The 101,637-nt window shown below is 72.3% G+C and carries 91 protein-coding genes, 1 tRNA gene and 1 riboswitch (1 of these 93 only partly in view); of the genes, 45 read left to right on the top strand and 47 right to left on the bottom strand.

Going from position 1 to position 101,637, the window contains the following annotated elements; all coding sequences use genetic code 11:
* Positions 1-758: the 5' portion of a chitinase gene (locus AB0K80_RS04380; protein WP_365665662.1), read on the bottom strand. It extends 256 nt beyond the left edge of the window; the window shows 758 of its 1,014 coding nt (coding positions 1-758); it begins with the start codon at positions 756-758; its stop codon lies off the left edge, out of view.
* Positions 759-928: 170 nt separating this feature from the next.
* On the opposite strand from AB0K80_RS04380, the gene AB0K80_RS04385 reads away from it, so the two are divergent.
* Positions 929-1,624, top strand: a complete 696-nt coding sequence (locus AB0K80_RS04385) for a demethylmenaquinone methyltransferase (RefSeq protein WP_365665664.1) — start codon at positions 929-931, stop codon at positions 1,622-1,624.
* Positions 1,625-1,630: 6 nt separating this feature from the next.
* Here AB0K80_RS04385 and AB0K80_RS04390 read toward each other — a convergent pair whose 3' ends face one another.
* Positions 1,631-1,945, bottom strand: a complete 315-nt coding sequence (locus tag AB0K80_RS04390; protein WP_365665666.1) for a PASTA domain-containing protein — start codon at positions 1,943-1,945, stop codon at positions 1,631-1,633.
* Between the two features lie 120 nt (positions 1,946-2,065).
* Positions 2,066-2,572 (bottom strand): GNAT family N-acetyltransferase, encoded by a 507-nt coding sequence (locus AB0K80_RS04395; RefSeq protein WP_365665668.1) that lies wholly within the window; start codon positions 2,570-2,572, stop codon positions 2,066-2,068.
* A 96-nt stretch (positions 2,573-2,668) separates the two neighbouring features.
* On the opposite strand from AB0K80_RS04395, the gene AB0K80_RS04400 reads away from it, so the two are divergent.
* Positions 2,669-3,961 carry a geranylgeranyl reductase family protein gene (locus AB0K80_RS04400; protein WP_365665670.1) on the top strand — a complete coding sequence of 431 codons (1,293 nt, stop codon included), beginning with the start codon at positions 2,669-2,671 and terminating at the stop codon, positions 3,959-3,961.
* A 94-nt stretch (positions 3,962-4,055) separates the two neighbouring features.
* Here AB0K80_RS04400 and AB0K80_RS04405 read toward each other — a convergent pair whose 3' ends face one another.
* Entirely contained in the window at positions 4,056-4,871 is an 816-nt protein-coding gene (locus tag AB0K80_RS04405; protein WP_365665672.1) for a C40 family peptidase, read from the bottom strand.
* A gap of 753 nt (positions 4,872-5,624) precedes the next feature.
* On the opposite strand from AB0K80_RS04405, the gene AB0K80_RS04410 reads away from it, so the two are divergent.
* Genes AB0K80_RS04410 through nuoN form a run of 14 tightly spaced genes read left to right on the top strand, consistent with a single transcriptional unit; the run spans position 5,625 to position 21,672 of the window.
* Complete coding sequence (locus AB0K80_RS04410; RefSeq protein WP_003992243.1) at positions 5,625-5,984, top strand: NADH-quinone oxidoreductase subunit A; 360 nt, start codon at positions 5,625-5,627, stop codon at positions 5,982-5,984.
* Positions 5,985-5,998: 14 nt separating this feature from the next.
* Positions 5,999-6,553: an NADH-quinone oxidoreductase subunit B family protein gene (locus AB0K80_RS04415; RefSeq protein ID WP_365665674.1), complete on the top strand. Its 555-nt coding sequence runs from the start codon at positions 5,999-6,001 to the stop codon at positions 6,551-6,553.
* On the top strand, positions 6,550-7,284 hold the full coding sequence (locus tag AB0K80_RS04420) for an NADH-quinone oxidoreductase subunit C (RefSeq protein ID WP_365665676.1): 735 nt from the start codon (positions 6,550-6,552) through the stop codon (positions 7,282-7,284). The genes AB0K80_RS04415 and AB0K80_RS04420 overlap by 4 nt, the downstream gene beginning before the upstream one ends.
* Complete coding sequence (locus tag AB0K80_RS04425) at positions 7,281-8,624, top strand: NADH-quinone oxidoreductase subunit D (protein WP_365665677.1); 1,344 nt, start codon at positions 7,281-7,283, stop codon at positions 8,622-8,624. Before AB0K80_RS04420 ends, AB0K80_RS04425 begins: the two co-directional genes overlap by 4 nt.
* Positions 8,621-9,481 carry an NADH-quinone oxidoreductase subunit NuoE gene (gene nuoE, locus AB0K80_RS04430; RefSeq protein ID WP_365665679.1) on the top strand — a complete coding sequence of 287 codons (861 nt, stop codon included), beginning with the start codon at positions 8,621-8,623 and terminating at the stop codon, positions 9,479-9,481. The genes AB0K80_RS04425 and nuoE overlap by 4 nt, the downstream gene beginning before the upstream one ends.
* On the top strand, positions 9,478-10,827 hold the full coding sequence (nuoF, locus tag AB0K80_RS04435) for an NADH-quinone oxidoreductase subunit NuoF (protein WP_365665681.1): 1,350 nt from the start codon (positions 9,478-9,480) through the stop codon (positions 10,825-10,827). Before nuoE ends, nuoF begins: the two co-directional genes overlap by 4 nt.
* Entirely contained in the window at positions 10,824-13,328 is a 2,505-nt protein-coding gene (locus AB0K80_RS04440; RefSeq protein ID WP_365665683.1) for an NADH-quinone oxidoreductase subunit G, read from the top strand. Before nuoF ends, AB0K80_RS04440 begins: the two co-directional genes overlap by 4 nt.
* Positions 13,325-14,683, top strand: a complete 1,359-nt coding sequence (gene nuoH, locus AB0K80_RS04445; protein WP_365665685.1) for an NADH-quinone oxidoreductase subunit NuoH — start codon at positions 13,325-13,327, stop codon at positions 14,681-14,683. Before AB0K80_RS04440 ends, nuoH begins: the two co-directional genes overlap by 4 nt.
* Positions 14,676-15,326: an NADH-quinone oxidoreductase subunit NuoI gene (nuoI, locus tag AB0K80_RS04450; RefSeq protein ID WP_365665686.1), complete on the top strand. Its 651-nt coding sequence runs from the start codon at positions 14,676-14,678 to the stop codon at positions 15,324-15,326. Before nuoH ends, nuoI begins: the two co-directional genes overlap by 8 nt.
* Complete coding sequence (locus AB0K80_RS04455; RefSeq protein WP_365665687.1) at positions 15,323-16,165, top strand: NADH-quinone oxidoreductase subunit J; 843 nt, start codon at positions 15,323-15,325, stop codon at positions 16,163-16,165. The genes nuoI and AB0K80_RS04455 overlap by 4 nt, the downstream gene beginning before the upstream one ends.
* Complete coding sequence (gene nuoK / locus AB0K80_RS04460) at positions 16,162-16,461, top strand: NADH-quinone oxidoreductase subunit NuoK (protein ID WP_004927567.1); 300 nt, start codon at positions 16,162-16,164, stop codon at positions 16,459-16,461. The genes AB0K80_RS04455 and nuoK (AB0K80_RS04460) overlap by 4 nt, the downstream gene beginning before the upstream one ends.
* Before the next feature lie 14 nt (positions 16,462-16,475).
* On the top strand, positions 16,476-18,440 hold the full coding sequence (nuoL, locus tag AB0K80_RS04465; RefSeq protein WP_365665689.1) for an NADH-quinone oxidoreductase subunit L: 1,965 nt from the start codon (positions 16,476-16,478) through the stop codon (positions 18,438-18,440).
* Between the two features lie 5 nt (positions 18,441-18,445).
* On the top strand, positions 18,446-20,017 hold the full coding sequence (locus tag AB0K80_RS04470) for an NADH-quinone oxidoreductase subunit M (protein ID WP_365665691.1): 1,572 nt from the start codon (positions 18,446-18,448) through the stop codon (positions 20,015-20,017).
* Positions 20,014-21,672, top strand: a complete 1,659-nt coding sequence (gene nuoN, locus AB0K80_RS04475) for an NADH-quinone oxidoreductase subunit NuoN (protein ID WP_365665692.1) — start codon at positions 20,014-20,016, stop codon at positions 21,670-21,672. The genes AB0K80_RS04470 and nuoN overlap by 4 nt, the downstream gene beginning before the upstream one ends.
* A 99-nt stretch (positions 21,673-21,771) precedes the next feature.
* Here the strand turns inward: nuoN and AB0K80_RS04480 are convergent, their stop codons facing one another.
* Complete coding sequence (locus AB0K80_RS04480; protein ID WP_365665694.1) at positions 21,772-22,374, bottom strand: Uma2 family endonuclease; 603 nt, start codon at positions 22,372-22,374, stop codon at positions 21,772-21,774.
* Positions 22,375-22,574: 200 nt separating this feature from the next.
* On the opposite strand from AB0K80_RS04480, the gene recQ reads away from it, so the two are divergent.
* The gene (gene recQ / locus AB0K80_RS04485) at positions 22,575-24,548 is read left to right on the top strand and encodes a DNA helicase RecQ (RefSeq protein ID WP_365665855.1); all 1,974 of its coding nucleotides are present in this window, start codon (positions 22,575-22,577) and stop codon (positions 24,546-24,548) included.
* A 94-nt stretch (positions 24,549-24,642) separates the two neighbouring features.
* Here the strand turns inward: recQ and AB0K80_RS04490 are convergent, their stop codons facing one another.
* From AB0K80_RS04490 to fahA, 8 genes are all read right to left on the bottom strand, one after another.
* Positions 24,643-27,447, bottom strand: coding sequence for a fumarate reductase/succinate dehydrogenase flavoprotein subunit (locus AB0K80_RS04490; protein ID WP_365665696.1), 2,805 nt, complete (start codon positions 27,445-27,447; stop codon positions 24,643-24,645).
* Positions 27,448-27,458: 11 nt separating this feature from the next.
* Entirely contained in the window at positions 27,459-28,265 is an 807-nt protein-coding gene (locus AB0K80_RS04495; RefSeq protein WP_365665698.1) for an ABC transporter ATP-binding protein, read from the bottom strand.
* On the bottom strand, positions 28,249-29,115 hold the full coding sequence (locus tag AB0K80_RS04500; RefSeq protein WP_365665699.1) for an ABC transporter permease: 867 nt from the start codon (positions 29,113-29,115) through the stop codon (positions 28,249-28,251). The genes AB0K80_RS04495 and AB0K80_RS04500 overlap by 17 nt, the downstream gene beginning before the upstream one ends.
* Positions 29,112-30,455, bottom strand: coding sequence for an ABC transporter substrate-binding protein (locus AB0K80_RS04505; RefSeq protein WP_365665857.1), 1,344 nt, complete (start codon positions 30,453-30,455; stop codon positions 29,112-29,114). Before AB0K80_RS04505 ends, AB0K80_RS04500 begins: the two co-directional genes overlap by 4 nt.
* Before the next feature lie 24 nt (positions 30,456-30,479).
* Positions 30,480-30,707, bottom strand: coding sequence for a ferredoxin family protein (locus AB0K80_RS04510; protein WP_365665701.1), 228 nt, complete (start codon positions 30,705-30,707; stop codon positions 30,480-30,482).
* Between the two features lie 37 nt (positions 30,708-30,744).
* The gene (locus AB0K80_RS04515) at positions 30,745-31,536 is read right to left on the bottom strand and encodes a GntR family transcriptional regulator (protein ID WP_365665703.1); all 792 of its coding nucleotides are present in this window, start codon (positions 31,534-31,536) and stop codon (positions 30,745-30,747) included.
* 160 nt (positions 31,537-31,696) lie between these two features.
* Positions 31,697-32,635, bottom strand: a complete 939-nt coding sequence (locus AB0K80_RS04520; RefSeq protein WP_365665705.1) for a M56 family metallopeptidase — start codon at positions 32,633-32,635, stop codon at positions 31,697-31,699.
* Between the two features lie 239 nt (positions 32,636-32,874).
* The gene (fahA, locus tag AB0K80_RS04525) at positions 32,875-34,089 is read right to left on the bottom strand and encodes a fumarylacetoacetase (protein ID WP_365665707.1); all 1,215 of its coding nucleotides are present in this window, start codon (positions 34,087-34,089) and stop codon (positions 32,875-32,877) included.
* Between the two features lie 238 nt (positions 34,090-34,327).
* On the opposite strand from fahA, the gene AB0K80_RS04530 reads away from it, so the two are divergent.
* Positions 34,328-35,581 (top strand): DegT/DnrJ/EryC1/StrS family aminotransferase, encoded by a 1,254-nt coding sequence (locus AB0K80_RS04530; RefSeq protein ID WP_365665709.1) that lies wholly within the window; start codon positions 34,328-34,330, stop codon positions 35,579-35,581.
* Positions 35,574-37,922 carry a lipopolysaccharide biosynthesis protein gene (locus tag AB0K80_RS04535; protein ID WP_365665710.1) on the top strand — a complete coding sequence of 783 codons (2,349 nt, stop codon included), beginning with the start codon at positions 35,574-35,576 and terminating at the stop codon, positions 37,920-37,922. The genes AB0K80_RS04530 and AB0K80_RS04535 overlap by 8 nt, the downstream gene beginning before the upstream one ends.
* On the opposite strand, the gene AB0K80_RS04540 is transcribed toward AB0K80_RS04535, so the two are convergent.
* From AB0K80_RS04540 to AB0K80_RS04565, 6 genes are all read right to left on the bottom strand, one after another.
* The gene (locus tag AB0K80_RS04540) at positions 37,892-38,974 is read right to left on the bottom strand and encodes a glycosyl hydrolase (protein ID WP_365665712.1); all 1,083 of its coding nucleotides are present in this window, start codon (positions 38,972-38,974) and stop codon (positions 37,892-37,894) included. The genes AB0K80_RS04535 and AB0K80_RS04540 overlap by 31 nt on opposite strands.
* Before the next feature lie 41 nt (positions 38,975-39,015).
* Positions 39,016-39,423: a hypothetical protein gene (locus tag AB0K80_RS04545; protein WP_365665714.1), complete on the bottom strand. Its 408-nt coding sequence runs from the start codon at positions 39,421-39,423 to the stop codon at positions 39,016-39,018.
* 7 nt (positions 39,424-39,430) lie between these two features.
* On the bottom strand, positions 39,431-41,344 hold the full coding sequence (locus AB0K80_RS04550) for a hypothetical protein (RefSeq protein ID WP_365665716.1): 1,914 nt from the start codon (positions 41,342-41,344) through the stop codon (positions 39,431-39,433).
* 103 nt (positions 41,345-41,447) lie between these two features.
* Positions 41,448-42,203 (bottom strand): polysaccharide deacetylase family protein, encoded by a 756-nt coding sequence (locus tag AB0K80_RS04555; protein ID WP_365665718.1) that lies wholly within the window; start codon positions 42,201-42,203, stop codon positions 41,448-41,450.
* Between the two features lie 194 nt (positions 42,204-42,397).
* Positions 42,398-43,684, bottom strand: coding sequence for a glycosyltransferase (locus AB0K80_RS04560; protein ID WP_365665720.1), 1,287 nt, complete (start codon positions 43,682-43,684; stop codon positions 42,398-42,400).
* Between the two features lie 49 nt (positions 43,685-43,733).
* Positions 43,734-44,804, bottom strand: coding sequence for a GNAT family N-acetyltransferase (locus AB0K80_RS04565; RefSeq protein WP_365665722.1), 1,071 nt, complete (start codon positions 44,802-44,804; stop codon positions 43,734-43,736).
* 230 nt (positions 44,805-45,034) lie between these two features.
* On the opposite strand from AB0K80_RS04565, the gene AB0K80_RS04570 reads away from it, so the two are divergent.
* Entirely contained in the window at positions 45,035-45,853 is an 819-nt protein-coding gene (locus AB0K80_RS04570; RefSeq protein WP_365665724.1) for an HAD family hydrolase, read from the top strand.
* Here AB0K80_RS04570 and AB0K80_RS04575 read toward each other — a convergent pair.
* A complete protein-coding gene (locus tag AB0K80_RS04575; protein WP_365665725.1) occupies positions 45,850-46,665 on the bottom strand; it encodes a LysM peptidoglycan-binding domain-containing protein in 816 nt (271 codons plus the stop codon). The two genes, AB0K80_RS04570 and AB0K80_RS04575, sit on opposite strands and share 4 nt — an antisense overlap.
* Positions 46,666-46,670: 5 nt before the next feature.
* A riboswitch (cyclic di-AMP (ydaO/yuaA leader) is annotated at positions 46,671-46,827 on the bottom strand.
* Between the two features lie 532 nt (positions 46,828-47,359).
* Between AB0K80_RS04575 and AB0K80_RS04580 the strand changes: the two genes are divergently transcribed.
* The 4 genes from AB0K80_RS04580 to AB0K80_RS04595 all read left to right on the top strand — a co-directional run bounded on the left by AB0K80_RS04580 (position 47,360) and on the right by AB0K80_RS04595 (position 51,798).
* Positions 47,360-48,370, top strand: coding sequence for a polyprenyl synthetase family protein (locus AB0K80_RS04580; RefSeq protein WP_365665726.1), 1,011 nt, complete (start codon positions 47,360-47,362; stop codon positions 48,368-48,370).
* Between the two features lie 286 nt (positions 48,371-48,656).
* Positions 48,657-49,886, top strand: coding sequence for a DUF2092 domain-containing protein (locus tag AB0K80_RS04585; RefSeq protein WP_365665727.1), 1,230 nt, complete (start codon positions 48,657-48,659; stop codon positions 49,884-49,886).
* A 69-nt stretch (positions 49,887-49,955) separates the two neighbouring features.
* Complete coding sequence (locus AB0K80_RS04590; RefSeq protein ID WP_365665728.1) at positions 49,956-50,930, top strand: ABC transporter ATP-binding protein; 975 nt, start codon at positions 49,956-49,958, stop codon at positions 50,928-50,930.
* Positions 50,917-51,798 (top strand): ABC transporter permease, encoded by an 882-nt coding sequence (locus AB0K80_RS04595; protein ID WP_365665729.1) that lies wholly within the window; start codon positions 50,917-50,919, stop codon positions 51,796-51,798. Before AB0K80_RS04590 ends, AB0K80_RS04595 begins: the two co-directional genes overlap by 14 nt.
* A 54-nt stretch (positions 51,799-51,852) precedes the next feature.
* Here the strand turns inward: AB0K80_RS04595 and AB0K80_RS04600 are convergent, their stop codons facing one another.
* The 5 genes from AB0K80_RS04600 to AB0K80_RS04620 all read right to left on the bottom strand — a co-directional run bounded on the left by AB0K80_RS04600 (position 51,853) and on the right by AB0K80_RS04620 (position 58,273).
* Positions 51,853-52,440: an NAD(P)H-dependent oxidoreductase gene (locus tag AB0K80_RS04600; RefSeq protein WP_365665730.1), complete on the bottom strand. Its 588-nt coding sequence runs from the start codon at positions 52,438-52,440 to the stop codon at positions 51,853-51,855.
* An 82-nt stretch (positions 52,441-52,522) separates the two neighbouring features.
* Entirely contained in the window at positions 52,523-53,050 is a 528-nt protein-coding gene (locus tag AB0K80_RS04605) for an NUDIX hydrolase (protein ID WP_365665731.1), read from the bottom strand.
* Positions 52,999-54,243: an amidase gene (locus AB0K80_RS04610; RefSeq protein ID WP_365665732.1), complete on the bottom strand. Its 1,245-nt coding sequence runs from the start codon at positions 54,241-54,243 to the stop codon at positions 52,999-53,001. Before AB0K80_RS04610 ends, AB0K80_RS04605 begins: the two co-directional genes overlap by 52 nt.
* Before the next feature lie 4 nt (positions 54,244-54,247).
* Positions 54,248-55,609 (bottom strand): hypothetical protein, encoded by a 1,362-nt coding sequence (locus tag AB0K80_RS04615; protein WP_365665733.1) that lies wholly within the window; start codon positions 55,607-55,609, stop codon positions 54,248-54,250.
* 78 nt (positions 55,610-55,687) lie between these two features.
* Entirely contained in the window at positions 55,688-58,273 is a 2,586-nt protein-coding gene (locus AB0K80_RS04620) for a hypothetical protein (protein WP_365665734.1), read from the bottom strand.
* Between the two features lie 44 nt (positions 58,274-58,317).
* Between AB0K80_RS04620 and AB0K80_RS04625 the strand changes: the two genes are divergently transcribed.
* Positions 58,318-58,872 (top strand): hypothetical protein, encoded by a 555-nt coding sequence (locus AB0K80_RS04625; protein WP_365665735.1) that lies wholly within the window; start codon positions 58,318-58,320, stop codon positions 58,870-58,872.
* Between the two features lie 71 nt (positions 58,873-58,943).
* On the opposite strand, the gene AB0K80_RS04630 is transcribed toward AB0K80_RS04625, so the two are convergent.
* The 9 genes from AB0K80_RS04630 to AB0K80_RS04670 all read right to left on the bottom strand — a co-directional run bounded on the left by AB0K80_RS04630 (position 58,944) and on the right by AB0K80_RS04670 (position 67,542).
* Positions 58,944-59,333 carry a DUF4913 domain-containing protein gene (locus tag AB0K80_RS04630; protein ID WP_365665737.1) on the bottom strand — a complete coding sequence of 130 codons (390 nt, stop codon included), beginning with the start codon at positions 59,331-59,333 and terminating at the stop codon, positions 58,944-58,946.
* The gene (locus AB0K80_RS04635) at positions 59,330-61,087 is read right to left on the bottom strand and encodes a TraM recognition domain-containing protein (protein ID WP_365665738.1); all 1,758 of its coding nucleotides are present in this window, start codon (positions 61,085-61,087) and stop codon (positions 59,330-59,332) included. Before AB0K80_RS04635 ends, AB0K80_RS04630 begins: the two co-directional genes overlap by 4 nt.
* Positions 61,084-62,586 (bottom strand): ATP/GTP-binding protein, encoded by a 1,503-nt coding sequence (locus tag AB0K80_RS04640; RefSeq protein ID WP_365665740.1) that lies wholly within the window; start codon positions 62,584-62,586, stop codon positions 61,084-61,086. Before AB0K80_RS04640 ends, AB0K80_RS04635 begins: the two co-directional genes overlap by 4 nt.
* Entirely contained in the window at positions 62,583-64,076 is a 1,494-nt protein-coding gene (locus AB0K80_RS04645) for an SCO6880 family protein (protein WP_365665742.1), read from the bottom strand. The genes AB0K80_RS04640 and AB0K80_RS04645 overlap by 4 nt, the downstream gene beginning before the upstream one ends.
* Positions 64,077-64,235: 159 nt before the next feature.
* Positions 64,236-65,435 (bottom strand): hypothetical protein, encoded by a 1,200-nt coding sequence (locus tag AB0K80_RS04650; RefSeq protein ID WP_365665744.1) that lies wholly within the window; start codon positions 65,433-65,435, stop codon positions 64,236-64,238.
* Between the two features lies 1 nt (position 65,436).
* Positions 65,437-66,216, bottom strand: a complete 780-nt coding sequence (locus tag AB0K80_RS04655) for a hypothetical protein (RefSeq protein ID WP_365665745.1) — start codon at positions 66,214-66,216, stop codon at positions 65,437-65,439.
* A 36-nt stretch (positions 66,217-66,252) separates the two neighbouring features.
* Entirely contained in the window at positions 66,253-66,552 is a 300-nt protein-coding gene (locus AB0K80_RS04660; RefSeq protein WP_365665747.1) for a hypothetical protein, read from the bottom strand.
* A 178-nt stretch (positions 66,553-66,730) separates the two neighbouring features.
* Positions 66,731-67,015, bottom strand: coding sequence for a hypothetical protein (locus AB0K80_RS04665; protein WP_365665749.1), 285 nt, complete (start codon positions 67,013-67,015; stop codon positions 66,731-66,733).
* Positions 67,012-67,542, bottom strand: a complete 531-nt coding sequence (locus AB0K80_RS04670) for a DUF6668 family protein (RefSeq protein ID WP_365665859.1) — start codon at positions 67,540-67,542, stop codon at positions 67,012-67,014. The genes AB0K80_RS04665 and AB0K80_RS04670 overlap by 4 nt, the downstream gene beginning before the upstream one ends.
* A gap of 203 nt (positions 67,543-67,745) precedes the next feature.
* Here AB0K80_RS04670 and AB0K80_RS04675 point away from each other — a divergent pair, with 203 nt between their 5' ends.
* The 5 genes from AB0K80_RS04675 to AB0K80_RS04695 all read left to right on the top strand — a co-directional run bounded on the left by AB0K80_RS04675 (position 67,746) and on the right by AB0K80_RS04695 (position 73,556).
* Positions 67,746-68,780, top strand: coding sequence for a peptidoglycan DD-metalloendopeptidase family protein (locus tag AB0K80_RS04675; RefSeq protein WP_365665751.1), 1,035 nt, complete (start codon positions 67,746-67,748; stop codon positions 68,778-68,780).
* 197 nt (positions 68,781-68,977) lie between these two features.
* Positions 68,978-69,640, top strand: a complete 663-nt coding sequence (locus AB0K80_RS04680; RefSeq protein WP_365665753.1) for a hypothetical protein — start codon at positions 68,978-68,980, stop codon at positions 69,638-69,640.
* A gap of 8 nt (positions 69,641-69,648) precedes the next feature.
* Complete coding sequence (locus AB0K80_RS04685; protein WP_365665755.1) at positions 69,649-71,304, top strand: hypothetical protein; 1,656 nt, start codon at positions 69,649-69,651, stop codon at positions 71,302-71,304.
* Entirely contained in the window at positions 71,294-71,881 is a 588-nt protein-coding gene (locus tag AB0K80_RS04690; RefSeq protein WP_365665757.1) for a hypothetical protein, read from the top strand. The genes AB0K80_RS04685 and AB0K80_RS04690 overlap by 11 nt, the downstream gene beginning before the upstream one ends.
* A gap of 181 nt (positions 71,882-72,062) precedes the next feature.
* The gene (locus AB0K80_RS04695; protein ID WP_365665759.1) at positions 72,063-73,556 is read left to right on the top strand and encodes a tetratricopeptide repeat protein; all 1,494 of its coding nucleotides are present in this window, start codon (positions 72,063-72,065) and stop codon (positions 73,554-73,556) included.
* A 2-nt stretch (positions 73,557-73,558) separates the two neighbouring features.
* Here AB0K80_RS04695 and AB0K80_RS04700 read toward each other — a convergent pair whose 3' ends face one another.
* The 4 genes from AB0K80_RS04700 to AB0K80_RS04715 all read right to left on the bottom strand — a co-directional run bounded on the left by AB0K80_RS04700 (position 73,559) and on the right by AB0K80_RS04715 (position 77,294).
* On the bottom strand, positions 73,559-74,527 hold the full coding sequence (locus AB0K80_RS04700) for a M28 family metallopeptidase (RefSeq protein WP_365665760.1): 969 nt from the start codon (positions 74,525-74,527) through the stop codon (positions 73,559-73,561).
* Positions 74,528-74,677: 150 nt separating this feature from the next.
* The gene (locus AB0K80_RS04705) at positions 74,678-75,145 is read right to left on the bottom strand and encodes a VOC family protein (protein ID WP_365665762.1); all 468 of its coding nucleotides are present in this window, start codon (positions 75,143-75,145) and stop codon (positions 74,678-74,680) included.
* Between the two features lie 149 nt (positions 75,146-75,294).
* Positions 75,295-76,314: an EamA family transporter RarD gene (gene rarD / locus AB0K80_RS04710; protein ID WP_365665764.1), complete on the bottom strand. Its 1,020-nt coding sequence runs from the start codon at positions 76,312-76,314 to the stop codon at positions 75,295-75,297.
* 125 nt (positions 76,315-76,439) lie between these two features.
* A complete protein-coding gene (locus tag AB0K80_RS04715) occupies positions 76,440-77,294 on the bottom strand; it encodes an SDR family oxidoreductase (protein WP_365665766.1) in 855 nt (284 codons plus the stop codon).
* A 90-nt stretch (positions 77,295-77,384) separates the two neighbouring features.
* Here AB0K80_RS04715 and AB0K80_RS04720 point away from each other — a divergent pair, with 90 nt between their 5' ends.
* Entirely contained in the window at positions 77,385-77,774 is a 390-nt protein-coding gene (locus tag AB0K80_RS04720; protein ID WP_365665768.1) for a helix-turn-helix domain-containing protein, read from the top strand.
* Positions 77,775-77,808: 34 nt separating this feature from the next.
* On the opposite strand, the gene AB0K80_RS04725 is transcribed toward AB0K80_RS04720, so the two are convergent.
* The 5 genes from AB0K80_RS04725 to AB0K80_RS04745 form a co-directional block, all read right to left on the bottom strand.
* The gene (locus AB0K80_RS04725) at positions 77,809-78,888 is read right to left on the bottom strand and encodes a 2-oxoacid:ferredoxin oxidoreductase subunit beta (RefSeq protein ID WP_365665770.1); all 1,080 of its coding nucleotides are present in this window, start codon (positions 78,886-78,888) and stop codon (positions 77,809-77,811) included.
* Positions 78,881-80,809, bottom strand: coding sequence for a 2-oxoacid:acceptor oxidoreductase subunit alpha (locus tag AB0K80_RS04730; protein ID WP_365665771.1), 1,929 nt, complete (start codon positions 80,807-80,809; stop codon positions 78,881-78,883). The genes AB0K80_RS04725 and AB0K80_RS04730 overlap by 8 nt, the downstream gene beginning before the upstream one ends.
* A gap of 141 nt (positions 80,810-80,950) precedes the next feature.
* Positions 80,951-81,610 (bottom strand): response regulator transcription factor, encoded by a 660-nt coding sequence (locus AB0K80_RS04735; protein ID WP_365665861.1) that lies wholly within the window; start codon positions 81,608-81,610, stop codon positions 80,951-80,953.
* A gap of 188 nt (positions 81,611-81,798) precedes the next feature.
* Positions 81,799-83,172 (bottom strand): sensor domain-containing protein, encoded by a 1,374-nt coding sequence (locus tag AB0K80_RS04740; protein WP_365665773.1) that lies wholly within the window; start codon positions 83,170-83,172, stop codon positions 81,799-81,801.
* A gap of 187 nt (positions 83,173-83,359) precedes the next feature.
* Positions 83,360-84,574: a sensor domain-containing protein gene (locus AB0K80_RS04745; RefSeq protein WP_365665775.1), complete on the bottom strand. Its 1,215-nt coding sequence runs from the start codon at positions 84,572-84,574 to the stop codon at positions 83,360-83,362.
* Positions 84,575-84,808: 234 nt separating this feature from the next.
* Between AB0K80_RS04745 and AB0K80_RS04750 the strand changes: the two genes are divergently transcribed.
* From AB0K80_RS04750 to AB0K80_RS04805, 12 genes are all read left to right on the top strand, one after another.
* On the top strand, positions 84,809-85,231 hold the full coding sequence (locus AB0K80_RS04750; protein WP_365665777.1) for an NADH-quinone oxidoreductase subunit A: 423 nt from the start codon (positions 84,809-84,811) through the stop codon (positions 85,229-85,231).
* Positions 85,222-85,875, top strand: a complete 654-nt coding sequence (locus AB0K80_RS04755) for an NADH-quinone oxidoreductase subunit B family protein (RefSeq protein ID WP_365665779.1) — start codon at positions 85,222-85,224, stop codon at positions 85,873-85,875. The genes AB0K80_RS04750 and AB0K80_RS04755 overlap by 10 nt, the downstream gene beginning before the upstream one ends.
* Positions 85,872-87,362: an NADH-quinone oxidoreductase subunit C gene (locus AB0K80_RS04760; protein WP_365665780.1), complete on the top strand. Its 1,491-nt coding sequence runs from the start codon at positions 85,872-85,874 to the stop codon at positions 87,360-87,362. Before AB0K80_RS04755 ends, AB0K80_RS04760 begins: the two co-directional genes overlap by 4 nt.
* Positions 87,359-88,327 (top strand): complex I subunit 1 family protein, encoded by a 969-nt coding sequence (locus tag AB0K80_RS04765; RefSeq protein WP_365665782.1) that lies wholly within the window; start codon positions 87,359-87,361, stop codon positions 88,325-88,327. The genes AB0K80_RS04760 and AB0K80_RS04765 overlap by 4 nt, the downstream gene beginning before the upstream one ends.
* On the top strand, positions 88,327-89,073 hold the full coding sequence (locus AB0K80_RS04770; protein WP_365665784.1) for an NADH-quinone oxidoreductase subunit I: 747 nt from the start codon (positions 88,327-88,329) through the stop codon (positions 89,071-89,073). Before AB0K80_RS04765 ends, AB0K80_RS04770 begins: the two co-directional genes overlap by 1 nt.
* Positions 89,074-89,141: 68 nt before the next feature.
* A complete protein-coding gene (locus tag AB0K80_RS04775; protein WP_365665863.1) occupies positions 89,142-89,828 on the top strand; it encodes an NADH-quinone oxidoreductase subunit J in 687 nt (228 codons plus the stop codon).
* Complete coding sequence (gene nuoK, locus AB0K80_RS04780; RefSeq protein WP_365665786.1) at positions 89,828-90,226, top strand: NADH-quinone oxidoreductase subunit NuoK; 399 nt, start codon at positions 89,828-89,830, stop codon at positions 90,224-90,226. Before AB0K80_RS04775 ends, nuoK (AB0K80_RS04780) begins: the two co-directional genes overlap by 1 nt.
* Positions 90,223-92,217, top strand: a complete 1,995-nt coding sequence (locus AB0K80_RS04785) for an NADH-quinone oxidoreductase subunit L (RefSeq protein WP_365665787.1) — start codon at positions 90,223-90,225, stop codon at positions 92,215-92,217. Before nuoK (AB0K80_RS04780) ends, AB0K80_RS04785 begins: the two co-directional genes overlap by 4 nt.
* Positions 92,218-92,223: 6 nt before the next feature.
* Positions 92,224-93,798 carry an NADH-quinone oxidoreductase subunit M gene (locus AB0K80_RS04790; RefSeq protein ID WP_365665789.1) on the top strand — a complete coding sequence of 525 codons (1,575 nt, stop codon included), beginning with the start codon at positions 92,224-92,226 and terminating at the stop codon, positions 93,796-93,798.
* Positions 93,795-95,327, top strand: coding sequence for an NADH-quinone oxidoreductase subunit N (locus tag AB0K80_RS04795; RefSeq protein ID WP_365665791.1), 1,533 nt, complete (start codon positions 93,795-93,797; stop codon positions 95,325-95,327). Before AB0K80_RS04790 ends, AB0K80_RS04795 begins: the two co-directional genes overlap by 4 nt.
* A gap of 260 nt (positions 95,328-95,587) precedes the next feature.
* A complete protein-coding gene (htpX, locus tag AB0K80_RS04800) occupies positions 95,588-96,451 on the top strand; it encodes a zinc metalloprotease HtpX (RefSeq protein WP_365665808.1) in 864 nt (287 codons plus the stop codon).
* Complete coding sequence (locus AB0K80_RS04805; protein ID WP_365665810.1) at positions 96,448-96,840, top strand: YccF domain-containing protein; 393 nt, start codon at positions 96,448-96,450, stop codon at positions 96,838-96,840. The genes htpX and AB0K80_RS04805 overlap by 4 nt, the downstream gene beginning before the upstream one ends.
* A 232-nt stretch (positions 96,841-97,072) precedes the next feature.
* On the opposite strand, the gene AB0K80_RS04810 is transcribed toward AB0K80_RS04805, so the two are convergent.
* Entirely contained in the window at positions 97,073-98,323 is a 1,251-nt protein-coding gene (locus tag AB0K80_RS04810) for an APC family permease (protein ID WP_365665812.1), read from the bottom strand.
* A gap of 164 nt (positions 98,324-98,487) precedes the next feature.
* Here AB0K80_RS04810 and AB0K80_RS04815 point away from each other — a divergent pair, with 164 nt between their 5' ends.
* Positions 98,488-98,754 (top strand): GlsB/YeaQ/YmgE family stress response membrane protein, encoded by a 267-nt coding sequence (locus tag AB0K80_RS04815; protein WP_365665814.1) that lies wholly within the window; start codon positions 98,488-98,490, stop codon positions 98,752-98,754.
* A 127-nt stretch (positions 98,755-98,881) separates the two neighbouring features.
* Here AB0K80_RS04815 and AB0K80_RS04820 read toward each other — a convergent pair whose 3' ends face one another.
* Positions 98,882-99,370: a YajQ family cyclic di-GMP-binding protein gene (locus AB0K80_RS04820; protein ID WP_365665816.1), complete on the bottom strand. Its 489-nt coding sequence runs from the start codon at positions 99,368-99,370 to the stop codon at positions 98,882-98,884.
* Positions 99,371-99,604: 234 nt separating this feature from the next.
* On the opposite strand from AB0K80_RS04820, the gene AB0K80_RS04825 reads away from it, so the two are divergent.
* Positions 99,605-99,686: transfer RNA gene (locus AB0K80_RS04825), tRNA-Tyr, on the top strand.
* A gap of 177 nt (positions 99,687-99,863) precedes the next feature.
* On the opposite strand, the gene AB0K80_RS04830 is transcribed toward AB0K80_RS04825, so the two are convergent.
* A complete protein-coding gene (locus AB0K80_RS04830; RefSeq protein ID WP_365665817.1) occupies positions 99,864-101,234 on the bottom strand; it encodes a site-specific integrase in 1,371 nt (456 codons plus the stop codon).
* 58 nt (positions 101,235-101,292) lie between these two features.
* The gene (locus tag AB0K80_RS04835) at positions 101,293-101,481 is read right to left on the bottom strand and encodes a helix-turn-helix domain-containing protein (RefSeq protein ID WP_365665819.1); all 189 of its coding nucleotides are present in this window, start codon (positions 101,479-101,481) and stop codon (positions 101,293-101,295) included.
* Positions 101,482-101,637: the final 156 nt, after the last annotated feature.

Below are 101,637 nucleotides of genomic sequence, written 5' to 3' on the forward strand. Positions count from 1 at the left end.
TCCGAGGTGCCGAACACCTTCTTAAGCTGGGAGTGCGCGGCCCGGGCCGCCGCCAGGGCGTAGTCGCCCATGTCACCGGTGTACGACTCGCCGTAGTTCATCGTCATGAGGTTGACGGTGGAGACCCGCACGCCGTGGTCGTTGGCGGACGCCAGCAGCGCCAGGCCGTCGGCGTCCAGACCGGAGGGCATCACCGGCAGCGTGAAGGACACCTCCAGGCCGTCGCGCTCCCGCTGCACCAGCGCGATCGCCTCCGAGCGCAGGGCGACCGAGTGGGCGTCGGTCAGTTCGTCGCCCTCGATGTCGAAGTCGGCCTGCGTGGAGCCGGCCGCGTCCAGCGCCGCGCCGTAGGCCTCCGCAAGTTCGGACGCGGTGTCGCAGGCCGCCGCGAGTTCCTTGCCGAAGGCCCCGCCGAAGGAGACCCGGACCGTGGCGCCGTCCTTCTTCAGCCGGGCCACACGGGAGGCCACCTCCGCGTGGGTGAGGGCACGCGTGCCGTTCCATTCCGGCGTGCAGTCGTCGCCGCCCGCTGTCACGAACGCCAGGTTGTACGTGGTGGGGGAGCCCGCGGTGTCGGTCACGGAGGCCGTGGTGGCACTGACGTACGGGGCGTACGCGGGGGCGGACGGTGCGGTGGAGCCGGTGGCGGGCGCGGGGGACGCGTCCGGCGCCGGGCCGGAGGACGTCGCGCATCCCGTCAGGGCCAGGGCCAGCAGACAGCCGAGCCCGGCCGCCGATGTACCGGAGAACCTTTCCATGGGGGCCAACCCTTTCACCGCCGGACGGCCACCCGCCGATGTTCTGGCCACACAGACAGACCCTAATCCCCCTGAGAACGCGGTCAGCCGGGTCCTCGTCGCCGTGTTCGTGCCGCTGTGCGGGTGGGTGGCGGACGTGGCGGCGCGCAGGATGCTGCAAGAATGGGCCCGTGACCCGCGCATCCCTGGACAAGCAGCCGCACGAAGTCGCCTCGATGTTCGACGACGTGGCGGAACGGTACGACCTGACCAACGACGTGCTGTCCCTGGGACAGACCCGGCTGTGGCGCAGGGAGGTCGCGAAGGCGGTCGACGCCCGCCCCGCGCAGAAGGTGCTGGACCTGGCCGCCGGTACGGCGACCTCCTCGCTGCCCTTCGCCCGCACCGGCGCGTACGTCGTGCCCTGCGACTTCTCCCTCGGCATGCTCCAGGTCGGCAAGCGGCGGCACACCTGGCTGCCGTTCACCGCGGGCGACGCGACCCGGCTGCCGTTCCAGGACGACGTCTTCGACGCCGTCACCATCTCCTTCGGGCTGCGCAACGTACAGGACACGGACGCCGCGCTGCGCGAGATGCACCGGGTGACCCGGCCCGGCGGGCGGATCGTGATCTGCGAGTTCTCCCACCCGACGTGGGCGCCGTTCCGCACCGTCTACACCGAGTACCTGATGCGCGCGCTGCCGCCGGTCGCGCGCGCCGTCTCCTCCAACCCCGACGCGTACGTCTACCTCGCCGAGTCCATCCGCGCCTGGCCCGACCAGCCCGCCCTCGCCGAGCGGCTGCGCAAGGCCGGCTGGACGAAGGTGGCCTGGCGGAACCTGACCGGCGGGGTGGTGGCCCTGCACCGGGGCTTCAAGGAGAGCTGAGCCGGTTCAGAACGAGCCGAGGACCGCGTACGACGGGTCCTCCGGCTCGCCCAGTTCCCGCCGGAGCCCGCCACCGGGCGGCCCGTCCACGCGCGGCTCCCGTACGCCTCCGCCGCCCTCCCCCTCGCCGAAGTCGAACCACACGTAGACCATCGAGTCCCGCGGCACCTCCGCGCCGGGCTGCGGGTACTGCCGTACGACGTAGTCGACGACGGCGTGGTGGACGTCGGGCCGGTCCGGTGCGCTGAGGGCGAGGCCCTGGGTGCGGGCGGCCTCCCGGGCGTCCACGGCCATCAGACTGACCAGACGCGGTACGCGCACTTCGGGTGTCTTGCGGTTGATGTGCACAGATGTCACCCCCAGCGGTACAGGCAGGGTAACTCCGGGCCAGGGCCGACCGGAAGCGTCGCGTCGCTGTCTGTGACAGTCGATTACTGTCCGCTACAGGTCGAGTCGGTAGCAGTGCCCCAGCCGCCGCGAGAGCGGTGCGGTGAAGGTCTCGGCCAGGCGCATGCCGAGCCGCTGCGTGACCGCGACCGACCTCGTGTTGTCCGCGGCCACCATCGCCACCACGCTCTCCACACCGGCCGCCCGCACCCGCTCCAGCGTCTGGAGCGCGGCCGCGGTGACGTACCCCTTGCCCCAGGACTCCCGCGCGAGCCGCCAGCCGATCTCGACCTCGCCCACGGGACCCCAGTCGTACTCCCACGGCTGGGCGCCGGTGAAGCCGATGACCCGGTCCTGCTCGTCGAGCATCGTCCACAGGCAGAAGCCGCGTTCGGCGTCGTGCCGGCGCTGGCGGGCGGTGAGCTCCTCGTACACCGACAGCTCCGCGGCCCGGCCGCCCTGGTGCTCCATGACGTCCGGGTGGGCGAAGATCCGGTGCCAGGCGACGGCGTCCTCGTCGGTGGGGACACGCAGCCGTACTGCGGGGAGAGCTCGGTTCACGGGGCAGCCCTTCAGCCGGTGATCGGTGACGCTGAATAGACTGCCCATGTCCAGTGCCGGTCGGCACGCAGATTTCGAACTTGGGGAGATCCCGCCGTGACCGTCGTGACCGAGCCCCTCTCCGAGAACACCGCCGATGTGATCGTCGTGGGCGCGGGGCCGGCCGGCTCCACCACCGCCTACCACCTGGCCAAGGCCGGGCTCGACGTCCTGCTGCTGGAGAAGACCGAGTTCCCCCGGGAGAAGGTCTGCGGCGACGGGCTCACCCCCCGTGCGGTCAAGCAGCTCGTGGCGATGGGCATCGACATCTCCGAAGAGGCCGGCTGGCTGCGCAACAAGGGCCTGAGGATCATCGGCGGCGGCGTCCGGCTCCAGCTGGACTGGCCCGACCTCGCCTCCTTCCCCGACTACGGCCTGGTCCGCAAGCGCGACGACTTCGACGAGCAACTGGCCCGCCAGGCCCAGAAGGCGGGCGCCCGCCTCTTCGAGCGGTGCAACGTCTCCGGCCCCGTGGTCGACGACCGCACCGGCCGCATCACCGGCGTCACCGCCAAGCTCGGCGAGGACAAGCGCGAGGTCACCTTCCACGCCCCGCTGGTGGTGGCCGCCGACGGCAACTCCACCCGTCTGTCCCTGGCGATGGGCCTGCACCGCCGCGAGGACCGCCCGATGGGCGTCGCGGTCCGTACGTACTTCACCTCCCCGCGCCACGACGACGACTACCTGGAGTCCTGGCTGGAGCTGTGGGACCGCCGCGGCCCCCAGGACCGGCTGCTGCCCGGCTACGGCTGGATCTTCGGCATGGGCGACGGCACGTCCAACGTCGGCCTGGGCGTGCTGAACACCTCCGACTCCTTCAAGGAACTGGACTGGCGCGAGGTGCTCAAGGCCTGGTGCGCCTCCATGCCCGAGGACTGGGGTTACACCCCGGAGAACATGACCGGGCCCATTCGCGGAGCGGCTCTGCCCATGGCCTTCAACCGGCAGCCGCACTACACCCGCGGGCTGCTCCTCGTGGGCGACGCCGGCGGTCTGGTGAACCCCTTCAACGGCGAGGGCATCGCCTACGCCATGGAGTCCGGCCAGCTCGCCGCCGACGTCATCGTCCAGGCCCACGCCCGGGCGACCCCGGCCCAGCGCGAGACGGCCCTGCAGCGTTACCCGCGCGTGCTGAAGGACACCTACGGCGGCTACTACACGCTCGGCCGCGCCTTCGTGAAGCTCATCGGCAACCCCAAGGTCATGCAGATCGCCGCGCAGCGCGGCCTGACCCACCCGCTGCTGATGAAGTTCACCCTCAAGCTGCTCGCCAACCTCACCGACCCGACGGGCGGCGACGTGATGGACCGCATCATCAACGGCCTGAGCAAGGTGGCCCCGAAGGCCTGATGCGCCACCTGGCACCGAAAGGGCCGCAGCCGGCGAGCGGCTGCGGCCCTTCACGTCTTGATGTCCGGTCCGTACGGGGCGGGCCGGCGGTGTCTCAGAGCACCCGCACGGCGCCGGTCGGCGGGTCGTACGACAGCGGCTTCTCGGCGACGCCCGTGGAGGGGTTCTGCGCGCCGACGAACATGCCGTCACCGACGTAGACCGCCACGTGGTACGCGCTGCCCGCGCTGCCCCAGTACAGGATGTCACCGGGCTGGAGGTTGCTCAGCGACACCTGCGTGCCGGCGGTCGACTGGTCCTGCGAGACGCGCGGCAGGCTGATGCCCACCTGCTTGAACGCGGCCTGCACCAGACCGGAGCAGTCGTAGGCGGACGGGCCGGTGGCACCGGACACATAGGCCTTGCCGACCTGCGCCTTCACGAAGGCGACCACAGCGGCGGCCGAACCCGTCGCCGTGGACGTGCTCGTGGAGACGTCGGCGCTCGCGGACGCGGTCAGGGTGGGCCGTTCGGCGTCGCGTGCGGCCCGCTCGGCCCGCTCGGCGGCGGCCCGGCGGGCGGCCTCGGCGGCCTTCTTCTTGGCCTCGGCCTTCTTCTTGGCCTCGGCGAGGTCCGCCTTGGCCTCCTTGGCGGCCTGGGCGGCAGCCGCGTCACGCTCGGCCTCGAGCTGGTAGTTCGCGGCGGCCAGTTCCGTGGCCGTCGCGGACTCGGCGACCTGGGCCGACAGGTCGGCCGTCAGGGTGGGCAGTTCCAGGGTCTGCGTCACCGGCTCGGCGGCACTGGCCGAACCCGATGCCCCAGCCACTGCCAGAGTGCTGAGGACGCCACCGGCAACTCCGGCGCGCATCGCGATTTTGGACGCGCTGCGGCGGGGCTTCCGGTGGCTGCGTATGTGAGCGGTGTGGGACATGGGAACAACCGGTACCAGGGGCTCCTTCATATCTTCAAGAAACGTGTGCTGCGCCACATTTACTCAATCAGACCCCCGAATCCCGCCCGCCTCGGCCTTTATTGACGCCGTAACGGACATAGCGGACGCGACGTAACCGGGCCGTGATCTCGGGGTTTGATCAATTCGCCCGAATTGCCCCGCCACTACCACTGGTTGGCGCGATTGGCCAAGCCTCCCTGTCGAGGACCCTGGGCGGGTGTGGCGGAGGTCACGGAACGGTTACCGGAGTGCCCGCGTCCGTCGCGCGGGATCACGGCAAGATCACGGCCTCGCGAAGATCGTGAAACCGTGCACGCGTCCACAGTCGTCCCGCACCCCACCCCGGGGTGTGAACGCGCCCCTCTATCAAGAGATCAAGTCCGGCGCCACTTTGCATGCAAGGGAACCCTCTTGATATGGAGACGACCCGCTCGGCCCGCTCTGACGAGCCAAAATGTCACCTTTGGTGATCGCATGAACGCTTCGCGTACCAAGATCGGCGCTCATCCGACTTCATGATCGATCGTCAGGTGGTGGAGATCACAAAGCTTGTGCAATACCCCGTGTCGCAGATCACAGAGCGACAGGCATAAGATGCACGCGGTTGGGCTTGTGACCTGCTTCACATGTTCCCGATCTTCGCCGGGGCGGGCGGGGTTCGCGGGACTGCCGGGGCTGGTGAGCTCGACACAACCGCCAGCAGTCAGTGCCGACTGAGAGGAGCGAGGAGCGGTGAACGCGTATGCGCCCATCCTCGTACTGGGAGCCCTCGGGGCAGGCTTTGCGATCTTCTCCGTGGTGATGGCCACGCTGATCGGTCCGAAGCGGTACAACCGCGCCAAGCTCGAGGCCTACGAGTGCGGTATCGAGCCGACCCCCACGCCGGCCGGCGGCGGGCGCTTCCCGATCAAGTACTACCTGACGGCGATGCTCTTCATCGTCTTCGACATCGAGATCGTCTTCCTCTACCCCTGGGCCGTCACCTTCGACGCCCTGGGGATTTTCGGGCTCGTGGAGATGCTGCTCTTCGTGCTCACCGTCTTCGTCGCGTACGCGTACGTGTGGCGGCGCGGCGGCCTGGAATGGGACTGAGGGGCCACTGAGACATGGGACTCGAAGAAAAGCTGCCGAGCGGCTTCCTGCTGACCACCGTCGAGCAGGCCGCGGGCTGGGTGCGCAAGGCGTCGGTCTTCCCGGCCACGTTCGGCCTCGCCTGCTGCGCCATCGAGATGATGACCACCGGCGCGGGCCGCTACGACCTGGCGCGCTTCGGCATGGAGGTCTTCCGCGGCTCACCGCGCCAGGCCGACCTCATGATCGTCGCCGGCCGGGTGAGCCAGAAGATGGCGCCGGTGCTGCGGCAGGTCTACGACCAGATGCCGAACCCCAAGTGGGTGATCTCCATGGGGGTCTGCGCCTCCTCGGGCGGCATGTTCAACAACTACGCCATCGTCCAGGGCGTCGACCACATCGTGCCGGTCGACATCTATCTCCCCGGCTGCCCGCCGCGGCCCGAGATGCTGATGGACGCCATCCTCAAGCTCCACCAGAAGATCCGCAGCTCCAAGCTCGGCGTGAACGCCGAGGAGGCGGCCCGCGAGGCGGAGGAGGCGGCGCTCAAGGCCCTGCCCACCATCGAGATGAAGGGGCTGCTGCGATGAGCGACGCGAACGGCCCGAACCCCGAGAGGGACCTCAGCGCGTCGAACCTGCCGGGCCAGCGCGGCCAGGGCGGCGAGGAGATCCGCGTCCAGCGCGGCATGTTCGGCGCGAACAACGGCGGCGACACCTCCGGCTACGGCGGCCTCGTCCGGTCCGTCCGGCTCCCGGGACCGGCCAGCAGGCCGTACGGCGGCTGGTTCGACGAGGTCGCCGACGAGCTGGAGGGCGCGCTGGAGGAGCAGGGCCTGCTCCCCGAGAACGCCATCGAGAAGACGGTCGTCGACCGCGGCGAACTCACCTTCCACATCGAGCGCGAGCACCTGGTCCGCGTCGCCCGCACCCTGCGCGACGACCCGGCCCTGCGCTTCGAGCTGTGCACCGGCGTCAGCGGCGTCCACTACCCGGGCGACAAGGGCCGCGAGCTGCACGCCGTCTACCACCTGCGCTCGATCACCCACAACCGGCTGATCCGCCTGGAGGTCAGCTGCCCCGACAGCGACCCGCACATCCCGTCGCTGTTCTCCGTCTACCCGACGAACGACTGGCACGAGCGCGAGACCTACGACTTCTTCGGGATCGTCTTCGACGGTCACCCGGCCCTGACGCGGATCATGATGCCGGACGACTGGCAGGGCCATCCGCAGCGCAAGGACTACCCCCTCGGCGGCATCCCCGTCGAGTACAAGGGCGCCCAGATCCCGGCTCCGGACCAGCGGAGGTCGTACTCATGAGCACGCACACTCCCCCTTCTTCGGCTGCTTCGGCCTCCGCCCGCGAGACCACCGAGGGCACCGTCTACACGGTCACCGGCGGCGACTGGGACGAGGTCGTCGAGTCCGCGGCCCGCGCCGACGACGAGCGCCTGATCGTCAACATGGGCCCCCAGCACCCGTCCACGCACGGCGTGCTGCGCCTGATCCTGGAGATCGAGGGCGAAACGGTCACCGAGGCCCGCTGCGGCATCGGCTACCTGCACACCGGCATCGAGAAGAACCTCGAGTACCGGACGTGGACGCAGGGCACCACGTTCGTGACGCGCATGGACTACCTGACGCCGTTCTTCAACGAGACGGCGTACTGCCTCGCGGTCGAGAAGCTCCTCGGCATCGAGGACGACGTCCCCGACCGGGCCTCGGTCATCCGGGTGCTCCTGATGGAGCTGAACCGGCTCTCCTCCCACCTGGTGTGCATCGCCACCGGCGGCATGGAGCTCGGCGCCACCACGATCATGATCTACGGATTCCGTGATCGTGAACTCATTCTCGACATCTACGAGCTGATCACCGGGCTCCGGATGAACCACGCGTACATCCGCCCCGGCGGACTCGCCCAGGACCTGCCGCCCGGCGCGGTGGACCAGATCCGCGAGTTCGTGAAGAAGATGAAGAAGAACCTCCCGGAGTACGACAAGCTCGCCACCGGGAACCCCATCTTCAAGGCCCGCATGCAGGACATCGGCTACCTCGACCTGGCCGGCTGCATGGCCCTCGGCGCGACCGGCCCGATCCTGCGCTCCACCGGCCTGCCGCACGACCTGCGCAAGGCCCAGCCGTACTGCGGCTACGAGACGTACGACTTCGACGTCCCGACCGCCGACACCTGCGACGCCTACGGCCGCTTCCTGATCCGCCTGGAGGAGATGCGCCAGTCGCTGCGGATCATCGAGCAGTGCCTGGACCGGCTCCAGCCCGGTCCGGTCATGGTCGCCGACAAGAAGATCGCCTGGCCCGCCCAGCTCGCCCTGGGACCGGACGGGCTCGGCAACTCCCTCGACCACATCAAGAAGATCATGGGCAGCTCCATGGAGGCCCTGATCCACCACTTCAAGCTGGTCACCGAGGGCTTCCGCGTCCCACCGGGACAGGCCTACGCGGCGGTCGAGTCGCCCAAGGGCGAGCTCGGGGTGCACGTCGTCTCCGACGGAGGCACCCGCCCCTACCGGGTCCACTTCCGCGACCCGTCCTTCACCAACCTTCAGTCCATGGCGGCGATGTGCGAGGGCGGCCAGGTCGCCGACGTCATCGTCGCCGTCGCGTCCATCGACCCCGTGATGGGAGGCGTCGACCGGTGACCACCTCTTCTTCCGAGCGGGGCGTCAGCCTGGGCATGCCGGACCTGCCCGCGCCCGCCTACCCGGACGACGTCCGGGCCCGTCTGGAGACGGACGCGCGCCAGATCATCGCCCGCTACCCGGACTCCCGGTCCGCCCTCCTGCCGCTGCTGCACCTGGTGCAGTCGGAGGAGGGGTACGTCACGCGCACCGGGATGCGGTTCTGCGCGGACATGCTCGGCCTGACCACGGCCGAGGTCACCGCGGTCGCGACCTTCTACACCATGTACCGGCGCAAGCCGAGCGGCGACTACCAGGTGGGCGTCTGCACCAACACCCTGTGCGCCGTCATGGGCGGCGACGCCATCTTCGAGGAACTCCAGGAGCACCTCGGCGTCGGCAACGGCGAGACCACCGGCGACGGCAAGGTCACGCTGGAGCACATCGAGTGCAACGCCGCCTGCGACTACGCGCCGGTGGTGATGGTCAACTGGGAGTTCTTCGACAACCAGACCCCGGACAGCGCCAAGCGCCTCGTCGACGACCTGCGCGCGGGACGGCCGGTCAGCCCCACGCGCGGTGCGCCGCTGTGCACCTTCAAGGAGACCGCCCGGATCCTGGCGGGCTTCCCCGACGAGCGCGAGGGCGCCGTGGAGGCCGGGGGAAGCGCGGGACCCGCCTCCCTGGTGGGCCTCAAGCTCGCCAAGGGCGAGGCCGCCCCCGCGCGCGTGGTGCACCCGCGCGGCGCGGCACCCCGGGACGAGCCGCCGCACGAGCCGTCCCCGGCACAGCACCTCAGCTCGCACGACGCGCCGCAGGACACATCGGCCTCCGACCCCGCCAACCCGGCCGGGCCCACCGCCGAGGAGGGGGAGTGATGACCTTGGCACCCGAACTGAAGGACATGAGCCCGGAGAAGCTGCTCGCACCCGTGCTGTCGGCCTTCTGGGACGAGGACAGGTCCTGGACGCTCGACGTGTACCGGCGGCACGACGGCTACGAGGGCCTGCGCAAGGCGCTGGCCATGTCGCCCGACGACGTCATCGCGTACGTCAAGGACTCCGGGCTGCGCGGCCGCGGCGGCGCAGGCTTCCCCACGGGCATGAAGTGGCAGTTCATCCCCCAGGGAGACGGCAAGCCTCACTATCTTGTTGTCAACGCCGACGAGTCGGAGCCCGGGACGTGCAAGGACATCCCGCTCCTCTTCGCGAACCCGCACAGCCTCATCGAGGGCATCGTCATCGCGTGCTACGCCATCAGGTCGTCGCACGCCTTCATCTACCTGCGGGGTGAAGTCGTCCCCGTACTGCGGCGGTTGCACTCGGCCGTCGCCGAGGCCTACGCGGCGGGCTACCTCGGCGAGAACATCCTCGGCAGCGGACTCGACCTCGACGTCACCGTGCACGCGGGCGCGGGCGCGTACATCTGCGGTGAGGAGACCGCACTGCTCGACTCGCTCGAAGGCCGCCGTGGGCAACCGCGGCTTCGTCCCCCCTTCCCTGCGGTGGCCGGCCTGTACGCCTGCCCGACTGTGGTGAACAACGTCGAGTCGATCGCGTCGGTTCCCGCGATCCTCAACCGGGGCAAGGAATGGTTCCGGTCGATGGGAAGCGAGAAGTCCCCGGGCTTCACGCTGTACTCCCTCTCCGGCCATGTCGCGAGCCCCGGTCAGTACGAGGCGCCGCTCGGCATCACGCTGCGCCAGCTGCTCGACATGAGCGGCGGCATGCGGCCCGGGCACCGCCTGAAGTTCTGGACGCCGGGCGGCTCCTCGACCCCGATGTTCACCGACGAGCACCTCGACGTCCCTCTTGACTACGAAGGAGTGGGCGCCGCGGGTTCCATGCTCGGCACCAAAGCGCTCCAGTGCTTCGACGAGACGACCTGTGTCGTACGCGCCGTGACCCGCTGGACCGAGTTCTACGCCCACGAGTCCTGCGGCAAGTGCACGCCCTGCCGCGAGGGCACGTACTGGCTCGTGCAGCTGCTGCGCGACATCGAGGCCGGCAAGGGCGTGATGTCCGACCTCGACAAGCTGAACGACATCGCCGACAACATCAACGGCAAGTCCTTCTGCGCCCTCGGCGACGGCGCCGCCTCGCCGATCTTCTCCTCGCTCAAGTACTTCCGCGAGGAGTACGAGCAGCACATCACGGGCCGGGGCTGCCCCTTCGACCCGGCCAGGTCGACGGCCTGGGCCGACCGCACGGAGGTGACCGCATGACCGTGACCACCAGCGCTCCCTCGGGCGGGGGAGAGGCGGCGGTCCCGAGGGAAGACCTCGTGACACTGACGATCGACGGCATCGAGATCAGCGTGCCCAAGGGCACCCTGGTCATCCGGGCCGCCGAGCAGCTCGGCATCGAGATCCCCCGGTTCTGCGACCACCCCCTCCTGGACCCGGCCGGCGCCTGCCGTCAGTGCATCGTCGAGGTCGAGGGCCAGCGCAAGCCCATGGCGTCCTGCACGATCACGTGCACGGACGGGATGGTCGTGAAGACCCACCTCACCTCCCCGGTCGCCGAGAAGGCGCAGAAGGGGGTGATGGAGCTGCTGCTCATCAACCACCCCCTGGACTGCCCGGTCTGCGACAAGGGCGGCGAGTGCCCGCTGCAGAACCAGGCGATGTCGCACGGCAACGCCGAGTCCCGCTTCGACGGCCGCAAGCGCACGTACGAGAAGCCCGTGCCGATCTCCACGCAGGTGCTGCTGGACCGGGAGCGGTGCGTGCTGTGCGCCCGCTGCACCCGCTTCTCCAACCAGGTCGCGGGCGACCCGATGATCGAGCTGGTCGAGCGGGGCGCGCTCCAGCAGGTCGGCACCGGCGAGGGCGACCCGTTCGAGTCGTACTTCTCCGGCAACACCATCCAGATCTGCCCGGTCGGGGCGCTCACCTCGGCGGCGTACCGATTCCGCTCCCGCCCCTTCGACCTCGTCTCCTCCCCGTCGATCTGCGAGCACTGCTCCGGCGGCTGCGCCACCCGCACCGACCACCGGCGCGGCAAGGTCATGCGGCGCCTGGCGGCCCTCGACCCCGAGGTCAACGAGGAGTGGATCTGCGACAAGGGACGGTTCGCGTTCCGGTACGCCCAGCTGAGGGACCGGCTCCAGACGCCCCTGGTGCGCAACGCCGAGGGCGAGCTGCGGCCGGCGTCCTGGCCGGAGGCGCTCCAGATCGCCGCCCAGGGGCTGCTCGCCTGCCGCGGCCGCACCGGCGTCCTCACCGGCGGCCGGCTCACCGTCGAGGACGCCTACGCGTACAGCAAGTTCGCGCGCGTGGCGCTCGACACCAACGACATCGACTTCCGCGCGCGCGTGCACAGCGGCGAGGAGGCCGACTTCCTGGCCGCCCGGGTCGCCGGCCGCGGCCGTGACCTCGACGGTACGGGCGTCACGTACACCTCCCTGGAGCAGGCGCCCGCGGTCCTGCTGGTCGGGTTCGAGGCCGAGGAGGAGGCGCCCGGCGTCTTCCTGCGGCTGCGCAAGGCCTGGCGCAAGCACGGGCAGCAGGTGTTCTCCCTGGCCACGCACGCCACGCGCGGGCTGACCAAGGCCGGCGGCACGCTGCTGCCGGCCGCGCCCGGCACCGAGACCGAGTGGCTGGACGCGCTCGCGAGCGGTACCGGACTGGAGGGCGACGGGGCGCGGGCCGCCGAGGCGCTGCGCGCCGAGGGCGCGGTGATCGTCGTCGGCGAGCGGCTGGCCGCCGTCGCCGGTGGCCTGACCGCCGCCGCACGGTTCGCCTCCGCGACCGGCGCCCGGCTGGTGTGGATCCCCCGCCGGGCCGGGGAACGCGGCGCCGTCGAGGCCGGCGCGCTGCCGTCGCTGCTGCCCGGCGGGCGCCCGGCGACCGACCCGCGCGCGCGGGAGGAGGTCGCCGCCGTCTGGGGCGTCGCCGACCTGCCGCACCGCTACGGCCGCGACACCGGCCACATCATCGAGGCCGCCGCCTCCGGCGAACTCCAGGCGCTGCTGGTGGCGGGCGTCGAGGTCGCCGACCTGCCCGACCCGGCACGCGCGCGTGCGGCCCTGGACGAGGTGGGCTTCCTGGTGTCGCTGGAGCTGCGGCCCAGCGAGATCACCGAGAAGGCCGATGTCGTCCTGCCCGTCGCCGCGGTCCCCGAGAAGGCCGGCACCTTCCTCAACTGGGAAGGGCGGGTGCGCTCCTTCGAGGCCGCGCTCAAGCCCGACCAGATGACGCGGCCCGTGGCGCCCACCGACGGGCGTGTGCTGCAGATGCTGGCCGACGCCATGGACATCCACCTGGGCCTGCCGGACCTGCGCACCACGCGCGCGGAAATCGACCGGCTCGGCGCCTGGGGCGGCCCTCGGGCCACCGAGCCGCTGGAGAGCGCGGGCCCGCTGCCCCGCCCCGCCGCCGGGGAGGCCGTGCTCGCCGGGCACCGGCTGCTGCTCGACCAGGGCGTGCTCCAGGAGGGCGACGAGGCGCTGGCCGGCACCCGGCACGCCGCGTACGCGCGCGTGTCGCCCGCCACGGCCGCCGAGGCGGGCGTCCAGGACGGCGATCCGCTGGCCGTGACCGGGTCCTTCGGCACGGTCGAACTGCCGCTGCGGGTGACCGAGATGCCCGACCGGGTCGTCTGGCTCCCGCTGAACTCCACCGGGGCCGGCGTCGCCTCCGACACCGGTGCGCGTCCCGGCTCCCTCGTCCGCATCGGCCCGGCGCCGCTCGCCGGCGAGGCCCCCAAGGAGGTGGAGGCATGAGCCCGTACCTCGCCGCTGAAGACCTCTCCCTGTTCGGCCACGACCCCTGGTGGCTGGTCGTCATCAAGGCGGTGTTCTGCTTCGCCTTCCTGATGGTGACCGTGCTGATCTCCATCGTCATGGAGCGCAAGGTCGTCGCCTGGATGCAGCTGCGCATCGGCCCCAACCGGCACGGCCCCTGGGGCATGCTCCAGTCGCTCGCCGACGGCATCAAGCTGATGCTCAAGGAGGACATCGTCGTCAAGCGCGCGGACAAGGTGGTGTACGTCCTCGCGCCGATCGTGGCGGCCATCCCGGCCTTCATGGCGATCGCGGTGATCCCCTTCGGCCCCGCCGGCAACGAGATCTCGATCTTCGGCCAGCGCACCACGATGCAGCTCACCGACCTGCCGATCGCGATGCTCTACATCCTCGCGGTCGCCTCCGTCGGCATCTACGGCATCGTGCTCGCGGGCTGGAGCTCCGGCTCGACGTACCCGCTGCTGGGCGGCCTGCGCTCCTGCGCGCAGATGATCTCGTACGAGATCGCCATGGGCGCCGCCTTCGCCTCCGTGTTCCTGTACTCGGGCTCGATGTCGACCTCGACCATCGTCGAGGCGCAGCAGGACCGCTGGTACATCGTGCTGCTGCCGCTGTCCTTCCTGCTGTACATCGTGACGATGGTCGGCGAGACCAACCGCGCCCCCTTCGACATGCCGGAGTCCGAGGGCGACCTGGTCGGCGGCTTCAACACCGAGTACTCGTCGATCAAGTTCGCGATGTTCATGCTCGCCGAGTACGTCAACATGGTGACCGTCTCGGCCGTCGCGACCACGCTCTTCCTCGGCGGCTGGCGGGCCCCGTGGCCCGTCAGCGCCTTCTGGGAGGGCGCGAACCACGGCTGGTGGCCGCTGCTGTGGTTCGTCGTGAAGGTCCAGCTGCTGCTGTTCTTCTTCATCTGGATCCGCGGCACCCTCCCGCGCGTGCGCTACGACCAGCTGATGAAGCTCGGCTGGAAGGTCCTCATCCCGGTCTCGCTGGTGTGGCTGATGCTCGTCGCGAGCGTGCGGGCGCTGCGCAACGAGGGCTACGACTTCACCGACATCGCCCTCTACATCGGCGGCGGCGTCCTCGCCCTGCTGCTGCTCTCCTTCGTCGCCGACATGTTCCGCGAGAAGAACAGGCCGCAGCCCGAGCGGAAGCCGGCCGCCTTCGACCCGATGGCGGGCGGGTTCCCGGTGCCGCCGCTGCCCGGACAGGAGCTTCCCCCCGTGCCCAGGCGCCGCTCGCGCCAGGCGCGTGAGCTGATTGTCAGTGGTGGGCCGGACACTGTCAGTGACGGATCTACGGATGGAAAGGAGGCGTCCGATGGCTGAGGAGCCCAAGGAGGCCGGGCAGACGAAGCCTGGCTTCCAGAACCCCGTGGCCGGCTTCGGCGTGACCTTCAAGGCCATGTTCAAGAAGCGGCTCACGGAGCAGTACCCGGAGCAGAAGAAGACCACGGCTCCGCGCTTCCACGGACGGCACCAGCTCAACCGCCATCCGGACGGCCTGGAGAAGTGCGTCGGCTGCGAGTTGTGCGCCTGGGCCTGCCCCGCCGACGCGATCTACGTCGAGGGCGCGGACAACACCGAGGAGGAGCGCTACTCGCCGGGCGAGCGCTACGGCCGCGTCTACCAGATCAACTACGCCCGCTGCATCCTGTGCGGACTGTGCATCGAGGCGTGCCCCACGCGCGCGCTGACGATGACCAACGAGTTCGAGCTGGCCGACTCCAGCCGGGCCAACCTCATCTACACCAAGGAGCAGCTGCTCGCCGGCCTCGAGGAGGGCATGGTCGAGCCGCCGCACGCCATGTACCCGGGCACCGACGAACAGGACTACTACCGGGGCCTGGTCACCGAGGCCGCCCCCGGCACCACGCGGCAGGTCGCCCACTCCGAGGGCGAGGTGGTCCAGGAGGCCGACTCGACCTTCGGCGGGACCGAACCGGCCTCGCAGGAGGTGATCGGGCGATGACCGGCCAGCTCGCCGCGTACACCACCTCCACCGGAGAGGCCGTCCAGTTCTGGGTCCTCGGCACGGTCGCCGTGCTCGGCGCCCTGTGCACCGTCTTCATGAAGAAGGCCGTGCACAGCGCGCTCTGCCTCGCCGGAACCATGATCATCCTGGCGGTGTTCTACCTCGCCAACGGCGCCTACTTCCTCGGCGTCGTCCAGATCGTCGTCTACACCGGCGCGATCATGATGCTGTTCCTGTTCGTGGTGATGCTCGTCGGCGTCACCGCGGCGGACTCCCTGAAGGAGACCATCAAGGGGCAGCGCTGGCTGGCCCTGCTGTGCGGGCTCGGCTTCGGCGTCCTGCTGATCGCGGGCATCGGCAACGCCTCCCTCAAGGAGTTCGACGGCATCGGCCAGGCCAACGCGAACGGCAACGTCGAGGGCATCGCCGCCCTGCTGTTCACCCGGTACGTCTTCGCGTTCGAGATCACCGGCGCCCTGCTGATCACCGCGGCCGTCGGCGCGATGGTGCTCACCCACCGGGAGCGCACCGAGCGCGCCAAGACCCAGCGCGAGCTGGCCGAACAGCGCGTGCGGGAAGGCACGTACCTGCCGCCGCTGCCCGCGCCCGGTGTGTACGCCCGGCACAACGCGGTCGACATCGCGGGCCTGCTGCCCGACGGCACCCCGTCCGAGCTCACCGTCAGCAAGACGCTGCGGGAGCGCGGCCAGCTCCGGGACGTGTCGCAGGAGGCGCTCAACGACCTGCGCGCCCTGGAACAGCGCGCCGAGGAGCGCCTGGAGCGCAGGGCCATCGAGCCGGCGACCTTCAAGCGGCCCGAGGAGGCGTCGAAGTGAACCCCGTCAACTACCTCTATCTCGCGGCCCTGTTGTTCACGATCGGTGCCACCGGCGTGCTGATCCGGCGCAACGCGATCGTGGTGTTCATGTGCGTGGAGCTGATGCTCAACGCCTGCAACCTCGCGTTCGTCGCCTTCTCCCGGATGCACGGCAACCTCGACGGCCAGATCATCGCCTTCTTCACGATGGTCGTCGCCGCCGCGGAGGTCGTGGTCGGGCTCGCGATCATCGTGTCCCTGTTCCGTTCCCGCCACTCGGCCTCGGTCGACGACGCCAGCCTGATGAAGCTGTAAGGGGTCGGTGAACCGTGACTAACCTGATTGCGCTGCTGGTGGCGGCGCCCCTGCTCGGAGCGGCGGTCCTGCTGTGCGGCGGCCGCAGACTGGACGCCGTGGGCCACTGGATCGGCACGCTGCTCGCCGGCGTCTCGTTCGTGCTCGGCCTCGTGCTCTTCGGCGACCTGCTGGGCAAGGACGCCGAGCACCGCACCCTGACCTCGCACCTGTTCAGCTGGGTGCCGGTCGAGGGCTTCCAGGCCGACGTGGCCTTCCGCCTCGACCAGCTGTCGATGACGTTCGTGCTGCTGATCACGGGTGTCGGCTCGCTGATCCACCTGTACTCGGTCGGGTACATGGAGCACGACGAGCGGCGCCGCCGCTTCTTCGGCTACCTGAACCTGTTCCTCGCGGCGATGCTGCTGCTCGTCCTCGCCGACAACTACCTGCTGCTGTACGTCGGCTGGGAGGGCGTCGGTCTCGCCTCCTACCTGCTGATCGGTTTCTGGCAGCACAAGCCCAGCGCCGCCACGGCCGCGAAGAAGGCCTTCCTGGTCAACCGCGTCGGCGACATGGGCCTGTCGATCGCGATCATGCTGATGTTCCTGTGGTTCGGCACCTTCGCCTTCGGGCCGGTGCTCGGCACGCACGGGGAGGCCGGGCTCGCGGGCGCGGCCGGTGAGGGCAAGCTCACCGCGATCGCCCTGATGCTGCTGCTCGCCGCCTGCGGCAAGTCCGCCCAGGTGCCGCTGCAGTCCTGGCTCGGCGACGCCATGGAGGGCCCGACCCCGGTCTCCGCCCTCATCCACGCGGCCACCATGGTGACCGCGGGCGTCTACCTGATCGTGCGCTCCGGGGCCGTCTTCAACGGCGCGCCCGACGCCCAGCTGGTCGTCACCGTCGTCGGCGCGGTCACGCTCCTGTTCGGTGCGATCGTCGGTTGCGCGAAGGACGACATCAAGAAGGCGCTGGCCGGCTCGACCATGTCGCAGATCGGCTACATGGTGCTGGCCGCGGGCCTCGGCCCGATCGGCTACGTCTTCGCGATCATGCACCTGGTGACGCACGGCTTCTTCAAGGCCGGGCTGTTCCTGGGCGCCGGTTCGGTCATGCACGGCATGAACGACGAGGTCGACATGCGGCGCTACGGCGGCCTGAGGAAGTACATGCCGGTCACCTTCGTCACCTTCGGTCTCGGCTACCTCGCGATCATCGGCTTCCCGGGCCTGTCCGGCTTCTTCTCCAAGGACAAGATCATCGAGGCGGCGTTCGCCAAGGGCGGCACCGAGGGCTGGATCCTCGGCGGCTGCGCCCTGCTCGGCGCGGCCATCACCGCGTACTACATGACACGCGTGATGCTGATGACGTTCTTCGGCGAGGAGCGCTGGCGTCACGCGCCCACGCCGTCCCCGGCCGAGCCCGACGTGGAGCCCGCCGCCGAGACGCGCGGCGAGCACGCCGAACCGCACCCGCACGAGTCGCCCAAGGTCATGACGATCCCGATGATCGTCCTGGCCGTCGGGTCGGTGGCGGGCGGCGCGTTCTTCAGCATCGGCGACCGCTTCCTGCACTGGCTGGAGCCGATCACCGGGCACGACCACGGGCACGCCCCGATCGGCGCGGCGACGGTCACCACGGCCACCGTCGTGTGCATGGTCCTCGGTGTGGCCCTGGCGTACCAGCAGTACGGGCGCCGCCCGGTCCCGGCCGTCGCCCCGCGCGGCTCGCTGCTCACCCGGGCCGCCCGCCGCGACCTGCTCCAGGACGACTTCAACCACATCGTCCTGGTGCGCGGCGGCGAACACCTGACGCGCTCCCTGGTGTACGTCGACCACACCCTGGTCGACGGGGTCGTCAACGGCACGGCGGCCTCGGTCGGCGGCCTGTCCGGGCGGATGCGCAGGCTGCAGAACGGCTTCGCCCGCTCCTACGCGGTCTCGATGTTCGGCGGCGCGGCGGTCCTGGTCGCCGCGACCCTGCTGATGAGGGCGGTCTGATACCGATGTCCTTTCCCCTGCTGACAGCGACGGCGGTGCTCCCGGCCGTCGGGGCCATCGCCACGGCCGCCGTACCGGCCGCCCGGCGCACGGCGGCCAAGTGGCTGGCGCTCGTGGTCTCGCTGGCCACGCTGGCGCTCGCGATCGCCGTCCTGGTGCGCTTCGACCCCGACGGCGACCGCTACCAGCTCACCGAGTCCCACGCCTGGATCAAGGACTTCGGGGTCCGCTACGAACTCGGCGTGGACGGCATCGCGGTGGCGCTGATCGCGCTCACGGCGGTCCTGATCCCGTTCATCATCCTCGCGGGCTGGCACGACGCCGACCCGCTGGAGACCGGCAGCAAGCGGTGGCGGCCGACGCAGGGCTTCTTCGCCCTGATCCTGGCCGTCGAGGCGATGGTGATCCTCTCCTTCGAGGCCACCGACGTCTTCCTCTTCTACATCTTCTTCGAAGCCATGCTGATCCCGATGTACTTCCTCATCGGCGGCTTCGGGGACCGTGCGCACGCGCACGGCGAGGACGCGGCCTCCACCCAACGGTCGTACGCGGCGGTGAAGTTCCTGCTCTACAACCTGGTCGGCGGTCTGATCATGCTGGCCGCGGTGATCGGCCTGTACGTGGTCGCCGGGAACTTCAGCCTCCAGCAGATCGCCGAGGCCCGCGCCGACGGCTCCCTCGACATGGCGACCAGCACGGAGCGCTGGCTGTTCCTCGGCTTCTTCTTCGCCTTCGCGGTGAAGGCGCCGCTGTGGCCGCTGCACACCTGGCTGCCCAACGCCATGCAGGAGTCCACCGCCCCGGTCGCCGTGCTCATCACGGCGGTCGTCGACAAGGTGGGCACCTTCGCGATGCTCCGCTTCTGCCTCCAGCTCTTCCCGGAGGCCAGCACGTGGGCGACGCCGGTCATCCTCGTCCTGGCGCTCATCAGCATCATCTACGGGGCGCTGCTGGCGGTCGGCCAGCGCGACATCAAGCGCCTGATCGCCTACGCGTCGATCTCGCACTTCGGCTTCATCATCATGGGCATCTTCGCGATGACCAGCCAGGGCCAGTCCGGCGCGACGCTGTACATGGTCAACCACGGCATCTCGACCGCCGCGCTGATGCTGGTGGCGGGCTTCCTGATCTCCCGGCGCGGCTCGCGGCTCATCGCCGACTACGGAGGGGTGCAGAAGGTCGCCCCGGTGCTGGCCGGCACCTTCCTCATCGGCGGCCTGGCGACCCTGTCGCTGCCGGGACTGGCGCCGTTCGTCAGTGAGTTCCTGGTCCTGGTCGGCACGTTCACGCGCTACCCGGTGATCGGCGTCATCGCCACCTTCGGCATCGTGCTCGCCGCCCTCTACACCCTGGTGCTCTACCAGCGGACGATGACGGGACCGGTGAAGCCCGAGGTGGCCGCGATGCCCGACCTGCGGGTGCGGGAGTTGGCCGTCGTGGCCCCGCTGGTCGTGCTGCTGATCTTCCTGGGCGTCTACCCGAAGCCCGTCACGGACATCGTCAACCCGGCGGTGCAGCAGACCATGTCCGACGTACACAAGAAGGACCCCCAGCCCGAGGTGGAGGCGGCCAAGTGAGCGCATCAGCCGTCCACAGCCTGTGGACAACGGCGGCAACCGCGGCCGAACCGATCTCGAAGATCGACGCGCCGAAGTTCGAGTACGGGCAGTTGGCGCCCACCTTGATCATCGTCGGCGCGGCGATCCTCGGGGTGCTCGTCGAGGCGTTCGTGCCGCGCAAGTTCCGTTACCACGCCCAGATGTTCCTGTCCGCCGTCGCGCTCGCCGCCGCGTTCGCCGCGGTCGTCGCGCTCGCGGCGGACGGGTACGGCACGACCAAGGCGCGCATCGCCGCGATGGGCGCGATCGCCGTCGACGGTCCGGCGCTCTTCCTGCAGGGCACGATCCTGCTGGCGGGCCTGGTCGGCCTGTTCACCTTCGCCGAGCGGCGGCTCGACCCGGTCGTGCACGGCAACCGCGTCGACTCCTTCGCCGCGCAGGCCGCGTCCGTGCCGGGCAGCGAGAGCGAGAAGGCGGCCGTGAAGGCCGGGTTCACCACCACCGAGGTGTTCCCGCTGCTGCTCTTCGCGATCGCCGGCATGCTGATCTTCCCGGCGGCCAACGACCTGCTGACGCTCTTCGTGGCGCTGGAGGTCTTCTCGCTCCCGCTGTACCTGATGTGCGCGCTGGCCCGCCGCAAGCGGCTGATGTCGCAGGAGGCGGCGGTCAAGTACTTCCTGCTCGGCGCGTTCGCCTCGGCGTTCACGCTGTTCGGCATCGCGATGCTGTACGGCTACGCGGGCTCGATGTCGTACGCGACGATCGCGTCGGTCGTCGACGGCACGGTGCAGGACGTCACCCCGGCGCTCGCCGGCACCATGGGCAACGACGCGCTGCTGCTGGTCGGCGCCGGTTTGCTGGTGATGGGCCTGCTGTTCAAGGTGGGCGCCGTGCCGTTCCACATGTGGACGCCGGACGTGTACCAGGGCGCGCCGACGCCGGTGACCGGCTTCATGGCGGCCGCGACCAAGGTGGCCGCCTTCGGCGCCCTGCTGCGCGTCCTGTACGTGGTGCTGCCCGGGCTGCGCTGGGACTGGCGGCCGGTGATGTGGGGCGTGGCGATCGTCACCATGCTGGGCGGTGCGATCGTCGCGATCACCCAGACCGACATCAAGCGGCTGCTGGCGTACTCGTCGATCGCGCACGCGGGCTTCATCCTCGCGGGTGTCATCGCCACCACGCCGGACGGTGTGTCCTCGGTGCTGTTCTACCTGGCCGCGTACTCGTTCGTGACGATCGGCGCGTTCGCGGTCGTCACGCTGGTGCGGGACGCGGGCGGCGAGGCCACCCACCTGTCCAAGTGGGCCGGGCTGGGGCGCAGGTCCCCACTGGTGGCGGCCGTGTTCGCGGTGTTCCTGCTGGCCTTCGCGGGCATCCCGCTGACCTCCGGGTTCGCCGGGAAGTTCGCCGTGTTCAAGGCGGCGGCGGAGGGCGGCGCGGCTCCGCTGGTGGTGATCGGTGTGATCTCCTCGGCGATCGCGGCGTTCTTCTACATCCGCGTGATCGTGCTGATGTTCTTCAGCGAGCCGAAGCCGGAGGGGCCGACGGTGGCGGTGCCGTCCCCGCTGACCATGACCGCGATCGGGGTCGGCGTGGCGGTCACGCTGGTGCTGGGTGTGGCGCCCCAGTACTTCCTGGATCTGGCGGGGCAGGCGGGCGTGTTCGTACGCTGACGCGGCGCCTGCCTGCCTGCACGTGCGGCCCGGCATCCCTTCGGTGGGTGCCGGGCCGCTGTCGTGTCCGGGGCAGGCCGTGGTTACTCGCCGCTGTCGTCACTCGCCGCCGTGGCGGCGTGGCTTGATGGCGGTGAGGTCCAGGTCCACGGGGAAGGGGGCGCTCACCTTCATCCGCTCGCGGAAGATGCCCACGCTGGTGTATGCGCCGATGGTGGGCTCCAGCTCGAAGGCGTGCACGGCGGCGAGGCCCTTCTCGTTCTCCACGCGCCAGTAGTGGGGGATGCCGGCCCGGGCGTACTTCAGCGGCTTGGTCTCGCGGTCGCGGGAGACGGAGTCGGCGGAGACGACCTCGATGGCCAGCAGGACCGCGTCGGCCGGGTACCGGGTCTGCTCCGGGCTCTCCACCACGTCCCCGCGCACCACGATCACGTCCGGCTCGGGCCGGTTCTGGCGGTCGATGTCGATGGTGAACTCGCGGACGACCTCGAACTCCTCCGGAGCCAGGGACTGCAGCTGCCAGTTGAAGAAGTCGACAGCGCGTGAGTGGAAGAGAGTCTGCGGACTCACGAAGACGAGGCTCCCGTCGATCAGTTCCGTGTGCGGAGGCAGATTCGGAAGCCGGTCCAGGTCGTCGGCGGTCCAGCCGCCCTCCGGCGGGATCGGCCAGGTGGGCGTGGACGCCTTCGGTGCGACGCTCATCAGTGCTCCCATGGGACGGAGTCTCGCCGGTGCATTCAGACTATCCGCCGGGCAACGGGCGGGTCTCCCGCGAACCTGTGAACGGTGATCGTGTCTTGACACGGGCCGGACCGGGCGGCCTGTGGATAACTCCGGGGCTGTCGGTGGCGGGCCCTATCGTGGACGCAGTGGTCGAGGGACGACGTACGGGGGACGGGACGATGGGCGGGACGGGCGGTATCGCCGAGATGACAGTGACACAGAGCGAGGCGCTGGCCACGCTGCACCGGGTGTTCGGGTACGACGCCTTCCGGGGTGAGCAGGAGGCCGTCGTCGAGCACGTGGTGGCCGGCGGCGATGCCGTCGTGCTGATGCCGACCGGCGCCGGGAAGTCGCTGTGCTACCAGATTCCCGCCCTGGTCAGGCCAGGTACGGGCGTGGTCGTCTCGCCGCTCATCGCGCTCATGCAGGACCAGGTGGACGCCCTGCGGGCCCTCGGTGTGCGGGCCGGGTTCATGAACTCCACGCAGGACTTCGACGAGCGGCGGACGGTCGAGGCCGAGTTCCTGGCCGGGGAGCTGGACCTGCTGTACCTGGCGCCGGAGCGGCTGCGGCTGGACAGCACACTGGACCTGCTCTCACGCGGGAAGATCGCCCTCTTCGCGATCGACGAGGCGCACTGTGTCTCGCAGTGGGGCCACGACTTCCGGCCCGACTACCTCGCGCTGTCGCTGCTCGGCGAGCGCTGGCCGGACGTGCCGCGCATCGCGCTCACGGCGACGGCCACCCGGGCCACGCACCGGGAGATCACCGAGCGGCTGAACATGCCGACGGCCCGGCACTTCGTGGCGAGCTTCGACCGGCCCAACATCCAGTACCGGATCGTGCCGAAGGCCGACCCGAAGAAGCAGCTGCTGAGCTTCCTGCGCGAGGAGCACCCGGGCGACGCGGGCATCGTGTACTGCCTCTCCCGCAACTCGGTCGAGAAGACCGCCGAGTTCCTGACCCGCAACGGCATCGAGGCGGTGCCGTACCACGCGGGCCTGGACGCGGGCACCCGCGCCGCTCACCAGTCCCGGTTCCTGCGCGAGGACGGGCTGGTCGTGGTGGCGACCATCGCCTTCGGGATGGGCATCGACAAGCCCGACGTGCGGTTCGTCGCCCACCTCGACCTGCCCAAGTCGGTCGAGGGCTACTACCAGGAGACGGGCCGGGCCGGCCGGGACGGACTGCCCTCGACGGCATGGATGGCGTACGGGCTCAACGACGTCATACAGCAGCGCAAGCTGATCCAGTCCGGCGAAGGGGACGAGTCCTTCCGGCGGCGCGCCCAGGCCCACCTGGACGCGATGCTCGCGCTGTGCGAGACCGCCCAGTGCCGCCGGGGCCAGCTGCTGGCCTACTTCGGCCAGGACCCCGACCCGGCGGGCTGCGGAAACTGCGACACCTGCCTGACCCCGCCGGAGACCTGGGACGGCACGATCGCGGCGCAGAAGGTGCTGTCGACGGTGGTGCGGCTGCAGCGCGAGCGGGGGCAGAAGTTCGGCGCGGTGCAGATCGTCGACATCCTGCTGGGCAGGCGCACGGCCAAGGTGATCCAGTTCGACCACGACCAGCTGTCGGTGTTCGGCATCGGCCAGGAGCTCACCGAGGGCGAATGGCGGGGCGTCATCCGGCAGTTGCTGGCCCAGGGGCTGCTCGCGGTCGAGGGGGAGTACGGCACGCTGGCGCTGACCGAGGCCAGCGGCGCGGTGCTGCGGCGGGAGCGGGACGTGCCGCTGCGCAAGGAGCCGAAGAAGCCGGCGCCGTCCCGCGCGGCCGCCTCCTCCGGCCGGGGCGAGCGCAAGCCCAAGGCCGCCGCCGCCGAGCTGCCCGAGGAACTGCTCCCCGCCTTCGAGGCCCTGCGTGCCTGGCGCGCCGAGCAGGCACGTGAGCAGGGCGTCCCGGCGTACGTCATCTTCCACGACGCCACCCTGCGGGAGATCGTGAGCGTGTGGCCGACCTCGGTGGCCCAGCTCGGCGGCGTCGGCGGGGTCGGGGAGAAGAAGCTCGCCACCTACGGGGAGGGGGTGCTCGGGGTGCTGGCGTCGCTGGGCAGGCCGTCCGGCACGGCCGCGGCGCCCGCCGGGGACCCGGGCGGCCCGGACCACTGGCCCGAGCCGGGCGAGGAGCCGGAGCCGGACGACTGGATATAGCCGGCTGTGCGGCGGTCCGGATAACCGCCGGGGCGGCGGCGGTCCGGCCCGGGCGCGGGCGCCCCGGACTCCCCGGCGCCCGGACGGCACGGCGTCACAGCGCCCGTGCCGCGTACGCCCGGACGTCCGCGTCCGTGTCGGTCGTGGCCGTGGCGAGCGCCGCCCGGGCGTCGTCGCCGGCGGTGTGCCGGGTCAGGGCGAGGACGGCGGCCTTGCGGACGTCGGCGTTCGGGTCGGCGAGGGCCTTGGCGAGGGCAGGCACGGCGACCTCCGGGTCGGCCGCGGACAGCGCGGTGGCGGCACCGGACCTGACCTGCCAGGCCGGGTCGGACAGCGCCTCCACGGCCCGTGCGGCGAGCGGCGCCGGGATGCCGGTGGTGCCCAGCGCCCCGTAGGCGGCGCCGCGCACCAGGGCGTCCGGGTCGTCGGCGAGGCCGGACAGCGCCGCCCGGACGGCGTCGGCTGCCGGGCCGGCCGGTGCGTCCTCCGCCAGGAGTCCCGCGCCCACCGTGGCCAGGCCCTTGGCGATGGCCACGCGGACCTCGCGGGACGGGTCGGCGGTCGCCGCGCGGGCCAGCGGTGCGGCGGCGTCGACCGACACCAGGGCCCGTACGGCCTCGATGCGGACGGTGCGGTCGGCGTCGGACAGGGCGTCGGCGAACAGACCGGCATCGCCCAGGCGCAGCGCCCGCAGGACATCCAGTGCGGCGGCGCGCACGACGGGGTCGGGTTCGGTCAGGGCGGTGGCGAGGGCGTCGCGCAGGGCGGGTTCGGGCGGGAGCGTCTCGACGAGTTCCCGCAGGGACGCGGCCGCGGCGGCACGCACCTCGGCGGCGGGGTCGGTGAGGGCGGCGGCGAGGGCGGGACCCGTCCCCGCCGGGAGGGTCTCGGTGAGGACGGCGACCGCCTCGCGCCGGACGGCGGGCACGGGGTCGGTCAGGTACGGCTCCAGGGCGGGCAGACCGGGCTGCTCCTCGGCCTCCGCGAGGGCGACGAGTGCGAGGAGCCGCGCCGAGACCTGTTCGGGAGCGGGCTCGGGCAGGGCGCCGGACGACGGCAGCCGGGCGGCGTCCGCGCGCTCGGCGTCCGGCCCAGCGACCCGGGCCGCCACCGGCGCCACGTCCCGTGACCCGGCCGTCGCCACGTCCTCGGCGTGGACCTCGCCCAGACGGCGGGAGGGGCCGCCCACGGGGGTGAAGCCGTCGACCGGAACGAGATAGGGAGCCACGGGGCGCGCCGTGAACTCCATCGCACCAGAGGGGGACTTGTGCAGATCGAGATGGTGGAAACAGGACGCGTCGTCGCGCTCCGGGTGGTCGAGACGGTCGTGGTAGAGGCCCCAGCGGGACTCCGTACGGGCCAGGGAGGCCCGGGCGGCCATCTCCGCGCAGTCTCGGATGAAGGTGACCTCGGCGCAGCGCATCAGCTCGTGCGGGGTGCGGGCACCCATCGCGGCGATCTCGGCGCGCATCCGCTCGAAGGCCTCCAGCGCCAGCGACAGCCGGGCGCCCGACTTGGGCGGGGCCACGTAGTCGTTGACGAACCGGCGCAGCTTGTACTCGACCTGGGGCTGCGGCGGGCCGTCCGGGTTGCGCAGCGGGCGGTAGATCAGCTCGTGCGCCTCCCGCAGCTGCTCGGCGGGAAGCTCGCCCTCGTAGGCCGTGTACCGGGACGCGTCCGCGCCCGCCAGGTCGCCGAAGACGAACGCGCCGATCATGTAGTTGTGCGGCACGCAGGCCAGGTCGCCGGCCGCGTACAGGCGCGGGACGGTGGTCCGGGCGTGGTCGTCCACCCGGACGCCGGAGGCCGAGTGGCCGCCGCACAGGCCGATCTCGGAGATGTGCATCTCGACGTCGTGGGTGCGGTAGTCGTGGCCCCGGCCGGAGTGGAAGGTGCCGCGGGTGGGGCGCTCGGTGGAGTGCAGGATCGACTCCAGGGCGGCGACCGACTCCTCCGGCAGGTGGGACAGCTTCAGGTAGACCGGGCCCCGGTCGCTGGCCACCTCCGCCGCGAACTCCGCCATCATCTGCCCCGACCAGTAGTCGGAGTCGACGAAGCGTTCGCCGTGCCGGTTGACCTGGTAGCCGCCGAAGGGGTTGGCGACGTAGGCGCAGGCGGGACCGTTGTAGTCCTTGATCAGCGGGTTGATCTGGAAGCACTCGATGCCGGTGAGTTCGGCGCCCGCGTGGTAGGCCATGGCGTAGCCGTCGCCCGCGTTGGTCGGGTTCTCGTACGTGCCGTACAGGTAGCCGGAGGCGGGCAGGCCGAGGCGGCCGCAGGCGCCGGTGGCGAGGATGACGGCGCCGGCGCGGACCGACACGAACCGTCCCGTGCGGGTGTTGAAGCCCGCGGCGCCGACGGCCCGGCCGCCGGCCGTCAGCACGCGCACCGGCATCACCCGGTTCTCGATGCGGATGAGCTCCCGCATCTCGCGCCGCCGCAGCTGCCGGTACAGGACCTTCTTGACGTCCTTGCCCTCGGGCATCGGCAGCACGTACGAGCCGGAGCGGTGCACCTGGCGGACCGCGTACTCGCCGTGCTCGTCCTTCTCGAACTTCACGCCGTACGACTCCAGCCGCCGCACCATCGCGAAGCCGCGGGTCGCGGTCTGGCGGACGGTGGACTGGTCGACGATGCCGTCGTTGGCGCGGGTGATCTCGGCGACGTAGTCGTCGGGTTCGGCGCGGCCGGGGATGACCGCGTTGTTGACGCCGTCCATGCCCATCGCGAGGGCGCCGGAGTGGCGGACGTGCGCCTTCTCCAGCAGCAGCACCCGCGCGCCGTGCTCGGCGGCGGTCAGGGCCGCCATGGTGCCGGCGGTGCCGCCGCCGACGACGAGGACGTCGCAGGAGAGCTCTTCGGCGTCGGTGAGGGCGGGGATCTCCGTCACAGGGTCCACCACAGGGCCTTTCAGGTACCGAGGGAGGTGAGGACTTCGCGCCGCAGCGCCACACGCGCCGGGTCGTCGTGGGCCGTACGGTCGCGGGGCCGGGGCACGTCGCGCACGGCGGTCAGGCGGCCGTCGCCGAGCAGGGCGACGCGGTCGCCGAGGAACAGGGCCTCGTCGACGTCGTGGGTGACGAAGACGACGGTCGCGCCGGTACCGTGCAGCACCTCCACCAGCAGGTCCTGCATGCCGGCGCGGGTCTGGGCGTCCAGGGCGCCGAACGGCTCGTCCATCAGCACGGCCCGGGGCCGGCCGGCCAGGGCACGGGCCAGCTGGGCGCGCTGGCGCTGCCCGCCGGAGACACGGTGCGGCACCTGCCCGGCCTGCGCGGCGAGTCCGACCCGGGCCAGCCAGGCCTCGGCCTGGGTGCGTCGCTCGGCGCGGGGCAAACCCCGGATGGCCAGCGGGAGTTCGACGTTGGCGCGCAGGGTGCGCCAGGGGAGCAGGGCGTCCTCCTGGAAGACCAGGGCACGGTCCGCCGCCGGACCCGTCACCGGCCGGCCGTCCTGCTCGACCGTCCCGGCCAGCGGCGGCAACAGCCCGGCCAGGGTGCGCAGCAGGGTCGACTTGCCGCAGCCGGACGGGCCGACCACCGTGAGGATCTCGCCCGGGGCGACGTCCAGGTCGGTGCCGCGCACGGCGGGGGCGCCGGGACGGCCGAGCGTGACCTCGCGCAGGGTGAGCCGGGTGCCCCGCGTTTGCGCGGCAGCCGCCCCCTGCCCCGCGGTGCGGGGCCCGGCGGCCGGGCGGGTCTCAGACGAGGTGCTCATCGCGTGCCTCCTGGGGTCCGGGCCCGGCCGGGGCGGGCGGCACGGGCACGGCGGCGGCCCGGGGGAGCCGGGGCCGGCCGGCGGGGACGTACGAGGTGCGCGGCAGCCAGCGGGTCAGGCGGCGGCCGAGCAGTTCCACGGCCGTGGACGTGACCCAGCCGAGCACGCCGATGGTCACCATGCCGACGAAGACGCCCGGGTAGTCGACGACCGTGTAGTCCTGCCAGGTGCGGTAACCGACGCCGTACTGGCCGGAGATCATCTCCGCCGAGATCACGCAGATCCACGACACGCCGATACCGACCGACAGCCCGCCGAACACACCGGGCAGCGCGCCCGGCAGGACGACCGAGCCGAGGATCCGCCACCGCCCGCCGCCCATCGTGCGCACCGCCTCCTCCCACACGGGGGTCAGCGCGCGGACCGCGTGCCGGGTGGAGACCAGCACCGGGAAGAAGGCGGCGGCGCAGGTGATGAAGACGATGCCCTGCTCGTTGGAGGGGAACAGCAGGATCGCGACGGGAACCAGGGCGATCGCCGGAATCGGGCGGACCACCTCCAGCAGCGGGCCGAGCAGGTCCTCGGCGAGCCGCGAGCGCGCCACGAGCACGCCCGTGGCCACGCCGAGCACGGCCGCCAGCAGGAAGCCGGTGAGGATGCGGGTCAGGCTGTCGGTGAGGTCGGTCCAGTAGTCGGGGCCGGACAGCCGGGCGGCGAAGGCGCGGGCCACGTCCGTGACGGTCGGGAACTGCGAGAAGCGCAGCCACAGGTTCACGTCCAGGCTGGTCAGCAGCTGCCACAGGCCCAGGGCGGACAGCAGCGAGGCGGCGCGCAGCGCGTACCGGGTCATGACGCCCGCTCCAGCGCGTCGGCGTACGTGACGACCCGCGCGCCCCCGTGCCCGGCGACGTACGCCTGGGCGGTCTCCGGGGCGACGAACGGCAGGAGCTTCTCGCCGTCGGCCACCCACACCGCCTTGTCGGCGAACCAGAGCGTGCCGGTGGTGGCGTCGGGGACGTAGGCGGCGCGGATGCCGTCCTGGTGTCCGGCGACGTACCGCAGCAGCTCGGCGGGGGAGGGGAAGGTGCGGGTCTGCTCGGCGCCCTTGGGCCAGACCTCGCTCGCGGCCGGCGCGGGCCGCGCGGCCAGGCGCCGGGCGTAGGAGGCTCCGAGGGCCTTCCTCACGTACTGGTCGTCGACGAAGGAGTCCACGTCGATGTCGCCGGTCAGCTTCGCGGCCTTCAACACCGGCACGTCCTGCTTCAGGGCGGAGACGAGCTGCGGCTTGACGGCCGGGTCGAAGGTGGCGATGCCGTGGGCGCCGTTGTAGAGGTAGACGACCTCGGCGGGCAGGCCGGTGGCCCGGGCGACCTTCTCGGCGGCGGCCACCGGGTGGTCGTTCAGGTAGTCGGTGGCTTGGGCCTGGGCCTTCAGGAACGCCTCCAGCACGGCCGGGTGCTGCTTGGCGAAGTCCTCGCGGGCGGTGACGCCGTGGAAGGTGGGCAGGTTCAGCCGCGCACCGTCGTACAGGGCCTTCGCCTTGCCCTGGAAGGCGAGCAGGCCCGGCCAGGCGACGAACTGCGACAGGGCGTCCGTACTGCCGGCCGCGAGGGCGGAGGCGCCCACCGCGGGCTGCTGGTTGAGCTTCTCGATGCCCTTGGCGGGGTCGATGCCGGCGCGTTGCAGGGCCCGTACGAGGGTGCCGTCGGCGGCCGAGCCGACGCTCGTGGAGACCTTCTTGCCCTTCAGGTCCTTCAGGGAGGTGAGCTTCGAGCCGGGGGCGGTGACGACGGTGTTGAGGCCGCCGCGCAGGTTGTAGCCGGTGACCGACACCAGGTGGGTGGGGCGGCCGAGCTGCTTGCCGCGGGCCGCGTTGATGAGCAGCGGGAAGTCGCCCATCGAGCCGATGTCGATCTTCCCGGCGGTCATCTGGGCGGTGATGGGGGCGCCGGTGGCGTAGTCCTGCCAGTCCACCTTGTAGGTGTGGCCGTCGTGGAGGGCGTTCAGCTGCTTCTCGAAGTAGCCGAGGGAGCGCAGCAGGGTGCCCGCGGTGACGGTGTTGATGGTCTTGGACTGGTAGCCGACCGTGACGGTGACCGTGGCGCCGTCACCGGCCTCGGCGCTGCCGCCGCAGGCCGTCAGCGGCGCGAGCAGGAGGGCGGCGGACAGGGCGAGTGCGGTGTTCTTCAGGGGACGCATGGGAGTTCGGGCCTCTCACCGGAGCAGATAGGGCATGTTGACCGTGACGGCTCCGGTGGGACAGCGGGCCGCGCACGGGCCGCAGTACCAGCACTCGTCGACGTGCATGTAGGCCTTGCCGGTGCTGTCGTCGATCGCGAGGGAGTCCAGCGGGCACATGTCCACGCAGAGCGTGCAGCCGTCGATGCACTTCGACGCGTCGATGGTCACGGGCACGTCGGCCCGCTGGGGCACCAAGGGCATGGCTGTCTCCAGGGAGGTGCTGCGGGGATGGGTGAGGTCACAGGGACCGGTGCAGCAGACCGCTCATCGTGATGCGGTCGCCGCGGAAGCGGATGAACTCCAGGTCCACCGGGCGGCCGTCCGCGAGGTGCGTGAGGCGTTCCAGCATCAGGACGGCGGCGCCGCGCGGAGCCTCCAGCACGGCGGCGGAGTGGGCGTCGGCGGTCACCGCCTCCAGGGTGATCTCGGCGTGGCCGAGCGGCCGGCCGGTGACGGCTTCCAGGAGGCGGAAGACGTCGGTGTTCTCCAGGTCCTCGCCGAGCAGGTGGGTGCCGATGTCGAGGGGGATGTAGGTGAGGTCCAGGGAGAGGGGGAGGCCGTTCAGGCGGCGCAGGCGTTCGATGTAGAGGACGTCGGTGCCGGGCGGCACCCGGAGGCGTTCGGCGACCGGGGCGGGTGCGGGGGCGGGGCCCATCGTGCGGACCTCGTTGGTGACGCGGCCGTGTTCGCGCAGGGTTTCCGCGAGGCCCATCAGACGGTCGAGGCCGTGGGGGTACTTACGGCCCACGACCACCGTGCCGACGCCGGGCTGGCGTGCCACGAGGCCTTCGGCGCGGAGCAGGTCGAGGGCCTGGCGGACGGTGTTGCGGGAGGCGCGGTAGTCGGCGGCGAGGGCGGACTCGTGGGGGAGGGTGCCGTCGGGGTGGGCGCCGGTGAGGATCTGGTGGCGGAGCAGGTCCGCCAGTTGCCGGGCCCGGTCCGCACGCAGCCGGCGCCGCGTGCGGTGGGCGGCGACGGTGGTCGCCGCGCCGTGGCCGGCGGCGTCTCGGATGCGGTCGGTGGGTGGCATGGCCGGAACCATACCTATCCGGTGGGAATAGTGGTGTTGCGAGAGTGTTGCGCCATCCTTCGGGGCGTCAGATGGCGCGTTGACCTGCGGTTCTCCGCCGGGGCCGGGCAGATCCGCCACCGGTTGCCTGCCATCCCGGTGTCCCGGCCGGCCCGGGTCGTCAGTTGAGCGCTGTCAGCCCCGGGGCGAACGCGATCAGCAGCGGGAGCAGGGGGACCAGCGCCGCCACCGTCGTCGTCAGGGCGCGGTGCCGGCGGCCGAGCCGGGGCGGCGGCTGCAGAAGGCGGTCGACCCGTTCGCCCAGCAGCCGGTGGCTGGAGGCGCAGGACAGTACGCCGCGGTGCTGGTTGAGCTCGATCAGGGCCAGCGCGGTGGTGAGGTGACCGCAGCGCCGGGAGGCCGTGTCGTCCGCGGCCAGTTCGACCAGGCGGTGCGTCTGGTCGCAGAAGTGGGCGAACAACGGCACCCGGGGGAAGCCCGTGGCCAGGGCCGTCGACAGGTGCAGCAGCCAGTCGTGGCGGGCCCGGGCGTGGCCGCGCTCATGGGTGAGGACGGCGTCCACCTGGTGGTCGGTGAGCCGGTGCAGGGCCCCGGTGGTGACGATCAGCTGCGGCGGGCTGCCCGGCATCCACCAGGCGTCGGGGTACTCGTCCTCCAGGACCAGCAGCGGACCCCGGGCGGCGGGCAGCCCGGCGGGCAGATCGGGGGCGCGCTCCCGCAGGTGGGCACGCGCCTGGGCGCGACGCCGGCGCGCCTCGACGAGCTCACGGGCGAGCATCGCCGTCGTCCAGGCGGCCCCGCAGGCCAGCAGCACGGTGAGCACGGTCGCCCAGACCGGCGCCGAGGACAGGTCGTACGCCTCCGTGACACCCGGCGGGGCCGGGGCGAACAACTGGGCGCGGACGGTGCCGAAGACGGCGGCGGCGCCCAGCGCGAGCGCCGACAGGCAGCACAGCAGGACGGTGGCCACCAGGCACTGCCACACCCACAGCGCCACCACCGGCTCCCGTTCGGGCCAGGAGGCCCGCGTCAGTGCACGGGGAACGGGAACAGCGGCCGTCACGGCGACGGCACTCAGCAGGAGCAGGCAGACGGTCATGCCACGGGCTCCGGTTCCTGGTCGGAAGAAGGGCGGCTTCAGGTCGTGCGGTGCCGGGCGGCGGCCGTGCACCCCCTGCGCCGAGGTACCGGACGCCCCTGCGTCGAGGTACCTGACGCGCACATGCGCACCGCCCGACGCCAAGTATGACGGCGCCGGGCGGTGCGAGGCAGGGGTCGCCGGACATCGGACACGAACGAGGGCGGCCGCCCGTCGGTGGGGGCGGCCGCGCCCGCGCCTCACTCCGACGGCACCACCCGCCCCGTGACCTCCCCGAGCCCCACCCGGAGCCCGCCCGGCCCCGGCGCCCAGGCCGTGAGCGTCACCACGTCGCCGTCCTCCAGGAACGTCCGCTTGCCGTCGGGCAGTTCGAGGGGGTCGCGGCCGTTCCAGGTCAGCTCCAGCAGCGAGCCGCGCTGGGACGGCTCGGGGCCGCTGACCGTGCCGGAGCCGTACAGGTCGCCGGTGCGCAGGGAGGCGCCGTTGACGGTCATGTGGGCGAGCTGCTGCGCGGCCGTCCAGTACATGGTGGAGAACGGCGGCTCGGAGACCACGTGCCCGTTGATCGCCACGGAGATCCGCAGGTCGTAACCGCCGGGCTCGGCACCGGAGTCGTCCAGGTACGCCAGCAGCGCGTGGGTCCGCTGCGGCGGTGCCACCCGGGCCTCCTCCAGGGCGTCCAGCGGGGTGATCCACGCCGACACCGACGTGGCGAAGGACTTGCCGAGGAACGGACCGAGGGGCACGTACTCCCAGGCCTGGATGTCGCGCGCGGACCAGTCGTTGAGCAGGCACAGGCCGAAGACGTGCTCGCGGAAGTCGCCGAGCGGCACCGGTGTGCCGAGCCGCGACGGGACGCCGACCACGAAGCCCACTTCGGCCTCGATGTCCAGCCGGACGGACGGCCCGAACACGGGCGCCTCGTCGGCCGGGCCCTTGCGCTGCCCGGACGGGCGTACGACGTCGGTGCCGGAGACCACGACCGTGCCGGAGCGGCCGTGGTAGCCGATCGGCAGGTGCTTCCAGTTGGGGGTGAGGGAGTCGGCGGCGTCGGGGCGGAAGATCTGCCCGACGTTGCGGGCGTGGTTCTCGGAGGCGTAGAAGTCGACGTAGTCCGCCACCTCGAAGGGCAGGTGCAGGGTCACCGAGGACAGCGGGTGGAACAGCGGGGCGACGGTCTCCCGGTGCGACGGCACCGTCACCCACGCCGTCAGCGCCCGCCGCACGTCCGACCAGGCGGTGCGGCCCGCGGCCAGCAGCGGGTTCAGGGACGGCTGCGCCAGCAGGGCGGCGTACGGGGAGCCGAGCGCCCGCGCGGCCGCGCCGGCGTCGAGGACGTGGTCGCCGAGCCGGACGCCCACGCGCCGTTCCGGCGAGCCGGGGAGCGAGAACACGCCGTAGGGCAGGTTGTGCGGGCCGAAGGGGTCGCCCTCGGGGACATCGAAGGGGGGCATCGGGTGCTGCCTCGCTTTCGTGTGCGCCATGTGCTCCACGAGTCCGTGGGTGGGCCACACGTTACGTGCACCGCGCCCGTCCTGGGCAGAACCGGAGGGGCCGCCTGGGGCGCTCCCGCACCGGAAGTTATCCACAGAACGGGAGGCAATCTTGACGGAGCGGTGCGAACAGGGCGACTCTGAGCGGGTGCCGGAAGGCCTCGGGGAGGGGGCGGTCCAGGGCACATCAGGGGGGCGGATGGCCAGTGGAGGGGCCGGCCGCGGCTTCGCGCACGGGGGCTCGCAGCCGAGACGGCTGGAAGAGACCATGCGCGGCCGACTGGGCCGGGAATGCGTGTACGTACCGTCGTGCCGGTTCGGGTTGTACGTGGCGTTGCGCCACTGGTGCCCGCCCGGCGGACGGGTGCTGATGTCGCCGGTCAACGACGACGTCATCTTCTTCGTCGTGCTCGCGGCCGGACTGCGGCCCGTGCAGGCACCGTTGCACCCGCTCGACGCCTCCCTCGACATCGATGCCGTGCCGGACGAGGTGTGGGGTTCGCTGTCCGCCGTGCTCACCACGAACCTGTACGGCAACCCGGACCCGGCGCCCCGACTGCGGGCCAGGTGCGACGCGTTGGGTATCCCGCTGTTCGAGGACGCGGCGCACGCCATCGGCAGCGAGACGGGCGGCCGGCCGGTCGGGGCGTGGGGCGACGCCGCCGTCTTCAGCCTCTCCAAGCACGTCGGCGCCAAGGCGGGCGGCATGCTCGCCCTCGCCGACCCGGGCCTGCGCGCGGCGGTGGAACGGACCCGCGCCGAACTGCTCCTGCCCCGCCGCCCCACCGCCGAACTCGCCTACGCCGTACGGCCGTACGCGGAGGCCGCGGTCCGCGGACTGCGGCTGCGCGGCGCCGCCTGGGCGGCGATGCGGCTGCTGGGGCTGACCGAGCGCGAGGAGATCCGGATGCCGCTGCGTCCGCGGGAGCTGGCCCGCGCCGGCCGGTCGGCACCCGGCCTCGACGCGTACGACCCGTGGGTACGGGTCGACATGCACGACTACCGCCTCACGCCCGGCCGGCCGCGGCTGCGGCGCATCGGGCGGAAGCTGGAGCGGCTGGACGAGGTGCTGGCGGCCTGCCGGGCGGGCACGGAGCTGCTGCTGTCCACGCCGTGGGCCAAGCCCACCGGCGCCGCTCAGCCGCTGTTCCGGGTGCCGCTGTTCGTCGCCGACCGGGACGCGGCGATCGCGGCCCTCGCCCGGCGGGGCATCGTCGTCGGCTACCTCTACGACCCGCCCCTGGACGACTACGCGGGCCCGGACTTCACCGATCCCTCGCCCGCCCCCGAGGCGGCGCGCTGGTTCGCCCGGCACGCCCTGCCGGTGGACCCGCTGCGTGCCCGGGAGGCGGTCGAGGTGCTGGAGCGGTGCGGGGCGAGGCCGGTCCAGGCGCCGGGAGGACGGGAACCCCAAGGGCTGAGCAGGGGAGGGCTGGGTCCCTCCCGTGGCTGAGGCCCAGGTGCACGAGCACGCCGAGGCACGCGCCGCCGGCCGGTCGCGGGCCGCCCCCGGCGGGCACGGCTCCGACTCACTGTTCAAGAACGCCTACTTCCTGATGCTCAGCACCGGCGTGTCCGCCGTGCTCGGCCTCGGCTTCTGGCTGGTGGCCGCGCGGTACTATGCGGAGGAGGCGGTCGGGCAGGGCTCCGCCGCCATCGCGGCGATGCGGCTGCTGGCCAGCATCACGGCCACGACGATGATCGGCGCCGTGGTCCGCTTCGTGCCCCGCGCGGGACGCCGGACCGCGCGGCTGGTGTGGGGCACGTACGCGGCCAGTTCGCTGATCGTCGCCCTGGCCGCGTGCGTCTTCCTGCTCACCCTCGACCAGTGGGGGGCGTCGTACGCGCCGCTCGGCACCCCGGCGGCGGGCGCGGTGTTCGTCGCCGCGTGCGTGGCCTGGGCGCTGCTCACCCTCCAGGACGGGGTGCTCACCGGGCTGCGCAAGGCCGAGTGGGTGCCGGCCGGGAACGCGGTGTTCTCGGTCGGGAAACTCGTCCTGCTGGTCGTCTTCGCCGGGGCCATGCCGGTGCTCGGCATCTTCGTGTCCTGGGCCGTGGCGATCGCCTTCTCCACCCTGCCGCTGGGCTGGCTGATCTTCCGCAGGCTCATCCCGCGCCAGGCCGCCGCCGACCGCCACCTGCAACCCCCGCAGGTCCGCGAGATGGGCCGGTTCCTGGCCGGGGACTCGCTCGGCGCGCTGTTCAGCCTGGCGATGATCAACCTGCTGCCGGTGATGGTCGCGGTCCGCTTCAGCGCCGCCGAGAACGGCTACTTCTACGTGGCGTACACCGTCGGCGGCACGATGGAGTTCATGGCCATCAACATGGCCTCCTCCCTCACCGCGCACGCCTCGCACGACCCGCGGCAGCTCGCCGACGGCGTCCGCGGGGCGCTGCGCCGCATGACGCTGCTGCTGGTGCCGGTGGTGCTGGTGCTGGTGCTGTTCGCGCCGCAGATCCTCGCGCCCTTCAGCCCGGACTACGCCGAGCACGGCACGACGGTGCTGCGGCTGCTCGCCCTCGGCGCGCTGCCCAGGGTCGTGGTGGAGCTGTACATCGGCGTGCTGCGCGTCCAGGGCCGTACAGGCGTGCTCGCCGCGCTCCAGGGCGCGATGTGCGCGCTGGTGCTGGGCAGCGCGGCCGTGCTGTTCACCCCGGCCGGAATCGCGGGCGCCGGCTGGGCGGTGCTGCTGAGCATGACCCTGATCGCCGTGGTGTCCGTCACCGGGCTGCGCTCGGCGCTGCGCCGCGGTGAACGGCCCGCGGACCGGCCGCCGGACACACCGGCCTACGGCACCCGCTGGGCCCGGCTGAACGCCACCGCCGGGTACGGCACGAGCTGGGCGCGCCGGGCCGCGTACGCGCACCAGAACACCGACGAGGACACGGTCACCCTGTTCATCGGCAGCCCCGGGTACGAACGGGAGGCCCTGCAGGCGGACACGCTGGCGTTGATCGTCCGCCCGCACCACCCGGACGCCGGTGACGCGGGCGACCTGGGCGACGCGAACGACACCGACGCGCCCGAGCGGGACCGGACCCGCCCGCTCCAGGACGGCACACCCCAGGACGGCAAGCCCGGCCCCCGGCAGCAGAAGGCCCCGCGGGCTCCGGCCCCGCCCGAACAGCCGGAGCAGGCCCCCCGGGACCACCCCGCTCTGCGAGGTGCTCTCTGGACGGTGCTCGCGCTGGCCACCGTGCTCTACTGGGCGGCCCTGCGCGACCAGCCCTGGCTCGGCGGCGACGCCACCGCCACCCGGCTCACCGGGCGTCAACTGCTCGAGGACCTCCCGGTCACCGCGCTCGTGGCGACCGCCCTGCCGCTCGTCGTGTTCGTGGCGTCGGTGACGCTGTGCGCCCGGCGCGACCCCTGGCTGCCCGGAGCCGCGCTCGCCGCCGCGCTGCTCGCCCTGTACGCCGCTCCGGTGGCGCTCGGCCGGGCACCCCGGGCGGTCGGCGGGGCGTGGTACACCCAGGCGGCCGGCGCCCTCGCGGACGCGGCCGGACTCGACGGGCCCGGGCCGCTGCTGCGCTGGATACCGCAGGCCTGTCTGCTGCTGTGCCTCGTACCGCTGGGGTCACTGCTCACCGGCCGGGCCGGCGGGCGGCGGGCCTGGCCGGCCCGCTGGGGCGTGCTGTACCTGATCGCGGTGGGCTGCTGGGTGTGGCGGGACGACCTCGCGCCCCTCGCCCCGCCCCTGTTCGTCCTGCTGGCCGTGCCGGCCCTGCTGCTGCCGTACCGGAACCGCACCGGGGACGGGGCTCAGCGGGGCGGCACCGGCTGGTGGAAGTAGCGGTTCCGCCCCGCCTCCCGGTAGCCCTCCAGGCCCGGCCCGTCGTTGACGGTCAGATCGCACACGGCCTTCTCGGAGGTCGGCCGGTTCCAGTGCACCAGCGCCTTCACCTTGGGCAGCTGCCGCACGGCCTCGGGGATCCGGGCGTACCAGTCGCGCTGGCGCCGCGGATCGTCCGGGTCGGGCGCGGTGGCGAACTCGGCGAGCATCACCGGCTTGTCCTCGGAGATGTTCGCCCGCAGCCACGCGTAACCGGGCCGCTGGCTGCGCAGGAAGTCCTTCCAGTCGGTGGTGCCGTGGCACCGGTAGTAGTTGTACTGGTCCATGGCGATCCAGTCGACGTACGCGTCCCCCGGGTACAGCGCCTTCATGTCCCTGGCGCTGCCCAGGTAGCCGGATACGGTCCACACCCACACCACGTTGCCGGCCCCCAGCTTCCGGAACCGGTCGTGGAGATGGCGGTAGGCCGCGACGAACTCCTCCGGGGTGCCCGCGCCCTCCTTGATCCGGGCGTCGGTCTCCTGGTCGAAGGAGAGGAAGATCCGCTTGCCGTAGGCCTTGATGCGGCGGATCTGCGGGTCCAGGATCTCCTCGTCGTACTTCCCCGAGGCGATGTTCTTCCAGCCGAGCTGGGTCTCCGTCCAGCCGGCGTGGTGCGGCTCGGTCCAGATCGTCGACTCCCAGGCCAGCATCAGCAGCCGGTCCTCGCCCAGTTCCCGCTCGTCGGGGGTGAGCAGGTGGCCGTCCCGCTCGGTGCCCGACATGTCGTGGTAGTTGTACACGAGGTCGAGCCTGCGCCCGATCCGCTTCTCGAAGCCGAGCACCGCGTCCTTGAGCGAACCGTTCGCGGCGTAGGGCACATAGGCGCCCCACCAGGCACCGCAGGGCGGGACCAGCGTGTCGGTGGGGGCGCACGGCCCGGTGGGCAGCGGGTCCGAGGCCCCGGGGGACGTCGCCTCCCGCGCGCCGCCGGCCCAGATGCCGAGCCCGGCCAGCAGCGCGGCCACCGCCACCAGCACCACGGCCGTGTAGGTGCGCCTGGCGCGCCCCATGTCCGTCTCCCCACGCCACCTGGGCGGCCTGCGCAGCCCCGTCATGTGCCACCGCCGGAGGGCCCGTGGGTGGCGCGTTCGGCGGCGCCGCGCCGCGCGGCGGGCAGCGGCAGCCCCGGCAGGGCCGCCACGACCGTGGTGAAGACGGCGAGCGAGACCAGGAAGGCGGTCATCGAGAAGCCCTTCACCAGGAACAGCGAGGTCGCGGTGAGCACGCCGAGCGAGGCACTGATCGGCGCGGCGAGCGCGACGGCCTCCAGCCGGGCACCGGGGGCCAGCCCGCCCGGCTGCGGGTACAGCGCCGCGCAGCCCGGGCCGAACAGGGTGAACAGCAGCACCGGGATCCAGCGCAGCGGGGACGGCCCGGGCACGGCGGTCGCGGCCAGCGCGACCCAGCCCGAGGCCGCCACGACCACTCTGACCTGACTGACCTTCGACGTCACGCGCATCACCGGATCACCTTGTGGTCGTTCCTCGGACGGCCGGGCGGTACTCCAGAACGACTCCGTACGGATGGCGCTCGACGGTCCGGAACAGCGGCGACCTCGACAGCTTCGCCCGCAGGGTCGCGAAGCCGCCGGCCGGCAGCAGGCCCTCGCCCGCGGTGTAGACGTCCTGGGTGCGGGTGAGGAGGACGTACGCCCGGGTCCCCGGCGGGATGCCGTCGGCGAGGTACCGGGCCGGGTCCTTCAGCATCCTCTCGTTCTCGGGGAGTTCCTGCTCGGCGAAGAACCAGTGCTCCAGACGGTCGTAGCGGTGCAGCGCCTGCGGGAAGGAGCCGCTGGTGGCCAGGATCAGCGAGCCGTCCGGGGCGTCGTCGAGGGCCCGGGTGACCAGCGCGGTCTCCTCGGGCGGCGTGTAGTACATCTTCTCCTTGCCGTAGTACGACGGCAGGAACCCGGCAAGCAGCGCCAGCAGCACCGCCGGCAGCACGAACGCCGAGGCCCTGCGCCACCGGGCCTTCGCCCGACTGCGGTGGGTGCCCTCCAGGGCCGGTACGAGCGCGGCGGCGGCGAAGAAGGCGGCACCGGGCATGCCGAAGAGGTAGACGCGGAAGAGCATCTCGCCGCCGTAGTCGTTGACGGCGAACAGCGGCACCGGGGCGGCGGAGACCAGCAGCAGCGGCAGCGCGCTGCGGGTCAGCCGGCGGCGCAGCACCACGGCGGCCCCGGCCAGGGCGGCGACCGCGAGGACCATCAGCACGTTGGCGGTGCCCGCCAGTTCCGGGCCGGGGCCGGTCAGCTGCCCCGCGTAGCCGGCGCGGGAGTTCTGCGTCAGCTCGCCGATCGACTCCTTCAGGGTGGAGAGCGTCTCGACGAACAGCGGCCGCCCCATGGTCAGGTCCCAGGTGAGCATCAGCAGCGCGGCGACGGCCAGCAGCCCGAGGTTGCGGTAGCGGCGGGTGAGGTTGAGGGCGAGCAGGCAGATGCACAGCATCACCGGGGTGAGCTGGTGCGTGGCGTTGACGGCGGCGATCAGGGGGGCGAGGATCAGCACGCTGACCGCGCGCTGCCGGTTGCCCGTGGGCGGTGGCACCGGGGCGGCGGCCGGGTCGAGGAACGTCCGGTCGCGCAGCCGTCCGGCGGAGCCCGGGCGCACGAAGTGCCGCAGCACCACCGCGATGACCGACAGGTGCAGCAGGTAGGCGAGCCCCTGCGGGGCGAAGTAGTCCTGGCCCACCCAGTTGGCGAGCTGGAAGATCCACACGGCGGTCCACACCAGGCGCCAGTCCTGGCAGAAGGTGCGGTAGATCAGCACCAGCACCGGGATCGTCAGCAGGCCGAGGACGATCGGCGCCCAGTTGGCGTACACGGCGGCGCTCTGCACGCCGAAGGCGCGCACCAGGCCCGCGTTCAGGGTGAAGAAGCCGGGCCACTGGTCGTAGGCGGACATGTTGCCCGACAGGGCCGCGTGCGGCCGCAACTCGCCGTTGCGCAACAGGGTGTTGACGACCGCGTCGTGTTTGGAGGACCACGGGTAGCGCACCGCGTCGTACAGCACCGCGGGGGGCGCCTTCAGCGCGCACAGCAGCGCGGCGCAGTGCGCGGCGGGCCACCAGGGAGCGGTGCCCGCGCGCCGCAGACTGAGCACGAAACCGGCGGTGAGGACCAGCAGCGAGAGGTAGTAGGCGGGCGGGAGGCGGTCCAGCAGGCCGTAGTCGCCCATGTGCCGGAAGCCGATGCGGGGCAGTGCGTACCCCCACAGCGCGGCGGCGAGCAGCAGGGTCAGCAGGCCCGCGTCGGGCGGACGGCGCGGGATCCACCGCGCCCTCCGGTCCCCGCCGGACGTCGGAGCGCCGGGGCCGGTCGCCGGGGCGGGAGCGGGCAGCACACTGCTCTCAGCGGTCGGTACAGGCACATGTTGCTGCACGCTGGGACTCCCCTCCCCCGGGCCAAGTATAGGAATTTCGACTGCTTTTCACACCAAAATCGACAGAGTCGGGGGAGACCTCCCGGGCGGCGCGCGGCCGGGGTCAGCCGGCGAACACCGGACCGCGCACGACCGCCCGGGCCCTGCGGTACCACCGCCAGCCGACCGTCCTCGGGCCGTCCCGGTAGGGCGCGACCCGCGCCCCCGAGCCCGCGAGCCAGGCCTCCACGTCGGCGAGGGTGTGGCCGCGCCGCACGATGAGCCGGGCGATGCGGTACGGCTCGTCGCGGTCCGAGCTGAGCGCGTGGCGCACGGCGGTCGCGGTCTCGTACCCGGCCCGGGCCGCCATCGCCCGCACGCGCGGGCTGCTGTAGCCGTGCGGGTAGGCGAGATGGTCCACGCCATGGCCGAGCGCGTCCTCCAACTCGGCCTTGGAGGCGCGCAGTTCGTACGCCAGGTCCTTGGCGGACAGCGTGTCGAGCTGGGCGTGGGTGACCGTGTGGCTGCCGATCTGAATGCCGTAACGTTCCAGCTCCGCCACGCGGGCCAGGGACATCATCGGCGCGGGCGGCAGGAGGCTGCGGCCGCCCGGGGCGAGGGCCCCGGTGGTGAGGTACGCGGTGGCGGGCAGCCCCCGCTCGGCCAGCGCCTCGGCGGTGGGCCCGGCCAGGTCGGCGAACCCGTCGTCGAAGGTGAGCAGCACCGGCCGGGGCGGCAACGGGGCCCGGCCCGCCAGGTGATCCGCGAGCGCGCCGATGGTGACGGGCGTACGTCCGCTGGCCACGACGGCGTCCAGCTGGGCCGCGAACTGCCGTGGGGTGACGGTGAACTCGGCGATCCAGCCGGGCGGTTCGTCCATCACGGCGTGGTAGAGGAAGACGGGGATCCGCCGGCCCACCGCGTGGGCGGCCGTCCGGCGTGCTCCTCCCGCCGCCCGGGGTGCCCCTCCCGCCGTCCGGGGTGCCTCTCCCGCCGCCCGGTGCCCGGGCCTCGCCGTCGTCCGCCGGGGCGGTTCCGTCGTCGGGCCTCTTCCGGTGACGTCGTCCTGGGCCGTCATCTCGACCTCCGATCGTCTGTGCGCAGGGCGCTCCGGGCGCGGGCGTAGCCGAGCGGGCCGTGGAGCATGCCCCTGCGCTGGAGGCGGGACAGGCGGGCCGGCCAGGGGTGGGTGCGGGTGTCGTGGTCGCCCGGTGAGCCGGTGGCGTCCGCGTCGCGGCGGGCGGTCAGGGCGCGGGCGTGGGCGAGGCCGCGGGGCAGCCGGGCGAGGAACGCCGGCAGCAGGGACGGGCGGCGGACCAGGAGCGCGGTGAGGTACGCGGTCAGTCCGGCCCCGTAGCCGTACGCCTGGGTCTCCAGGTCCCGCCAGGTGTCCCGGTGGTGGTGCCACACCAGGGCCTGCGGCGTGTAGCGCAGCCGGTGGCCCTCGGCCAGGACGCGGACGAAGCCGTACAGGTCGTCGCCGCCCCGGGCGGCCGTGCCCGCGCCGGTGGCCGGGTCGAAGCCGCCGACCGCGCGCAGCACCCCGGTGCGGAAGGCCATGTTGGCGCCGGAGCCGAACCGGCCCGCGGTGAACGGGAACAGCGGCTCGTCGGCGGGCGGGTGGAAGGGGTCGTACGTCCGTGGGGTGAAGCCCTTGGAGAAGCCGCCGTGGCTCTCCAGCAGCACCTGGGCCGGTGTGCTCAGCCGGGCCGGCAGGATCAGGCCGGTGGCGCAGCCGAGGCGCGGGTCGGCGGTGAAGGGCGCGGTCAGTTCGGTCAGCCAGCGCGCATCGGCCACCACGTCGTCGTCGGTGAAGGCGACGACCTCGCCGCGGGCCTGTGCGACGCCCCGGTTGTGGGCGACGGCGAGGCCGGGCACCGGCTCGGTCACGTACCGCACGCGCTCGGCGTACTTGCGCGCGACCAGCTCGCGGGTCCGCGTCGTCACAGGGGCGTTGTCGACGACGACGATCTCGAAGTCCGGGTGGTCCTGGGCCAGCAGCGAGTCCAGGGCGCGGGCCAGCTGCTCCGCGCGTTCCCGGGTGGCGACGACGACCGTGGCCGGCGGCGGTGCGGGTGGTGCCTGCGGCCGGTCCTCGCCCGCCCGTGCGGCCAGGTCCCGGGCGGGCGGGGCGAGCACGGACCGGGGGTCCGCGCCCGGCGGGACCCGGCCGAGCAGCGTGCCGACCGGCCTGCCCCGCTTCCTGACCAGCACGAACACCTCGCCGGACGTCACCGGCGGGCTGCCGGGCCCGGGGTGGAGCCAGACCTCCTCCCCGTCCAGGTCCAGCTCGGCGACCTGCAGCGGTGCGATGCTCAGGAACCGCCGGATCTCCTCCTGCGTGCGCGCTGTACGGGACATGTGCCCCTCCCCCTCGTGGCCCCCTGTGCCCCTGTGCCCCCGTGCGCCGTCACGCCCGGCGCAGCCGGGCACCGGCCTTCAGCGTCCGCGCGGCCAGCGCCGCGAGCCGCGGCCGGCCGCGCACGAAGCTGTGCGCCCGGCGCGCGGGCTCGCGGCTGAGCCAGTGCAGCGCGGCGCCCGCCCCCGGACGCGTCACCGCGCCCTCGTACACGGGCAGTTCGCCCGTCTTCAGCGCGTCCTTGTACTCGGCCGCGCCCCGCCCCATGTCGAGCATCCCGATGCCCCCGGCCGCCGCCGCCTCGGCCATCCGCAGGTGCAGCACCAGACCCGGCGAGTACTTCGCGAACCGCGGGTCGTACGCCGGGAACCAGCAGGCCAGCACCGAGGCCGAGCGCAGCCCGAAGTGCGCGGCGACCGGCCGGCCGCCGGCGTACAGCACCGAGAGTGTGCCGCTGCACTCCGGCGCCCGGGTCCCGGCGAGCCGGGCCACCAGCCGGGTGATCCACTCCTGCGCGAACCGGTCGCGGCGGCCGGTGCGGCGGTACTGCGCCGACTTCCACTCCATGAGGGTGCGCAGCGCGGCCGGGTCCCGCTCGTCGAAGACGAACCGCACCTCGCCGACCTGGCGGCCCAGCCGCCGCTCCTTGGCGAGGGTGGTCCTGAGGAACTTCGGCGACTGGGCGCGCAGCACGGACTCGTACGTCTCGTAGCCCTTGGCCACGTCGATGACGTAGGCGGGGTGCTCCTCCGCCGCGTACGGCGTGAACAGCTGCTGCTCGGCCTCCAGGTTGTCGAAGACGTAGCTCGACAGGGAACAGCCCCGCAGCAGCGCGCCGGTGTCCGGGCGCAGGCCCGGCAGCAGCACCGCGCCCTGGCTGTCCGACACCCCGAGCCCGATCGCCCGGCCCTGCCCCAGCGCACCCTGCTCGTAGGGCAGGAAACCGACCGGCTCCCGCCCCTCGTACAGCACCGCGACCCGGGCCCGCGGCCGTACGCGGCCCACCGCCTCGGTGAACTCCGGCTCCATGAAAGGGTTGCGCGGCGCCTGTGACCCGGCGCGCAGCTCCCGCCAGCGCTCCCTCTCCCCCTCGCCGAGCTCCTCGGGCATCAGCACGCGCATGCGTCCACTGCGTCCGTTGCTCAACCTGACCCCCCGATCAAGTCCCCCCTGGACACTTGGAAGGTACCGCCCGGGACCACCAAGGCGGTAGGGAGCGGAGCATCTTGTTGCCAAGTGGTGCGAAGACCTTCAACCGTGCGGTAACCGGCCATGCCGGAAAGGCCTTTCCGGGGCGGGAGGCGTGCGGCAGGCGATGAGTCGGACGGGTCCGCGGTCCGTATTCTCTGATCATGGCCGCACCCCTCGCTTACTCCCTCATCGCCACCGACCTGGACGGAACGCTGCTGCGCGGCGACGACACCCTGTCCGACCGGTCCTTCGCCGCGCTCGCGCGGGTGGCGGACGCCGGTGCCCAGCACCTCGTGGTGACGGGCCGCCCGGCACCGAGAGTGCGGCCGCTCCTGGACGACCTGCGCTGCGAGGGGCTCGCGGTGTGCGGGCAGGGCGCGCAGGTGTACGACGCCGGCGCCGACCGGCTGCTGTGGTCCGTCACGCTGGACCGGGAGCTCGCCGAGACCGCGCTGGAGAAGGTCGAGGCCGAGGTGGGGGAGGTGTACGCGGCCGTCGACCAGGACGGCGTCGACGGGCTCACGCTCATCGAGCCGGGCTATCTGATGCCGCACCCGACCCTGCCGGCGCTGCGCGTCGCGCGGCGCGCGGACCTGTGGTGCGCGCCCATCAGCAAGGTGCTGCTGCGCCACCCCTTCCTGTCGGACGACGAACTGGCGGCAACGGCACGCGCGGTGGTGGGGTCCCTCGCTTCGGTGACGATGTCGGGGCCGGGCACGGTCGAGCTCCAGCCGTGCGGCATCACCAAGGCGACCGGGCTGGCGCTGGCCGCCGAGCACCTGGGTCTTGGCCGGCACGAGACGATCGCCTTCGGCGACATGCCCAACGACATCCCGATGTTCGAGTGGGCCGCCCACGGCGTCGCGATGGCCAACGCCCATCCCGAACTGAAGGCGGTGGCCGACGAGGTCACCCTGTCGAACGAGGACGACGGCATCGCCGTCGTCCTCGAGCGACTGTTTCCCGGCAGCCGGCTCTAGTAGGGCCCGAAGACGTTGTCGATCGAGCCGTACCGGTGGGCCGCGTAGTTGCAGGCCGCCGTGATGTTGGCGACCGGGTCGTAGGGGTCCCAGGACGTGCCGTCCACGTGGTACGCCTGGAAGGTCGGGTCGATGACCTGCAGCAGGCCCTTGGACGGCGTGCCGGCGGCGGCGTTGGAGTCCCAGTTGTTGATGGCCAGCGGGTTGCCGGACGACTCGCGCATGATGTTGCGGTAGATGCCGTCGTAGGACCCCGGGATGCCCTTGCGCGCCATGATGTCCAGCGCTTCCCGGATCCAGCCGTCGAGGTTGTCCGGGTACGTCGTCACCGAGGCCTGGGTGGCCTGGGCGACGGACGCGGCGGGCTTCGCGGCGGGCTGGACGGCGGGCTTCGCCGCCGGCTTCGCGGCGGTGGACGACTTGGTCGCGCCGGCCTTCTTCTCGCCGGCGTCCGCCTCGGTGGTCCTGACCTTCAGCTTCAGGCCCGGGTGGATCAGCCCCGGGTTGTCGCCGACGGCCGTGCGGTTGTCCTTGTAGAGCTGACGCCAGCCGCCGCGCACGTCGTACCGGTCGGCGATGCGGTAGAGGGTGTCGCCCTTGGCCACGGTGTACGTGAGGGTCTTGGGGGGCTGGACCACCTGGGGCGCGGTCCGGGCGACCGTGGCGGGCGCCGTCTGCGGGAGCTGGGCGGCGTTCGCGGTCGTCGCGGCCAGCAGGGGGAGGGCGAGCGCCGCCCCGCCGGTTCCGGCGGCCACGACACCTCGGGTGAGCGGATTGGTTCTGGGGCGGCGGTGCTTACCTCGTCCGGGCATGCTGTCGTTCCTCTCCGACGCCTGCGAGGTGAGCTGTCGGGTTCGGGCGGGAGGTGCCCGGCCGCGTGGGCGCGGCTTCACCCCGAGCCGGACCGGTGCGAGCACCGGTCCGGCGGCTTACCTGGGTCCCCCGCTCCTGCCGTGCGTGAGTGAAGTGGTCATCGGTGGCACGGGCGGCGGCAGGATTAGGCGTCCGCCCGGCAGGGCGGGAACGTATGCGAGAGCACATGTCGGGAACAAGTGCCGACGTCACAGATCACGCTGGTTGATCTTGCCTTGGGGGATTTGACGCGCTTGATCCTTTGCGGTCGCCAAGTTCAACTGGCGCTTTCGGGAAGGCGAAACGGCGGGGTGTGGTGTGATGAGATGGGTGTGGCGGAAGTGACTTACTTCACTGATCGCCGGCCCGGTGCGCATGTCCGCTCAAGAGGCGAATTCGCTTGCTATTTGCGGCAAATCGGGCGTGCGGGCAGGATGACCGGCATGACGAGGCGCCGGTCGATATATTTCTGTATGTATCTGGTCTTATCAGTCGATCAAAAACATAACGGGCGTGATCGGATACCGCCCGGCCTGTAACAGCGGGCGCTGGCGGTGATCGAAACGTGACCGGATACGCTGACTCGAGTGAGGGCAGCGACCTATCGACAAACCGTGTAATCGCCAGCAGACACCAGCAGACAGGAGACCCCTCGTGACCGTCGTCGGGCCATTCGGGCTGAGCGTGCGGGACCAGGCTCTCGAAGCCGATGTCCAGGCCGGATTGGCGGCTGTCGAGGAAGGGCTGCTCGAGGCCACCAAGAGTGAGGTGCCCTTCATCACGGAGGCCGCCCAGCACCTGGTGCGCGCCGGGGGCAAGCGGTTCCGGCCGCTGCTGGTGATGCTCGCCGCACAGTTCGGCGACCCGTACGCCCCCGGGATCGTGCCCTCCGCCGTCGTCGTGGAGCTGACCCACCTGGCCACGCTGTACCACGACGACGTGATGGACGAGGCGGCCGTACGGCGCGGGGTGCCCAGCGCGAACACCCGCTGGGGCAACTCCGTCGCCGTCCTCACCGGCGACTTCCTCTTCGCGCGCGCCTCGCAGATCCTGGCCGACCTCGGACCCGAGGCCGTGCGGGTGCAGGCCGTGGCGTTCGAGCGGCTGGTCACCGGGCAGATCCTGGAGACGGCGGGGCCGCAGGATGGGCGCGATCCGGTCGACCACTACCTGGACGTGCTGGGCGGCAAGACCGGCTCGCTGGTGGCGGTCTCCTGCCGGTTCGGCGCGATGATGTCCGGCGCCGACGAGACGGTCGTGGACGTCCTCACCCAGTACGGCGAGCGGCTCGGCGTCGCCTTCCAGCTCGCGGACGACGTCCTGGACATCGCCTCCGACTCCCACGAGTCCGGCAAGACACCCGGCACGGACCTGCGCGAGGGCATCCCCACCCTGCCCGTCCTGCGGCTGCGCGAGCGGGCCGCCCGGCTCGGGCTCGCCGAGGACGTCGCCCTGTGCGAGCTGCTGGACTCCGACCTCACGGATGACGGCCGGCACGCCGAGGCGCTGCGCCTGCTGCGCGCCCACCCGGCCCTGGACCAGGCGCGCCGGGACACCGTCCGCTACGCGGAGGAGGCCCGGGCGGCCCTGGCCCCGCTGCGGGAGGGGCCCGCGAAGGCGGCCCTGGTGGAACTGTGCGACGCGGTGGTGCACCGGGCGGGGTAGTCCCCGGCCCTGCTCGACGGCGTGCCTCGCAACGACGGTGTGTTCCGGGCGGTGTCTGCCCCTACGACCCCTACGGGTCGGGGGAGACACCGCCCGGCCGTGTCATACCGGAGCAGTACACGGAGTTGAGCCCGGGGTCTGACGCAACCATCGGACGGATTTGGTCAGATGGAAACCACGGACTTCACCACATCTCACCGATTCGGGTGAGAATGGCGGCTCGACGAGGAACCGGTGCGAGGACTCGAGATGGACAGCCGCCGCCGACCACGGAGGTAGGGCACAGATGGCACCGTACGCATCCGACGACAACACGACCGCCGGGGAGACCGACGACCTGCCCGCCGGCCGGCGCAAGGCCGCGCGGTACGTGGTCCCGGTCGCGGTGATGGGCGTGGCGGCCGCGACGATCGGACTCGTCCCCGCGCTCGCCGACTCCGGCGACCCCGACCTTCCGAAGATCACCGCCGAGCAACTCATCGACAAGATCGCGAAGTCGGACGTCCAGCAGCTGTCCGGCACGGTGAAGATCACCACGGATCTCGGGCTGCCGGACCTCGGCGGGCTGGAGAGCGGCCTGATGTCCGGCGCGGCCCGGCACGGCGCGGACGGCGGCTCCTCCGCCGACCCCTCGGCCAAGCTCACCGAACTCGCCTCCGGCACCCACACCCTGCGCGTCGCCGCCGACGGCCCCGACCGGCAGAAGCTGTCGCTGCTGGAGAACGCCGCCGAGTACAGCCTCATACACAACGGCAAGGACGTCTGGGGCTACGACAGCGCCTCGAACGAGGTCTACCACGGCACGGCGGCCGACCACGGCGCGCACGGCAGGCAGCAGCCCCCGGCCACGCCGAAGGACTTCGCCGAAGAGGCCCTGAAGGCGGTCGACCCCACCACGTCCGTGACCGTCGACGGCACCGCGCAGGTCGCCGGGCGGGACGCGTACAACCTGGTCGTCAAGCCCAGGCAGTCCGGCTCCACCGTCGGCGCGATCAGCGTGGCGGTGGACGCGAAGACCGGCCTGCCGCTGAAGTTCACCCTCACCCCGGCGAGCGGCGGCGCCGCCGTCGTGGACGCGGGCTTCACCCAGGTCAGCTTCGCCAAGCCGGCCGCCTCGACCTTCGACTTCACCCCGCCCAAGGGCGCGAAGGTCACCGAGGACCGTGAGCTGGAGCACGCCGGCAAGGCGCCGGAGCGCGCCCCGGAGCACGAGGGCGACCGCCACGCAGGCGGCGTTCCCGAGGGCTTCAGCGGCCTGAACACCATCGGCGAGGGCTGGACCACGATCGCCACCTTCGACACCGATGGCGAGGGCCTGCCCACCGCCGGCGGCGGGGCCGGCGGCGACCTCGGCGGCTTCCTCGACTCCCTCGGCGACAAGGTCAGCGGAAAGTTCGGCTCGGGCACCGTCTTCAGCACCCGCCTGGTCAACGCCCTGATCACCGAGGACGGCAAGGTGTACGTGGGCGCCGTCACCAAGGACGCGCTGGTGAAGGCCGCCGACGCCGCGAAGTGACACCGCAGGCCGCCGACGAGGCGAAGTGACACCGCAGGCCGCCGACGAAGCGAGGGAGCGAGGGAGCCGATGGGCGAACCGTCCGCCACGGAGCCGGACCCGGCAGGCGCCGGGGACGGTGTCATCGCCACCCGTGCGCTGACCAAGCGCTACCGCGGCGGACAGCTCGCCGTCGACGGCCTGGACCTGACCGTCCCGGCGGGCAGCGTCTTCGGCTTCCTCGGCCCGAACGGCTCGGGCAAGACCACCACCATCCGCATGCTGATGGGGCTGATCGAGCCGACCTCCGGCACGGCGCGCGTGCTCGGGCAGCCCATGCCCCGGGCCGCGCGCGCCGTGCTGCCGCATGTCGGCGCCCTCATCGAGGGACCGGCCCTGTACGGCTTCCTGTCCGGCCGCGACAACCTGCTGCGCTACGACGCCGCCGACCCGACCGCCGACCCCCGCACCCGGCGCGCCCGGGTCGCGGCCGCCCTGGACCGGGTGGGGCTGACCGCCGCCGCCGGCAAGAAGGCGAAGGCGTACTCCCTGGGCATGAAGCAGCGCCTCGGCCTCGCGGCGGCCCTGCTCCGGCCGCGCCGGCTGCTCGTGCTCGACGAGCCGACCAACGGCCTCGACCCGCAGGGCATGCGCGAGATCCGCACGCTGATCCGGGAGCTGGCCTCGGACGGCACCACCGTGTTCCTCTCCTCCCACCTGCTCGACGAGATCGAGCAGGTCTGCACGCACGCGGCGGTGATGGCCAAGGGCCGGCTGATCGCCCAGGGCGCGGTCGCCGACCTGGCCGCCGGGGCGCGCGGCCGGCTGGTGGTGACCACGCCGGACGCCGGGGAGGCGGCCCGGGTGCTGAAGGAGCAGGGGGTCGGGGACGTCGTGGTGGACGGGGACCGGGTGAGCGGTGAGGTGCCCGGCCGGGAACTCGCCGACCTCAACGCCGCGTTGGTGAAGGCGGGGGTCCGGGTGCGCGGCTTCGGAGCCGAGCGGGCCTCGCTGGAGGACGCGTTCGTGGCGCTGACGGGGGAGGGGTTCGATGTCGCGGGCTGAGGCGCTCCGCCCGGCCGGGCCGGTGAACCCGCTGTGGACCTTCGGCCTGCTGCGCAGCGAGCTGCTCACCACCTTCCGCCGCTGGCGCACCCTCGCCCTGCTGGGCGTGCTGGCCGCCGTGCCGGTCCTGGTCGGCATCGCCGTGAAGATCGAGACGAGCGACGGCTCACCCGGCGGAGGCGGGGACGGCGGAGGCGGCCCGGCGTTCATCTCGCAGATCACCAACAACGGCCTGTTCCTGGTCTTCACCGCCCTGGCCGCGACGCTCCCGTTCTTCCTGCCCATGGCCATCGGTGTCATAGCCGGGGACGCCGTCGCCGGCGAGGCCAACGCGGGCACCCTGCGCTACCTGCTGGTCGCCCCCGCCGGCCGCACCCGTCTGCTGCTCACCAAGTACGCCACGGTGCTGGTCTTCTGCCTGGCCGCCACGCTCGTGGTCGCCGTCTCGGCGCTCACCGTCGGCGCCCTACTCTTCCCGCTCGGCGACCTGACCACCATCTCCGGTACGCGCATCAGCTTCACCGAGGGCCTGGGCCGGGCCCTGCTGATCGCCCTGGTCGTCGCCGCGTCACTGACCGGCGTGGCGGCGCTCGGCCTGTTCGTCTCGACGCTGACCAACAGCGGCATCGCGGCGATGGCCACGACCGTCGGCCTGCTCATCACCGTTCAGATCCTCGACCAGATACCGCAGCTGCACGCCCTCCACCCGTACCTGTTCTCCCACTACTGGCTGTCCTTCGCCGACCTCATGCGCGAGCCGGTCTACTGGGACGACCTGGTGAGGAACCTCGGCCTGCAGGCCCTGTACGCGGCGGTGTTCGGCTCGGCGGCCTGGGCGCGGTTCACGGCGAAGGACATCTCGGCGTAAGGCTCACGGCGTCGCGCAGCTCACGGCGTCTCGTAACTCACGGCGTCGCGCAGCTCACGGCGTCTCGTAGGGGAACCGTGCGAGCGGCGCCCGGCGCGCGAAGAACGTCTTGGCGCGGCTCAGCGCCTCCTCGTCCCTGAGCACGTCACCGGGCTTGCTGCCGTTGCCGAGCAGCACCCCGCCGAACCGCATCCCCAGGTACGCCGCCGAGTTGGAGAGGGTGCCCACCAGCGGGTCGGCGACCACCTGCTCCTCGTGCGCGAGCGCGGTGACGCCCCACAGCGTGCGCCCGGCCCTGGTCGCCTTGAAGTCCAGGCCGGGGGTGCGCAGCCAGCCCGACCAGTAGTCGAGGTAGCGCTTGGTCAGGCCGGAGACCGAGTACCAGTACAGCGGCGAGGCGATCACGATGTCCGTCGCCGCGAGGGTGGCGTCCAGCAGCAGGGCCGCGTTGCCCTCCCGGGGCCGGACGTGGTCGCTGTCGTGACGCAGGTCCTCGAAGTCGGGCAGCGGGTGCTCGGCGAGACTGATCCACTCCTGCTCGACACCGGAGGGCAGCTGCTCGGCGGCCTTGCGGGCGAGCAGCTCGGTGTTGCCGTCGGGGCGGCTGCTGCCGAGGAGGAACAGGAAGCGGCGGGTCGTCATGGATCCCCCAGGGGTGGTCGGCGTACGGCGAATGCATACCCCTGCATTATATGCACGTACAAGCATTCAGGGTACGTGCCACTCAAGCGCCGTCCAGAAGCAGCGCCATCACGCCGACCATCGTGGCGCTGCTGACGATCTGCCTGCGGGCGATCAAGTCACCGATCCGGGAGAGCGGGATCCACTCCAGCCGGTCCGACTCGTTGCGCTCGGTCGGTGCACCCACGCGCTGTGCGTCGTCCGTGCGGAACACGAAGTGGCGCGCGTCGGTGATCCCGGCCGCGGGCTCCGCGTAGACCAGGTCCCGCAGGGAGCCCGGGCGCCATCCCGTCTCCTCCTCCAGCTCCCGCGCGGCCGCCCGCGCGGGCTCCTCGCCGTCCTCGACCAGCCCCATGGGCAGCTCCCAGGCCCAGGTGTCCGTGACGAAGCGGTGGCGCCACAGCATCAGCACGCGCCGCTGAGCGTCGACCGCCGCCGTCACGGCGACGTCCCGCAGCCTGACCACGTGGTAGTCGGCCCGTGTGCCGTCGGGCTGTTCGACGTCCAGGGAGCGCAGCCTCACCCAGGGGGTGTCGTAGAGCGGGCGCTCGGCGTGGACCGTCCAGCGCATGGTGACCTCCGTTCGTCGCACGCCGGGTCCGGCCCGGCCTCGAGCCGTGCCGCCTCGGCGACACGGAGCAGCAGCGCCTCGCCCCCGTGGCGGGCCACGAGCTGGAGCCCCGCCGGGCAGCCGTCGGAGCCCCACCCCGCGGGGACGCTGATCGCCGGGTGGCCGCTGAGGTTGAACGCCCAGGTCAGCGCGGTGGAGTACCGGTCGCCGGGGCCTTCGTGACCGTGCGGGGCGGTGGGGGTCGTGGGCGTCAGGATCAGATCGGCCGCGGCGAACAGGGTCGCCAGCCGCCGGTCGTTGGCGGCGCGCAGGCGCCGCGCGTCACCGGCCCTCGTGGGCTCGCCGGAGCGGAGGGCGAGCCAGGCGGGCGCGGGGTCCTCCAGCACGAGGGGCGTACGGACGAGCCGCACGGCACCCGCCCGCGCCAGACGCCCGGCCGCCGCCCGGGCGAGCGCGACCGGTTCCGGGTCCGGGCCGGCGAAGCCGAGGTCGGGCGACCAGACGGCACGAGGCGTCCCCCGGGGTGCCGTCCCCGTGTCCCCCGAGACCACCCGCCACCACAGGGCCGCGTCCGACACGCACCGGGTGAGCACCCCGGCGGCCGTGAGCCCCGTACGGTCGGCCGACGGCAGCCGCCCGTTGGTGGTCTTCAGCCCGACCACCCCGCACCAGGACGCCGGGATCCGCACCGACCCGGCCCCGTCACTCCCCGTCGCCAACGGCACCAGCCCCGCCGCCACCGCGGCCGCGGACCCGGCCGACGAACCGCCCGGCGTGCGATCGGCCCGCCACGGGTTGACCGTACGGCCGTACGCCCCGGCGCCCCAGGTCTGCCAGGCCGTTCCGGGACCGGGCACGGCCGTGGCACCCACGGGCACGCACCCGGCCGCGATCAGCGGGGCCGCCGCGCGCAGCCCGTGCCGGCCCTTGACGCCGATGGGCACCCCGGCCAGCGGCAGCCGCTCGCCCGCCGCCACGCGCGCGTCCACCCCGGCCGCTGTGCGCCGCGCCTCCTCGGCCCACACCTCGGCGAAGGCGGACAGCGCCGGGTCGGCCCGGTGGATACGGTCCAGGGCGGCGGCGGCGACCTCGGCCGCCGTGACCTCGCCGGCGAGGACGGCGGCGGCGATGTCCTCGGCCGTGAGCGACGGGTACGTCTCAGCGGCCGGCCCCGGTCTCGGCCCCACCGGCATGACGTCAGCTCTCCTGGCGCACCGAGAGCAGTCGGCCGGTGGCGCCCTCGTCGCCTCCGGTGACGAAGAGGCCCGAGCCGTCCAGCACGCCGTGCGGGAGAACCGTGCCGGCGGCCAGGGCCTTCGGCGCACCTCCGCTCACCCTCACCTCGACGCCGGGCTTGTCGTCGCCGACCACGGCAGCGACTCCGTAGGCGATGCCGTCGTCGCGGAGGTGCCGGATCACGACGCTGCGCCGGTCCTCGTCGCCTTCCAGGCAGAGCCCCTTGCCCGTCTTGAGGTCGAACACGACCGTCCCGTAGGCGACGTAACGGCCGTTCGTAGAGGTCACCGTGTCGTACTTGCCCTTTTTCTGGTCCTCCAGACCGCCCCCGCACGTCATGCTCGCCAGCAGCCGGCCGCTGTCGGTGTCGTGGGCGGAGAAGACGAAGGCGTCCGAGTCGCCCGCCGCAGGCCAGCGGGCGACGAAGAGATCCCCTCGGACACCGGAGACCGTACCTTTGGCGCTCTTGTCGGCCTCCTTCGGGACGAAGTCCGTGCCGGACCATTCACGGGGAACGCCGAAGCCGTTGGCTGTCCCGATCAGGGGACCGCGCGAGGTGACGCCCACCACGCGGCTGTACGAGCACCCGCCCCCGTCACACTCCGGCATCAGTGTGTCCGGTTCGTCGTATCGCGTGACCGTGCCTGTCGCCAGGTCGACGGAGGCGCCGTGATAACCGATGTTCCGCCACGTGATCAGCAGTCCGTCCCCGCCGTCGCGGATGTCCAGCGTGCCGCCATCGACATCGTCGGCTGGTACGCGCACACGGCGCAGCGGCTTGACCGAGACTCCTGAGGCGTCCGCCGCGTAGGCGTCGACCTGCACGATCTCCTTGTCCTTGGTGACGGCGTCGCCCTTCACCACGCCATGCGCCCACACGGCGACGTACTCCCGGCCGTCCTGCTCGACGGTGGTCACCTGAGGGATCCCGGCATCGTCGTTGTAGATGACCTCATCGGCTTCGGCCATGGAGGTCGGCGTCCGGAACGCCGCACTCGTCCAGCGGACCTTGCCACCGGCAGCGGTCCGCGCCCGGACCGCGTAGCCCTCCCCGGACTGCGTGACATACGCGACCACACCGGACTTTCCGGCCACGGCGACGGGCGGGGGCACGTCAGGGGGCACCCAGCCGAGTTCCTCGTCCCAGCCGTGATCGGCCTCGTACCCGGAGGGCACGGCGAGCTTCGCGAGCGAGGGCGGGGCGCTTCCCCCGGAACCCCTGCCGCCGTGTTCCCCGTCCGCCTTGCCGTCCCCGCCCCAGCCGCATCCGGCCAGCAGCAGTGCGGCCAGGGTTGTCGCGACGGCTGGCGTTGTTCTGCGCATGTACTGCTCCTCCGACTATGGCTCGCGCACCGCACGCAGGGGCGGCCCCCACGCCGGCCACCCCTCGGACCTGGAACGTCAACGGCCGGGCGCACCCGCGCCGCCGCCTGGCTGTGGCGGGCGGGGGATGTGTGGCGGCTGACCGGGTGTGCCGGGTCCCGCCGCGGGCCGTGGGGTGGAACCCGGCGCGGAGGACCTGCGGGTGGACTGGAGACGGGCCGCGCCCGCGACCGGGTTGGCACCCGCCCCAGCGGCGGGCGAGCCGGCGCCCGCACGCACCGTGGGGCCCGCCTGCTCGGCCCGGTGTCTGGCCAGGTGGGAGCCCTGGAGGGCGGTGGCCATGAAGCCCGCCGCCACGTTTCCGCTCTCCGGCGGCGCCGTCTTGCGGTCGATGACGGCCAGCCTGGCCATGTCCTCCCGGCTGAACACATTGCCGGGCAGCATGCGGGACGCGGCCCCCGTCACGTCGATCGTGTGCTTCCGGTCGGCGGCCTCGAAGTGCAACCGGTACCCGAGGTACTGCTCGTTCTTGTCGAACAGGAGCTCGCCCTTGACCTGTCCGCCCTGCTGCCGTGCCCAGTTGTCGAGGGCGTCCGCGGCCTGCGGCAGCCGGGCCACCCGCCCGAGGCAGGCGACGTAGGCGTCCCCCTCGACGTCGAGCGCCTTGAGGCGGACGCCGCCGTCCGGGGTGCGGACCGTCTCGATGGCGCCCAGCCGCTGGTTGGCGACCGTGACCAGACGCCCGTTGCCGCCGAGTTCGGCATCGTACTGCCGGCGCATCGCCAGGTACTGGGAGTCGTTGTGGAGCACCCAGGGCGCCGCCGTGCCCACCATGGTCACCCGGGCGTTCGGGTTGCCCTCCAGGATGATCTCCGTGTTGGCGATGGCGCCGCCCCCGATGCCGGCGATCACCCAGTGGTCCGCGACCGTGGGGTCGTAGGTCCCGTCGCCCACCTCGTCACCGAGGAGCACCCGCCCGGGCGCCTCCGCGCTCGCCTGCTCCCATTTGGCGGTCGCCTCCAGCGTCTCCCGGGCCGCGGCGACGCGCGGGTCGGCCGCCGACCCCAGCGCCTCGGCCACGCGCGGATCGGCGAGCACCTCCAGCGACGCGGCAGCGCGGCCCTCCCCGGCCGGCAGCGCGGCCAGCCGGTCACGGGCCTGCAGCGCCTCGGGCGTGCCGGTCGTGGTGAGGTGGCCGCTGAGCACGTCGGTGGCCTCCGCCACCGTCGGCACCTGCCGGTTGACACCCGGTATCACCTCCGGTGGCACGCCGGTGGCCACCAACGGGGTGCCCACCACCTCGACCGTGACGGGAGGCGAGCCGTCCATGGGGGTGATCTCGGCGAGCAGCCGGCCGTCGTCGGCGAGGTTCAACGACGCCCGCCCGTCGACGAGCGGACCACGGGCCGCCGCGGTGTCCTCCCAGAGCTGGAGCGCGGCCAGGGAGACACGATCCTTGGGATCACCGAACTGGTAGGGGTCCCAGCCGACCTCCCTGAGGTGCCTGACCTGGTCCGCGGACTGCACGATGCCCTTGATGGGGTCCACGTGCCAGCGACCGCGCGCGTCGACGAGCAGCACATCGGGGTCGCGCCCGGCGAGCGAGGCACCGCCCCCGATCATGATCTCGCGCTGCGGGTACCGCCCTTCGGGCAGCGTGGCCGCCTCGGCGCGCAACTCGTCCAGCGTCCGCCGGCCCACCGCGGTGCGCTGCCGGGCCGCCTCGTCGCGTGCCGCGCCCAGCTCCTCGCGCGGGATGGGGGTGCCGTCGGGACGCCGGCCCGGCAACGGGACGTCGGGTGACGAACCCAAAGGGGGCTGGGCCGCGCGGGTCTCCGCGACCCGGGCCCGGTGCTCCTGAACGACCTGGGCGTCGGCGGCGGTCAACTGCTCGACAGGCCGCGCGAGTTCCCGCAGGGCGCGGGAGGCCTCGGGGGTCAGGTGAGGGATCACGATGTCCGCCCGGACCCTGGCCGCGTACTCCTCCATGGCGCGGGCAGTGGTGTTGTCGGCCGGCGCACCGGGCCTGAGGCCCGTGTGGTCGATCAGCTGGGAGAGTTCGCCGCGCGCCTCGGCCCGCTGCTGCTCGGTCAGTGTCCCGTCGTTCATGCGGGCCGCGAGGTAGTTGAGCTCACCGATGCGGCCCAGGTCCTCGTCCGACAGAAGGGGCTGCGCGGGCAGCACCGCGCCCCGGCCCAGCATGTCCTGCGCCGCGGGTGCCTCACCTCGGGCCGCGCGATCCCGTACGGCCAGGAGCTCGTTGAGCTCGTGGCTCAGGGCGCGGCCGATCTGATCCGGTGCGATGCGGTCGGAGAGCTGGACGACGTGGTTGTCGGAGGCCGTGTTGACGAAACTGCGGGCCACTGTCCGGTCGGGCAGGGACGCGGTCTCCAGCCGGACGGTGAGCGTCGTGCCGCGGTCGTCGGTGAGGGCGAAGAAACGCCGGTCACCGTCTTCCGTGATGCCGTTCGAACGCAGCCGGTCGGCGTAGAGGCCCTGGAGCACCACGGGCAAGGTGGCCTCGGCCTCGGCCAGGACCCGCTCTTCCGGGACCCGCGTGCCGCTGTCGGCCCGGAAGCCGGTGCCGAGGACATCCGTCGCGGTGATGACGACCTCTTCCGGACGCGCTTGCTCAGGGCGCTCCGGACTGTTGTCCTGGTTCACTGACGTCTCCCCCTCCGGCGTCTTGAGTCCCGTAGGATCATGACATGTTGATCGCTCGTTCGATGCAGGAAGCACACCTCTACATGGACCTCCATGCCTGTGTGTGCGGCGCGGAGGAGTTCGAGAGGGAGCACCGCCTGGAGGACCGTGACGGCGTCCTGTTCGCGGTGTTCGAGGGTGTGTGCCCGCAGTGCGGCCGGGCGCGCTCGTTCGAGTTCCGGATGTCCGACGAGCTGCCGCCGGCCCCCCCGGCGTTCGGCGGTGCCGAGCCCTCGCGGATCATCGACCCGGGCGAGTTCATGTGGATCGGGGACCGGGTGTCGACCGAGTCCGGTCTGCGCCTGCTGAACACGCCGCTCGCCGAGCACCGGGAGATCCGCCCGGCGACCGCGTACGCGATCGCCGCCTTCGAGGAGGTCGCCAAGTTCCTCCCGGAGGGCGCCGACCGCATCCCGGAGGAACGCTTCACCTCGGAGCGCGGGCGCGAGATGTACGCCAAGAACCCGGACCGGTTCACGCGTGCGGGGATCGACGACGCCCTGGAGCGCAAGCGGGCCATCCTGGCCGACATCGACCGCTTCAGCCCTCCCCGGAGCTGAGGTCCAGCAGCGCCGTGACGCCGGCCGTGGGCTCGGCGTACCTCGGTTTCCACGGCATCCAGCCCTCCTCCTCATCCGTCGTACGGTTCTGCCACCGGTGCTTTCTTCGCCCGGTGACTGCCCTCCTTGCACCCCGCGAACGGCCCGGTGGGCGAGCGGAGTTCGGCGAGTACGGGGCCCAGGTGGTCGCGGTGCCACACGGCCGGGCCCGACGCCCCGGCCGCCGGGTCGGTGTACTCCTGCCAGGCCAGCCACAGGGCGTGCAGACGGGCGACCGCCTCGAGGTGTTCCCACCAGCGGGGGCACCAGGGGTGGGAGGACGTGGCTTCGCGGCCGTAGACGGGGAGCAGCAGGTCGCAGACCCAGACGGCCAGGTTGCGCATCTCCTCGGCGTAGTCCTCGCCGTCCAGGTAGAGGATGAACGGCGGTGCGGCTGCGGGGGTTTCCTCGACTGTGGTCATCGCACGGCCCTCTCCACGGCACGGGCAGTGATGGCTTGCACTTCCGCCTGGGCGGCGGCCTGGATGCGGTCGGCGCCGGGTTCGGCGTACCAGGGGCGGAGTCTGATCAGGGCCGGCCGGACGCCGGTGGCCAGCAGCAGGGCCGTGCCCTTGGGCAGGGCGCGGATGCGGTCGGCGGGCAGGATGCGCTCCAGGCGGTAGGAGGTGGAGCGGGAGCGGCCGTCCTTGCTGCGGGAGACGCTGACCGTGGACACGTCGTGCTCCCCGACGAGGCGGGAGACCTTCTCGACGAAGTCCGCGTCGTCCAGGCCCGCGCCCAGCAGCTTGATCGTGGCCGCGCCCCACAGCGCGTCCATCCCCGCCTCGCCCCACACCCGTACGCCCTGGCGGTAACTCTGCAGCAGTGTCACGATGTTGATGCCGCGCGAGCCGAGGTGGGAGTACAGGTCGGGCAGGTCGGAGATGCGGCAGACGTTGGCGGCCTCGTCGAGGACGGCCGTCATCGGCGGGTCCAGGCGGCCGCCCATCCGCTCGGCGGCGACCACGCCCGCCCGCAGCACCGAGTCCGCCGCGGCGGCGATGACGCCCGCGGCCGAGCCGCCGCCGTCCTTCGACAGCAGGTACAGGGTGTCGCGGGACAGCACGTGCTGCTCCGGCAGGAACTGCGGTACGGCCTCGTCCGGGGTCACCCAGGCGGCGATGGCCGGGTCGAGGAGGCAGGCCACGCACTGGCGGGCCGTCTCGTAGATGCCGTCCCGGGTCTCCACGGCCCCCTGGATGGTGCCCTGCAACTGGTCGGCGAGCGCCGGCATGGCCGCGTCGCGCAGCAGGTCGATGGGGGTGCGATCGGCCGGGTCGGCGAGCCACGCCAGCACCTCCGCGACCCCGCGCCCGCCACGGTTCGCGGCGTGGAAGAGGGCGGTGAGGGTGTTCTGCGCCGCGGAGATCCAGAAGTCCCGCTTGGAGGCGTCGTCGTTGACCGCGCCGACGAAGTGCCCGGCGAGCCGCCGGGCGCCCTCGATGGTGGCCGCGTCGGCGAGCATGTCCCACCACATGGCGCGCGGGGTGTGCGCGATGCCCTGCGGGTCGAACACCCAGACCCGGCCGACGCGTTCGCGTTCGGCGCGGGTGACGCTGTAGACGTCGGCCTTGTTCGACGTCAGCAGCACGCTGCCCTGGGCGCGCAGCACACGCGGTACGGCGATCCCGGTGGACTTGCCGGCCCGGGGCGCCATCAGGTCCAGCTCCACGTCCTCGTAACTGGAGCGCAACTCGGGCCCGTTGGGCTCCAGGTTGCCCAGGAGGTTGCCGGTCTCGTCCGGGTGCAGCCTGGCCGCCTTGGACAGCGACGGGCGCAGGGCGCGGGCCCGGGCGGCGGCCCCCTTGGGCAGCAGCCCGGCCAGTTCCCGGCGTCCGGCCAGGCCCTGCGGGCGGGCAGTCCGGCGGCGTACGAGGACCACCAGCGCGACCACGAGGGCGACGAAGCCGCCGAACACCGTCGCGATGCCGGCCGTCACCGCGCCGCTCGACGCCTGCGGCCACAGGGGCGCGGGGCCCTGCTCGACCAGGGTCGCCAGGGTGTCCAGGGAGAACGGCGGCGGGTTCCAGCCCGCGCCGCTCACCGCGGCGCCCAGCGTGCCGCCCAGCCAGGCGCCGCCGAAGGCACCGCCGACCAGGACGGCCGCACCCGGGATGATCCAGGGCAGCAGGTCGTCGCCGGGGGAGTGGCCCTTGCGTGCGGGGCGTGTGCTCATCTCGCCGCCTCCGTCCGCTTGACGAGGTTCAGTTCGTTTCCGGTCCAGCGGGTGTTGGTGTTGTGCAGCGCCCGTTCGGTGTCGGTGATGGACACCTTGATCGGGATGCCCGGACGGCCGCCGACCTTGATCAGGAAACGGCCCCGGCCCGGCGGCTCCTCATGGCCGCCGGTGCTGGCCCAGCCGGGCGGCGACGACCAGGACGACACCAGGTCGACCTCGCGCTCCGACATGCCGACGATCTCGCCGAGCTCGCGCATCTCGGTACGCGGCAGCCCCGCGCACACCACCATCCCGGCCCGCTCCACGAAGCCGCGGGCCTTGGCCCGGTCGGCCTCGCTGCCCAGCGCCTCGGCGTCCTTCAGAGTGTGCGTGATCTTGGCGTCGCCCAGACCGAGGGAGCGGTTGAGGCGGGTCAGGGCGTCGATCCGCTCGACGATGCCGGAGGCGGCGCGCAGCGGCCGCCACAGCTCGTCCAGCACGGTGAAGAACCAGCGTTGCGGGGCCAGCCCGGCGTCCGCGAGGGCGTGCGCGGCGGCCACCGTGCCGAGCCCGTCCGACCAGGCCGCCAGCATCGCCGCGGCGGTCAGCTGGGTGTCGGCCTCGCCGATGCGGGAGATGTCCACGCACACGGCGGGCGCGGCCGGGTCGATCCGCGTCGAGGTCTCGGACGCGAACGTGTCGCCCAGCGGCCCGTCGAGGACACCGAGCAGCGAACGGTGCAGCGGGTCGACGGCCTCCTGGTAGCGGGCCACGTTGCCGCGGTCCAGGGTCACCGCGCGCACCCGGTCGGGTCCCTCGTCCAGTACGCGCAGCAGGTCCGGCAGGAGCGGCGCGCGGCCCGGCTCGGTCCGCTCGGTCAGGTGGTGCAGGCACGCGGAGAGCACCGACTGCTCGTGGTCGTCCATCGGGCGGCCCCGCACGATGGTGATGAGCGCGGCGACCATGTTCAGCACACGGCCGTGCGCCTCCGCGGCCAGCACCCGCCCGCGTTCCCCGCCGACGCGCACCGAGGCCTCGCCCATCGCGCCCGGGTCGAGCACGTTGATGCCGCCCACCCCGCGCCCGATGGAGATCACCTGGCCGCCCAGCGCCCGGACGGTGTCCGCGTAGTCCGGCTTCAGGTCGCCCAGCACCAGCGGAGTGACCCCGGTCGCCGCCATGCCGATGAGCATCCGGTTGACCAGCGTCGACTTGCCCAGGCCCGGCATGCCGAGCATGAACAGCGACGGGTTGGAGATGTAACGCGCCCGGGTGAACCAGGAGATCGGGTCGCCGCACACGGTCGCGCCGGTGTGCAGGTGCTGCCCGAGGGGCACGCCCGTCATCGGCGCGCCCGACCCGGCGGCGAACGGCCACAGCCCGCACGCCTGCACGGTGGTCGCGCGCCACATCGCGGGCGGGTCGACATGGCCGACCTGGCCGCCGCCGGGGCCGTACCAGCCGCGCGGCGGGGCGACGGCCGGCCGGGCCGGCCGCTGCTGCCTGCTCTTGCTCACAGCGCCTCCCTGAGCTGGTACGGAACGAGCGTGTGCTCCCACGGCAGCAGGCCGACGGGCAGCGTGCAGGTGAAGGCGGAGGCCTGCATCCGGTCGGCCGGGCGCATCAGGATGCGGGAGGACGCCTGGAGGTTGCGCACGGTGATCGCCGCGTCCTGCAGTTCCTCCTCGCTGTCGACGGTCACCGTCACCATCATCGAGAACTCCACCAGGCCGGCACCGGAGGCCTCCTCGGCCGCCGTCTGCTCCGCCGCCCGCACCTCGGAGGTCGCGCGCGCCTGGACCAGGCCGCCCCGCGAGCTCGCCATGAAGTGCGCGGCGCGCCGGTCGGCCTCCACGATGCGGGCCGAGGTCGCCGGGTCGATCGGCCGGTAGACCAGGGAGACCCGCTTGCGGCGGGTGCCGGGCGCGGGCTCCAGCAGACCGCGCAGCACGCTGGAGCGCACGGTGCCGCGCGGCGCGAGCGTCAGCAGCCAGGTGCGCGAGACACCCGAGTCGTGCTTGTACGCGCTGACGGTCTCCACCGCGGCCGCCGGGCCGGCGTCGTCCCACTCCAGGCCGGTGGTGGCGTGCTCGGCGCGGGCACTGAGCACGTCCGGCGCGACGGCCGGGTCGTACGCCACCCGCACGATCTCGGCGATGCGCTCGGCCGACAGCGGGTAGGCCGCGCCGCCGCCTGCCGCGACCAGCCCGGACAGCAGCCCGGGCAGCCGCATCGACAGGTCGGTGACCACGTCGTCGACGTCCCGCTTGGGCCCGCCGGCCGGGCCGTAGGTGAGGGCGACGTACGTGTGCATCTCCGAGGAGGCGGTCGGGTAGCGCTCGACGACCTCCTCCATCACGGCCCGGGCCGCGGCCGGGGCGTCGGGGGAGATGCGCGGCAGGACCTCGGCGGCGAGCCGGGTGCCGGTGTCGGGGGCGGTCTCGACGACGACCTGGGCGCCGCGCAGCCCGGGCTCGTGGGAGAGCCGGGCCAGCCAGTCGCCCCAGGACGCCACCCAGATGTCGACCTGCTCGGGGTCGACGAGCGAACCGCCGTCGGGCTCGCAGGCCAGCACCACGGTGTACAGGTTGCGGCCGGGGTGGTGGATCACGCCGAACGGACGGTCGTAGGCGTCCCGTCCCTCGTACATCCGGGTACGGGCCAGCAGCCCGGGCGGCTGGAACCGGCCGCCGGGGCGCCGGGAGAGGGGACCGGAGACGTAGGTGGTGGAACCGTTCGCCTTGCGCCGCAGCCAGCCGATGCGGACGGCGAGGACCTGGTAGACGTTGCGGCCGTCCACGGTGCGCAGCGCCAGCGGCGCGAGGAAGAGCGCCACGGGGACCAGGACCACGACCGCGGCCTTCAGGGAGACCAGCGAGGCCAGCAGCGCCACCAGCAGTCCCGCGAAGGCGACGACCGTACCGAGCAGGCCCAGCGGGCCGAGACCGGGGCGGCGCGGACGCCGCCAGTTCCCGTACGTGGGACGCGTCATGGCGTCGGTGGACATGGGTTTCCTTCTTCCGGCTTCCGGCTTGGAGCGGGCGGGGGTGGGGTGGGTGGGCAGGCGGGGCGGGGTGGGGCCGGGTCGGCCGTCCGGCTCCGGGGACGGTCACGTTGGGTCGGGGCGGGGCCGGAGCCGGTCGCCCGGCTCCGGCGGTGGGGCGGGCTACTGGTTGTGGCCCTTCATCCCGTCGTTGTCGTCGAGGGAGTTGGCGACCTCCGTCGCGGCGGCGAGCTGGGTCTGCGCGACGGCCGCGGCGGCCTGGACGGCCACGGACACGCCCGCGGTGGCGGCACCCGCGGCGGCCCCGCCGGCGGCACCGGCTGCTCCGGCACCGCCCGCGCCTCCGGCCGGGGCTCCGGCACCGGTGGAGGGCGAGCCCTTCGGGCCGGCCGCGCCCCCGCCTCCTCCGCCGCCACCACTGCCGGCGATCGCTCCGGCGGCCCCGCCGGCGATGCTGACCGCTCCGCTGGCCAGGTTGTTGACGGCGTTGAGGGTGACCGTGCCGCCGGACGTACCGCCCAGGGCGGCCGTGGCCGGGACGATCAGCTTCAGCAGGGCGGGAAGGGCGAAGACCGACAGGATGAGCATGCCCATGCCGGCGATGGTCTGGTTGAGGTTCCCGGCGCCGTTCTTCTGCTCGTCCGCGGTCTGTGTCAGGGCTGTCGCCGAGTAGATGATCAATGCGGCGGCGGGTTTGTAGAGCAGCCAGGCCGCGAGCCAGCCGATGTGTTTCTTCCACCAGCCCTCGCCCCACCCCGTCATGGAGGAGACGGCAGCGAGCGGCAGGGTGCCCACCAGCACGATCAGCACGCCGATGCGGATGTACATGAGGCAGATCTGCACGAAGGACGACAGCATGACGAGCAGACCGAAGACGAGGATCAGGCCAGACGCATTCAGACCGATCACACCCAGCATCTTGCTTGCTCGTTCACCGAGGTCGGATCTCGCGTAGACGTCTTTGGCGTATGCGTCGGATGCGTCGGAGAGGGCCTTTACCACGGGTACTGCGAGTCCACCGATCAGAAGGACTTTCCACATTCCCAAGAAGGCCTGCTTCATCGGCTGGCCTTTTCGGTCGAGGGCCATCTTGATCGCGGCGATGAGCAGGCTCCCCACGGCTATGTAGCCGACCAGCCAGCTGGTCACGTCGTGGATGTCCGATGCGGCGTTGCTCGGGTTGCCGAGGGAGATGTCCATCCACACGCCGTTGAGGGCCTTCAAGGTCTCTGCGGCAGCCTGTCCGATCGCCTCGGCGAAGGCCTCCACAGCACCGCCGGCGACGACCTTGCCGCCCTCTTTGAAAGGGGCTTCGATGATGTCTCCGAGGCAGTCGGTGACGCCCCCTTCACATATTGCCATCTCAATCCCTCCAGGTGACGAAGCCGTTGGTGCTGTTCACCTGCGACGTGCCGCTGTAGATCGTGCCGTGCGAGTCGGCGACGATCTTCCAGTCGCCGTCTTGCCAGCGCAGTGTCATGGAGACTGCTCCGTAGCGACCTTCGCTCGGTTTTCCGCCCAGGAGTGTCAGAGTTGTTTCCCTCTTGTTGTAAGAGAGCACCGAGAATCCAACGAAAGTGACCTCGTCCGGCCGACCCGAAACGGACTTGTCCTTCACCGTGGAACGCTTGGTGATGTAAGCGTCACGCCCTGCCCCCGGTACGAACTGCCGGTCGACGACCTCACGCCACCCCGGGTAGGCGAGGTGGCCGGTAATGGCGTGGGCGGCGAACACCGCGCCCATCGGCGTGTGGGCGTAGCAGTACCAGACGGGGCCGTCGAACTTCAGGGGGCCTGCGCTCTTGGACGCTGGCGTCAGGCCGGTTCCAAGGGCTTTCCAATAGACATCTTTCGGTGCCGCCGTCGGCTTCTCCTGGTCGCTGTCGTCGGTACGGCAGCCGGCGGGCCGGCTGTCCTGGCCCCCCGCACCGCCCCCCACACCGCCGCCCTGGCCGGTGCTCCGGCTCGGGCTCGGAGAGCCGACGGCCCGCGGTGCGCCGCCGTCGTCCCGGGTCATCAGGGTGAAGACGGCGAGCACGACCAGCACCAGCAGGAACCCGGCCGACAGGATCCAGCCCCGCTGCTGCCAGAACGGCTGCTCCCACTCCCCGCTGCCCCCGCGAGGCCGGCCGGAGTTCAACATGTCGGTGCTTCCCTTCTGTCAGGATCCGGGGGCGGGTCAGCCGAAGACGAAGGTGACGACAGGGCCGGCGGTGGCCACCAGGACGCAGCCGCCGAGGACCATCCCCAGCCGGCCCATGTGCTCCGAGCCCTCGCCGCGGCGCATGGAGATCGCCATCATCGCGCCGGTGATCAGTACACCGGCGACACCGGCCGCGGTACCGGCCCAGGCCAGGATGCCGAGGACGGTGTCGACCTTGTCGGTCAGCGCGCCCGGGGCGTTCCGGTCGGGGTCGGGGACCTTCCCGTCCGCGAGGACGATGCCCTGGTGGACCTTGGCTGCGAGCGCCTTGATCATGAGTTCTCCCCCATGCGGGCCGAGTTGCCGGCCCTGTGCGTGTGTGTCAACTGCGTTGCGTTGTAAGGGTGATGTAAGCCTTGCGGCTGAAGTGGCGGGAGGGCAACGGCCGTAGCGATCTCCCACCACACGGTGACGTGCTCGTGACAAGCAGACGCCGGTGTGTGCTCCGCCGCGCTCAGCGGCTGGTGTTCCAGAAGGTCGCCAGTCCGACGAACTCCACCAGGGGCCCCGCGGCGGCGGCGACGACGCACGCCCCCATCACGATGAGGTACTCGCGCAGGTGCTCCTCGGCGTCGCCCGTCTTCACGGCGATCGCCATCCGGGTGCCGACGATCATCAGCCCGGCCACCCCCGCAGCGGTGACCAGCCAGGCGAGGTAGCCGAGGACCTGGTCCAGCGGGGTGGTGACCGACGCCGGCGGGTCGTACGCCAGGGCGGCCATCGTCAGGGCGGCGTTCATCGGTCGCTCCTCGTGTGTGTGCCTCGGGCGGGCGGGTCGGCGGTCAGGCCCGCGAGGGCGGCCGTCTCCCGGGGCGCCGGGCCCGTGATGTCCCCGGTGCGCCAGGCGGGCACCCAGGGCACCCGGTGGACCTGCACCACCGAGCCGATCACCTTGACCCGCTGTTGCAGTGCGCGGGGCAGCCGCCCCGGCGCGTCCGCGACCAGCACGACCGCGACCAGTTCGAGGCCCGGCGGCTGCTCACCGCGCCGGAACAGATCGAGCGTGCGGGAGACGGCCTGCAGCCCGGCGGCGTGCGTACGGGCCACCAGCAGCACGGAATCCGGCTCCCCTTGCTCGGGCCGGGGCCAGGCTCGGCCCACGTCGACCCCGCCGAAGACCGCCGCCAGCGTCGAGGTGCCCGCACCGCCGTGCGCGGCCACCCAGGCCACCTGACGCCGGGCGAGGGGCGCTTCGGCCGGCTGGGCGGGCGGCGCCTGCTGCTCGGCCGTGACGACAGGACCCCGGATCCAGATCTCCGGCCCCATGAGCGCGCTGTCCGGCACCGCCCTCACTCCCCCCGTGTCTGACCAGCGGTTTACCGCTCGATCATCTCTGATGACGCCGTGACAGGTAACGCCCTGTGAGGCTCTGGGACGACTTTGTGACGTGCTGGTGACGCACCCTCAGCACATCACCGGTGAGACTCAACCGGTCCAGAGTCACCGGGACTTGACGCTGAGGGGAGCGGATGTCGAAGAGCGGGGGAGGCGCCACGGCCTGGGTGGTCGGGGGCGGGATAGCCGCCGTCATGATGCCGGTGATCATGATGGTGGCGGTGAGCGGCGACGTGGACGCCCAGGCCGACGGCGACGGTGTGGGAGGCGGGCTGAAGAGCGGTTCGGTGCCCGCGCAGTACGTGCCCTGGGTCCTCAAGTCGGGCGCGCAGTGCGACGTGATCAAACCGGCGGTCATCGCGGCCCAGATCGAGGCCGAGTCCGGCTGGAACCCCAACGCCAAGTCACCCGTGGGTGCCGAGGGGTTGTCGCAGTTCATGCCCGGCACCTGGAAGACCTGGGGCCGGGACGACGACGGCAACGGCCGCGCCTCGCCCTACGACCCTGGGGACGCGATCATGGCGCAGGGCCGGTACGACTGTGCCCTGGCCCGGCAGGTCGAGGGGTACAAGAAGCGCGGGAAGGCCTCCGGCGAGACCCTCGACCTGGCCCTCGCCGCCTACAACGCGGGCCCGGGCGCCGTGGAGCAGTACCACGGCATACCCCCGTACACCGAGACGCAGAACTACGTCGCCCGCATCAAGTCGCTGATCCCCAAGTACGCGTCGGTCGACGACGCGCCGGGCAAGATCCCGCCGGGACAGCAGATGGCCCTGCCGCTGCCCGGCAAGCCGCAGGTCACCTCCCCGTACGGCATGCGCATGCATCCGATCCTGCACGTCTACAAGCTGCACACCGGCATCGACTTCGCCGCCCCGGCGGGCACGCCGTTCAACGCCGCCCGGGACGGCAAGGTGACCTTCGCGGGCTGGTCCCGGGGCTACGGCAACCGGGTGGTCATCTCGCACGGCACCATCGACGGCCGGCAGATCTCGACGACGTACAACCACATGTCGTCCCTCAACGTCGCCGTGGGCCAGCAGGTCAAGGTCGGCCAGCGGGTCGGAGCGGTCGGCTCCACCGGCTACTCGACCGGCCCGCACGCCCACTTCGAGGTCATGCAGGACGGAAAGTACGTGGACCCGGCACCGTGGCTGGGGTTGAAGTAGTGGACGGGACGGGTCTGGACGGGCTGCCCCGGGACGGGACAGGTGAGGGGGACACGATGAGGACCGCACGGACGGCAGCGCCTGCGCGGACGCGTGCGGGGGCGCCGGCGCGGAAGGGCTCCGGGGTGCCGGCGGGCCGGCCGGCGGCGCGGTGGCCGCGCGCGGGGGCGGGTTCGCCGCGTGCGGCGCACCGGGCGGTGGCCGTCCTGCTCGCCTCCGTCACCGGCCTGGCCGTCCTGACGGGGTGCGGGCTGCGCGACCTCAGGGACGACCCCGCCGGGCAGGCCGGCCCGTCGGCGTCCGCGGAGCCGTCCGTGGCCCCCAAGGCACCGGTGCCCTCCGGCAGCCCGCTGGGCCCCGACGCACACGTGGCGACGCCGGGCTCGGTGGACGACGAGGACGCCACCGAGGTCTCCAAGGCCTGGGCCGAGACGGCGTACAGCTACGACACCAAGTACGACACCAGCCCGCACGACGCGATGCTGCGCTCCGCGCGCTGGTTCACCCCGCGCAAGGCCGCCGCCGAACGGTCCTACCGGCCCGCCAGCGGCCCCGGCGACGACTGGAACACCTGGGCCCGGCACCGTGCCTGGACCACGGTGACCGTGAGCAGCGAACTGGAGGACGACGCCCCGCGCGACGGCGCGAAGGTGGCCTACCGCTCGCTCGTCGTCGAGGGCACGGCGCACGGCCGGGACGGCTGGACGGGCCGGGGGCCGCGGCTCAACGCGTACGTGAAGCTGGTCCGTTCGGCCGCCGGCCGGCCGTGGCGGGTGGACGACGTGGCCGTGGTCGAGGCCGCGGAACCGCCGAGTCCCGTGCCGTCGTCGGTTTCGGCGTCCGCCTCTTCCGCTCAGTGAGGGAACCGATGCCCAGATTCATGCGCGGCGCGAACCACGCGAACAGTCGGCCGGAACCCGGGCCGGGGCTGACCCCCATCGACGTGCGGGTGTCGGCCGACGGGGCCGCCACGGTGGGAGGCCACCCCGTCGTGGCGGGACCCGGCGAGTCGGTCCAGGAGGCCGTGCTCAACTACCTCCACCGCCTGGCCCAGGCCACCGGGCATCCCGTCGCCGCGACGGTCGACGACGACCGGATCGGCTTCCGTACGCCCATCCAGGTCGCGGCGGACGGGTCGAGCCGGTACGCGGGGGAGCCGGTGCGGCTGGCCGTGCGGGGCGGCGTGGAAGCGGGTGCCGGCGCCGGCGTGGGGCCGGGTGTGCCCGGCGAGCGGGATCAGGAGCGGGCTGTGTCGGCTCCGGCCGTGGTGGAAGGTGGCGTGGCGGCTCGGCCCGTCGCCGGACCGCCGCAGGCCGGCGAGGCAGCCCAGCCCCGCCGGGACAAGGCCACCCGGGTGCTGAGAGCGGTGCCGGATCCGGCACCCGGCCCGGAGGTGACGCCCGATCCGGCACCTGGTCCGGCCGCGACGCCCGTTGCGGCACAGGCCCCGGTCGCGGAGGTCCGGCCGGTGGCCGGTGCGGCGCCGGTCGGCGAGTCCGCGCGGCCCCAGCCCACGCCCGTGCCGGCGCCCGCCGCCGAGACCGCGCCGGGTCCCGGTGGCCGGCCCGGGGCGGGTCCCGGTGCCCAGCCCGCGGGGGCCGAGCGGACGCCCGTGCCCGTGCAGATGGGCGAGCCCGGGGCGGCCCCTGCCGTCCACCCTCCGGCCATCCAGCCGACGGCCGTGCCGAGGCCGGTTGGCGAGTCGGCGCCCGGTCCTGTTGCGCAGCCCGTGCCGTCCCAGGCGACGGCGGTTGGCGAGTCGGCGCCCGGCCCTGCCGTGCAGCCCGTGCCGTCCCAGGCGACGGCGGTTGGCGTGCCGGCGCCCGGCCCCGTCACGCAGCCTGCGCCGCCCCAGCCCACGCCCGTGCCGGTGCCGGTGCCCGTGCCGGTGCCGGTGCCGGTCGAGCCCACTCCACCCCCCACCACCCAGCCCACCCCACCTGCCGCCGCACAACCCACCCCGCCCCCCGCCGCACAGCCCGCTCCCGCGGGCGGGGCCGTCGCCGCCCGGGTGCCGGCCGGAGGTACCGTGCCCTCCCTGCTCGCGGAGCCCGTCCAGCGGATCAACGAGGCCGTGGCGATGGGCCGTATCGAGGTGGCGGCGGCCATGGCGGAGCAGACCATCGCGTCGGCGTCGCAGGCGCTGGGAGCCGAGCACGCCGAGGTGCTCCAGCTCCGGGAACTGGCGGCTTACATCGCCTACTTGGCGGGCGACGCCCGACGTTCCTTCGCCCTGTCCATGGAACTCGCCCGGGTGCGCATGCGGCAGAAGGACCCGCGCGCCTACACCAACGTGCAGGGCGCGGCCGCCGCTTGGCGAGCCCTGCCGGACCCGTCGGAAGGGCTGGCCCTGGGACGGGAACTGATCGGCCTGTGGAGCGAGCTGGCCGTCGACGGCGGCCCCGCCGCGGCCGACACCGGCCAGCTCGAGGCGGCCCGCGCCCGCATGGGCCGGTTGACCGAACGGGCCCGCCTCCAGTCCGCCGCCCCCTCCACACGGAGCCCCCATGCCCATGGCCAGTGACCCCGTTGCCCGGCAGCCCGACGCCGCCGCGTCCACCCGGCCGTACGCAGCCGGGGGCCGCCCGGCGGCCGCACGGCGCCGTTCCCCGCGCGTGCGCGTCGAGGTGAGCGTCAATGAGCTCACAGGCACAGTGAGTTGGCGCACCATCAGGCCGGAGGCCCCCGTCGGCGCCCGCGGACGGTCCCGGAGCGAGACGCCGTACGCGGTCACCCCCTCACGCCGTGAGCAGGCCGCCGCGCTGCGCTCGGCCGGCCTCGACCCGGCACGCGCCCGTGCCCGCGGCGCCGCGCCGATCATGACGCACCCCGCGGCCGTGCGCACCGCGGCGAGTACGCCGGCGGAGGCCCTCCCGCCGGAGCAACTGCACCGCCACCTGGCCCGGGTCGGCGCGCTCCGCTCGCAGCTGGCCGGCGACCTGGCCCGCGGCACCCGCATGCCGTCGGCCGTGGCGGCCCGGCTCCGCTCGGCCGCCACTCCCGGCCGCGTGCACGCCCTCTCGGCCCAGCACGCACAGTCCGTCCGGGCTTCCGGCCGTCAGGTCCTGCCCGCCGCACCGGGACGGAGCCCGCGCAGGTAGCCCGTCGTCTGGAACGAGCCTGTGACGTCCCGGTGACGTGAGGACCGACGGTGAACGGCGAGACTCGACAGCAAGCGCACGACCGCATCTTGTCGCCGGGGCGGGGAAGGCGGTCCGAGGGAGCTTACGGAATCCGACGCTCCGCCCGCCCAGCCCCTGGCCCCCGCGAGTGAGGGAACCGATGTCTCGACCAAGCCGCGAGAAGCAGACGGCCACGCCGGTGGCGGCGCCGCTCGACGTACACGTCCCCGTGGCCGGTCCCGGGGCGGGCGGCGCGTCCATCTCGGGCGTGCCGGTCGGGATCGCTCCCGGCGACGAGATCCAGCACGCGGTCCTGAAGCACCTGCACCGCATCGCCCTCGCCACCGGCCACCCGGTCCTCGCAACGGTCCACGACGAGCGCATCGGCTACGACGTGCCGATCCGGGTCGACACGGACGGCTCGAGCCACCTCACCGGCACACCGGTGCCGCACACGCCGCCGGCCTCGCCGGCAGCCGCCGCAGCCGCGGAGCCGCAACCCCAGCGGGACGTCCCCACGCACCTCCTGCGGCAGGTGGACGAGCCACGGCGGGACCCGGCTCCCACCTTCCCGCTGCGGCAGGTGGAGGACGGCCCCAAGGACGCCACCCCCACCTTCCCGTTGCGGCAGGTGGAGGACGGCCCCAAGGACGCCACCCCCACCTTCCCGCTGCGGCAGGTGGAGGACGCCCCGAAGGACCCCGCCCCGACGTTCCCGCTGCGGGCGGTGACGGAGCCGCAGTCACTCGGCGAGACCGCTCCCACGTTCCCCCTGCGCGCGGTGCCCGAACCGCAGTCCGAGCCCACCGGCACCTCCGGCCCGGCGTTCGCGCCGCAGCCGCAGCCGCAGCCGCAGCCGCAGCCGCAGCCGCAGCCCCACCCCACCGGCACCTCCGGCCCCACCTTCGTCCTGCGAGCGGTGCCGGAGTCGGCGGACGGCACGTCACCGGGCACGGTCGCCGCCCCGACCGGCGTGTTCGGCCCGCCCCCGGCCATGCAGCCGCACCCGGAACAGGCACCTGCCCCGGCACCAGCCCCGGCACCCGCCCCGGCGCCGGCCCACGCCCGCGCCCACGTCCCCGACGTGACCTTCGATCCCGACCATGACCCCGACCCCAAGCCCACCCCCGCCCGCGGCTTCGACGCCGTGGCCGAAGCCGTCCTCGGCGACGATCCGTCGGACACGCCGGCCGACGCTGCCCCCCTCCTCGCGGAGCCCACGGCCCGTATCAACGAGGCCGTGAAGACGGGACGGATCGAGACGGCGGCCGAACTGGCGGAACAGACGGTGGCCGAGGCGTCGGCGACGCTGGGACCGGAGCACCCCGAGGTGCTCCGGCTGGGCGAACTCAGCGCCTACATCGCCTACCTGGCGGGCAACCCGCTACGCGCCTTCCGGCTCAGCCTCGACCTGGCCGAAGTCCGCCGCCGCACGGGCGACGCCGAGGCCGCGTACGGCAACGTGCTCAGCGCGGCCACCGCCTGGCGCGCGGTGCGCGATCCCCTGCTGGGGCTGGAACTCGGCGGCGAGCTCATCGGCCTGTGGACGGAGCTCACCGCCGAGCAGGGCCCGGCCGCCGACGAGATCGAGGAGCTCCAGTCGGCCCACGCCCGCATGGGCCGCCTCACCGCCCGTGCCGCCCGCACACCGTAGGACTACTCCGACAGCTCCCACACCGCGTAGGCAAGGGCGTCGCTGTTGCGGTCCAGCGCCGTGTCGTTGATGTTGGCGGTGGTGTCGCAGGAGGAGTGGTAGCAGCGGTCGAACGCCTGGCCCGCCGTACCGCCCCACTTCGCGGCCTGCGCGGCGGTCTTCGTCCGGCTCGCTCCGGTGAACAGCCCGCCCACCGGCACACCCGCGCTCTTGAACGGGGCGTGGTCGGAACGGCCGTCGCCCTCGGTCTCGATCTCGGTGGGCACGCCGATGCCGCTGAAGTAGTCCTTGAAGGTCTTCTCGAGGGCGGGGTCGTCGTCGTAGACGAAGTAGCCGGGGTTGGGCGAGCCGATCATGTCGAAGTTCAGGTAGGCGCTGATGCGTGCGCGGTTCGCCGAGGACAGGTTGTTCACGTAGTACCGGGAGCCGACGATCCCCAGCTCCTCCGCGCCCCACCAGGCGAACCGCAGGTGCCTGGTGGGCTTGTACTGCGCGCGCGCCACCGCCAGCGCGGTCTCCAGGACGGCGGCCGAGCCGGACCCGTTGTCGTTGATGCCGGGCCCGGAGGAGACGCTGTCGAGGTGGGAGCCCGCCATCAGGACCCGGCTGGTGTCGCCGCCGGGCCAGTCGGCGATCAGGTTGTAGCCGGTGCGGCCGGAGGCGGTGAACTGCTGCACGGTGGTGGTGTAGCCGGCCGCGTCCAGCTTGGCCTTCACATAGTCGAGCGAGGCCTTGTACCCGGCCCGGCCGTGCGCGCGGTTGCCGCCGTTGGCGGTCGCGAGGGACTGCAGCTGCGCGAGGTGGGCCTTGACGCCGGCCACGGGTATGTCGGGCGCGGCCGCGGCGCGCTGGGGAACGGCCGCGGCACGCCGGGGAGCGGACGAGGCACCGGCGACGGATCCGGCGGTGACCAGCAGGGCGGACGCGACGACAGCGGCGGCCGCCGCACGCCCGGAGACGGAGAGCTTCATGTGGGGGGCTCCGAAAGCCAGGGGAGACCCTGTGGGGTGACCACGGGGAGTCCTGAGTGAACGGGGTCCCTGGATGGTGAAGCTGTGACTGACTTTCCGTCAAGGCACGTAACCGGACACGCAGTTGGCCATGTTCAGGGCGGCGCGCCGTCAGTGCACGCAGAACTCGTTCCCCTCCGGGTCCGCCATGACCACCCACTCCCCGCCCGGCTCCCGCACCCGACGCAGCACGCTCGCCCCCAGCCTCTCCAGCCGCGCCACCTCGTCCTCCCGCTGCCCCCGGGCCGCGTGCACGTCGATGTGGAGCCGGTTCTTGACCGTCTTGGCCTCCGGCACGCGCTGGAAGAGCAGCCGCCGCCCCAGACCGGTGCCGCTCTCCTCGTCGACCGGATCGCCGGGATGCCGTACGGCGACCAGGTCCCGCCAGGCGGGCCGGCCGTGGAACTCGACCGTCAGCTCGGCCGGTACCGCGCCCATCCCGAGCAGCCTCTCGATGAGCGCGCTGTTGTCCTCGACCTCGTAGTGCAGCGCGGCGGCCCAGAAATCGGCCTGCGCGTGCGGGTCACCGGCGTCGACGACGAGCTTCCAGTGCAGGGGTGCGGGGGACGTCTGTGTCATGCGTCCCCTTATAGCGCCAGGCACTGACACCGGCGGTGACCAGCGCACACCGGCCTCCCGCGCGTCCCCACCCGCCACCCGTACCGTTGCCGCCCGCCACCCGTACCGTTGACGCCCGGCGCCCGCGCGGTCACCGCGGCACCCCGGTCCTACGGCCTGGCGTCCACCGGAGCGGGCTCCGAGGCCACCCTGTCGGCGTTCCGTACGGCGTTGTCCGTGCCCGTCGGCCGGGTGGTACCCGGCGGGCTGGTGGCGCTCGGCGTGCCGCTCGCGGTCCTGGGGCTCCGCGCGGAGCGCCACGCGTCCAGGGTGAGCAGCGTCAGCGCCAGCCATACCAGCGCGAAGCCGGCCCAGCGTTCCGGCGGCATGGCCTCGCCGAAGTAGAGGACGCCGAGCAGGAACTGGAAGACCGGGGTCATGTACTGCAGCAGGCCGATGGTGGACAGGGGGATGCGGATCGCGGCCGCGCCGAAGCAGACCAGCGGGAGGGCGGTGACGACTCCGGCGGAGGCGAGCAGCGCCGCGTGCCCCGGTCCTTCGGTGGTGAAGGTCGACTCGCCGCGCGCGGTCAGCCACACCAGGTAGCCGAGCGCGGGCAGGAACTGGATGGCGGTCTCGGCGGCGAGCGATTCGACACCGCCGAGGTTGACCTTCTTCTTCACCAGCCCGTACGTGGCGAAGGAGAAGGCGAGACACAGGGAGATCCACGGCGGCTGCCCGTACCCGACGGTCAGCACCAGCACGGCCGCGAAGCCGATCCCCACCGCCGCCCACTGCACGCGCCGCAGCCGCTCCTTCAGCAGCAGCACGCCGAGCGCGATGGTGACCAGTGGGTTGATGAAGTAACCGAGCGAGGCCTCGACCACGTGCCCGCTGTTGACCGCCCAGATGTACAGGCCCCAGTTGACGGTGATGACCGTCGCGGCGATCGCGACGAGCCCCAGCCTGCGCGGCTGCCGCAGCAGCTCGCCGAGCCATGCCCAGCGCCGTACGACCACCAGCGCGGCCCCCACGAAGACCAGCGACCACACCATGCGGTGGGCGAGGATCTCCACCGCCCCGGCGGGCTTGAGCAGCGGCCAGAACAGCGGGACCAGGCCCCACATGCCGTAGGCGGCGAAGCCGTTCAGCAGTCCTATGTGCCGCTCGCCTCTTGGCTTCCCGCCCATGGCCCCTCCTTCGTACGCCGGCCGCGTTTCCGACCGTACCGCCGGGCACCCCCGCCTGTCATGTTCGTATCGCCATACGGTCATGACAGGCGGGGGTGGGGGCGCTCAGGGCCCGCCGGGGGAGTTCAGCCCTTGAGCGCGGCGGAGATGGCCTCGGAGATCGGTGTGGTCGGACGGCCGATCAGCCGGCTCAGGTCGCCGGTGGAGACGACCAGCTCGCCCTTGCTGATGGAGACGTCCACGCCCGCGAAGACCGCGGCCAGCGGCTCGGGCAGCCCGGCGCCGGTCAGGATGCCGGTGAGCACCTCGGGCGAGACGGCGTTGTAGGTGATCTCCCTGCCGGTCTGCCGGCTGAGCTCAGCCGCGTACTCGGCGAAGCTCCACGCGGTGTCGCCGCCCAGCTCGTACGTCGTGTTCTCGTGGCCCTCGCCGGTCAGCACGGCGACGGCGGCAGCGGCGTAGTCGGCCCGGGAGGCGGTGGAGACCCGGCCCTCACCGGCGGCGGCGACCACCGCGTTGTGCTCCAGCACCGGTGCGAGGTTCTCGGTGTAGTTCTCGTGGTACCAGCCGTTGCGCAGCAGGACGTAGGGCACGCCCGAGTCGAGGATGGCCTGCTCGGTGCCGCGGTGGTCGTCGGCGAGCGCGGCGGTCAGGCTGCCGGGGGCGCTGGTGTAGGCGAGCAGGGCGACACCGGCCTCGTTGGCCGCGTCGATCACGACCTTGTGCTGCTGGACGCGGCCCTTGTCGAACTCGTTGCCGGAGATGAGGAGCACCTTGTCGCCGGCGGAGAAGAGACCGTCGAACGTCTCGGGGGCGTTGTAGTCGGCGACCGCGATCCGCACACCGCGCTCCGCGAAGTCGGCGGCCTTGCCGGCGTCGCGCACGACGGCGGTGATCTGGTCGGCGGGGACCTTCTGCAGCAGCTGCTCCACGACGTGACGGCCGAGGTGCCCGGTGGCTCCGGTGACGACGATGCTCATGTCTGAACTCTCCTGGTGGGGTGCGTTGGCACTAACCCTAGAAGAAGCGCTTACTGCTGGAAAGTACCCACTTTGAAGTAAGGTACTGGCATGGCAGTAAGTGACTGGAAGGGCGACGGAGAGGCCATGTGCCCCCACCGCCTGGTGCTCGAGCACGTCACCAGCCGCTGGGGCGTCCTCGTACTGATCCGCCTGCTGGAGCGCCCGCACCGCTTCAGCGAGCTGCGCCGTGCGATCGGCCGGGTGAGCGAGAAGATGCTCACCCAGACCCTGCAGACCCTGGAGCGCGACGGCCTGGTCCACCGCGACGCCCGGCCGGTCATCCCGCCGCGCGTCGACTACTCCCTCACCGAGCTGGGCCGCGAGGCCGCCGCACAGGTGCGGGCGCTCGCGGAGTGGACCGCGCGGCGCATGGACGACGTCGAGCGGGCCCGCCAGGCATACGACGAGGCCCGGGCCGCCCAGGCCCGGGCCTCGTGAAGGGCTGTCGTCAGCAGCCCCCGGGGACGGGGCGTCAGCCGACGACCGTCCAGGTGTCGCCGCCGGCCATCAGCGCGGCCAGGTCGCCCTTGCCGTGCTGCTCGATCGCCGTGTCCAGCTGGTCGGCCATCTGCGTGTCGTACACCGGCCGGTCGACGGAGCGGAACACACCGATGGGCGTGTGGTGCAGGGTGTCCGGGTCGGCCAGCCGGGAGAGGGCGAACGCCGTGGTCGGGGACGCGGAGTGCGCGTCGTGCACCAGGACCTGGTCCTCGTTCTCCGGCGTCACCGTGACCACCTTCAGGTCGCCGGTCAGCTGGTCGCGTACGACGCCCTTGGAGCCGTCGCGGCCGAAGCGGATCGGCTTGCCGTGCTCCAGGCGGATCACGGCCTCCTCGGCCTGCTGCTTGTCCTTCAGGGCGTCGAAGGCGCCGTCGTTGAAGATGTTGCAGTTCTGGTAGATCTCGATCAGCGCCGTGCCCGGGTGGGCGGCGGCCTGGCGCAGCACCTCGGTCAGGTGCTTGCGGTCGGAGTCCACCGTCCGCGCCACGAACGACGCCTCCGCGCCGATCGCCAGCGACACCGGGTTGAACGGCGCGTCCAGCGAGCCCATCGGCGTCGACTTGGTGATCTTGCCGACCTCGGAGGTCGGCGAGTACTGGCCCTTGGTCAGCCCGTAGATCCGGTTGTTGAACAGCAGGATCTTGAGGTTGACGTTGCGGCGCAGCGCGTGGATGAGGTGGTTGCCGCCGATCGACAGCGCGTCGCCGTCACCGGTGACGACCCAGACGCTCAGGTCCCGGCGGGAGGCGGCCAGGCCGGTCGCGATGGCGGGGGCGCGGCCGTGGATGGAGTGCATCCCGTAGGTGTTCATGTAGTACGGGAAGCGCGAGGAGCAGCCGATGCCGGAGACGAAGACGATGTTCTCCTTCGCCAGACCCAGCTCGGGCATGAAGCCCTGCACCGCCGCGAGGATCGCGTAGTCCCCGCAGCCCGGGCACCAGCGCACCTCCTGGTCCGACTTGAAGTCCTTCATGGACTGCCGTCCCTCGGCCTTCGGCACGAGGGAGAGCGCCTCGATCGTGCCCGTGCCTTCCGTGGACGTCTCAGCCATCGATGGCCTCCTTGAGCGCCGTGGCGAGCTGCTCCGCCTTGAACGGCATGCCGTTCACCTGGTTGTACGAGTGGGCGTCTACCAGGTACTTCGCCCGGATCAGGGTGGCGAGCTGGCCGAGGTTCATCTCGGGGATCACCACCTTGTCGTAACGCCTGAGCACCTCGCCCAGATTCCGCGGGAAGGGGTTGACGTGCCGCAGGTGCGCCTGCGCGACCGACTCCCCGGCGTTGCGCAGCCGCCGCACGGCCGCGGTGATCGGCCCGTAGGTCGATCCCCAGCCCAGCACCAGCAGCTTCGCCTCGTGCGGGTCGTCGACCTCCAGGTCCGGTACCTCGATGCCGTCGACCTTGGCCTGCCGGGTGCGGACCATGAAGTCGTGGTTGGCCGGGTCGTAGGAGATGTTGCCCGTGCCGTCCTGCTTCTCGATGCCGCCGATGCGGTGCTCCAGGCCCGGGGTGCCCGGGATCGCCCAGGGGCGGGCCAGCGTCTGCGGGTCGCGCTTGTAGGGCCAGAACACCTCGGTGCCGTCGTCCAGGGTGTGGTTCGGGCCCTGCGCGAAGCGCACCCGCAGGTCCGGCAGCTCGTCCAGTTCGGGGATCCGCCACGGCTCGGAGCCGTTGGCGAGATAGCCGTCGGACAGCAGGAACACCGGCGTGCGGTAGGTCAGCGCGATCCGGGCCGCCTCCAGGGCGGCGTCGAAGCAGTCCGCCGGGGTGCGGGGCGCGACGATCGGCACGGGCGCCTCGCCGTTGCGGCCGTACATCGCCTGCAACAGGTCCGCCTGCTCGGTCTTGGTGGGCAGACCGGTCGACGGCCCGCCGCGCTGGATGTCCACGATCAGCAGCGGCAGCTCCAGGGAGACCGCCAGGCCGATCGTCTCCGACTTCAGCGCCACGCCCGGGCCGCTCGTCGTCGTCACCGCCAGCGACCCGCCGAAGGCGGCCCCCAGCGCGGCGCCGATCCCGGCGATCTCGTCCTCGGCCTGGAAGGTGCGCACACCGAAGTTCTTGTGCTTGCTCAGCTCGTGCAGGATGTCGCTGGCCGGGGTGATCGGGTACGAGCCCAGGAACAGCGGCAGATCCGCCTGCTGCGAGGCGGCGATCAGGCCGTACGCCAGCGCCAGGTTGCCGGAGATGTTGCGGTACACCCCGGGCGGGAACGCCTTGGCGGCCGGCGCGACCTCGTAGGAGACCGCGAAGTCCTCGGTGGTCTCGCCGAAGTTCCAGCCCGCCCGGAAGGCGGCGATGTTCGCCTCCGCGATGTCCGGCTTCCTGGCGAACTTCGTCCGCAGGAACTTCTCCGTCCCCTCGGTCGGCCGGTGGTACATCCACGACAGCAGACCCAGGGCGAACATGTTCTTGCTGCGCTCGGCCTCCTTGCGGGTGAGGTCGAAGTCCTTCAGCGCCTCCACGGTCAGCGTGGTCAGCGGCACGGGGTGCACCTGGTAGCCGTCCAGCGACCCGTCCTCCAGCGGACTGGTCTCGTAGCCCACCTTCTGCATCGCCCGCTTGGTGAACTCGTCCGTGTTGACGATGATCTCCGCGCCGCGCGGCAGGTCGCCGATGTTCGCCTTCAGCGCGGCCGGGTTCATCGCCACCAGCACGTTCGGCGCGTCACCGGGGGTGAGGATGTCGTGGTCGGCGAAGTGCAGCTGGAACGACGACACGCCCGGCAGGGTGCCGGCGGGCGCCCGGATCTCGGCCGGGAAGTTCGGCAGCGTCGACAGGTCGTTGCCGAAGGACGCGGTCTCCGAGGTGAAGCGGTCACCGGTGAGCTGCATCCCGTCACCCGAGTCCCCCGCGAACCTGATGATCACCCGGTCGAGGCGACGGACGTCCTTCGCCCCGGCCGCTTTGCGCTGCTCTCCCGCGACGGCTTTGTCGGCCTGCTCCGCTGGGCTGCTGACCTGGCTGGTCACTGAACTGGACCTCCCTCGAGGCGGCTGTCCGGAAGCGGCCTTCCCGCAGGCCCTCCCAGGATCAACCCTACGTCCGTAAGGGTCCCCTTCCTGGGGTCATTCGCATGTTGGACACGAGTTCTCGAGTGCCGGGCCAGCGGTTCACGAGTTCAGGTAGGTCAGCACGGCCAGCACCCGGCGGTGGTCGCCGTCGCTCGGGGACAGCCCCAGCTTCAGGAAGATGTTGCTGACGTGCTTCTCGACGGCACCGTCGCTCACCACGAGCTGCCGGGCGATCGCCGAGTTCGTCCGGCCCTCGGCCATGAGCCCCAGGACCTCCCGCTCCCGGGGGGTGAGTCCCGCGAGCACGTCCTGCTTGCGGCTGCGCCCGAGCAGCTGCGCGACGACCTCCGGGTCCAGGGCCGTCCCGCCCTGGGCCACCCGCACCACCGCGTCGACGAACTCCCGCACCTCCGCCACCCGGTCCTTGAGCAGATAGCCGACCCCGCGGCTGGAACCCGCCAGCAGCTCCGTGGCGTAACGCTCCTCCACGTACTGCGACAGCACCAGCACGCCCAGCCCGGGGTGCGCCTTGCGCAGCCGCACCGCGGCCCGCACGCCCTCGTCGGTGTGCGTCGGCGGCATCCGTACGTCGGCCACCACCACGTCCGGCAGCTCGCCCTGCGCGTCCAGCTCGGTGATGGTCTTGATCAGTGCCTCGCCGTCACCGACCCCGGCGACGACCTCGTGCCCGCGGTCGGTCAGCAGCCGGGTCAGGCCCTCCCTGAGCAGCACTGAGTCCTCGGCGATGACCACCCGCACGCTGTCTCCCACGATCCCTCGGCCCCCCCACAGCCCCGCTCTGCCCGTACGACAGGTCAAGCATTCCAGCATCGGGGGGTTGATGCTGGCGGGCGAGGCCAAGAGGGGGCGGCCAGGAGGGGCGGGGACGGGTTCCGGCCGTGGAATGGCTGGTTGTCGACCAGCGCCGGGGGACGGGCGGGCGAGGCTCACCTGACGTGCGCGGACCGCCACGGCAGTTCCGCCGTCACCCGGGTCGGCCCGCCGGCCGGGGAGTCCACGAGCAGGATGCCGTCCACCGCGTCCAGCCGCTCCGCCAGTCCCGCCAGACCCGAGCCCCGGGACGGGTCCGCCCCGCCCACGCCGTTGTCCACGACCTGGAGCATCAGCCGGTTCTCCGCCCGCCACACCTCGACGCCCGCCCAGGTGGCCCGGGAGTGCTTGCTGATGTTCTGCAGCAGCTCCGAGACCGTGAAGTAGGCGATCCCCTCGATCGCCGGCGCCGGCCGCTCCGCCAGGTCCACCTCGACCTCGACCGGCACCGCGCACCGCGACGCCACCGCCGACAGTGCCGCGTCCAGGCCCCGGTCGGTCAGAACGGCCGGGTGGATGCCGCGGGCCAGGTCCCGCAGCTCCTGCAGCGCCGTCTTCACCTCGCCGTGCGCCTCGTCCACCATCCGCGCGGCCGCCTGCGGATCCTCCCGCAGCTTCTCCTTCGCCAGGCCCAGATCCATGGCCAGGCTGACCAGGCGGGCCTGCGCCCCGTCGTGCAGGTCCCGCTCGATGCGCCGCAGGTCGGCCGCCGCCGTGTCGACCACGACCCCCCGGTCCGACTCCAGCTCCACCACCCGCGTGACCAGCCGCGACGGGCCGAGCAGCCCGTGCACCAGCATCCGGTCCACCATCGTCAGCGCCCGTACGATCCACGGCGCGGCGATGGTGAACAACAGCCCCACGAGCGCCGTCACCGTGATCTCGAAGGGGTTGTCCAGGTAGACCCGGTGCGTCTCGTCGCCGTACAGCTGGATGCCGTCCTGGCCGGCGTACATGGGGAACACCCAGAACCACAGCGGATACGTCAGCAGGCCCCAGCCGAGCGTCCACACGGTCACGGTGACGGTGAAGGAGAACACCGCCCACGGCATCATCAGCAGCCCGTACAGCAGGGCCCGCCACGAGGCGCCGCTCTTCAGCACGGCCCCCATCCAGGCCGCCGCGCCGTGCTTGCGCACCCGCAGCGGCTCCGGGTCGGCCACGTCCAGGCCCAGCAGGGCCCGGGACCGCAGCCGCTCCAGCGCCCCGAACCAGCGGCAGCCCGCGAGCCCCGCCCCCAGCACCGGAATGCCGAGGAACGTCACCAGCAGGCCCGCCCCCAGCGACACCATCGTCACCGCGTACGTGAAGAGCACGACGCCGATCGGCAGGCTCAGCAGCACATGGCCGAGCTCCCGCCAGGAGCGGGCCTCGACCGGCGCCCGCAGCGCGGCCGGCAGCCGGTACCGCTGCTGGCCGGCACCACCGGGATACCCGGGCCGGCCCGGCCGCCCGTCGAGCCCGTAACCCTGTTCGTACTGCGTGGCCATCGGCGTCGTCCTTCTCCTCGTCCTGCGGCTGTCCTGTCGTACCTCCACCCTCCTGCGCCGCGGACCGGCGGACCATGAAGCTCGTCGGGGTCTTGAGCGGGGGGTTTTCCCCACCTGTGAGGTGGGGGCAATCGGTTCCACTCGGGTTCGCGGGCCCGGGTGCCCGGGCCCGCCGGCCCGCGGCGGGTCAGTGCGCCTTCCGGGTGGCCGTGCCGGCGGTCACCGGGCGGTCGCGCCACGGCAGTTCCGCCGTGATGGTCGTCGGGCCGCCCTCCGGTGACTCCACGACGAACAGGCCGTCCACGGCGTCCAGGCGGTCCGCCAGGCCCTTCATGCCCGTACCGCCGTCCAGGCGCGCGCCCCCGCGGCCGTCGTCCCACACCTGTATGAGCAGCCGGTCGTCCGTGCGCCACACGTCCACCGAGGCCGCCTTCGCCCCGCTGTGCTTGCTGATGTTCTGCAGCAGCTCCGAGACCGTGAAGTAGGCGATGCCCTCGATCGCCGGGGCCGGCCGCTCCGCCAGGTCGACCGTCACCTGCACCGGGACGGTGCACCGCGTGGCCACCGAGGACAGGGCCGCGTCCAGGCCGCGGTCCGTCAGCACGGCCGGGTGGATGCCGCGGGCCAGGTCCCGCAGCTCCTGAAGCGCCAGCTTCACCTCGCCGTGCGCCTCCTCGACCATCGCCGCCACGTGCTCGTCGGCCTGCCCCTCCAGGAGCTTCTCCTTGGCCAGGCCCAGACCCATGGCCAGGTTGACCAGGCGGGCCTGCGCCCCGTCGTGCAGGTCCCGCTCGATGCGCCGCAGGTCGGCCGCCGCCGTGTCGACGACCACGCCCCGGTCCGACTCCAGCTCGGCGATGCGCCGCTCCAGCTCGTCGGACGGCGACAGCAGCGCCCGCACCATCACCCGGTCGACGTTGGCCAGCCCCCGGGCGAGGAACGGCAGCACCGGCCACAGCACGAACAGCGACACCAGCGTGACAGTGAAGGTGAGGACACCCCAGGGCAGCCGGACGAGCTCGTACAGCACCGTGCGCCACCCGACCGGGTCCTTCAGCGCCAGCCACAACCGGGCGACGATCCCGCCGGTGCCGCGCAGCGGCAGCCGGCTCGGCTCGTCCACCCGCACGCCGAGCAGCGCCCTGGCCCGCGCCCGCTCCACCCTGCCCAGCTGCCGCGCGCCCGCCAGCCCCACCGCCAGCAGCGGGAACCCGATCACCGTGACGGTCAGCCCCAGGCCGGTGAACAGCACCGTCACGACGTAGGTGAATCCCAGCAGCGACACCGGAAGGTTCGCCAGCAGGTGCGCGATCTCCTTCCAGGTGGTCCGGTCGTAGGCGAGACGAGGCGGCGGCGGGTGGTCGTCCTGCGCCGTCCTCGACGACGGGTAGCGTTCGGTCATGTGCGTAAGCGTGCCCGGCGGCCGGTGCCCGCGCCATGAGGTGAACCGCCACGATTCCCTGGGGTAAACCCCACCCCCGCATGCAGCGCGGTGACGGGCTGCTTACCGTGCCTTTATCAGGGCCTAGACTCCCGTGCGTACAGATCGTCGAACAGCGGCGTTCACGAGGGTCGCGAGAGTCGTCGCAGAGTCGTCGCAAGAGTCGTCGCAGAGTCAGGGAGCGAGGGGACGGACGTGCCGGAACCGACCGTCGTCGGGACGACCGTCGTGCATGCGACCGTCGTCGCGGCGGACTACTTCGAGTCCTACTCGGCCGTCGGACTGCTCGCCGTCGTCGGTGTGCTGTTCGTCGCCGTCGCGTTCGGCGCGGGACGGCTGCTGCGGCCCGTGGTGCCCACGCCCGAGAAGCTGCTGACGTACGAGTGCGGCGTCGACCCCGTCGGCGAGGGCTGGGCCCACACCCAGGTCCGCTACTACGTCTACGCCTTCCTGTACGTGATCTTCGCCGTCGACTCGGTCTTCCTGTTCCCCTGGGCCACCGTCTTCGCCGCCCCCGGCTACGGCGCGACGACCCTGGTGGAGATGTTCATCTTCCTCGGCTTCCTCGCCGTGGGCCTGCTCTACGCATACAAGAAGGGCGTCCTGGCATGGACGTGACCCCCGAGCCCGTTCTGCTGCCCGAGCCGAAGCGGCTGGGTGCCCTGTCGCGCCTCGCGCCCGAGCCGATGAAGGTGATCCTCAACTGGGGCCGCCGCTACTCGCTCTGGGTCTTCAACTTCGGCCTCGCCTGCTGCGCGATCGAGTTCATCGCCGCGTCGATGGCCCGCCACGACTTCATCCGCCTCGGCGTGATCCCCTTCGCGCCGGGCCCGCGCCAGGCCGACCTCATGGTGGTCTCCGGCACGGTCACGGACAAGATGGCCCCGGCGGTGAAGCGCCTGTACGAGCAGATGCCCGAGCCGAAGTACGTCATCTCCTTCGGCGCCTGCTCGAACTGCGGCGGCCCGTACTGGGACTCGTACTCCGTCACCAAGGGCGTCGACCAGATCATCCCGGTGGACGTCTACGTCCCCGGCTGCCCGCCGCGTCCCGAGGCGCTCCTCCAGGGCATCCTCAAGCTCCAGGAGAAGATCGCCCGCGAGTCGCTGGGGGAGCGGTACGGGACTGCGCGCCCGTCGGCGGCGGCGTTGCAGAGCGGCCTGGTACGGCCGCCGGCGGCCACGGAACCGGCCACGGCTCCGGCTGTCGATGAGGCTCCGGCTTCCGGCGGGGCCCCGGGCGCGGGGGAGGAGGGCCGATGACCGCCGTCGGCTGGCTGCCCGCCGACGCCGAGGAACTGTTCGGCCCGCAGGCCACGGCCGAGGAGTCGTACGAGGTCCTGACCGTCGACGTTCCGCCGACCGCCTGGATCTCCGCCCTGGAGACCGCGCGCGACCGGCTGGGCTGCACCTACTTCGACTGGCTGAGCGCGGTCGACGAACCGGGCACGGGTTTCCGCGTCGCCGCGCACCTCGCCGCCCTGTCCCCGTCCCCCGTACGACGGCTGCTGCTGCGCACCACCGTGCCGCACGAGAAGCCCGTGCTGGCCAGCGCGGTCGACGTCTACGCGGGTGCGGCCTGGCACGAGCGCGAGACCCACGAGATGTTCGGCGTGGTCTTCGAGGGCCACCCGGCGCTGGACCATCTGCTGCTGCCCGAGGGCTTCGAGGGGCACCCCCTGCGCAAGGACTTCGTCCTGGCGGCCCGGGTCGCCAAGACCTGGCCGGGCGCCAAGGAGCCCGGGGAGCCGGAGCACGGCGGCCCCAAGCGCCGCCAGATGCTGCCCCCGGGCGTCCCCGACCCGAACGAGTGGGGTCCCCTCAAGGGCCAACTGCCCCCCGCCCCCGCCCGTCCGGCCCGCGGCGCGACCCGGGGCCCGGCGGCCCGCGCGGCGGGCGACCGCCCCGTACGCCGTACCCGCACGGCCTCGGAGGGCTCGGCGAGCCAGGCCGTCCCCGCCCCCGAGGCACCGACCGGAGGCGCCTCATCCCCCGCCGCGACCGGAGAACGCGACGCCCCCCGGCGCGCACGGAGCGCGGGAGACGGCTCGGCGTCCCAGCGCGCGGATTCGGGCACTCCTGCCGCCCCGCGCCGGGCTCGGAGCGCGGGTGAGGGTTCGGCGTCGCAGCGGGCGGGGGCCGGTGCTCCTGCCGGCCCGCGCCGGGCGCGCAACGCGTCGGAGGGGTCCGCGTCCCAGCGGTCGGCGTCCGGCGACGCGGCGCCGGCGGAGTCCGACGCCGTAGCGGCGCCGGGTTCCGAGGTCGCAGCGTCGCGGGGTTCCGCGGCCGCAGCGTCGCAGGGACCGGACGCCGCAGCGCCGCAGGGACCGGGTGCCGTGGCGCCGCGGGGGTCCGACGCCGCAGCGTCGCAGGGCCCCGACGCGTCCGCGCCGCGAGACACGGAACCCGCGACGGCCCCGGGCGACGACGCCGCGACCGTACGCCCGCAGGACCGTGCGGACGCCGCGACCACGCGCCCGAAGGACCGTGCCGCGAAGGCCCCCAGGGCCCCGCGCAGCCCGGACGCCCCCTGGCACCACGCCCGCCCGGCCTACGAGGAACCGGAACCCCAGCCGTCGCCCGAGGCCGCGCTGATGCCGGCCCCCGGGCCGTCGCAGCCATCCGGGACGTCCCGAGGCACTGGTCCTGACGACAACCCGGAAAACCAGGACACCTCACCGAGCCCAGACACCCCGGAAACCCGGCAGTCCCCAGAAACCCCCGAAGACCCCACAGGAGGCCAGCGGTGAACGACGCACTCGACGTCGCCCTGCGTCTCCTGGCAGTCTTCGTCGTCTTCCTCACCTTCCCGCTGATCGTCGGCCAGACCGAGCACAAGGTCATGGCCCACATGCAGGGCCGCCTCGGCCCCATGTACGCCGGCGGCTTCCACGGCTGGGCCCAGCTCATCGCCGACGGCGTCAAGTTCGCGCAGAAGGAGGACGTCGTCCCGGCGGGCGCGGACCGCCGCATCTTCCAGCTCGCGCCGGCCGTCGCCCTCCTGCCGTACCTGCTCGTCCTGCTCGCCATCCCGATCGGCCCCGGCGAGGGCGCCGTCGGCCAGGTCCTGGACGCGGGCGTGTTCTTCGTCCTGGCCGTCATGGGCGTCGGCGTCCTCGGCTCGCTCATGGCCGGCTGGGCCAGCGCCAACAAGTTCTCCCTCCTCGGCGGCCTGCGCACCGCCGCCCAGCTGCTCGCCTACGAACTGCCGATGCTGCTGGCCGCCGCCTCCGTCGCGATGGCGGCCGGCACCGTCTCCCTGCCCGGCATCCTCGACGCCTTCGAGTGGTGGTGGCTGCCCTGGCAGATCGTCGGCGCGATCGTGTTCTTCGTGGCGGGGCTCGCCGAGCTGCAACGCCCGCCGTTCGACATGCCGGTCGCCGACTCGGAGATCATCTTCGGCGCGTACACCGAGTACACCGGCCTGCGCTTCGCCCTGTTCCTCCTGGCCGAGTACGCCGGGATCATCGTGCTGTGCGGCCTGACCACCGTCCTGTTCCTAGGCGGCTGGCACGGCCCCTGGGGCGCCGACGGCCTCGGCTGGGTGTGGACCCTGCTGAAGACCGCGCTCCTCGCGTTCCTCGTGATCTGGCTGCGCGTCACCTACCCCCGCCTGCGTGAGGACCAGCTCCAGAAGCTGTCCTGGACCCTCCTCGTGCCCCTCTCCCTCGCCCAGATCGCCCTCACGGGCATCGTGAAGGTGGTGTTCCTCTGATGGCCCCCATCCCTGGCAGCGGGCTCGCCAAGGGCCTGGCCGTCACCCTGCGCACGATGACGAGGAAGACCGTCACCGAGCAGTACCCGGACGTCCAGCCCGACCTCCCGCCCCGCACCCGCGGTGTCATCGGCCTGTTCGAGGAGAACTGCACGGTCTGCATGCTGTGCGCCCGCGAGTGCCCGGACTGGTGCATCTACATCGACTCCCACAAGGAGACGATCCCGGCGGCGACCCCGGGCGGCCGTGAACGCAGCCGCAACGTCCTCGACCGCTTCGCGATCGACTTCTCCCTGTGCATGTACTGCGGTATCTGCATCGAGGTCTGTCCTTTCGACGCCCTGTTCTGGTCCCCGGAGTTCGAGTACGCCGAGACCGACATCCGCGACCTCACCCACGAGCGCGACAAGCTCCGTGAGTGGATGTGGACGGTCCCCGCCCCGCCGGCTCTCGACCCCGGCGCGGAGGAGCCGAAGGAACTCGCCACCGCCCGCAAGGCCGCCGAGAAGCTGGCGGCCCAGCAGCAGGCCGAGGCCGCCGAGACCGCCGGAGCCATCAAAACCGCCGAGGCCGTGGAGACCGGTGGGACGCCCAGGCCCGGCGCGGCACGCACCGCGCCGCCCGCGTCCGGCACCGAGCCCCACGCCGACGAGCAGTCCCGCGCGGCCGAAGGTCCCACCCGCCCGATGGGCGACTCCCAGCAGCAGACGGACCAGCCCAGGCCGGGACAGGAGGGCCGGGCATGAGCCTCGCCGCAGCGACCGCAGCCGTCGCCGTGACGTACGCCGGCACCGTGACGCACGCCGCCGCCGTGATGCACGCTGGCACAGAGCTGGTGGGCACCGTGACGCACGCCGGCACAGTGGCGCACGCCGCCACCACCACGGCCGCCGAGTCCCACGGCTTCCTCTCCCCGACCGGCGTCGAGATCGCCTTCCTCCTCGTCGGCCTGGTCACCTTCGGCGCCGCGCTCGTCACCGTCACCACCCGGCAACTGGTGCACGCCGCCCTGTGGCTGGTGGTCGCCCTCGGCGGCCTCGCCGTCGAGTACCTCCTGCTCACCGCCGAGTTCATCGCCTGGGTGCAGGTCCTCATCTACGTCGGTTCCGTCGTCGTCCTCCTCCTGTTCGGTCTGATGCTCACCAAGGCCCCGATCGGCCGCTCCCCGGACGCAGACTCCGGCAACCGCTGGGCCGCCCTCACCGTGGCCGTCGCCGCCGCGGCCGCCCTGGTCTGGGTCGTCGTGGACGCCTTCCGCACGACCTGGATCGACCTGGACGGCCCGGCCGCCGGGTCCACGAAGGTCACCGGCGCGAGCCTCTTCCAGAACTGGGTCCTCCCGTTCGAGGCCCTCTCCGTCCTCCTCCTCGCCGCCCTGGTCGGCGCGATCGTCCTGTCCCGCAAGGCGAAGGCGCAGGACGCCGGAGGCCAGGGGGCGGACCGGGCACCCGCGGTCACGACGGGGGACCAGGCCGCCGCAGACAAGGAAGGCGCCCGCTGATGCACCTCGCCTATCCCGCCGTGCTCTCCGTCCTCCTGTTCTGCACGGGCCTGTACGGCGTCCTCGCCCGCCGCAACGCGATCCTGGTCCTGATGTCGGTCGAGCTGATGCTCAACGCCGTCAACCTGAACCTGGTCGCCTTCGACGTCTGGCTGAGCAAGACCGCCGAGGAGACCCTGCACTCCGGCCAGGCCCTGACCCTGTTCACCATCGCCATCGCCGCCGCCGAGATCGGCATCGGCCTGGCCATCGTCCTGGCCGTCCACCGCAACCGCGGCACCTCGGACATCGACAAGCTCCGCGACACCGCCGAGCGGCACGACACCGACGGCCCCGACAGCGCCGCCCTCACGGCCGAGCAGGCCGGGCCGGCCGAGAAGGCTGAGGCCACCGCGTGACCACGACCACCCTCGCCGTCCTCGTCCCCCTCCTTCCGTTCCTCGGCGCCGCCGCGGGCCTGCTGCTGGGCCGCACGGCACCCGGCTTCGTCCGGCCGCTGGCCGTCCTGCCGACGCTCACCTCCCTGGTGCTCGCCGCGCTGGTCGCCGTGCGCCAGGGCGGTGACCAGGCCGTCGACGCCGCCACCGAGCTCACGCCCACCGGCTCGGTGCCGATCGAGCTGGCCCTGCACATCGACGGCTTCGCCGCCCTGACCGCCGTGCTGGTCGGCGTCGTCGCCTCCTGCGTGCAGATCTACTCGACGGGCTACCTGCGCGACGACCCGCGCTACCCCTCCTACGCCGCTCTGGTCTCCCTGTTCACCTCCGCCATGCTGCTCGTCGTCTACTCCGGCGACCTGATGGTGCTGCTGGTCGGCTGGGAAGTCATGGGCATCTGCTCCTACTTCCTGGTCGGCCACTACTGGGAGACCCCGGAGGCCCGCGCCGCCTCCCTCAAGGCCTTCCTGGTCACCAAGCTCGGCGACGTGCCCTTCCTCATCGGCCTGTTCGCGCTCGCCGGCGACGCCGGGTCGTTCCGCATCACCCGGGTCCTCGGCGCCGTGGCGAGCGGCGGCATCGACCACCCCACGCCGATCGCCCTGCTGCTCCTGGCCGGCGTGGCGGGCAAGTCGGCGCAGTTCCCGCTGCACACCTGGCTCCCCGACGCCATGGCGGGCCCCACCCCGGTCTCCGCGCTGATCCACGCCGCCACGATGGTCGCCGCCGGTGTCTACTTCATCGCCCGTCTCCTCCCGCTCTTCCAGGCCTCGCAGGCCGCCCTGGTGGTGCTGGCCGTCATGGCGGCCGTCACGATGGCCGGCTCGGCCCTGGCCGCGCTCGCCCAGGACGACATCAAGCGCGTCCTCGCGTACTCGACGATCGGCCAGCTCGGCTACATGAGCGGCGCGCTCGCCGTCGGCGACCGCGGGGCCGCCGTCTTCCACCTCCTCACGCACGGCGCCTTCAAGGCGCTGCTGTTCCTCGCGGCCGGCGTGATCATCCACGCCGCCGGCACCAACTCGCTGGCCGCCATGTCCCGCATGCGGAACCTGCGCGACCGGGTCCCCGACGCCTACTGGACGATGACCGTGGCGTTGCTCGCGCTCGCCGCGATCCCGCCGTTCAGCGGCTTCTTCTCCAAGGAGGCCGTCCTCGGCGTCGCCGAGCACGTCGTCACCGGTCACACCGAGCACGCCCCCGCCTCCGCGGGCTGGATCGTCCTCCTCTCCGGGCTGCTCACGGCCTTCCTCACCGCCGCCTACGCGATGCGCCTGTGGCTGCTGGCCTTCCGCGGCCGGGGCGCCGAGGCCCCCGACCACGGCAGCCAGCCGCTGACGATGACCGCGGTGCTGTGGGTGCTCGCCGTGCCGTCCCTGGCGCTCGGCGGGTTCGCGTTCCGCGTCCTGCCCGACTGGTTCGACGGCCGCGACCTCAGCCCGACGCTCACCACCTCCGTGCTCGGCACCGGCGTGGCCCTGGCCGGCGGCATCGTCACCTACGCCGCCTGGCGGCACACCACCGCCCTCGCGGCCCGCGTCCCGCTGGGAGCCGTCGCCGCCCACCCGGAGGGCGACGCCGCCCAGGTCGAGGCCGAAGCCATCGCCAGTCACAAGCCCGCCTACGGCACCGTGGCCGCCGCACCCGACCCGGCCGACCCCGGGCGGCTGCTGCTCGGCCCGATGCACCGGCACGCCGCCCTCGGCTTCCGCCTGGACGCCGTGTACGCGGCTGTCTTCGTCCGCCCGGTCCAGGCCGGCGCGCGTCTCGTCCGGTTCCTGGACCGCGAGGTCGTCGAGACCTACGTACGCGGCGCGGGCGCCCTACCCCGCTGGCTCGGCACCGCCGTACGGCGCGCCCAGACCGGCAATGTGCAGACCTATGTGAGCGCGCTGCTCGCCGGTGCCGTCGTCCTGGCGGTCGCCGCCGTCCTCGTCGCCACGGGAGCGTGAGCAGGCGTGATCGATATCAATGAGTCCGTGATGCAGTTCCTTCTGGCATTCGTCGTCGTCGGCCCGCTCCTGGGGGCCGCAGCCGCTCTCCTGCCGGCCCCGCCCGGGCTGAAGGGGAAGTCGCCCGAGCAGGCCGTCCTGCGGCACGGCGTCACCGTCACCGGCGCGGTCCTCGTCGCCGCGATCGTCCTCGCGCTCGGCTTCGACCACGACCACCCGTCGAAGATGCAGGCCAGCACCGACATCAGCTGGATCCCCGCACTCGACGTACGGATCCACCTCGGCATCGACGGCATCTCCCTCCCCCTCGTGGTCCTGACCGCGCTGCTGACCTTCCTCAGCGCGCTCTACTCGTACTTCACGATGCCTGCGGGCCCGAGCCCCAAGGCCTTCGTCGCCCTGCTCCTCGTCCTCGAGTCCGGCACGCTGGCGACCTTCGCCGTCCTCGACCTGCTGCTGTTCTTCCTCGCCTTCGAGATGGTCCTCATCCCGATGTACTTCCTCATCGCCCGCTGGGGCGGTGAGGGCCGGAGCCAGGCCGCGTGGCGGTTCATCCTCTACACGCTGCTCGGTTCCGTGGTCATGCTGCTCGGCCTGCTCCTGATCGGACTCAAGGCGGGCACGTTCGACATGATGGCACTCGCCACTGACAACCACGGGGCGCTGACCATGTCCGTGCAGGTCATCGCCGCTTTGGCGATCGGGATCGGGCTCGCGGTGAAGACGCCGATGTGGCCGCTGCACAGCTGGCTGCCCGACGCCCACACCGCCGCCCCGACCGTCGGCTCGGTCCTGCTGGCCGGCGTCCTGCTCAAGATGGGTACGTACGGTTTCGTCCGGATCCTCCTGCCCATCGCCCCCGACGGCTTCCGCACCTTCGCGCCCTACCTCGCCGCCCTCGCCGTCGTCGGGATCATCTACGGATCCCTGGCCTGCCTGGCGCTGGCCAGGCACGGCGCGAAGGGCGACCTCAAGCGGCTCATCGCCTACTCCTCCGTCGGCCACATGGGCTTCGTCCTGCTCGGCATCGCCACGATGACCCCGACCGGCGTGAACGGCGCCCTGTTCGCCAACATCGCCCACGGCCTCATCACCGGCCTGCTCTTCTTCCTGGTCGGCGCCCTGAAGGACCGCACCGGCACCACCGACCTCGACACGCTCGCCCAGGAGACCGGAGCGGCGCTGTACGGCAAGGCCCCGCGCCTGGGAGGCCTGCTCGCCTTCGGCGCGGTCGCCTCGCTCGGCCTGCCCGGCCTGGCCGGGTTCTGGGGCGAGATGCTGGCCCTGTTCGGCGCGTTCGACCCGGCCGGCGGCCTCAGCCGCCCGGCCTACCTCACCTTCATGGCGATCGGCGCCTTCGGCACGCTGCTGACGGCCGCGTACCTGCTCGTCGTGGTCCGCCGCGTCTGCATGGGCGCCCTGCCGCAGGACGCGCCGAAGCTCACCGACGTGCGCGGTTACGAGTTCGCGGCCTGGACCCCGCTCGTCGTCCTCACCGTCGTCGCGGGCCTGTGGCCCAGGGCCCTCCTCGGCCTGACCGACCCGGCCGTGCAGCAGCTCCTCTCAGGAGGCACCCGATGAGCTCCCTGGCCCAGCCCCTGGCCACGTCGCTGGTCCAGTCCGTCGACTGGCTCGCCATCGCGCCGCCCACCCTCGCGGCGATCGTCGGCCTCGGCGTCCTCGTCGCCGACCTGTTCGTCGGCGCGCGCAGCAAGCCCCTGCTCGGCTGGCTCTCGGTCGCCGGCCTGGCCGCCTCCCTACTCCTGCTGCTGCCGCTCCTGGACGGCGACCGCAGCACCTTCTGCCTGACCGGCGACCCCGGCGTGTGCAGCTACACAGCGGACCGCTTCACCCTGGTCATCCAGTTCCTGGTGCTCGGCGGCGCGCTGCTGGCCGCGCTCCTGTCGGTCACCGCCCTCAAGGACGCGCGCGGCGGACTGCCCGAGGGCGAGTTCTGGTTCCTGCTGCTGTCCTCCGCGGCCGGCGCCGCCCTGCTGCCCGCCTCCCGGGACCTCGCGACCCTCATCGTCGCCCTGGAGGTCGCCTCCCTGCCCGCCTTCGCGCTGGTGGGCCTGCGCCACGGCGACCGCCGCTCCTCCGAAGCGGCCCTGAAGTTCTTCCTGTCCTCGGTCACCGCGACCGCGGTCAGCCTCATGGGCATCAGCTTCGTGTACGCCTCGACCGGCACCCTCTACCTCACCCAGGTCGCCGACCGCATCCAGACCGTCCAGTCCGACGCCGGGCAGCTCCACACCCTCGCCCAGACCGGCGTCGTCCTCACCCTCGTCGGCTTCGCCTTCAAGACGGCCGCCGTGCCGTTCCACTTCTGGGTGCCCGACACCTACGTGGGAGCACCCCTGCCGATCGCCGCCTACCTGTCGGTGGTCGGCAAGGCCGTCGGCTTCACCGGCCTCATCCTCGTCACGGTGATCGCCTTCCCGTCGTACGCCGACGTCTGGGGCCCCGCCCTGGCCGCCCTGGCCGCGCTCACCATGACCATCGGCAACGTCGGCGCGCTCCGCCAGCAGGCCACGCGCGCGTACAGCGCGGTCCGGCTGCTCGCCTGGTCCTCCGTCGGCCAGGCCGGCTACCTCCTGGTGCCGATCGCCGCCGCCGCGTACTCCGACGACGCCGAGCGGTCGATCGGCTCCACCGTGGCCTACGCCCTGATGTACGGCGCCGTGAACCTCGGCGCCTTCGCGGTGGCGGCGCTCCTGGCCCGCACACGGCTCCTCAACCGCGTCTCCGACTACCGCGGCCTGTACGCCTCCAGCCCGCTGACCGCGCTGCTGCTGGCGTTCTTCCTGCTCTGCCTGGCGGGGCTGCCGCCGGGCGTCATCGGCCTCTTCGCGAAGGTCACCGTCTTCTCGGCGGCCGTCGACGCGGGCCTCGGCTGGCTCGCCGTGGTCATGGCGGTCAACGTCGTCATCGCGCTGTTCTACTACCTCCAGTGGACGGCCCTGCTGTTCCGCGCCCCCGAGGGCGAACCCGAGCGGCACCGCATCCCCGCGCCCCTCACCGCCGCGATCGCCCTCACCGGCGTCCTGGGCGTCGCCCTGTCCGGCGCGCCCCAGCTGGTGCTGCGGTTCACGGACACCGGACTGTTCTGACGTTCACCCCTCGGTCCTCAGCGGCGGACGTCTGCCGGCGTCCGCCGCTTTCGCCACGCGCGCGTGGGGCACCCGCCCCCCACGCGCGCGTGCCGCCGTCACCCGGACGGTCCACGCGCGCCGCCGCACCCACCAGGGAACCCGCGCCTTCCGCCTGGCGTTGACCAGTACGGGAGGGTCCACTGGACGTGACACCACGACACCAGTGGGCATCGCAGACCAAGGAAGGGTTCCCTGCCGCACCACTTGGAGGGCGTACCGTGCACCGCCGGCACAACGGGCTCAGGACCGCAGTACTCCTCGGAGGGCTGTCCGCACTCATCATCGTCATCGGCGGCTTCTTCGGCCGCATGGGGCTCGTCGTCGCCGTCCTCGTCGCGCTGGGCACGAACGCGTACGCGTACTGGAACAGCGACAAGCTGGCCCTGCGCGCGATGCGGGCCCGCCCGGTCAGCGAGTTCGAGGCCCCGGGGCTGTACCGCATGGTCCGCGAGCTCTCCACCCAGGCCCGGCAGCCCATGCCGCGCCTGTACATCTCCCCGACGGACGCGCCCAACGCCTTCGCCACCGGCCGCAATCCGCGCAACGCCGCCGTGTGCTGCACGGACGGCATCCTGCGCCTGCTGGACGAGCGCGAACTGCGCGGCGTCATCGGCCACGAACTCAGCCACGTCTACAACCGCGACATCCTCATCTCCTCGGTCGCCGGCGCCCTGGCCTCCGTGATCATGTTCCTGGTCAACTTCGCCTGGCTCATCCCCGTCGGCCGCTCCGACGACGATGACGGCCCGGGCCTGCTCGGCATGCTGCTGATCATGCTCCTGGGCCCGCTCGCCGCCAGCCTCATCCAGCTGGCCATCAGCCGCTCCCGGGAGTACGAGGCGGACGCCTCCGGCGCCCACCTCACCGGCGATCCGCTCGCCCTCGCCAGCGCCCTGCGCAAGCTCGAACTCGGCACCAAGCAGCTCCCGCTGCCTCCCGAGCCGCGGATCGAGACCGCGAGCCATATGATGATCGCCAATCCCTTCCGTCCGGGCCAGGGCTTCTCGAAGTTGTTCTCCACTCACCCGCCGATGGCGGACCGTATCGCCCGGCTCGAGAAGATGGCAGGTCACCAGCAGTGAAGACCATCCTGAACGTCATATGGCTCGTCCTGAGCGGCTTCTGGCTGTTCCTCGGCTACCTGGCCGCCGGCGTGCTGCTGTGCATCACGATCATCGGCATCCCGTTCGGCGTCGCGGCGTTCCGCATCGGCATCTACGCCCTGTGGCCCTTCGGGTACACCACGGTCGAGCGCGGTGACGCGGGCGCGCCCTCCTGCGTCGGCAACGTCCTGTGGCTGGTCCTGGCCGGCTGGTGGCTGGCACTCGGCCACATCTTCACCGGCATCGCCCTGTGCGTCACGATCATCGGCATCCCGCTGGGCATCGCCAACTTCAAGCTGATCCCGGTCTCCCTGCTGCCGCTGGGCCGCGAGATCGTCCGCACGGACCAGCCGTTCGCGAGCCGCTGAGGACTCCGGTTTTCCACAGATCAGCGGTTTTCCACAGGCCCGCCCGGCTGTCAGTGGCGCTCTGCATGATGAACGCATGACCGAGACCACGAGCGTCCGCTCCTCAGGCAGGCCGACCCGGGCCGGCTTTCGCACGCGCACCGGCCACCGCATACCCACTCACCTCCGTACAGGCGCCGACCTGCGCATACGCCCGACGGTCATACAGCCGTCCTGAAACGCCGCAGGCCGCTCACACGCCCCGCACGCCCACCCGGCGCCGCACCGCGTACGCCGCCACCCCCACGGCGAGTACACCTGCCCCGGTCACCACCGAGACCCCCGGCAGGGAGAACGCCAGCACCACGCACCCGAGCAGCCCTACCGCCGGCACCACCCTCGCCCTCGGAGCCGCGTCCAACGTCCATGCGGAGGCGTTCGCCACCGCGTAGTACGCCAGCACACCGAAGGAGGAGAAGCCGATCGCGCCCCGGACGTCCACCGTGGCGGCCAGGACCGCGACCACCGCGCCCACGGCCAGCTCCGCCCGGTGCGGCACCTGGAACCGCGGATGCACGGCGGCCAGCGCGCCCGGCAGATGCCGGTCCCGGGCCATGGCCAGCGTCGTCCGCGAGACGCCGAGGATCAGCGCGAGCAGCGAGCCGAGCGCGGCCACCGCGGCACCCACCCGCACCACCGGCGCCAGCCCCGGCGCCCCGGCCGCCCGCACCGCGTCCGCCAGCGGAGCGGTCGCGTCCCCGAGACCGTCCGCACCCAGCACCGAAAGGACCGCCACCGCCACACACGCGTACACCACCAGCGTGATGCCCAGGGCCAGTGGGATCGCGCGCGGAATGGTGCGTGCCGGGTCCCGCACCTCCTCACCGAGGGTCGCGATCCGCGCGTACCCCGCGAACGCGAAGAACAGCAGCCCGGCCGCCTGCAGGATGCCGACCGCACCGTCCGATGCGCCGATGTCCACCCGCCCGGCATCCGCCCGGCCCGACGCCAGACACGCGACCACCACACCAGCGAGGACGGCCAGCACCACCGCCACGATCACCCGCGTCAGCCACGCGGACTTCTGGATACCGCCGTAGTTCACCGCGGTCAGCGCCATCACGGCCGCGACCGCCACGGCGTGGGCCTGCTGAGGCCAGACGTACGTGCCCACGGTGAGCGCCATCGCCGCGCAGGAGGCCGTCTTGCCGACCACGAAGGACCAGCCGGCGAGGTAGCCCCAGAAGTTCCCCAGCCGCTCGCGTCCGTACACGTACGTGCCGCCGGAGGCCGGATACAGCGCGGCCAGGCGCGCGGACGAGCTGGCGTTGCAGTAGGCGACCACGGCCGCGACCGCCAGTCCGAGCAGCAGCCCGGACCCGGCCGCGCGCGCCGCCGGCGCCAGGGCCGCGAAGATGCCGGCTCCCACCATCGAGCCGAGGCCGATGACCACCGCGTCGCCCACCCCGAGGGTGCGCCGCAGTTCGGAGCCGGGTCGTGTCATGCGCCGCACCCTACCGACCTGCGCAACCGCCGGGCGTCGGAGGTGCGTCCTGTTCACCAACACGACATGAACGCGCGCGGCAGCCCGGCCGAGGCGACTTGGGCTTACCGCCCGAGGCCGTTCGAAGCGGTGTGGGCAGGGGCGCGGAAGGACAGGTTCACGGCATGACGATCATCAGCTGGATCATCCTCGGACTGCTGGCCGGCGCCATCGCCAAGTTCCTGCTGCCGGGCCGCGACCCGGGCGGCCTGATCGGCACGACGCTGATCGGCGTGGCCGGCGCGTTCATCGGCGGCTGGATATCGGCCCGCTGGCTGGACCACCCGATCACCAAGGACTTCTACGACGGCGCCACCTGGGCCGCCGCGATCGGCGGCTCGCTGGTCCTGCTGATCGTCTACCGCCTCCTGTTCGGCCACTCGCGCGACTGACCGCGCCCATCGAACCGCAGCCGACAGGCGAGAAGGGTGGGCACCAGCCAGGTGCCCACCCTTCTCCGGAAGGTTCCAGCGTCTCACCAGGCCTTCGCGACGCCCGTGAACCCACACCCGCGCGGACTTACCGGTAGTTCACGAACTGCATCGCGAAGTCGAAGTCCTTGCCCTTCAGCAGCGCGATGACGGCCTGAAGGTCGTCGCGGCTCTTGGAGCTCACCCGCAGCTCGTCACCCTGCACCTGGGCCTTCACACCCTTCGGCCCCTCGTCACGGATGATCTTGGCCACCTTCTTCGCGTTCTCCTGGGAGATGCCCTCCTTGATCGACGCGAAGATCTTGTACTCCTTGCCGGAGAGCTGGGGCTCGCCCGCGTCCAGAGCCTTCAGCGAGATGCCGCGCTTGATGAGCTTGGACTGGAAGACGTCGAGGACAGCCTTCACCCGGTCCTCGGAGTTCGCCTCCATGAGGATCTTCTCGCCGGACCACGAGATCGAGGCCCCCACGCCCTTGAAGTCGTAGCGCTGGGAGATCTCCTTGGCGGCCTGGTTGAGGGCGTTGTCGACCTCCTGCCGCTCGACCTTCGAGACGATGTCGAAACTGGAGTCGGCCATGTCCTGTGGCTCCTTGTATCGGGGTGCGAATCGGGGTGCGTTCCGGGTGCGTACCGGCATACGCGGGCGGCCGCCGAGTCCGGCAGGGTCCCGGGCCGCATCCGGACAAGCCTAGCCACCCCCCGACCACCGGGTGCCGATCAATCGGGTGGCGAAGCACCCCTCCCCATCGGGTATTGTTTACGTCGTTGCCAGGGAGCACCGCCGAAAGGTGGCTCAACAGGCAGCAACCCCGGCGGTGTGCCCGAGCGGCCAAAGGGAGCAGACTGTAAATCTGCCGGCTCAGCCTTCCTAGGTTCGAATCCTAGCGCCGCCACACTGGGGAAGACCCCCTCCGAACTGCGCGAACGCAGAGCGGAGGGGGTCTCTTCGTATTCGAGCGCGCTCGTTCGAGCAATGGTCGAAAAGAGAGGCTTGTCTCACCTGGTCCCAGGTGTGGCCCGCCCCTGATCAGCGTGTGTCCCCCAGGCGTCCCCCGGGGGGAGGCGCCACCTCAGTGCCATTCCCGCAGGCCAGCCTCAATCTGGCGGTTCGCGCGGTCCTGGGCTTGCGCCAGAACCTTCGCGTAGACCCGCAGGAGCACGGCCACGGAGTGCCCGGCCCTACGCGCCACCTCCATGGGGTCGACGCCGGAGAAGAGCCAGAACGAGACCCCGGCGCACCGGAGGTCGTACGGTCGGCGGGCGAGGGGCGATGCCACCTCCGAGGGAGACAGGGCGGCGTTCCGGGCCTCGGCCCAAACCTCGCCGTATCCCGTGTCCTGAATCACACCGCCGCGGCTGGTCCGGAACAGGCGGCCATCCGGAGCCGCGCCGTATCGCTCGATGTGCCACCGGAGCATTGCCACGAAGTGCGGCGGGATCGGCACCACCCGTGAGTCCCGAACCGCACGGGCCTTGAGGTGGCGCTCTTGGTGGGCCCGGGCGTCGTCCGTCCAATCGTGGCCGGCATGGACGATGCCGCCACGAAGCGTGAGGTGGCCCCATCCGCGCTTGGGCAGGTGGCACTGCGACGCTTTCAGTCCCACGGCTTCAGCGGGACGCATGGCGGCGTAGTAGAGGCATCCGAAGAAGGCCTCAAGGTGCGCGCCGCGCTCCCCTTGACCACGCACCCCTTCGAGCAGCTCTCTGACCTGGCGAGGGTTGGCGACGCTTGCCGGGTCAACTTCCTCGGTGGACTTCGGGGCCGTCCACTTGACCGTGGTGAGGGGATTCACGGGGACCGTGAAGTACCTCCGTTCGACCGCGAGCCCGAGAACGTCGCTCAGGCAGGCTCGCTTGCGGCGGGCAGTACGTCCTGCGGCCGGGGAGCCGTCGAGCAACGTCGACAGGGCGTCCAGCGCCGTGCGGAGTGTCGCAGGGTCTTCGAGCGCCGAGATGGCCACGGAGTTCTTCTCCACCCAGAGCAGAGCGTCCGCCACTTCGGCGGGGGGCTCTTCGCCCCAACGCTTCTTGTTGTACGCCCAGCCGTACAGGGCCCGGCGCAGCAATCGGGGCGCCGGACGGCCAGCCGTGGTCTTCACCAGCGCGGGCGTGATGGTGGCGAGGGCGTCGGCATCGTTGCGGCGGGACTTTGCCGGCAGGCGGTCCCACCTGCTGTCGACGTACGCCCGAGTGTGCTCGTACCAAGTCACTGAGCCGTTCAGCGCGCGGAGCTCGGAGGCGGGCAGGCCCGTCTCCACGTCGAACTGCTCGCCCTTGCGGAGAGCGGTCATGAGCTCGGAACGGCGGCCGTCCGCCTGCGCTTTGACGGTGTAGCTCTTCGAGTGCTTCTGGGGGCCGACAAGCCAGCGGACGCGATAGGGCTTCGGGCGGTCGCGGCGAGTCTCGATGCTGTAGACGCGAACGTCGTACGTGAAGGGCATTGCTCTCCAGGCAGCGGAAGGGCCCGCCCAGAAGGGCGGGCCCGATGGCCAGTACGAATCAAGCGGCGCGCTCGGTGCAGCTCTCCCACCACGCGTCCAGGTCGGCGCGACTGATACGGACCTGGCCGTTGGGAAGCTTGCGGAGCTTCGGAGCTTGGCCGCGGGCCCGCATCCGGTAGAAGGCGGCGCGGCTCATGCCGATCTCCTTGAGGACCTCGGGAAGTTTGAGCATCTGTGGGTGGGTCATAGCACTCCTCGGTCAGGCGCGGATCGGACGGGAGGAGGTTGGAGTGACATTGCGCTGAGTCGTGGGGAGAAGGGACTCACCGCGGGGAGGGGGGGGGTGTGGGGTGTGTAGGTAAGCCTAGAGGACAGGGTGGTTGTAAAAGGGGAGGGTTGGGAG

Source organism: Streptomyces sp. NPDC052682 (genome assembly GCF_040678435.1).
In the GTDB taxonomy this organism is placed as follows: domain Bacteria; phylum Actinomycetota; class Actinomycetes; order Streptomycetales; family Streptomycetaceae; genus Streptomyces.

Excerpts from the sequence above, each read along its gene's own strand:
- AB0K80_RS04405 (WP_365665672.1), bottom strand. The coding sequence starts at position 4,871 with ATGTCCCACACCGCTCACATACGCAGCCACCGGAAGCCCCGCCGCAGC.
- AB0K80_RS04415 (WP_365665674.1), top strand. The coding sequence starts at position 5,999 with ATGGGACTCGAAGAAAAGCTGCCGAGCGGCTTCCTGCTGACCACCGTC.
- AB0K80_RS04420 (WP_365665676.1), top strand. The coding sequence starts at position 6,550 with ATGAGCGACGCGAACGGCCCGAACCCCGAGAGGGACCTCAGCGCGTCG.
- AB0K80_RS04425 (WP_365665677.1), top strand. The coding sequence starts at position 7,281 with ATGAGCACGCACACTCCCCCTTCTTCGGCTGCTTCGGCCTCCGCCCGC.
- AB0K80_RS04440 (WP_365665683.1), top strand. The coding sequence starts at position 10,824 with ATGACCGTGACCACCAGCGCTCCCTCGGGCGGGGGAGAGGCGGCGGTC.
- nuoH (WP_365665685.1), top strand. The coding sequence starts at position 13,325 with ATGAGCCCGTACCTCGCCGCTGAAGACCTCTCCCTGTTCGGCCACGAC.
- nuoI (WP_365665686.1), top strand. The coding sequence starts at position 14,676 with ATGGCTGAGGAGCCCAAGGAGGCCGGGCAGACGAAGCCTGGCTTCCAG.
- AB0K80_RS04455 (WP_365665687.1), top strand. The coding sequence starts at position 15,323 with ATGACCGGCCAGCTCGCCGCGTACACCACCTCCACCGGAGAGGCCGTC.
- AB0K80_RS04470 (WP_365665691.1), top strand. The coding sequence starts at position 18,446 with ATGTCCTTTCCCCTGCTGACAGCGACGGCGGTGCTCCCGGCCGTCGGG.
- AB0K80_RS04480 (WP_365665694.1), bottom strand. The coding sequence starts at position 22,374 with ATGAGCGTCGCACCGAAGGCGTCCACGCCCACCTGGCCGATCCCGCCG.
- recQ (WP_365665855.1), top strand. The coding sequence starts at position 22,575 with ATGGGCGGGACGGGCGGTATCGCCGAGATGACAGTGACACAGAGCGAG.
- AB0K80_RS04495 (WP_365665698.1), bottom strand. The coding sequence starts at position 28,265 with ATGAGCACCTCGTCTGAGACCCGCCCGGCCGCCGGGCCCCGCACCGCG.
- AB0K80_RS04500 (WP_365665699.1), bottom strand. The coding sequence starts at position 29,115 with ATGACCCGGTACGCGCTGCGCGCCGCCTCGCTGCTGTCCGCCCTGGGC.
- AB0K80_RS04510 (WP_365665701.1), bottom strand. The coding sequence starts at position 30,707 with ATGCCCTTGGTGCCCCAGCGGGCCGACGTGCCCGTGACCATCGACGCG.
- AB0K80_RS04515 (WP_365665703.1), bottom strand. The coding sequence starts at position 31,536 with ATGCCACCCACCGACCGCATCCGAGACGCCGCCGGCCACGGCGCGGCG.
- AB0K80_RS04520 (WP_365665705.1), bottom strand. The coding sequence starts at position 32,635 with ATGACCGTCTGCCTGCTCCTGCTGAGTGCCGTCGCCGTGACGGCCGCT.
- fahA (WP_365665707.1), bottom strand. The coding sequence starts at position 34,089 with ATGCCCCCCTTCGATGTCCCCGAGGGCGACCCCTTCGGCCCGCACAAC.
- AB0K80_RS04530 (WP_365665709.1), top strand. The coding sequence starts at position 34,328 with ATGGCCAGTGGAGGGGCCGGCCGCGGCTTCGCGCACGGGGGCTCGCAG.
- AB0K80_RS04540 (WP_365665712.1), bottom strand. The coding sequence starts at position 38,974 with ATGGGGCGCGCCAGGCGCACCTACACGGCCGTGGTGCTGGTGGCGGTG.
- AB0K80_RS04545 (WP_365665714.1), bottom strand. The coding sequence starts at position 39,423 with ATGCGCGTGACGTCGAAGGTCAGTCAGGTCAGAGTGGTCGTGGCGGCC.
- AB0K80_RS04555 (WP_365665718.1), bottom strand. The coding sequence starts at position 42,203 with ATGGACGAACCGCCCGGCTGGATCGCCGAGTTCACCGTCACCCCACGG.
- AB0K80_RS04560 (WP_365665720.1), bottom strand. The coding sequence starts at position 43,684 with ATGTCCCGTACAGCGCGCACGCAGGAGGAGATCCGGCGGTTCCTGAGC.
- AB0K80_RS04565 (WP_365665722.1), bottom strand. The coding sequence starts at position 44,804 with ATGCGCGTGCTGATGCCCGAGGAGCTCGGCGAGGGGGAGAGGGAGCGC.
- AB0K80_RS04570 (WP_365665724.1), top strand. The coding sequence starts at position 45,035 with ATGGCCGCACCCCTCGCTTACTCCCTCATCGCCACCGACCTGGACGGA.
- AB0K80_RS04575 (WP_365665725.1), bottom strand. The coding sequence starts at position 46,665 with ATGCCCGGACGAGGTAAGCACCGCCGCCCCAGAACCAATCCGCTCACC.
- AB0K80_RS04585 (WP_365665727.1), top strand. The coding sequence starts at position 48,657 with ATGGCACCGTACGCATCCGACGACAACACGACCGCCGGGGAGACCGAC.
- AB0K80_RS04590 (WP_365665728.1), top strand. The coding sequence starts at position 49,956 with ATGGGCGAACCGTCCGCCACGGAGCCGGACCCGGCAGGCGCCGGGGAC.
- AB0K80_RS04595 (WP_365665729.1), top strand. The coding sequence starts at position 50,917 with ATGTCGCGGGCTGAGGCGCTCCGCCCGGCCGGGCCGGTGAACCCGCTG.
- AB0K80_RS04600 (WP_365665730.1), bottom strand. The coding sequence starts at position 52,440 with ATGACGACCCGCCGCTTCCTGTTCCTCCTCGGCAGCAGCCGCCCCGAC.
- AB0K80_RS04605 (WP_365665731.1), bottom strand. The coding sequence starts at position 53,050 with ATGCGCTGGACGGTCCACGCCGAGCGCCCGCTCTACGACACCCCCTGG.
- AB0K80_RS04610 (WP_365665732.1), bottom strand. The coding sequence starts at position 54,243 with ATGCCGGTGGGGCCGAGACCGGGGCCGGCCGCTGAGACGTACCCGTCG.
- AB0K80_RS04615 (WP_365665733.1), bottom strand. The coding sequence starts at position 55,609 with ATGCGCAGAACAACGCCAGCCGTCGCGACAACCCTGGCCGCACTGCTG.
- AB0K80_RS04625 (WP_365665735.1), top strand. The coding sequence starts at position 58,318 with ATGTTGATCGCTCGTTCGATGCAGGAAGCACACCTCTACATGGACCTC.
- AB0K80_RS04630 (WP_365665737.1), bottom strand. The coding sequence starts at position 59,333 with ATGACCACAGTCGAGGAAACCCCCGCAGCCGCACCGCCGTTCATCCTC.
- AB0K80_RS04635 (WP_365665738.1), bottom strand. The coding sequence starts at position 61,087 with ATGAGCACACGCCCCGCACGCAAGGGCCACTCCCCCGGCGACGACCTG.
- AB0K80_RS04645 (WP_365665742.1), bottom strand. The coding sequence starts at position 64,076 with ATGTCCACCGACGCCATGACGCGTCCCACGTACGGGAACTGGCGGCGT.
- AB0K80_RS04650 (WP_365665744.1), bottom strand. The coding sequence starts at position 65,435 with ATGGCAATATGTGAAGGGGGCGTCACCGACTGCCTCGGAGACATCATC.
- AB0K80_RS04655 (WP_365665745.1), bottom strand. The coding sequence starts at position 66,216 with ATGTTGAACTCCGGCCGGCCTCGCGGGGGCAGCGGGGAGTGGGAGCAG.
- AB0K80_RS04660 (WP_365665747.1), bottom strand. The coding sequence starts at position 66,552 with ATGATCAAGGCGCTCGCAGCCAAGGTCCACCAGGGCATCGTCCTCGCG.
- AB0K80_RS04665 (WP_365665749.1), bottom strand. The coding sequence starts at position 67,015 with ATGAACGCCGCCCTGACGATGGCCGCCCTGGCGTACGACCCGCCGGCG.
- AB0K80_RS04670 (WP_365665859.1), bottom strand. The coding sequence starts at position 67,542 with ATGGGGCCGGAGATCTGGATCCGGGGTCCTGTCGTCACGGCCGAGCAG.
- AB0K80_RS04675 (WP_365665751.1), top strand. The coding sequence starts at position 67,746 with ATGTCGAAGAGCGGGGGAGGCGCCACGGCCTGGGTGGTCGGGGGCGGG.
- AB0K80_RS04685 (WP_365665755.1), top strand. The coding sequence starts at position 69,649 with ATGCCCAGATTCATGCGCGGCGCGAACCACGCGAACAGTCGGCCGGAA.
- AB0K80_RS04690 (WP_365665757.1), top strand. The coding sequence starts at position 71,294 with ATGGCCAGTGACCCCGTTGCCCGGCAGCCCGACGCCGCCGCGTCCACC.
- AB0K80_RS04695 (WP_365665759.1), top strand. The coding sequence starts at position 72,063 with ATGTCTCGACCAAGCCGCGAGAAGCAGACGGCCACGCCGGTGGCGGCG.
- AB0K80_RS04700 (WP_365665760.1), bottom strand. The coding sequence starts at position 74,527 with ATGAAGCTCTCCGTCTCCGGGCGTGCGGCGGCCGCCGCTGTCGTCGCG.
- AB0K80_RS04705 (WP_365665762.1), bottom strand. The coding sequence starts at position 75,145 with ATGACACAGACGTCCCCCGCACCCCTGCACTGGAAGCTCGTCGTCGAC.
- rarD (WP_365665764.1), bottom strand. The coding sequence starts at position 76,314 with ATGGGCGGGAAGCCAAGAGGCGAGCGGCACATAGGACTGCTGAACGGC.
- AB0K80_RS04715 (WP_365665766.1), bottom strand. The coding sequence starts at position 77,294 with ATGAGCATCGTCGTCACCGGAGCCACCGGGCACCTCGGCCGTCACGTC.
- AB0K80_RS04720 (WP_365665768.1), top strand. The coding sequence starts at position 77,385 with ATGGCAGTAAGTGACTGGAAGGGCGACGGAGAGGCCATGTGCCCCCAC.
- AB0K80_RS04725 (WP_365665770.1), bottom strand. The coding sequence starts at position 78,888 with ATGGCTGAGACGTCCACGGAAGGCACGGGCACGATCGAGGCGCTCTCC.
- AB0K80_RS04740 (WP_365665773.1), bottom strand. The coding sequence starts at position 83,172 with ATGGCCACGCAGTACGAACAGGGTTACGGGCTCGACGGGCGGCCGGGC.
- AB0K80_RS04745 (WP_365665775.1), bottom strand. The coding sequence starts at position 84,574 with ATGACCGAACGCTACCCGTCGTCGAGGACGGCGCAGGACGACCACCCG.
- AB0K80_RS04755 (WP_365665779.1), top strand. The coding sequence starts at position 85,222 with ATGGACGTGACCCCCGAGCCCGTTCTGCTGCCCGAGCCGAAGCGGCTG.
- AB0K80_RS04760 (WP_365665780.1), top strand. The coding sequence starts at position 85,872 with ATGACCGCCGTCGGCTGGCTGCCCGCCGACGCCGAGGAACTGTTCGGC.
- AB0K80_RS04770 (WP_365665784.1), top strand. The coding sequence starts at position 88,327 with ATGGCCCCCATCCCTGGCAGCGGGCTCGCCAAGGGCCTGGCCGTCACC.
- AB0K80_RS04775 (WP_365665863.1), top strand. The coding sequence starts at position 89,142 with ATGCACGCTGGCACAGAGCTGGTGGGCACCGTGACGCACGCCGGCACA.
- nuoK (WP_365665786.1), top strand. The coding sequence starts at position 89,828 with ATGCACCTCGCCTATCCCGCCGTGCTCTCCGTCCTCCTGTTCTGCACG.
- AB0K80_RS04795 (WP_365665791.1), top strand. The coding sequence starts at position 93,795 with ATGAGCTCCCTGGCCCAGCCCCTGGCCACGTCGCTGGTCCAGTCCGTC.
- AB0K80_RS04810 (WP_365665812.1), bottom strand. The coding sequence starts at position 98,323 with ATGACACGACCCGGCTCCGAACTGCGGCGCACCCTCGGGGTGGGCGAC.
- AB0K80_RS04815 (WP_365665814.1), top strand. The coding sequence starts at position 98,488 with ATGACGATCATCAGCTGGATCATCCTCGGACTGCTGGCCGGCGCCATC.
- AB0K80_RS04820 (WP_365665816.1), bottom strand. The coding sequence starts at position 99,370 with ATGGCCGACTCCAGTTTCGACATCGTCTCGAAGGTCGAGCGGCAGGAG.
- AB0K80_RS04830 (WP_365665817.1), bottom strand. The coding sequence starts at position 101,234 with ATGCCCTTCACGTACGACGTTCGCGTCTACAGCATCGAGACTCGCCGC.
- AB0K80_RS04835 (WP_365665819.1), bottom strand. The coding sequence starts at position 101,481 with ATGACCCACCCACAGATGCTCAAACTTCCCGAGGTCCTCAAGGAGATC.